Here is a 115,343-nt window from a genome sequence, read left to right as displayed (position 1 = left end):
CATACGTTCAGCACGCTTTTGGCGACATGGGCGCTTACTTCCTTTCCGCCATGATTTTTATTGCCTGCATGGTAACTGCAATTGGCCTGACATGCGCCTGCGCAGAATACTTCTCAGAATTGACAAAAATTCCTTATAAAGCATTTGTCTTTATTTTAGTGGGTTTTTCCTTAATTATTTCAAATTTAGGCTTAACCAAGCTGATTGCTGTATCTGTACCGGTTTTAAGCGCGATTTATCCGCCAGCCATTGTGGTGATCTTACTCAGCTTCTGCAATAAATTCTGGAACAAGCCATCACAGGTCATTACTCCTGTTACTGCGGTTGCGCTGATTTTCGGTATTTTTGACGGCTTGAAAGTTGCAGGATTTGAACTGCCTGCGTTACTGCAAAATTTGCCTTTGAATGAACAAAGCCTCGCTTGGCTTATTCCTTCTGTGATTGTTTTAGTTATTGCGACAGTGATCGACAAAGTTAGAAAATAAACTTCTAGCCATGTTCAGTATACAAAATTTGATATTTACCCAGTTGATAATTTTATAAAACGACCGATAATTGCCATGTTTTACCCAAATATGCTTTTATTTGTCTCACTGTTCCTATGCGCTTCTTTTAAATTCTGCAATCGCCGCCACACGCCCAAAAAAGAAACAAATTCTTACAATAAAAACAAAACTAAAACATGATTTTTAAATAATTAAAATTCAACTACTTTAGTCTAAAAACCGCTTACATTTTATCCATTTTTACTGCATAAATAGCGTATACAATTTTCTGTTCTGCACTGCTATGTGCTTGGTATATATATTGCTTTATATACACTGGGCTAAATAACTGCATATTTTTTCCTAAGCGCCATATGTTGAGACCTATATGCAATATTTAGAAAATTGATAGTCATATAATCTATATGCCATGATCTAACATAGATATATGACAAAATCATGACATTTACTATTGAAATGTTTCTAAATAAACAGTACAAAGTAAATGTATAGCTTACTAAAACAATCAGGTTTTGGTAAAAACAACAAAAGGAGGGGTGGAGATGTTATCAATACATTTCAATAAAGAATTATTCATTAACGCTCTGAAAGCCAATAAAAATATGGTGACCTTTTTAAGCACCACTATTGCGCTGATGCTGACGTTATTGATTCAAGGCTTAATGCAGGGAAACTTAAGGCTTGAATATTTTGGCTATGCGGTTGTTGTCTCATTTGCCTTTTATTTATGGGCTGTGATTGACGCAAAGTACCGTAAGCAAAAATGCTCTGATTATCTAGAATAATAGATGGATGGATGATTCGTCATCCATCCCAGTAAGACGCCTCATATTCACAATAACAATAATTCTTTACACATTCACTGAACCGCTTCCGATGCCGTACTTTCCTCATGCCCTGTCAGCTTGACTGCCTCGCCATATGAAAAAAAATTGAATAAAATTCAGGTTGATATCAGTCGTTCAGCATCGATTTAGATTTTCAGCAAACGCTGATGCCCAATCAATTTTCGCCAAATTTAAGTGAATAAGCTCAATCCTGCACCCAGCAGCAGCAGCCCTGTTGCACCCAGCTCTCCAGCTATAAGCAGAAACATTGCCAAACTCATCAACCCGTTTGGCAGTGTGTATGTTGCGCCCAGCTGATGCGGCTTTTTAAATTGATTTGAAGTGTCTTTGAGAAAGCCGTGCAATATATAGCTAAAGATTGAGAAACTGAAGAAAACGAGATTAATCAGCACACAGACTAAATTCACAGCAGCAGAAAAGCTGGAAAAATATGCCAACACCGCCAAAATCAGTGATGCTGGCGCATACAGCAGGCTGCTCCTATGCGCGATATCAACATAATAATGCGACCTTGCCTGTGCTGAATGACGGATCTGCCAATACTTCCACACCCCTGTCAGCATGCCTGTCCATAGAAAAATACCGCTGAACACAATCGCCCAGCGCACCCCAACATCTAAATATTCAATACCCATATGTATTATTCCCTTTTATATGCTTCCCATCAGGAGCCGCAAGAACTGACTTTTTAGTCACTCTTTTAATCAAGTTTCTTTTTAGAACTCGTGTAAAGTAAAGTTAAAAGAATTCACTTATACAGCAAAATTATGTCGCAATTTGAAGCAATGAATATTACCTGTAAAGATGGCTATAGACTCAGCGCACGCTTTTATGCCGCCCAAACAAAGCAACATGAGCACCCAGTGCTCATCTGCCCAGCCACAGGTATTACCAAGCAGTTTTACAACAGCTTTGCCAACTGGCTCAGTGAACAAGGATACGATGTTTTAGTCTTTGATTTCCGTGGCATTGGTGACTCTTTACATGGGCCATTGAGCAAATCGACCGCCAGCATTGTGCAATGGGGCCAGCTGGACATTCCTGCAGCCATCGATACGCTGCTGCAAAAAACCAGTGCAGCGCAAGTCATTTTGCTTGGCCATAGTGCCGGCGGCCAACTGCTGGGCATTGTTCCCAATTATGAAAAAGTCGCTAAAGTTGTGGCTGTTTCTGGCTCTACAGGACATGTAAAAGGCTTAAAAGGCCGCACAAAAATTCTTGCACCGCTTATGTTCAAGGGCATCTTTCCGATTGCGCGCTACACACTGGGCTATGGGCCAACCCATGCCATTGGCATGGGCGAGAATCTGCCAAAAGATGTTGCGCGTGAATGGGCGCAGTTCTGCAGCAAGCCGGGTTATGTGATGAATGCAATTGGCAAAACTGTGCACACAGACTTTCATCATGAGATTCAAGCGCCAATCACTGCCTTATGGTCTTCTGATGATGAAATTGCCACGCGAGCCAATGTCAAAGATTTACTGCGCCTGTACCCGAATGCCTCTACAGCAATGATTGAATTGAAGCCGACTGAGTATGGCCACAAAGGGATTGGCCATATGCTGATGTTTAAAAAATCGCACCAGAACCTTTGGCCCGTGATTAAGCAGCAGCTCGCTGTTTAAAAGCACTCATCTCAATAACTTTGAGTTTACCCCGCCTTTCCCGTAATCCGGTCAGGCGGGCTTTTTTTTATTATGGCGATCATAAAGGTGAAATAAAAATGCACACAGCAGCTTTACAGTACCCCTGTTCAGTCACCGTGTGCATTTAACCTTAGCAAGTAACCCAACGAGCCAAGGGATCATATGTTTATATTAACGGCAATTGTCTGAATGTATTTACTGTTTTTCTGAATAATCGGCTCATTTGCAGAACAATCATGCTATAAATATTCATAATCCAGAAAATTCTTTTGCAGGCTGTTTCATGAGCGAAAATAATTACAGCTTAGATAAGATTGACCGCCGTATTCTTTCTGAGCTACGTCTAGATGGCCGTTTGACTGTCACCCAATTGGCGGAAAAAGTCGGCCTATCCTCCTCTCCCTGCTGGACGCGCCTGAAACGCCTTGAATCTCTTAATATTATTGAAGGATATACTGCCAATATTAACGCAAAAGCGATTGGCATCAATGAGCTGTTCTTTATCGAAATTACGCTTGAACGGCATGATGATGAGATTTTAAATCAATTCAGCGAAGCTCTGGCGAATATGCCTGAGGTCATTGAAGCACATCTCGTAACTGGCGATTATGATTATTTAGTTAAAGTTGCCGTGAAAAACTCGGAACATTATGAACGTTTTTTGCGTAAAATTTGTATAAAATGAAGGGAGTACGTCATACCCGCTCTATTTTCGCCTTGCGGCCGCTTAAGCTGGCGAACAATGCAGATTTGATGATGATTGAGTGATTTTAAAAATCTTATGCTGAAAAATTTGTGTAAATGTGCTTTAATGCACTCAGTATGAGATGAGCCTTATATGAGTATCACGCGAGTGATATGACTAGCCCCTAACCATGGGGCTTTTTAATGTCTATAGATTTCATTTCCAACGGGTTTATAAAAGCTGTAAAAAAAAGCACCTCATGGTGCTTTTTTTTGAAAATTCCAAACAGGCAAATTAACTCAAGATGCCAATCGAAAATTGGATCACAAAGGCATTCACAATATCCACAAAGAATGCGCCAGTCAGTGGAATAATTAAAAAAGCTTTATGCGATGCCCCATAAGTGTTCGTCACTGCTTGAATATTTGCAATGGCTGTGGGCGTTGCACCCAAATTTACACCACATTGGCCTGCGCACAATACTGCAGCATCATAGTTTTTGCCCATAACGCGGAAGGTCACAAAATATAAATACAGCGCCAAGAAAAGTGTCTGAACAATCAAGATGATCACCAGCGGTCCAGCCAAATCTGCCAGCAGCCACAACTGCAATGACATCAACGCCATCGCTAAAAACAGCGCCAAAGACGCATTGCCAAAAACATCTATGCAGCGTTCAAACACTTGAACCTTCAAGCCATGTTCTAAAAGATTCCGTAAAACCACGCCGCACATGAGCGCCCAAACAAAAGTTGGAAGCTCAAACCATTGCCCTTTCGCAAGTGCAGTCATGAAATAAGCAAAACTAATGCAAATTGCAAACATGCCCATGGTTTTTACGGCATCATCTGCAGTAATAAGACGGGTCTTTTCTGGGTACTCAAAGGGTGCCGTTTGCGCTGCTGGCGGCGCTTCACTACGGCCTGTTTCAGGAGATATTTCTTCTGCCAGCTGATAGCGGCGAATCAGGAATTTAGCGACTGGCCCACCCATCATACCGCCAATGACCAATCCAAATGTCGCACTGGCCATACCCAAGGCAATAGCGCCTTGTACACCATGTTCCTGCTCAAAAATGGTTCCCCATGCCCCCGCTGTGCCATGCCCGCCAGTTAAGGTCACCGAACCCGTGATTAGGCCAATCAGCGGGTCTAATCCTAAGGTTTTGGCCAAGCTAACGCCTACAGCATTTTGCAGCAGTACAAAAATGACCACGCAAACCAAGAAGACCAGCAGGGATTTACCGCCTTCTTTAAGCTTAACCAAGCTCGCGCTTAAACCGACAGAAGTAAAGAACATCAGCATAAAAATCTGCTGAATATTGGTGTCAAAATTGACCGTAATATTTGAGCTTTCAAATAATATATATGTAATGGCAGCCGCAACGAGGCCACCTGCTACAGGTTCTGGAATGTTGTATTTTTTTAAAATGCTGACTTTATTAACAAATACGTAACCAACCAATAGCACTGCAACTGCAGCAACTATGGTCATGAATGCATCAAATTGATAATTCATGTCATATCCAAAGATGCTTATTTATTTAATTTTAAACAGAATAGTCGGCAATGGATAGGCTCTAATTTATCAATGTATAGTTTCTAAACTATATTTATACAAATACTATTTTTTCTAAAATACATATATTAAATGTAAAAAATCAGACCAAGTAAATCTGGTCCGATTCATCAAAATATAATTAATAAACAATCAACTCTATTCGATGTCATACACCCAATTTCTTGCTTGCTTATCCGTTGTGGTTTCACAGACGTAGTAGTCATGATCCCACGCATCTGGATGGAAAATTTCTTTCTTAAAGTAAGTCACATTTTTAGACTTTTCGACACAGACAAAGCTGTCACCTTGGTCTTTGACTTGAGTTCCGTTAAGGAAACCGCCTATACAGAGGAAGCGGGATTGTTTGGCCATTTACTTTAATCAACATTAATATAAATTTTCATTAGGTAATTACGATAATTTTAAGAAGAGGTAATGTCAAATAAGTTTTTATAAATTTTCATACATCAATTCAAGGTATTAAATAAAATTAATCTACTCTAAAACAACCTTTATGCTCCATCAAAATGGCAGATCATCCTCTAAATCTACTACTAAAGCTTTATTCGTTTCAGAATTATTTGAACTATAAATAGGCCTATACGGTTGGCGATTTACTATTCTAGTATTCACCCACTCATCATTCCACTCCTCAGGTGTGTACAATTTTAATTTTCCATTTTCATCAAATACATCTAATGCAATTTTCAATAAAAGATCATTATAAACCCACTCCTTCATATTATAATCATCCCATTCATTAGAATCTTCTATCTCACCAAATCCAAGTGAAGTAAGCAGTTGATCTAACTCTTTTAAATTATAAAAAAAGACTCTTAAATTTAATTTTGCTTTTATTTTAATCTCATTGAAAATTGGATGATTAATAAACAAAATTTGATTAATATTCTTATTATCAGCCTTTTTCTCTTCTGTTAAAAAAGTTACCAATTGATTTAAAGTTTTAGCCGTAGCTTTTAAATCCTGAAACATGTTTAATTCTTTTTGCTTTGATGCATCCTGCAATAAACTATGAAATAAACTTGCCCATTGTTCTTGTAAATAACCAATAATGTCTTGCGAAGAATCAAATGTAGTGAATTGATTATTTAATGGTAAAGCTAATACTTCTTCGATAAATTGAAAAACTTTTGGATCTTCTACTGAAGAAAATACTATTTGATCAATTAAATGTTTGTTTTTTTCATACGTTTTATATTCATTTAAAACTGATTTTTCAATAAAAATATAAACTTGCTTACCTTGCTCTATTGCTGTTTTTAACTCCTTTTGTGTTATCGAATTTCCTTCATGTTGAGATGCCGTCCCATATCTCCCCCCAATTATGGAAATTAGAATATTACAATTCGCAATTTCTCTATAACAATATTCTTCTAATTTTTCTTTAGTTTGATAGGCAATGTGTCCACGCTCATTCATGACAGGCTCATAATTCCTATCATAAATATATTTTTCTAAATCAGATCTAATATTTCTCAAATCGTAGTAAGTTGAACTAATAAAAATTCTCGGTTTAGCCATTTTCTATTTTAAATCAATTATATAATTAAATTTATTCTACTTAATATTATAATTGAAAACAATAATGATAAAAAATAAGGGCTGATAAATCAGCCCTTATTTTTAACTCAATTAAAATTATTTTTCAATAACTTAGGTTAATTGAGCAGCAGCAATTTTCTTAGTATCAACGTCTTTAGCAGCGTCAGTATAGTCGCCCATTTTGTCGAAGCTTAAGTATTGGTAGATGTCAGCAGACATGCTGTCAATTTGAGCTGCATATTGTTGATATTCTTCTGGAGAAGGTAATTTACCCAATACAGCAGCAACAGATGCAAGTTCAGCAGAAGCTAAGTAAACGTTAGCGCCTTGACCTAAACGGTTCGGGAAGTTACGAGTAGAAGTCGATACACAAGTAGTGTTCGGCGCTACACGCGCTTGGTTACCCATACATAATGAACAGCCTGGCATTTCAGTACGAGCGCCAGCTTTACCATAAGTATTGTAGAAACCTTCTTCCATCAATTGACGTTCGTCCATACGCGTAGGTGGAGCAATCCACAAACGAGTTGAAAGTACGCCACCAGGAACTTTCTCAAGTAACTTACCAGTTGCGCGGAAGTGACCGATGTTTGTCATGCATGAACCAACGAATACTTCGTCAATTTTCACGCCTTGAACATCAGAAAGCAATTTAGCGTCATCTGGGTCATTCGGGCAGCAAAGAACTGGTTCAGTAATTGTCGCAAGGTCAATTTCATACACTTTAGTGTATTCAGCATCAGCATCAGCTTTAAGAAGTGATGGGTTCGCTAACCATTTTTCCATGTTCTCAACACGGCGAGCCATAGTACGCGCATCGCCATAACCTTCAGAAATCATCCATTTCAACATTGTGATGTTTGATTTCAGGTATTCAGCAACTTTCTCTTCAGAAAGCGTGATAGAACAGCCTGCAGCAGAACGTTCAGCAGACGCATCAGAAAGTTCGAATGCTTGCTCAACAGTCAGGTCAGTTTCCATTTCTGTTAAGTCGATCTCAAGGATACGGCCAGAGAAGATGTTTTTCTTACCTTTCTTCTCTACAGTTAAGTCACCTTGCTGAATCGCAACGTAAGGAATTGCATGCACTAGGTCACGTAGAGTGATACCAGGCTGCATTTTACCTTTGAACTTAACAAGTACAGATTCAGGCATATCAAGCGGCATAACGCCAGTCGCTGCAGCGAACGCTACAAGGCCAGAACCCGCTGGGAATGAAATACCGATTGGGAAACGCGTATGTGAGTCACCGCCAGTACCAACTGTATCTGGAAGAAGCATACGGTTTAACCAAGAGTGAATAATACCGTCACCTGGACGTAAAGATACACCGCCACGGTTCATGATGAAATCAGGAAGCGTGTGCTGCATTTGAACGTCAACTGGTTTTGGATACGCGGCTGTGTGACAGAATGACTGCATAACAAGGTCAGCAGAGAAGCCTAGGCAAGCCAAGTCTTTCAATTCGTCACGAGTCATTGGACCTGTTGTGTCTTGAGAACCAACAGTTGTCATCTTAGGTTCGCAGTAAGTACCTGGAAGTACGCCTTGACCTTCAGGAAGACCACAAGCGCGGCCAACCATTTTCTGTGCTTGAGTAAAACCTTTGCCAGTAGCAGCAGGTTGAACTGGAGTACGGAATAAAGTCGATGGTGCAAGACCAAGAGCTTCACGAGCTTTAGTCGTCAAACCACGGCCAACGATCAAGTTGATACGGCCGCCAGCGCGAACTTCGTCAAGAAGAACTGGAGTTTTCAGTTCAGCTTCAGCAATCACAGCGCCGTCTTTAGATGCAGTTACTTTTGCAGCAGCGTGATCAATGTTAAGAACGATTTCGTCACCCATGTTCATGTTTTGAACATCGATTTCAATTGGCAGCGCGCCAGCATCTTCCATTGTGTTGAAGAAAATCGGAGCGATTTTCGAACCTAAGCAGTAACCGCCGTCTTTTTTGTTCGGGATGTGCGGAATATCGTCACCGAAGAACCAAAGAACAGAGTTCGTTGCAGATTTACGAGATGAACCTGTACCAACAACGTCACCAACGTAAGCAACTTGGTTGCCTTTCGCAACAAGTTCTTTAATTTGGCTAAGTGGACCAACTTCACCAGGAACTTCTGGGTTGATACCGTCACGTACGTTTTTCAGCATTGCATTTGCGTGCAATGGAATGTCTGGACGGCTCCATGCGTCTTGTGCAGGTGACAAGTCGTCTGTGTTGGTTTCGCCAGTTACTTTGAAAACAGTAAGTTTGATTTCTTCCGGAACGTCTTTACGGCTAGTGAACCATTCAGCATCAGCCCAAGATTGCATAACTGCTTGCGCATTTGCGTTGCCCGCTTTTGCTTTATCAGCAACGTCATGGAACGCATCAAATACTAGAAGCGTTTTTTTCAGCGCTTCAGCAGCTAATTCAGCAAGCTCTGCATCATCAAGAAGAGCAACTAAAGGAGCAACGTTATAACCACCAAGCATAGTGCCCAGTAAGTAAACCGCACGTTCTTTAGAAACTAATGGTGAAGCCGCCTCGCCTTTAGCCAAAGCAGCTAAGAATGCAGCTTTAACATAAGCAGCTTGGTCAACGCCCGCTGGAACGCGGTTTTCAAGCAAATCAACTAAGAATGCTTCTTCGCCAGCTGGTGGATTTTTTAATAACTCAACTAATGCTGCTGTTTGAACATCATCAAGTGGCTTCGGCGGGACTCCGAGTGCGGCACGTTCTGCAACGTGTTGGCGGTAAGCTTCTAGCACGGTTTATTCCTCTTTTTTAAAAAATTACCTGCGAATTCCAGCCATTCTCAGGCTTCGCAAATAATATGGACTGCTTAATTTTACTAAAATTCCAGTTAAAAGTTAATGCAAGTAAAGTGTTTCTTCATGATGTCCATTATTTAGCAACTAAATGATGGTTTTTTGATTAATCGATAATCAAATCCTGAGCTTACAGTACTTATTTTTGGAAAGATTTTAACTTTTAACTGAATTCTCACCATAAAAAAGGCAACTTCATGCTGCCTTCTTTGTATCAAAAAATATATTCCACCTTAGTGGACAGTCGTTGCTGTTAAATATTGATTTAATTCTGCGCGATTGCCGCTGAACTTCATCTGGCACTGGTCTTCAAATAAGCCTTGGTACTGGTTGCTGGCAAATGAAATTTCGATAATATACCGATTCGGCATGCCATCGACCTGACGTTTTAAATATACGCGATCCCCTATGCTCAAAACGTAATTTCCGCCACCGATAATGATCAGGCCCTGATCATCTTCCAAGAGTAAATCTGCATGATGCATATAGCCGACAACATCCATTTGCTGCTCCTCTTTTCTTCTATTGTTCTGCACTCATTATTCAATAAAAAGATAAGCTTTTCTATATTTTAGATTAAGAGATTTGTCACAAGGTGTATTTTGATACCGCTTAGGCTATTTCTTTTAATTTGGCAATAAAAAACCGTTCCTTAGAACGGTTTGTAATCCGGCATTTGATCATGCGGCGTCGCTATGCATTTTTCCGTAAATTCGCTGCGGATTTTTTCACGGGACGCTTCCACATCGCCTTTAATTGATGCTTCAGGCAAAGCATAAACTTCATCAATAATGCTGATGATGAATTTTTTGGTGGTTTCATCTTCAATTTTGCTGGCATGTTCCACTGCTTGCGCTTTAGGAATCGCGTTTTGACGGTCCAGCATAATCGTGCGCGCCGCATTGCCTACACTGCGGCAATAGCCCTGCCATTGCTCTTCAGGTGTCAGCGGCTTTTTCTCTGCACAGCCAGCCAGTGCAATCAGAACAGATAAAGCAAGTAACTTTTTCATGAAAATCTCCTACATGGCTGCACTATAAAAGATCACTGCGCATTTGTCATTTAATTCCGCCAATGACGCATAGCCTTACCCTTGCCGCCCACAGCATTTAACCATGGCTTGGCGTTTCACACTGATGCGAAATGTCTTCCGTAATTTTTTTAATTGAGTACAGCAGTTGGCCCAAGAGCACATTTTTTGAAGTTAAAACCACCAACAGCATGGGGTATTTTTCATTGGGTATCGCCGTCAGCAGCACCTTGCCATTGGCAGCATCCAGGGTCAGGCTTTGACAGCCGTCCAGATTGATTTCCCCCATAAAGGCTTGCACCATTGCTAAAATAGAACTGCTGACTGCTGCGAGTTTTCCTGCATTTGCAATGTTCTTTTTAGCCACTGAGGTCAATTCAAAACCATCTGTAGAACACACCATCACAAATTCGATTTCAGAAATCTCGGTAAGCAATGAACGAATATGAATCTGTATGAAATTGACAAGTTCTTCTGGCGCTTTTCTTTTTAAATTATGAGCTAGCATGAGTTTTAACCTTAAATTGAGAATTGAGCTTCGGCATTGGCAATTAATGCTTCAAGCAATAAAAGCACATCATTTCTTTCCCGAGCATCGACAAAGAAAAGCGGATAGCGTGCATCCGTCTGGCTTTTTTCCCAATCACGGTAAATCGCGGCATGATTTGCCGACTTTACATCCAAATGCGTGATTCCAATAATGATATTGTCACTGACCGTTTTAAAATAATCTAAATAGAAATTCAGCTGTTCTATTGGATGATCAACACTGTTATCAATTAAAATAATGGTGCCTAAAGCGCCCTTACAAATCATATTCCAAATAAAATCAAACCGCTCTTGGCCCGGTGTACCGTACAAGCCAACTTTTGTTCCATCCTCTAAAATTAATTCCCCATAATCTATGCCCACAGTGGTGAACATTTTGCTGTGAGACTGTGTATCGGTGTTGATTGCCTCAGTAGACACGACGTCAATACTCGATAAGGATTTAATCGCCTCGCTTTTTCCGGCACCCATAGTTCCGGCAAAGACAACTTTATATTGATGTAAAATCATAACATTCCATTATAGACCCAGCTTTTTGCGCAAGCTGTTGAAAAAACCCCGCACGCTGCTGACTTCATTCACTTCAGCAGGAAGCGCCCTAATATCCAATGCGTCTTTTACTGGAATTTCAGCAACAATTTGAGCGACCTCACAGGCAAACAAATAGCGGTGAATCGTATCCGCACAGATATTGGTTTTTTGATGAATAAATTGAGCCGTGCAGCCTTTACTCAAAAAAGCCGAAATTTTGAATAATTCGCTTCTGCAAGTCAGGGATGCCGGCTGCGGCCAATGAAGCAGTCTGTACGCATGTGTATATTCGGGCACCTCATTAGGCGTGTGATCCCAAACAAATTGCCAAATTCCGCTGCTCAGCTCTTTACACTGAAAATATTTCTTAAAATTAACAATGCTGTTAATGTCCGCAGGAACAATCGAAAAACTGCCCTCTGCAATTAGGCTTAGCTCTGGATTTCGATAGAACTCTTTATTTTTTAAATCAAAACAAGCCATGATGTTTTGATTATTTTCAATTACAAAGTGGCTAATACCCGCATATTTTTCATACACATTATGGAATGCTGATGAAATTTCTTGGTGCGCTATTTTTTTAGAAATATGTTCTGTTTCCAGCAAAAAGGGCTGATGCATTGCCTGGAAATTTGCCGGCAAGGTACTCTTTTCCAGAGCATGCGCCATCCAGCTGTCCAATGAGTTCGAGAACTGTAATGGCAAATACAGCGTATCGTTAATTAATTTCCCGGATAAACTTTCATTTTTCTTTAATTTTAAAATCTGCACATTGGTTTTACTCATTTTCACAACATGATCAAGATCAATAAAATCATCATTAATTAATAATATCTGCAGCCTAATATCTGTTATATGAGTCCAATTAATTTGATATTGATCACAAAATTTTATAAATATGATATTTTTTAGTTCATTAATAGTGGAAAGACTTAAACCAAATATTGAAATATAAATAGAGTTATTCATAGTTTTTTTGATGGTTATACTGAGATGAAAGCAATTAAGGTTATTACTTTTAGTAATAACCTTAATTTTTAATTAAGAAAAATCGAGTTCTTTTTCAAAATGCTTCAACTCATGACGAGCCATCGCTAAGTTTGCTTTGCTTCTATCCAATACTAAATATAAGAATAAAGCATCATTTGAATCTAATGGACGAATCAAATGATATTGCTTGCCCAGTGTAATTAGAATATCCTCAATCGAATCATTTAGATTCAATGCTCTTGCAACTTTCCGCTTAGCACGGATTACTTCTGTGTTTCCTGCGGAAGCCAATTCTAAATCAATTGTATTATTGCCTTGCGCTGCCAAAGCCAAACCGCTTTCGCTGTCTACAAGCGCACTCGCAATAAAACCGTCAATTTCTAATAATGAGTCTAATGAAACTTTAGCCATATAATATCCCCCCTAACATTAGATGATGTATTGATAATATTTTATTTAAATGAATTATCGCAGGAAAAGTATCACTTAAGCATTTAATCAGCATTGGCAAATATAATCTTTTTAAAGTATCCGCTCACAATTCAGCATGCTTACCCTTTTCATATTCAACTTATGAGAATTATCAATATAAAATACACAATGAAAACATTAAAAACCAATAAACAGTTTAAAAATAAAACGTTTTCCTCTTTAATGTGAACTGCAAAAACATAATCTGCACTGATGCTCTTTCATATTGCTTAAAATTTAATTTGCACATTTCAGACAAACACATCTGCCAAGACCCATTTGTACAAAACTTAGCTGCCGGAATTTGCATTAACTATCAACTTGATCAAACAAAACCCAGCATCTTTCGAGCATAAATGCACGTAATACAGTCAAAACTGCTGTCAGCCGCCATCCCCACGGTCCAGAAACCGCCAGCGATCAAATCATATATGCATGTGTTAAAGACGTTCTTACTTTCAAATGCGCACTGAATCAGCGGGTTGCATAAAGTGCTTCATGCTTTGCATTCCCTCTACAAAATTTCCATTTTCATCCCGCCTAAACAGCCTATAATTTCATTATTATTTTCATGATTTTTACCTCATATCCCCATGTCTGATCTGCAGCTTTCGCTGAGTGAGTATCTGTCCGCCGTTCAAGAAGTCATTAAACTGGCTTTTGATGAGGCGGTATGGGTCAAAGCTGAAATCCGCAATTTAAACATTAAAGGCGGTCATTACTATATTGAGCTGGCAGAAAAAGAGGCCCGCAGTGACAAAGTCATTGCCAGCTGCAAAGCGACCATCTGGAAATTTTCTGCGGCTAAAATTGTAGGCAAATTTGAGCGTGAAAGCGGCGTTGAACTCAGCCGCGATTTGAATGTGCTGATTAAAGTCAGGGCGCGTTTTGATCCGCAATACGGGTTTTCAGTCAATATCGAAGAAATAGATTCCAGCTATACGCTGGGCGATATCGCAAAACGTTATCAGCAAATTGTGCAGCAGCTGAACAATGAAGGTTTGCTGTACAAAAATCAGCTGCTGCCCGCGCCATTTGATATTCAGCATGTTTTGGTCATTGCGCCCGAACAGGCTGCCGGTTTAGGTGATTTTAAAAAAGATGCCGATGCCCTGCAGCAGGCGGGTGTATGTGAGTTCGTTTATCACAGCGCTACATTTCAAGGCAATACTGCAGCGCAAAGCATTATGTCGGCTTTAGGACAGGGCCTGCGGCAATGGGCCTCGGATTTCACATCCCCGCCCGATTTGATTGTCATTATCCGCGGCGGCGGCGCGGTCAATGATTTAGCCTATTTGAATGATTTTGATTTGGCCGCTCTGCTGTGCAAACGGACAGTCCCCGTCTGGGTTGGCGTTGGCCATGAAAAAGACCGGACGATTTTGGATGAAATCGCGCACCGTTCTTTTGACACCCCCAGTAAAGTCATTGCAGGCATCCGCAATCACATCGCTTCACGTGTTCAGGAAATTTTAGATTTCCGCCAAAACATTCAGCTACTGTCGCAACATCAAATGACGGCATATCAAAGCCAAAATGATCAGCTGATGAAAACCATTGAAACTCTATCTAAAAGCCAAATTTCTGATGCCTATAAACAGCTGCAGCAAGTAAAAGGCCAAACCCAGAATTACGCGGCGCAGATGATTAAATTTGCACAGCACCAAGTCGAAGCGCTCATGCGGGAAACCCTGCTGCAGAATCCGCCGCATGTTTTAGCCAAAGGCTATGCAGTTGTCCGCCAGCATGGCCGTGCGGTCAGCAGCTTGCAGCAGCTCAGCCAAGACACTCCACAAATTCAAATTGAAATGAAGGATGGTATTATTCATGCTGAGATCCTTTCTATTCAGCCACATACAGGCAGCAGCTCATGAGCAAGACTAAAGATCCCCTAAGCTTTAAAGAAGGCTATGACATTTTGAAAAAAAATGCCGAACTGCTTGAAAATCAGCAAGAACCAGATATCGATAATTTAATGAAAATTGTTGAAGAATCTATGCACGCCTACAAAGCCTGCAAATCACGCGTAGATGCTGTACAGGCTGCGTTGAATGAGACGTTTAAAGAGTAATTTTAAGTGATTAATCCCCTCCTAAATTTTTTCGTGAAAGTTAGCTTGGTTTTCAACAGTTAACTTTGATTTTTGGGCGGAGAAATCGGTGTTGAATAGCAAATATGCATTTTCCCACGAATTTGCTGATAGCAATTCCATGCACCATGTTCCCATTTGGGAATAATTTTGTTGTTTTTAATACTGCGATAATAGCTTCTCGCTTCTTTTGAATTTTCATAGCTATTCCCAACTAAGATATGACAGTTCACCTCTTCATCGCAGAAATTAGATTCTTCAATGTAATAATCTTTTTTATTTACCACAAATTTAGTAAAAGTGCCGCCCGCACCACCGCCGGATGCGATTAAACACTTTTGAATTATACTCCGTCCATCAAGAATCCAGCACTTCCCATGTTCATCGGGATAATCATAGGCAAAAGCATTGCAAGACAGAATAGACAAACTAAGGATTAAATTATTTTTCATTTTATGCATTTCTTATTGTTTCAAATATAAATAGGGCTTCTTTCGAAGCCCTATTTATATTCATATCTGTAAATAAATTCAAGATTTTAGAAGCGCCAATTATAGAACAAATCGATTGCGCGCTCTAAAGACTGGCTCGCTTCCAGATACAAACGTTGGTTCATTTGGTAACGCAAGGTCAGTTTATTGACCGGCGTAAAGACCCCAACACCGTAGCGGATAAACAAATCTGGAGTAATATAGCCTGTCACAGATACTTGCGTGTCATCTCCTGTACCTTGAGCGTCCAGCGCCAAACCGCTTAAGCCGAATGTACGGCCAATTTGATTGGTGAGAGCGCGTGTTCCGCCCAAGCCCATACTGATACCCGCTGCCGCAATAGTATTATTGACATCAGATTTAAAGCCTTCTGTTTGACTTAAACCGCTCGTGCCCTCATTAATGCGGCCGGTAATTAATGCATTCAGCGCTTCCTGTTCAGATAGGCCGGCATCGTTATACACCTGAATATTCGGACTGGACACTGTACCGGTAATACGGAAACCGACCGTACTGCCCTGAACAGCTTTATTGGCATCGATATCCAGTGTTGGATTTGCAAGCGGCCCATTAAAACGTGCAATCGCCCTGTTTAAATCTAAACTTTGACCATAAGCTTCAATTTTTACGCGCTGCGGCACACCTATAGCGCCATTGGCGCGCATGGCTGTTTCCAAGCCGCGCTGAGACAGATTTAAACGGCCAATTAAAGGAATACGGCTGTCAAAGCCTTGAAAAATAACCTGCTTGCCCAAACTGACCGCAACATCCGCACGAATATCCCACGGGCGCGCTGATTTTAAAATCTCCAGCTGGTTATCGCCTTCATGCACAATGCGCACATCAGAAGAAACGTTAACCACAGGTTCAGACGCTTCCGGCATTGAAATCAATGCGCGTGGTACATCGACAGAACCGGACAATGACAGTTTTTTCTTGAACGGTAAAACATCCAAGCTCAAATCAGGCGTTACCAATGCTGTAATCAGTGGCGCCTGGCGGATCAGCATATTTTGACCTTTCAGCTGCAGCTGCACGCGAGGCTCATCTTTCCAGTCGATATTGCCGGTTAATTTGCCCACGCCTTGACCGCTGTTGAATGCGCCATTAATAGTGGCATAATTTTGACGCACGGCTGAATACAGCTGAATATTGGTCAAATTCACGGGCAGTGAAATCATACTGATGGAGCCGTCTTTCACCCGAACCTCGCCCTCCATTAAAGGATTGCCTAATGTTCCACTGATTTTGCCTGCATACGATAATGTTCCCCCCATTGAGCGGACATCTTGAATAAAAGGCTTCAAGATTTTCAGCTGCACTTGGTTAAAGGCCACTTCACCGCGCATCGGCTTGCTGTCTTTATATGGATCGATGATGACATTGGCATAACCCGTACCAATATCAGGCGCTTTGGTATCCAGCCGAATTTGCAAACCGTCCGCAACACTCTTGGCAATCAGGCTGACTTCATCGTATTTCATTGTCGAACCTAAATACTGAGGATCTTCCGCAGCCAGCCCAACCACGCCGTCACGCGTCAAGAAACGCGCATCAATCTTCGGACGCGCGCCTTTTGCCCAAGACGCTTTAGCATACCCATTAACCTTGCCTGTAATGGCTAGGCCTTCTGGCATAAAGGCCGCGAAGTCGCTTAAATCTAAATTGCGGGTAATAAAAGAAACATTGCCGCGATTTGGATTGACCCGAATAGGCTGATCAAAGCACAGCTCACTTTGCTGGCTCATCCAGCAATGCGCACCGATAAATAAATCCGATTGAGCAGAGGTATAAATGATTGATGCATTTTGGCGCTGTACTAAACGGGTACGCAAGGAGTCAAAATCACCCTTTTGGATTTGCCCCAGCCAGTTATTTTGCGCATTAAAGCCGCCTGCCAGCTGCACTTTAAATTTAGATAATTTGTTTTCCGCGCTGACTTTCAGCACATGCGCATTGCGTGTACCCGCCAAAGAAATTTCGCCCTGCTGAATTTCGCGCGTACCGCTGCGCAAACTTTCCAAACGGGCAACCAGTAAGGCTGGTGTGGTTTGCGAAGTTGGCAGCTCACCCTGTACGCGCATTTTTTTCACGCTGAATAAATGATTAAAGCCAAAATTATCGACAGCCAGGTTAGCAGAAGCCTGCAGGCGGGGCTGAACTTGCATATTCAAGTAGCCATACGCACGGCCGCGCAAGCCGCCGTAAAGCTCGTACAGTGCTGGCGCATTAACCTTCAAACGTAAGCTCTGCGCATTGCCTGTCGCTTGAATTTGGTTGCTGGCATAGGCCAGAAATAAATCATTGGCTTCAAACTGCTGCGGCATAAAGCCTTTTTGGTTGGAGTTAATGACCAAAGCCAAATTGCCTTTACCGCGCACAGGCTTATTGTTGATGATGCCTGCCAAGTTTAGGCGCTGAATTTGAATGCGTTTTAAAGCATCGGACCAAAGCCCTTGCGTTTTCAAGGTGCCTGACAGTTCACCGCGGATATTCGATGCAAAGTAATGCGGTTTAAAATGCACCAGTGATGCGTTGATATCCCAGCCAATACCATTTTTCAAATTTACTAAACCGCTGGCAAAAATTTTGCCCGCAACACCATCATGCTTTAATTCAGCAACATGAATCAGTTCTGGCGTCCCTGAAACGCGCAGCTTTAACAGGCCTTTGCTGGCTTCAATTTGACTGGCGGATAAATTGCCGTCGTAATTGACTGCGAAGCTTTTAAACCCGCCGCCTGCTTTCACATCATGGAAAAGCAATGCTGCAGTACTGCTGCCTGTTAAGCGAATCGTTTCATTCTGCTGCGCCAGGCGTCCCGTTAGATCAATTGCGCTTAAATGAATAATTTGCTGATTCGGCTTGGCGTAGCCATTGGCCCGGATTGAGCCATTCAGCAAATTGACTGGCGCAGCTGCCGCAACGGTCTGCGGGTTAAAGTCTTTGGCATTCAGCAGCGCATTCCATTTCAGCTGACGCTTATCAGTCGGCAATTGAACTGCTGCACTGCCCGTTAATTGGCCTTTATCTGCAAGGTAGCTGAAGCTTGGCACGTTCAAATTATTATTTTTTACATTCAGCTGCGCTTGATACATTCCCGGCGGCAGCATGCCTTTTTCATGGCGCGCAACTTTAGTGGTTACGTGAATATTCTGCTGATCTGCAACCAATGCGAGTTTCGCATTGCCCGATTCACTGCTGAGCCAGCCCACATACGGTACAGTGCGGTCAATATTTTTCCAAGACACATCCAACAGCATCGGCTGCGCTTTTTTATTCTTTTCTGGATCTTGATCAAATTTGAGATTCCACGTTTCGTAACGGTCAAAATCAACCAGCGCTGTTAAATGTATCCCTTTTTCTAAAGCGCCTTTAGATGCAATTTTAGCATCTAGACTTGGTGGCAGAAAATCCTGTACCACTTGCGGAATTAATTTATCTTTAGGGTTCAGTTTGTCTAATCGGCCTTGCATGTCCCAAGTAACATGATCTTTCCAGCTCACCACACCCGACAAGTTTACGGCGCCTTTCATCAGCTGGCCATTCACATGATCAATATTCAGCTGATGCACAAGATCTGTATGCATCACAGCACTGTACTGGCCTTGTGGAATATTCGCACCGGTTAAGTCTGTAATGACATTTAAGTTTAAACGCTGAATATCCCCCTTGAATTTGCCTAGGCCGTTTTTCACAAACAGCTTTTGCTCAGTCAATAATGGCAAATGATAGTTTTTAAACTTTAACTCGCCCTGCATCGGCACATGCGGACGCATTGGATGAACAACGGCCCAGCCCGCCAGCAAATCAGGTGTATTGGTCGCAATACCTGCCTGAATAGTATCTAAAGTACCGCGGGCATTCACGGCAATATCTTTAATATTTAAGCTGTCATTTAAAGACGGCAAGTTTACGATGCCAGTCGCATTTAAAGGATATTTTCCTTCAAATTTCATCTTGCCTGTGGCATTGCGCACGCTTAAGTAACCCATATTCATGCGCGAGTTTTCAAACTTTAGTTCTGTACCTGACCACAGCCCTTCGTTCAGTTGAATATCATCAAAATTTACACTGGCTGCATGGGTTTGAATCAGCAGGTGATCGACATCCGCTTTGTCTACACGCAGCACAAACGGCAGGCGGATTTCATTAAACTTAAACGGCTCATCACTAGGCGGGCTTTTGGTAATAATTTGCAGATTTCGGACATCTGCACTGTTCAAATGAATTTCTTTATTCAGAATTGCGCGCCAGCCCAGAGTCACGTCTGCACGGTCAATTTTGACATCTACCGGCTTTAAGCTGACCAAAACATTGCGCAGAATTAACCCGCGCCATAAATTGCCGCCTTCATACTCGTAATGAATGATTTTTTGGCGTTCCAAAACCCGGTCCAGCAGAAATTTACTGCCTTTGTCCGTAGAAAACATGACCGCAAGCGCAGATATCAGCAACACGACCATAAACAGCAATGACAATAAGACACTGCGCAAAATGCGGCGTTTTTGTGGCAATACGTCAGGCGCATTTTCTGGTTCAGGATTTTGCTGCTGTTCAGCCATAACGGTTAAATCACCTTAAAATTATAGTTGTGAGCCAATAAAGAAATGTACGCGGATCGGGTGGTTATCATCTGAAAGCCCTGTCGCCACGTCAATACGGATTGGGCCAATCGGTGAAGCCCAGCGGATGCCGACACCTGCGCCATAAGCCGTTTCAGTATTAAAATCCTTGTCATATGCGTTGCCGAAATCACTGAAAACAGCCGCGCGCCATCCTTCTTTAAATTGATAATTATATTCTAATGAGCCAATAGCTAAAGCCTGGCCGCCCACTTTAAAACCGTTCTCTTCCGCAGCAAGGCTCTTATAGTCAAATCCGCGAATACTTTGATCGCCGCCCGTAAAGAAACGCAAGTTATACGGCACCTTGTTAAAATCTTTCGTAAAAATATAACCGAGATCGCTGCGTCCAACAAACTGGTGATTGTCATTTTCACCCAGCGAGTAAATAAAGCGCCAGCCTGCATTTAAAATCGCCATATCGGCATCAGACAATAAACTTTCCGAACCCAGTTCAATTTTATAGGTTTGCTTAAATCCTTTGCTCGGATTGACCCGCTTATCGCTGATCGTGCGGGAGGCTTCATAGCCGAACAATAAAGACTGCTGCTGATTGTTGGTATTGACCAAAAACGCTTCTGGAATTTCCGCAGGGTCGATGATCCCATCCTGAGTAATTCTGTCTAAACGGTAGCGCAAGCCAAACGTATGCTGCCAGCTGCCGCGCGGATTTTTAATCACACGGTCAACTCCGGCAACAGCAGATTCAATCATCAAATTGACATTCTGCCCGACATCATCGCGCTCTTCACGCTCATAACCGCCAACCAAGCTAATATAATCATTCAATGGATGGTTATATGGAATGTTGTAGTGGCCTTCCAAAGACTGGCGGATTTGCGAAAGTTCCAGGTTGGCGTCAAAAGTATGACCGCGCTTATTCACAATTGCCCGGCGGTACTGGCCGCGTAAGCGTGCGCCTGTGTCTGTGCCGAAACCGGCGCCAATTTCGGCACTGTTCAGCTTATCCGCATTCAATGTCACAATCACAGGAACGACCTTGGTTTCACGCGCCTGCGCTTTTAAGATATCCTGTTCCTGCTCTTTTTCATTCTGACTTTTTTGCAGGCTGCGGATATTGGCATTCTGTTCCTGATCTTTCACGCCGGCAAACTGGTCTTCATTGACCACATTTTGTGAAACTTCCTTGCTGGATGCGACTGCTTTCTTATCTTGAACGCGGGTGGAACTTTCTTCCAGCTGGTTTTGATCGACCAAAGCCTGAATATCCGGCGGCAGCTCCAGCTGTTTTTCAATCGGGTCTGGGCGCACGGCATCGACCAGCGTGTAGTTAAAATAGCGGGAGTTGGTGAGGTTATTGGCTAAACCATTGACACGCCAAAAGGTAAAATCTGCGCCGTCTTCCCAAGTCACAAGGCTTTCAAGAATATCTGGGTCCAGCGGGAATTCATCTGCAGGATTACTCATGCGGAATTCCACATCGCCAAGTTTATAGCGCTCCCCAGTTTCATAGCGCAAATTGATATCTGCAGTATTTTGCGGCTGCGCGACTTTGACATCATGCAGGCGCCAATAGGAATCAAAATAACCGTTGTTTGAAGCGGCATCCGTAATACGGGTTTTCGTCGTTTCATAAGCGCCATGATTGAAAATATCACCGACGTCCTGATCTGGCAAAACACTGATTACTTGGAACTGCGCCTGATTTGCGCCAGCACCGCTGAATTCAACATTATGTTCTTTCACCAGTACAGGTTCATTTGGCGTGACAGAAACTTTGACCTTATTGTCACTGACTTTTTCAAACTTAAAGCTCGCATTATAAAAACCAACCGCTTGCGCCGCCTGATTCGACAAAGTTCTTAACTGCGGCAGAGCCGAGGGAAAGTCACTGAAAGACTCTACGGTATAACTCGAAAGCTTGCCTTTGATATTGGCCTTTAAATTATCCAGGGCCGCCGCGTAAGCTTTATTGCTGGCCTCACTGCTATTGCTGACTGCGGTAAATACCACATCTGCACTGATGCGCGGCACTTTTGCTGTATTCAGCTCACGCGGCGGACGGATTTTATAGAGCATCCGCTTAAAGAAATTCAGATCCTTGTCATCAACCGCCTGTTCCTCTGGAAAAGCCGTACTTAAGGTAGTGGCATTTTCATTTTGAGAGACTGCAATTTCACTGTCAGCGCGAATGCTGCTCATCAGCTGATCAACATTGACCGGCGCCTGATTAATCTGAGCGAGTTCCTGCTGCGTCATATCTGCAACAGTATTTTCAATATTTTGAGTTGCCCTGTAGTTCTGCGCTTCACGCTTCGCATTTTCCGCGACCTGCAGAATTTCATTGGCCATGGTTTGATCTACAGGCTCTATTGGCAAATCCTGCAAATCTTCAAACTCAATGGGCTTAAATGCTTCAATAGATGCTGCAGACTGTTCCTGCTGCTGCAGCATTTGCATGCTGTCCGGCTCAGGGACGGCCTTTTGGACTGATTCTATATTTTGAATCGTTTCCAAGTTAGACTGGGAATCAAGCCCCTGCTTTACAGCTTCACTCTTGAGCTTCTCGACCATCTCTGCTTGAGTCGCATCTGCAACCGGTGTCGCTTTTTCATTTGTTTCAGCCATGCTTTGCTGCGTCAGAAGCGTTAAAAAGATGCTCATCCATAAGCATTTATTGCTATGATGCCTGTGTATGAGGTGACTCATACTGAGGTGAAGCATTGTCTTTTTAAAATTAATTTTTGCAGGCATAGCAAACTCTAAAGAAATTCTTTATGTAATGGACTATTTAATCAACAAATTATGAGCTAAAGAACTTAAATCTATTGGTTTTTACCATTCCCTAAGCTGAAAAGTATCTTACATGATTTTTTTCGATGTTTTACCAAACACTCACATTTCTTAATAAAACTTAATTGCAGTATTCATCATATGAAGAACAGTGAACATCTTCTAGGTACCCGCCGATTTCTGCCCATGTTTCTCACTCAATTTTTTGGGGCATTGAATGACAACGTGTATAAACAGGCTTTACTTTTGGTCATCACCTACGGATGGATTCAGCAGCAAACCGCAAGTATCAGCACATTAAATAACTTTGCCGCGCTGCTGTTCATTTTACCTTACTTTATTTTCTCTGCGACCGCTGGGCAGCTGGCAGATAAGTACGAACGCTCACAGCTTGTTCGAATGCTGAAAATTGCTGAAATTGTCATCATGCTGATTGGCGCGGCGGGCTTTCTGCTGGGCAATTTATGGCTGCTGCTGCTGGCATTATTCCTTATGGGAACACATTCAACCTTCTTTGGCCCGATCAAATATGCCATTTTGCCTGAAATCTTAAAGCCCAACGAGCTGATGTCTGGCAATGCGCTGTTTCAATCCGGCACATCTATGGCGATCCTGATTGGCATGATTTTAGGCGGCGCAGTCATTTCAGGCTCTGACGGCAATTTGCTTTGGATCAGCGTGACCGTACTGACGATTGCAGCCTTAGGCTATTTATCCAGCACGTTTATTTTAAAGCAGCAAGTCACCGCCGCAGATTTAACAGTGGACTGGAACTTTTTCCGCACCAGTTTCCAAACGCTAAAACACGCCAAAAGCCTGCCGCTGATTTTTACTATTTTATTGGGCAACTCTTGGTACTGGTTTTACGGCGCAACCTACCTGACTCAAATTCCGCAGCTCACGCAGCAAAATTTACACGCTTCAGAAAATGTCGTAAGCCTGCTGCTGACCTTCTTCTCTGTCGGAATTGGCGTGGGTTCTTTGCTGTGCCGTAAATTAGGCGGAACAGAAGTCAATATTAAAATGGTGCCGATTGGCGCCATTGGCTTAACGCTCTTTGCTTTTTATTTGGCCGGCAGTTTGGCTTTCGTGCCGGAGCAAAGCGGCAAGCTGCTCGGACTCTATGAGGTCTTCCATGGCGGCTGGAGCTATTACCATGTGATGCTTGCGGTGACTCTGCTCGGCATCAGCGGCGGTTTTTATATTGTGCCGCTGTACGCCATGATGCAGGCCTTTTCCCCCCGCTCACACCGCGCGCGCATCGTGGCCGCCAACAATATTTTGAATGCCGTTTTCATGGTATCTTCTGCTATATTCTCAATTATCATCTTAAGCATCCTAAAGATTGATATTAAAATACTGTTCAGCATTACTGCAGTGCTCAGCGCAATCTTCAGCTTCTGGCTGCTGCGCCGCTTAAAGCCGATGCTGAATACTGCGCAAGTCTTACCGGAGGATTAATCCATGCGTCAATATACAGGCCTCGACAAGCTTATTCATTCTTTTGACCAAGCATTGCGCAGCTTAGTGCCAGGCTCGACATCAGCGCATCGTGAAAATCCAGGCAATCAGTCTGAAGCGCCATTGGCCGTGAGTGAAGCGCGGCATGTTGCCGGCCTCATGCGGGTGAATCACAGCGGTGAGGTCTGCGCGCAGGCGCTTTATCACGGTCAAGCCTTAACAGCAAAGCTGCCGAATGTGCGCAAAGAGATGGAACAGGCTGCCATTGAAGAGCAAGACCATTTAGCATGGTGTGAAGACCGCTTAAAAGAGCTGGACAGTGTGCCAAGCCTGCTGAATCCTGTTTGGTACAGCCTGTCTTTTGGCATGGGCGCCATTGCAGGGATTGCCGGCGATAAATACAGCCTGGGCTTTGTCGCAGAGACTGAACGCCAGGTCAGCATGCATCTGCAGCACCACATCAGCCAGCTTCCAGAACAGGATGAACGCTCACGTAAAATTTTAGTGCAGATGAATGAAGATGAACTGCATCACCGCGATACGGCGCTCGATGCCGGCGGTGTCGATTTGCCGCTTCCTGTTCGCATTACCATGACCGCGATTTCAAAGCTCATGACCAAAACCAGCTACTATATTTAAGTCTCAGCCCATTGTTCAAAAGCCCGCTAAATGCGGGCTTTTTTTGACAAGAACATGCGTATTATTTCTTCTTGGCTTTTCTTTTGGTAAAAAAATTCAGCGCCTGCGCATAATGCGATGGCGCAACACGCTGCACCAAGTCTAAAAGCTTTGCATCATTGCCTATCAGCACACGCGCCTTATTGTCTTTTACGGCATCTAGAATAACTTTGGCTGCCTGTTCCGGCGGTGTTTTTAAGACTTTGTTGAATGAACGGCTGGCTCGTTCTGGGTTCATACCTAAGGCACGAATACTGTCACTCATGCGCGCTGCATTAGCAATATTGGTGCGGATGCCGCCTGGATGTACTGATGTTGCGCTAACACCGCAATTTTCCATATCCAGTTCTTGACGCAAAGCTTCGGTAAATCCGCGCACTGCAAATTTCGTTGCGTTATATGCGCTTTGCGTCGGCTGTGCAGTCAGACCGAATAAACTCGATGTATTGATAATATGGCCTTCACCGCTTTGCTTTAAATACGGCAAAAAGGCTTTGGTCCCATAAACCACACCCCAGAAATTGATATTAAAAATCCATTCCAGCTCATCATAGCTCATGCCTTCAACTGTACTGGCTAAAGCCACGCCTGCATTATTGAAAATAAGGTTCAGCTGGCCAAATTCATTAAAGCTGCTTTCCGCCCATGCATATACAGCTTCGCGGTCAGCAACATCCAATTTTGTTAAAGTCACTTTAACTGGATAATCTTTCAGTAAGTTCAGCGTTTCCAGCAAGCCCTGCTCATTCATATCGCTCAAAGCCAAATGAGCGCCCTGCTGCGCCAGCTGCAAGGCTAGCTGACGCCCAATGCCTGAACCGGCACCCGTAATAGCAGCAACTTTTTCTTTAAAATTTTTCATTAATAGATTCTCTGAGTTACAGCTGAGCAATGCGCTGTGTAAATAATCTTGAATATCCGCACTAAGATTACAAAAGAAAAATATATGAATGAAATGATATTTAATAATGCTTTACTATGCATATTATTCATAGCGCAAACATTTAGGCTGCCTGCCTGCCAGCCTTCATACTGTTATGACAGCATTGCAGAGCTGATCCACCTTTTAGGCGCGCAGTTTTTTAACCGCCGTATAAACGATTCTGCCAAATGCAATACAGGCAACAACAGCAATCACTGTATAAATATCATCGTCATAAGACAGTATTTTTGCCCAAAAGATATGCAGCCCATGCGTAACTTTCAGACCCACCGTGACGACAGCCCAAGCCCAAATAAAACAGGCCAAAACATTAATGAATATATATTTCCAAATTGGATAAGCTTTAATGCCAACAGCAATTGGAAGTACCGTTCTTAAGCCCCAAGCAAAACGCATCAGTAAAATCGTTAAAACTGGAAAGCGTTCAATAAATTGACTGGCTTTATCAAACTTTTTTGCAAGCTCAGGCTTGCTTTGTATAACTTTCTGCCCATAACGGCGGCCAACTTGATAATAAAATTGATCCCCAATAAAACCGCCCAGCATTGCTGCAGCAATTAAGAGCCAAAAAATTTAAAAGATGTTGATGAACCGCATATGCGCCCAGCATCAGCACGGTTTCGCCTTCAAACAAGCTGCCCGCAAATACTGCGAAATACCCATAATGCTGAATAAGATCCGTCCAGTTCATACGATCTTTTACTTCTTTTTGGCTGAAGGCTTATCATAGCATTCAGACTGGGATATCAACTGAAATACGCAAAATGATGCATTTTCCAACTCAAACGCCCTGTGATGAATGATTCTTTTGGCATCGTACAGTCCACAACGCAGCAGAGGTCGAAAAACATCAAGATGATCTAAAAAATTGTGCGCAGAAGGCCAAAAGCGGCGATGAAAACTTTGATTCAATTGATATAAATTATTAATTTTTTAAATGCGATGAAAGCAATCATCCCGTCAATTTAAATTCATTGATTGATCCCTCGATCAAGCATTAGAAAGCTTTCTCTTGAGATTATCCAAGGCAATCACTGAGGTTTTCTTCATATTTTTGACTAGAAAATACGACATAACACGCAAATGACCTTCCACCTTAAAACTTAAGGTTCTTTTAAATAACACACGATTTTCTGAAATTTGTTCAAAATCATATTGTATCCGCAATGCACCATTATTGGTTTTCCCCTCAACAATCCATTGCGTATCAGGCTGACTCACTAAAACAGTATAGGACGTTTCCCGATTAAAAATAACAGGCAAAGGGTCAAGCGGCTTAAGCCGAATCATTTCCTGAAAAGTATCAGCCACTTTAAGCCCATTTGAACTTTCTGTTGCAGAAATAGAGTTGGGATGCCATTCATGCCATAGCCAAGGCTGTGTCACATAATTGAACAGCGCTTGCGCGCTGCACTGTATTTCCATTTTATTTTCAATAATATACATTTGATTTATCTGGTCTTATTCTTATTTTAAGATAATTAAACTGTCTCGACGTTTCAAGTGATATTTCAAAACGATGTTTCAAAAGACTGTGCTGGCAACAATATTGCCCAACACTCCTATTTTAAATTTTTACAATCCGTCTGCCTGCACCACAGGAAATGTATCATGCTGATGTTCGAACAGTTCATTCTCCCAAATGTCATACATTGGAATTTTCACATCCAAAGCCAAGGGCATTTTTTTAGGATTAAACTGCATGTGCGTTAAATCATCGCCCCATGCAATCAGGTCTACATCCAGCGAAATATTATGCGATGGACGAATTCGGCCAGAATCCGCTTCCATCTGTTTCAAATAGGCCGTTACTTCAAAAGCCGTTAAATGACTGCGTACCAGACACGCGGCATTCCAGTATTCGGCACCAATACCGTCACGGCATGGAATCAGATAAATTTTTGAAAATTTAAAATCACCTAATTCAGAGATTTGCGCAATTGCACGTTGAAAATGTTGTTTCGGATTACAATTACTCGCCAGCGCTAGGGCGAAAATCGTTTCGGTGACGTTCAAGACGAATTCCTACAGAATTTGCTTGCGGGATAATGGCAGGCTTACGGATGGTAATCATAATAGATTCCACCACAGGATAGGTAGTAAAAAGTGCATTTAACACCAGCTTTGCCGCATGTTCGATCAATTTTGGCTGCGCATCCTGAATGACTTTGGCTGAAATTTCACAAATTTCTGCATAGTTCAGCGTATCTTCCAGCTCATCTGAATTCGACGCCTGTTCCAGACTGGTGCTAATGGTGATATCCAGCATTAAAGGCTGAATAATTTGACGCTCCCAATTGAAACAGCCGACCACTGTATCAACCTTTAAGCCTTCAATAATAATTGCGTCCATGTGCTTGCTCAGAAATAGAAGATTTATAAATAACCTCCCTACATCCCTCTTTTAAAAGAGGGACTCGCCATCGTTATCGATTTCAAAACGGCAAAATGCCTTCCTGAGCAAGTTTTAAAGCATTGCTTTAAAAAAGTGCAAGAAAGGCAAGCTGGGAGGGATTATTATGCTGAATTAATGCTTCAACAGCACATTAGGATCGATTGTTTGCACCATTTGCAAACGCTGATCTGCATAAATATCGGTATACGGCGCAAGAATACGCATGAAACGGTCAAAATACAGCATTTGCTTAAACAGCAAGGCAAAGTCACGCGGGAAACGGATGCCGTGGCGTTCGCCTACCCCGACCATATCCATCATAATGTCATTTAAATCGGCAGGATTAGAGCTTAATAATTCTTGCGGGTCTGCCAGCAATACGCCGCTGAACAACCGCTCCAAATCATCCGCCAGCACTTTGGTATCAATTTTCTTATCGGTCATGCCCATTTTCAGCATGTTTTCCGCCATCAAGGCATAATCCGTTTTTTGCAGGGCATCCATAAAGGCAATGCAAGCGGTCCACACTTCTGGCTTCAACTGACCCACAATACCGAAGTCAATAAAACCAATACGGCCATCTTCCAACAGCATCAGATTGCCGGCATGCAAATCTGCATGGAAGCTTTCACACATCATCAAACTGCCAAACCATGTATTCATGGCCGTCACTAAAACTTGTGATGGATCTTTTGATACTTTTTTCACAACCTCAAAGTCAGTCAATGGCACGCCATAAAAGCGTTCCATGGTTAACACGCGGCGGGTAGAAAACTGATGATAAACTTTCGGCGCAGCCGCGGCTTTGTTATTGGTAATATTCAGATAATTGACAAAATCATCAATATTTTGCGCTTCTTCAATGAAGTCGACTTCACGCACCATACGGGTTTTAATTTCTTCGACAATATCGGCCAATGACGCAAATTTAACTTTGGGTACGGCTTTTTCTAAAATTTTTGCAGCCCAATGCAGCACATTTAAATCTGTGTAGAGAATGGTTTCTACACCCGGCTTTTGCACTTTAAGCACGACACTTTCACCAGTAACCAGTTTTGCTGCATGCACTTGCGCAATGGAAGCAGACGCTAAAGGTATTTCATCAATTGAGGCAAAAATTTGCGATAAATCACGGCCTGCAAATTCTGACGCCAACACTTGCTGTACATAGCTGAAAGGCAAACTTGGCGTTTGGTCCAGGCAGCCCTGAAATTCTTCAACGTATTCACGCGGAAATAATGACGGCGTGCTGGCAATAAACTGCCCCAATTTAATGTAGGTTGAACCCAGCGACTCAAATGTCTCGCGCATGAGTTTTGCATTGCTTGGTTTTTCTGTTGCGTATTTAATGCCGGCTTTTGCCGCCACGACCGCCGTTTCACCCATACGGGCCACCGAGCGGAATCCATCAAGCCAAATATTGTTTTTCATAATGTCTGAGGAAAAATAAATTGTAGTGAGTGTAGCAAAATTTCAATCTTTTGCAGGACTATCTTGCCTGACAAATTGGACAATTTTCATCATGCAGAAAGCCTAAAACACGCTGTTTCATGCTGAGTCCATCCCAAAGCAGCAGTTTCTGCTTTAATGGCGCAGCATTCAAGCCTAAAAACAGCAAGGCATGATGCGCCTGCAAACTGGCCATTACATTTGGCGTGGTGGCCAAAACCCCAGAATCGGCACAGCGCAGGCTTTCATTGGCCTGCTGCTCTTTCGGAAAGAGGCATTCATAACAGGCCGAGTCACTTTCCACCATAAACAATTGGCCTTGAAAACCAATGGCCGATGCACTGATTAAAGGCGCATTCAGCTGTTTGCAAATAGCATTGACCAAATAGCGTGTGGCAAAATTATCACAGCCATCTAGCACCAAATCTTGCGGGGAAATCAGTGATTCCGCATTGGATGCATCCAGTTTAGAAACCACACTGTTTACTTGAATATAGGGATTAATGCTGGCTAGGCGTTTGGCTAAAACCTCGGCTTTATAAAAGCCTAAATCAGCTTCAGTAAATGCCATTTGCCGCTGCAGATTGCTGATTTCAATCGTATCAGCATCGATCAGGGTAATTTTACCCACGCCTGCACGCGCCAAAAGTTCGGCAGATGCGCAGCCAATACCCCCACAGCCGACAATGAGCACATTCGAAAGTTTAAGTTTTTCCTGCGCTTCAATATCCCAGCCATCCAATAAAATTTGACGGCTATAAAGATGCATTTCAGATTCGCTAAGTTCTAAATCCAAATCTGTGGGCTGATTCACTGTTTCTATATCCGTGTAAATAAGTGTTGCGTCGATGTTCAGGCTATTATCAGCATTGCATCGACAGTCGTGTCAATGGTTTGATGTATTTCAGCCAAATCCGCCACCTTATCGATCAATAATGCATCAAGAAATGGTTTTGCAATGGATGCACCAAACAGCATGTCCGCCAAAATCTCTGCCGTTAATGCTAAACGCCGTTCTGCAGGCGCAATCTGCTCAATGGCTGCAATTAAATGATTGCGGCTAGACGCGATGCCCATCTCATAAAATGTATTTGAGATGCCGTCCATATCTGCATGCTCCGCAATAGATAAACGGCATAATTTAATATGGCGCTCTGAAAGCACATGCTCAGCAATGGTTTTTAAATGCTGTTTTAATACCGCCGCGCAATTGAGCTGATGGTCAGGAAATGCTTCCTCTGGCCAGATATAAGAGGATTCGACCAAGGATTTGAGCAATGCGCGTTTATCAGAAAAATATGCATATAAGGTTTTTTTCGACATGCCTGTTTCCGTGGCAATTTGAGCCATCGTGACATTTTCAAACCCATAATTTCCAAACAGTTTCTCTGCAGCCAAGAAAATTTCTTTACGGCGCTGCGCCACGGTCATTGCCAAAGGTCTGCCCAGTTTAGCCATGTCTTCTTCCTTGACTTAGGAAACTAATAGGTTTCATAATACGCGCCGTTTTACCAAATTCAGATTTATTATGACAGCATCACCAAACCGTGCAATGCCTCTGCTCATTGCATTGCTGGCAACCCTTGGCCCTATCGGCATTGATATGTATCTGCCCAGCATTCCAGCAATGGCAGCAGCAATGGGCAGCAGCGAAGGCGCAATTCAGCTCAGCTTAATGACTTTCTTTGTGGGGTTGATGCTGGGACAATTGGTCTATGGCCCGCTTTCAGATAAATTTGGACGCAAACCGCTTATCTACACAGGGCTCAGTATTTTTATACTCGGTTCGATTGGCTGCGCCTTGGCAGCAACGGCGACGCAACTGCAAACGATCCGCTTTGTACAGGGCTTAGGCGGTTCGATTGGCATAGTCATCGCTTTCGCCATCATTAAAGATCAATATGAAGGCCCTGCGATGGGTAAAATGATGTCGATGGTTTTAGCTATTTTGGGCTTATCGCCCGTGGCCGCGCCCTTAATTGGCGATGGCTTGCAGGCTTTAGGCTCTTGGCGCAATATTTTCATCTTTCTTACTGTGTACGGCGCAATCGTACTGAGCGCTGCTGCTGTATTGTTGCCGGAAACACGCAATACCGAACAGCGTAAACAATTTCAGCTTTCACAGACCTTTAAGCTGTATGGCCAAATTATCACTGACCGTAAATTCATTATTTATGCATTCGCCCTCTGTATTGCTCAAGCGGGGTTCTTTGCCTACATTGCCGGTTCTGCCAGCGTCTTTATTTCTGAATATCAGCTCACATCAACTCAATTCAGCCTGCTGTTTGCCTTAAATGCGTTTGGATTAATTGCTGCTGCAATTTTAAATCCGAAAGTGCATGAAAGAATGGGCCTGCTGCAGGCCTATAAATGCATGAACCTTGGCTTTTTTATTGTGATTGCTGTGCTTTTTGCCTGCTTAGCATGCGGCATAGACAGCTTAATTATTTTCTGTATTGCCTTATTTATTGCTGTGGCTTTACTGGGTTTTATTATGCCGACAGGAACTCAATTGGCGTTAATGTTCCAGCACAAAAATACAGGAACCGCTTCAGCCTTATTGGGCTCTCTGCAATTTGGCTTTGGTGCAATCGTCGTAGCCATAACAGGGGCTTTTTCTTCTGCAGGCGGTTTTGGCTTGGTCAGTATCATTGCTGTTTGTGCGCTGATTGCTGCTTTAGCTTGCCTGATATTATTGCCAAAACAGTTACCGATGGCCAGCCGCTAAATATTCATTAGTGAAACCCAAATAAAAAGGCGGTCTCATGACCGCCTTTTTATTTGAATGCATTTAAGATAAAGCCATTTTAAAATCAACTAGCCTACTTTATGCAGATTTTCCGCCTTGGCAATTTCCTGCTGTTTCAGCAAATTGCGCTGAATTTTTCCGCTGGAGGTTTTCGGCAGATTTGCCACAAACTCAATTTCTTTTGGATAGGCATGTTTCGATAGGCGTGAACGCACATAGTCCTGTAATTTCTGCATCAGTTCCGGCGTAGCTGGATATTGTGCTTTAAGCACCACAAAAGCTTTTACAAGCTCTGTGCGTTCTGGATCTGGCTTGCCCACTACAGCAGACTCCAAAACCTCCGCGCATTCCAATAATGTGCTTTCCACATCAAAAGGGCCCACACGATAGCCTGACGTTGTAATGACATCGTCAGCACGCCCAATAAAATCTATGCCCATTTGCTCATTTAAACACACGGTATCGCCCGTTAAATAATAGTGCCCCACAAACGATTTACGGTTATTGCCGCCATAGCCATTAAACCAAAATAATGGCGATTGCGAACAATCTATGGCCAAAGTACCTATGCTGCCCGCCTCCACTTCCTGATGCTCTTTATTCAACACCGCAAAACGATGCCCCGGGATTGCGTAGCCCGCCGAACCGACTTTTTTATAGTGATCCAGCGCATGATGATTGGCGATGACCATGCCTAATTCTGTCTGCCCATATTGGTCATAAATATTCACATTTAAGTCATGATTAAACCAGTGAATCACTTCAGGCGTTAACGGCTCGCCTGCACTGCTTACCACACGCAAATGATTTTTAATCGACGGGTCAAACTTTTCTTTAAAGCCAAAAAACATGCGGAATGCTGTTGGTGAACCCGTCAAATTGCTGACTTTATATTTTTGAATAATCTGTAAAGCGTTATCAACGCTAAACGCACGCTCATCCATGATAATGCTATGGCCTAAACTTAATGGGCCAGTGATGCCGTAATACAGGCCATAGGCCCAGCCGGGATCCGCCAAATTCCAGAACGAATCCTCATCACGCAAATCAACCGCATGGGTCATATAGCCCTTAAAGGCTAAGACCGCTTTTAAAGGCACCGGCACCGATTTTGCCAGCCCAGTGGTTCCCGAGGTAAACATCATCAGGAAATTATCGTCAAAGCTCAGCATTTCAGGTTCACAAACCGCAGACTGTGATGCAAGCACCTGCCAAAAGCCTGCATCTGATGGTGATCCTTCATCTGTGCTTAAATGAGGCTGCACCGTTAAAATATGCGGCACTTTTACGCTGTTTAACTTTGGACGCTGTTCTGCATTGGTCACGATCAACTGGGTCTGTGCCGTGTCTATGCGGTGTTCAATGGCTTTCGACTCAAAAGCGGTAAATAGCGGCTGATAAATTGCGCCTATCCGCCATGTCGCCAATACAGTAATCAGCAGTTCTGGCGTTCTGGGCAAAAGGCCAGCGATGCAGTCGCCTTTTTTTAGGCCCAAACTTTTAAAATAGTTCGCCAGTTTGCCAGATGCCTCATCCAGCTGTTCAAATGTCCATTCAGCAGATTCGCCATGTTTGCCTTCCCAAATCAGCGCGGTCTTTTGCTGTCCGACATAACGCTGGCAGCATTCCACATAGGCATTCATACGCTGCGCTGAACCTGCCAATTGCACCGTCATCAGCTTTTCAAAATCAAAATCCAGATAGGCCTGTTCCAATGTTTTCATTTTTAAAAACCTCTTATTCGATAGACAAAATGGCAAGGCATCCGCGCTTAGCGCATTCATCATTGTTTTATTTCTGCTGTGGCCTTTACTCAGCCCCAGCTGTACATCCAGTACTAAGATTTGCGCCGATCACTCAGTGCTTTTTTTAAATATAAGATAAGCAAAACATGTTCAGATGCCGCCTGCAATTTCCATAACCGTCAAATGCATTGCAGGCTTTGGGCATCTACTAAAGTCTGATCAATCAGGCTTTAGCCACTTCACGAGCAATCACCAGACGCTGAATATCCGATGCGCCTTCATAAATTTGGCTGACGCGCACATCCCGGTAAATCCGCTCAACGGGAAAGTCTGAAACATAGCCATAGCCGCCATGAGTCTGAATCGCATCAGAGCACACCCGCTCGGCCATGGTCGATGCAAAAAGCTTAGCCATAGAGGCTTCTTTTAAACACGGTAAATGGGCGTCTTTTAATGCCGCAGCGTGCAAAATAAGCTGACGCGCCGCTTCAATTTGCGTGGCCATATCGGCCAAACGAAATGCTACCGCCTGATGCTGCAAAATTTCTACACCGAAGGCTTTGCGCTCATGGGCATATTCCACGGCCGCATCCAGGGCTGCACGCGCCATGCCGACACATTGCGCGGCAATGCCAATCCGCCCAGACTCTAAATTCGATAAGGCAATTTTATAGCCATCACCTTCTTGGCCCAGCAAATGATCCGCTGGAATGCGGCAGTCATCAAAAATGATCGTCGCGGTATCGGAACAATGCTGCCCCATCTTTTCTTCTACACGCGACACAATATATCCCGCAGCATTGGTTGGCACCAAGAAGCAGGAAATGCCCTTTTTGCCTGCAGCTTTATCGGTGACAGCAAATACAATGGCGATGTCTGCATATTTGCCTGTGGTAATAAACTGCTTTGTACCATTAATGACCCACTCATCACCCTCGCGTACCGCCTGACATTCCAGGGCACTGGCATCCGATCCTGCCTGCGGCTCAGTTAGGCAGAAACAGCCCAACATTTCACCTGTCGCCAACTTGGTTAGATATTTTTTCTTTTGCTCTTCTGTGCCATAACGCTGAGTAATGCCGCAAGGCAGTGAATTCTGTACGCTCACAATTGTTGAAATTGCGCCATCACCGGCTGCAATTTCTTCTATGGCCAAAACCAGTGAGACATAGTCCATGCCAGCACCGCTCCATTCCTCAGAAACGGTCATACCCAGCGCACCCAGTGCACCCAGCTCTTTTAACTCTTCAGCAGGAAAGCGCGCTGTTTTATCCCTTTCCGCTGCCGTCGGCTTCAGCTTGCTTTGAGAAAAATCCCGCATCATGTCCTGAACCATTTTCTGCGCTTCATTTAAAATCATGCATACATCCTTTTAAAATTCATTTATTTTCAATATTTGATACGCGGACGGTGGCAGGGATGCCACCCGCTGGACTGAGATACATGGAAGTATCATCAGGCCAGCAAAGGGATTTTTGTTCCTTTTGATCCTTCAAAAGGAAGGAGGAATTATCAACGTTATTAATGATGAAACTGTTTAAATAAGTTGAATAAAGTCTGCATCTAGATCACTTAGGCTGCATCCGAATAGCGCCATCCAAACGAATCACCTCACCATTCAAATAGCCATTTTCAAAAATATGCCCCACCAAATGCGCAAATTCCTCAGGTTTAGCCAAACGCGGCGGAAACGGCACCATTTGCCCCAAGGCATCCTGTACATGCTGCGGCAGGCCTTTCAGCATCGGTGTTTCCATAATGCCCGGCGCAATAGTCATGACCCGAATCGCCTCACGCGCCAATTCACGGGCTAGCGGCAAAGTCATGGCAGCCACAGCACCTTTTGACGCTGCATAAGCAGCCTGCCCAATTTGACCGTCAAAAGCAGCCACCGAAGCGGTATTCACAATTGCGCCACGCTCTTCTTCGCCCGCCTGCAGTTCATATTTTGCAATTAAGCGCGCCCCAAAGCGAATCATGTTAAATGTGCCAACGACATTGATATTAAGGACTTTCTGGAACATGGCTAAATCATGCAAGCCGTCACGGCCCAATACTTTTGCAGAAGGCGCAATGCCGGCACAGTTCACCAAACCATTCAGTTGGCCATATTTATTTTCAACGTGCTGGAAAAAGGCTTCTGCATCAGCTTCACTGGTCACATCCAGCAGCTGAAATTCTGCGTGTTCACCTAAACGGCGCTGCAAGGCTTCACCCAGCTCTTGGTTCATGTCAGCCATAATGACTTTAGCGCCTTGCCCCACTAAATAGGTGGCTGTAGCGGCACCTAGCCCAGATGCGCCGCCAGTCACCACGAACACCTTTCCTTGAATTTTCATTTTATTTTTCCTTGAAATCTCTTTTAAATAATCTGTATTTTGAAATTCGACTTAAGACACAGAGTAAACATAGAATAAATTCAGTACAATTTCCAAAGACTGCATTTACCGTGATGTATTTGAACAATAGAAAAATGAAACCAAGAATACATGGATGAAGAGATTGGACGGCGATTATTTTAAAGGCACGATTTCAATTCGCTTGGTTAAAGAAGCGCTGCACAATGCAGAACGCCAAGGTTATGAAATAAACGACTTACTGACTCAAGCCGGCATCGCCCCTGAATTGCTGCACACCGATAAAACCCGTGTTTCAGTTATACAATATGCGCAATTGTGGATTGTTTTGGCGGATGCCATGAATGACGAATTCTTTGGCATGGATCATCACCCCATGCGCAGAGGCAGCTATACTTTTTTATCCAAGTCGGTGTTGCAAGCTGCTGATTTAGGCAAGGCCTTGTCCCACATTCTGCAATTTCTGAATTTGGTGCTGGATGATTTCAGCAGCACGCATTTTGTGCAGGAAAATTACGCTTATATTGTTATTAAAGACAGCCGCCAGCCTAAGCGCATGTTTAGCTATGCCACCTACCTCATGCTGATTCATGGCATGATGTGCTGGCTCTGCGGTCAGCGCGTAATCTTAAACCGCATACAGCTCAAATGCGCAGCGCCTCAGGATGACAGTGACTACAGAATGCGTTTTTGTGATGATATTCAATATCATACTGATGAAAACTACATTCAGTTTGATGCTAGCTATTTAAAGATCGCCATTAAACAAGATAAAAAATCATGGCATCAGTTTATTCAGCATACGCCCTATAATTTACTGGTGCGCTTTAAAAACCCCAATGCCTTAAGCCACCAAATTCGTAAGCACTTTTCGCAGATGCCGGCTTCTGAATGGGCTGAACTGCCTGAACTGGCACAGCTGTTTAATATGTCTGAAGCCACCATGCAGCGGCGCCTCAAGCAGGAAGGCATCAATTTTCAGCAGCTGAAAAATGAAATACGGCGTGATTTGGCCATCAACTTGCTCGAGCAAACTGCGCTCAGCTTGCAAGACATCAGTGGGCAGCTGAATTTTCACGATGCCAGCGCTTTTCATCGCGCGTTTAAAAAATGGACGGGGATCAGTCCAGGCGCATATCGGCAAACTAAGAATGATAATCCGCAATAAGTCTAATATTTTTCAAGTCTGGCATTATAACAATAATTTAGCTTTACTAAATAATATCTATATTTCATGCGCTTATGAATACAACAAAAACCGACTGGACGTTCATCTGTAGAGTATTGCCTGCTCAGCCTAAATAGGTTATTTTTCCATCAATTTAAAGCGCTTTGCTTTCTTTAATTTTTATTGTATCTCCACTCCCGTTTAATCACCTTGAAGGGCTTTCCCATGCTTAAGATGATTGATGTACTCGAGCACAGCTTAGTACAAAATTTCTCCGACTCTTTGTTAAGCGATGCTGAACACAATGAGGCGCAATTTCATCAAGAACTGCGTGACATGTCAGATATCGACTTAGCCAATATCATTTCTGTTTTTTTCTTAAATGATCAAGCCGTTGACATTGCGCACGCTTTAGATATCTCTGCAGACTCTTTGCAGCAGATTCAAGCAGGCGCAAACCTGAAAGCAGAAAACTTGATTGATGCAACTGCAAAAATTGCAGCATATTGCTTAGCAGTTGAAACAGACATGCTCAACCGTGTAGAAATTGCAGACTGTCTGCAAGATTATCCAATGTAAACGTCATTTTCAGATTTAAAAAAAGCGGTCTTTAGACCGCTTTTTTATATGCCGCGCTTTTTAAAGCTTCACATTGATGTGCTGCTTTTTCATATTTATAGACTTAGCATTTTAAACGCATTCTATCTTTCAAATAATTCATAAGCATAACAATCGCCAGCACAGCAATACAAAAGAGATAAATATCAAATAATTAAATTTAAAATTTTATGTTTTTACAATTTCATCTTTGGTTATCATTTTTTCTCTTTTGCACCATCCGCTTAGCCCGCGTATTAATTGCGCATTATTTCTTTTATATGCATTTAGGGGCTCAAATGAAATCACTGACTCAAATTTCCGCACTGCTATTTTCCGCGCTTTCTGCAGGCACAGCTGTGGCAGCCATTCCGGCAGAAATCAAACTGGATTATGCCTACTACGCACCCACCAGCTTAGTGGTGAAAGACCAGAAACTTTTAGAAAAAGCCTTGCCTAAAAATGAAATTAAATGGGTATTCAGCCAAGGTTCAAACCGTTCTCTTGAATATTTAAACAGCGGCAGTGTCGACTTTGCCTCCACAGCAGGTTTGGCCGCTGTGCTCAGTAAAGCGAATGGCAGCCCAATTAAAACCGTTTATATTCAAAGCCAGCCCGAATGGACTGCGTTACTTGTCAATAAAAACTCAAATATTAAAAGCCTGAAAGATTTAAAAGGCAAAAAAATTGCAGCGACAAAAGGCACAGATCCATTCCTATTTACTTTACAAGCCTTAGAAACTGCCGGATTGACCAAACGTGATGTTCAACTGGTTCATTTACAGCATCCGGATGGTAAAACAGCGTTAGAACGCGGCCAAGTCGACGCTTGGGCTGGGTTAGATCCACTCATGGCGGCTGCTCAACTGCAGTCGGGCGCAAGACAGCTTTATCGCAATGTGAATTTCAACAGCTATAGTGTACTCAGCGTAAAAGACCAATTTGCAGCTCAAAGCCCCGAAGCTGTAACAGCTGTCATTCAAGCCTATGAACAAGCCCGAAAATGGGCCAAAGCCAACCCTGAAAAACTGGCCGCGCTCTTAGCCAAAGAAGCGAAACTACCGTTAAACGTTGCAAAGCTTCAATTAAGCCGTACCAATTTTGACCAAAATATTCCAACGGCTAAACACATTGCGGCCTTGCAAAAAGCCGGAACCATTTTGACTGAGGAAGATTTGGTCCGTCCAGGCACCAACGTCAATCAAGTTGTTAACCAGCTATTTGATGCAAAGTTTGCGCAAAAAGCAGTGAAGAAATAAGGCTTCCAGCACATAATGACTCATCCCACCGCATTTCAAAAAATTCAGGCCGAATTAGTACAGCACAGCAAGGCGCAATCCTCAGCTTTGCCAAAACTAAAAAGCCTGATCAAGGGGCTCACGCTTCCTGCCGTCTTAATCTTAGTTTGTGAATATCTGGTGCGCGCCGGTTTTATTGAACCCTATTTACTTCCAGCGCCAAGCAGTCTTTGGCTGACACTCACTGAATTAGCCACGGGTGATTTATGGCAACACATTTGGGCCAGCAGCTGGCGTGTATTTGCAGGCTTTGCCATTGGAAGCTTTCTTGCTTTAGTGTTTGCTGTGCTTGTTGGCCTGAATAAGCAAGCTGAAGATTTTTTAGAGCCGAGTTTTTCTGCCATCAAATCTATTCCCAGCCTGGCATGGATTCCGCTTCTTTTGCTTTGGCTCGGGATTGATGAAGCGTCTAAAATCACCCTCATTGCCATTGGTGCTTTTTTTCCTGTTTATACCAACACAGTGGCCGCGATTAAGGGCGTTGACCACAAACTGATAGAAGTCGCACAAGTGTATCGCCTGAAATACTGGCAACGCGTGCAGCAGATTATTTTGCCTGCAGCGGCGCCCGGTATTTTAACGGGCCTCAGGAATGGCCTCAGTTTATCCTGGATGTTTATGATTGCCGCAGAGCTGATTGCCGCGACCCAAGGCATAGGCTATTTACTCAGTGATGGCCGCGAAACTTCACGGCCCGATATTGTGATTTTAGCCATTATTTTATTGGCGGTATTGGGCAAGTTAACCGACAGTTTGATGAAAGCGCTGGAAACATGGGTACTTCGCTGGCGCGATGTCATCAAAAACTAAAGACTCAGACAAAATAAAAGCGCATTGAATGCGCTTTTATTTTGCGTCCACAGCGAGCTTTAATGCGGCCACTGCCCCAACGTTACGCGGTCATTGCCGCCATAATCCTTTACGGTACGCACCTGCTTATAGCCTGCTTGCGTAAAGATATGGCGTACTGCCTCGCCTTGATCATAGCCATGCTCAACAACAACCCAGCCATTAATAGTGAGATGCTTTTTCCCCTGCTGAATGATCTGCTCTAAATCAGCCAAGCCATGATTATCTGCAACTAAAGCGCGTTCAGGCTCTGTTGCCAAATCCTGCATATGCACATCATCTGCATCAATATAGGGCGGATTAGATACAATCACATCAAAAAAAGCGCGGTTCAAAGGCTTATACCAAGAACCGCAAACAAATTTCACATGATTTAAATCATGTCTTTCAGCATTGAACTGAGCGACTTCTAAGGTCGGTCCATAAATATCGGTCGCAGTCACAGACCATTCAGGCCGCTCACTGGCAATCGACAGCGCTACAGCGCCAGTACCTGTACCCAAATCTACAATGCGGGCATCCTCAGGCACATCCAAATGCAGGACGGTTTCGACCAGCACTTCTGTATCTGGCCGCGGCACCAGCGTATCTTTAGTCACTTTTAAATCCAAGGTCCAAAATGGCTGAGACCCCGTGACATAAGCCAAAGGCTCACCACTAGCAATGCGCGCTAAGCCGTCACGGTACTGCTGTTCCTGCTCAGCTGTCAGCGCCTGATCTTTTTTCATCACAAGATCAAAAGAATCAATTTTAGTGATGTGCTCGAGCAGCCATGCATTTTCTTGACGCTCATAGCTTTCAGGTTCACCGCGTAAGGCCAAAGCCTGTGCAATATTCATTTAGCCACCATTCTGCTGTGCAAGCATGGCAAGCTGATCAGCTTGATATTCACGGTGCAAACTGTCCAATAATTCAGTCAAATCACCTTCCATCACCGCTTCCAGCTTGTATAGCGTCAGGTTGATGCGGTGATCCGTCATCCGCCCTTGCGGATAATTATACGTCCTGATACGTTCAGAACGGTCGCCCGAACCCACTAAATCACGGCGCATTTCAGAAGTTGCGGCATCGGCAGCTGCGCGCTTGGCATTTTCTAAACGCGACACCAAAAGCGCCATGGCTTTGGCTTTGTTTTTATGCTGTGAACGCTCGTCCTGACACTCCACCACAGTTCCGGTTGGCAAGTGTGTAATACGCACCGCAGAATCTGTTTTGTTGATGTGCTGACCGCCCGCACCCGATGCGCGGTAGGTATCAATCCGCAGTTCAGATGGATTAATTTCCACACTGGTGTCTACATCTATTTCAGGCAAAATCGCAACCGTACATGCCGAAGTATGCACACGGCCCTGCGATTCTGTTGCAGGCACACGCTGCACCCGGTGCGCGCCGCTTTCAAATTTCAAACGGCCATAAACGCCTTCACCATTAATGAGGCAAATCACTTCTTTATAGCCGCCATGTTCGCCGTCATTTTCAGATAAAATTTCTAAACGCCAGCCCTGAGATTCGGCATACTTGCTGTACATGCGGAATAAATCGCCTGAGAAAATGGCGGCCTCGTCACCGCCCGTTCCGGCGCGGATTTCCAAATAAGCGGAGTTCGCGTCATTGGGGTCTTTGGGAATCATCAGAATATTTAAGTCTGCTTCTAAAGATTCAATCAAAGCTTTATTTTCTTTAATTTCTTCTTGCGCCATTTCCTTAAAATCAGGATCGGACAGCATCGCTTCAGCAGTTTCTATATCTTCTTCCGCTTGTCTGTATTTCCCCCATACTTCTGTGATTTCGCTTAAGTCACTGTGTTCGCGAGAAAGCTGACGGAAACGTTTATTGTCTGAAATCACTTCAGCATCTGCGAGCAAGGCATTTAATTCTTCGTGACGGTCAGACAGCTGATCCAACCGTAAACGCAGCGATTCTTTCATTGTTCAAAATATCTCAATACAGCCTGTTCCAAAGCTTTCACCTGAACAGATCATTCTAAAAATTGCGCTTAGTTTAACGATTCTGTGTTTTAAATGACATCTTTATTGATGCTGTATGGCCAAACTGGAGCAAACTGCAATAAATGCATCCTGCGATTGCAGTGAAACATTGCAAAATTTAAGTTTCATTTCACTTTTCAGCGCAGCAATCAGAAAAATGCGCCAATGCTTTAAAGCACCTAAAAGGCTATTTTCTGCTACTTTCTTTCACAATTTTGTGAATTTGATTGTTTTTAAATCGACTTCTTCACAATTGTTACAAAGCGAAACAATGTGGAAACTAAAGCACAGCAATTCAATCAAGACTCTCCACACTTTCAGAGAATCATCTTGTTACATTGGCCCCATCGTAGAAATGACACAGTCCGCATATATGGACATGGAGTAAAGCATGAAACTGAATGCTATTTTATTAAGTACTGCTTTGGCAGCAACTTCAATGTTTACTGTAAGCGCACATGCTGACAGTACAACTCGCGTAGCAGCTGCAAGTGCTTTAGGCAGTGTAGCAGGTACAGCTATTGGTAAAAACATGGGCGGCAATACTGGCGCAACGATCGGCGCAGCATTAGGCGGCGCGGGCGGCGCAGCAGTAGCAAGTGACCGCCGCAACCGTACAGAATCAGCAATCGGCGGCGCAATTGGCGGCGGCGCGGGCTACACAGTCGGTAAAAGCATGGGCGGCACCAACGGCGGCTATGTCGGTTCAGCGTTAGGCGCAGCGGGCGGCGCAGCTTTAGGCAACAAAATTTCTAAAGACAAGGCCAGCAGCTACAGCAAAAAACATTATAAAAAACATCGCCGTCATTGAGACCGCAACATTAAATGAGCACCTTCGGGTGCTTTTTTATGGCTGATGGACAAATACGCAGCGGCATCATATGCATGCATTCCCGTCCTCAGCATTCAAGCCGGCACAAGGTTTGCAAAATTATGAAGAAAACTCGCAGAAGATTTACACAGCCATTACCAAAGGCTTTATTTTCGCAATAATGCCCTTCACGATGTTTTCTACATTTTTGCTTACAGTTGTATCAAGACAAAGATGATGTGCTCTCAGGAGTTAAAAATGAAAATCAATAAATTAATTTTAGGCGCTGTAATTACCGCCTCTGCATTTACAATGACCACAGCAAATGCAGGCAATACCACAAATACAGCCTTAACTTCTGCATTAGGTGGCGTTGTAGGCGCTGCAGTTGGCAAGCAAATGGGCGGCACAACTGGCGCAATGATTGGTTCAGCAATTGGCGGCGGTGCGGGTGCAGCGGTTTCAGCCGACCGTCGCGACCGCAATGGCGCAATCATCGGCGGCGCTTTAGGCGGCGCTGGCGGCTACACCTTGGGTAAAAATATGGGCGGCACCAATGGCGGTTACATTGGCGCAGCTGCAGGCTCTGCCGGCGGTGCAGTCTTAGGGAAAAAAGTAAGTGAAGACCGCCGCTATGATGATGAACGTTATGACCGCCGCTATAATGACCGCGGCTACCGTTCAAACAACTACCGCTACAATGACCGCAATTACTACAGTAAAGACAATGGCCGTCATTTAGGCCATTATAAAAATGGCAAACACCGTTAATTTACTGTTTAACCGCAAAAAGATGCATCAATTAAAAGCGCCTTCGGGTGCTTTTTTTGCATAGCGCAACTGATTCAGTTTACTGCTGCTCTGTAGCCCTTCAATCCATTTGCACAGCTGCTGTTAGGCTGTGTGCATCCGCTGTGCAACGTATTCATCAAACCGCATTTCCTTGATTCAATCTGCTGCCCTAAAATAAATTTAAATGCTTAAAAATAGAATGTGAATGTTTCCGGCTCTTGCAAAGCAAAAAGGGCAAAAACGCTTAGACTTTCTTCATCACTCCGCAATCAGGCACAGTCAGCCACTGATGATATTAAGAAGCAGACCATACCGCTGTGACAAATAAAACTTAATATCGAGTTATTTCGATATACACAACGCCACTTATATCGTATTATTTCGATATAACCTATTGAGAGAGCTATTATGCGTTCCTTAGAAGAAACAAAATTTTCTATTCTAGAACTTGCGCCAGTCCGAGAAGATAAAAGCATTCAAGATGCCCTACACCATGCACTGCAGCTGGCTCAGCATGCTGAAAAATTAGGCTATGAACGCATCTGGGTCGCAGAGCATCACAATATGGCCGGCATTGCGAGTTCAGCAACTTCTGTATTAATCGGCTATCTTCTGGCGAATACTTCAAAAATTAAAGTCGGTTCAGGCGGCATCATGCTGCCCAATCATGCGCCCTTAGTCGTCGCAGAACAATTTGGCACGCTGGCGACGCTTTATCCAGAACGCACAGAATTAGGACTTGGCCGCGCACCCGGTACAGATCAAGCCACGATGCGCGCTCTGCGCCGCGGCCATCAAGAAACAGAAGATCAGTTCCCGCGTGACGTCGCCGAAATATTGCAGTATTTTAAAGACCCGATGCCAAATCAGCGCATTGTCGCTACGCCGGGGCAAAGCACGCATGTACCAGTCTGGCTGTTAGGTTCAAGCTTATTCAGTGCCCAGCTGGCTGCTCAATTAGGCCTGCCCTATTCTTTTGCATCGCATTTTGCGCCCCGCATGTTAGGGCAAGCCATTCAGCTTTACCGTGACAATTTCACCCCGTCTGAATACTTGGATAAACCGTACGTCTCGATGGGGGTTCCCACCATTATCGCAGAGAGTGATGAAGAGGCTGAATATTTAGCATCTACACCGTATCTGCGCATTTTAAGCATGATTCGCGGCACACGCGGCAAGCTTCAGCCGCCTGTCAGCAACATCAATGAATTGTGGTCGCCTGCCGAAAAGCAATATGTCGATAGTTTCTATGCTGTTGCACAGATTGGCTCGCCAGAAACCGTCAAAAAGGGCTTGAATCAATTATTAACTCAGTTTGATGTAGATGAGTTTATTTTCACTTGCGATATTTATGACACTGAAAAACGCTTGAAAAACTTTGACTATTTAATGGAAATTAAACACCAAGCTGCATAACAGCTTCATCCCATGTTTAAAAGCTCGCTCCCATGCAGCGCTTTTAGACATGATAAAGATTCAGCGCCATTTCAATACCTCAGCGTTGCTTTCCTAAGGCTTTTCCGCATAATGAAATCATAACAACGAAAAACTGAATTAGGAAAAATGCATGAATCAGTATATTAATAAACCCACACCTGCATTTGTGGCGGCCAGCTGGGTGGCCCTGCTGGCTGGCGCCGCTGCCTATTGTATTGGCCTGTTCAATGCCGATATGCTGCTGAATGAAAAAGGCTATTATCTAATTTTAATTCTCTATGGGCTATTTGCATCGGTTTCCCTGCAGAAAATCATCCGCGATAAGCTTGAAGGCACCCACGTCACTCACATCTATTACGGATTGTGCTGGGCATCTGTTGCCATTTGCATTTTTCTTTTGGCCATCGGCTTATTTAATGCCAATTTAGCTTTAAGTGAAAAAGGCTTTTATATTATGGCTTTTTTGCTCAGCCTGTTTGGCGCAGTTGCGGTGCAGAAAAATATCCGGGATATGGAGTATTTGCGGCAGCACAATAAAACTGATCATTTGGAGCTGACAAGCAGCACTTTGCCTGAAAATAAAGAACATTAAAGAAAATAGCAGACAGTCATCACTTATCGCCAATAATGCCAGTTCAAAACAGACTGAATTGCCAATTCACAGCGATGACTGTTCAGACTCAAATCTTTACTTTACCTGCTGGGCTTTCTTCGCTATCAATATATCTGCACATAACTCGAACGATATAAAACGAAAATAGCAGATTATTTTATGGACACATTTCAAAAAGATGCCCCTTGCCCCGTCTTCAAAAACCTGCCGGAAGACTATGCTGAATTTCAAGGTGACTTAATTCAATCAGATGAAATTAAGCAAATGAATTTCATGGGCAAAAATGTCGCAATCATCAATATCGACCAAAATTCAGCATCGCTTCTCTCAGAGCTGTGTGATCAAGCTTCCCAAGTGGCGGTATTTCAAATTCATCCGCATTTTGTTTTGCCGAAATCTGAACGCTTCACACATAAATTAATTCAGCACCCGCTGTTTGCTAAAAATCGCCGCCTTTTTAACAACCGGATCAAAAGCCTGCTCGCATTGCGGTTTTTAGAAGACCAAGTGAAAGACACCTGGCTGAAGCATTTATTGATGCCCAATACCGCCATTCAAAATAAAGTTTTTCTGAAGGCTGATCTTTACTATGCTTCACTGCAGCGCGCCAACTGCACGCTGGTCACATGGCCTATTGTGAAAATTCACAGCCATGGCATTCAGGCAGTAACCGGCCATATCTATGCTTGTGACTGCATTATTTATAATTCAAATGAAAAGATGTAATGACAAAAGAATTGCGCAAGCAATTCTCCTTATTGCCGAAAAAGAAATTTTGGATACTGCGCTGAATGCAGAAAACCTTTCTGTTTATCCATTTACATAAAGCCTACCTCTAAATTTGCTGAAGCAATATTCTTTAGGTGCAATATTTGAGCAATAAAATAGTATTTATATAAAAAATGGGTGAAATGAGGGTATTTTTTTACAACATACTCATACTATTTACATATGAGCAGATAGCTTATTTTTATAATAAATGAGCTGCATTGCGCAGCCCATTTATCCTGATCAAGCTCAACCGATGCGGCGCTTCAAGCCAGTCATTTGAAGGACGCGGGTCGAAATTTCCTCAATTGACATCTCAGAAACGTTCAAATATTTAATGCCTTCTGAAATATAAATGCCTTCAATAGCGCGCAATTCCATCTGGCATTGATTAAAGCTTGCATAGCGGCTGTTGGCTTTTCGCTCACTGCGAATGGCAACTAAACGCTCAGCATCAATCATTAAGCCAAAAAGCTTTTGTTTATGCGGGCGCAGTACTGCTGGCAAGCGGTTATCGTCTAAATCTTCCTCAGTCAGCGGATAGTTTGCTACGCGAATGCCAAATTGTAATGACAAGTAGATGGAAGTTGGTGTTTTGCCTGAACGCGACACCCCAATCAGAATCAAATCTGCCTTGTCATAATGGCGTGTACGCGCGCCATCATCATTATCCAAAGCAAAATGCACCGCATCAATACGCGCCTTATAAGACTCAGAATCCGTCACTGCATGGGTCTGCCCGACTAAAGTTGTAGGCGATGTCCCCAGCTCATCTGACAGCTTACTAATAAGCCCTTCAAATACATCAAGATTTACAGCATCAGCAGTATTAATAATATCGCGCACATAGGGGTCAACCAAAGTATCAAACACCAGCGGTTTCTGACCGTCTTTTTGGGCCCGCTGATTGATTTCTGCAACCACATTCATTGCGGCCTCTTCCGAGGTAATATAAGGGATAATATGAATGTCAAAATCAACATGCGGAAACTGCGCCAGCAGTGAGTGTCCAAGGGTTTCAGCCGTAATGGCCGTACCGTCGGAAATAAAAAAAACACTCCGCTGAATCTGGTTACCTTCTGACATTAAAAATCTCCTCAATTATTTGTCTAAGTGCTATATAATCTTTATAGTGAACCATCTTACATGACTATCACTTAGTTGAATCAAAATGCTAAGTTTTTTGTTATAATTTCATGCCAAGATAGTGATTAATACTGCAAAAGTGGAGTAACAACTTTGGAAGCGCGCGTAATCGGTCTAGAAAAATTAGGGAAACACGACGTAGAACTCGTGGGCGGCAAAAACTCATCGCTCGGTGAAATGATCAGCCATTTAGCAAATGCTGGTGTTTCCGTACCGGGCGGTTTTGCTACTACCGCTGACGCTTATCGTGAATTTCTCGAGAAAAGCGGCCTAAACGCTAAAATTAATGCAGAGCTTGCTGCGCTTGACGTTGATGACGTAAATGCTCTTGCTGAAACTGGCGCTAAAATTCGTCAATGGATTGTAGACTCTCCGCTTACCCCTGAGCTAGAAAATGAAGTTCGTGATGCTTTTGCAGAACTTTCTAACGGCAACCCTGAAATCGCGGTTGCCGTTCGTTCATCAGCAACTGCAGAAGATTTGCCAGATGCATCTTTTGCGGGACAGCAGGAAACCTTCTTAAACATCCGCGGTATCGACAATGTCCTAATCGCAATTAAAGAAGTTTTTGCTTCGCTTTATAATGACCGCGCCATCTCTTACCGCGTACACCAAAACTTTGCGCATGACGTTGTAGCATTGTCTGCAGGCATTCAGCGCATGGTTCGCTCTGAAACCGGCGCTGCAGGCGTAATGTTCACCCTGGATACAGAATCAGGCTTCCGTGATGCTGTATTCATCACCGCTTCTTACGGCTTGGGTGAAATGGTTGTTCAAGGCGCAGTAAACCCTGATGAATTTTATATTTCTAAACCGCTTTTGAAAAATGGCAAGCACGCGATCCTTCGCCGCAACTTAGGCTCTAAACACCAAAAAATGATTTACGGTGAAGAAGGCGCTGCAGGCAAGTCAGTTGTTGTTGTCGATGTAGACAAAGCAGACCGCCAGCAATTCGCATTAAATGATCATGAACTTCAAGAACTTGCTAAACAAGCGCTGATCATTGAAGAACACTATCAAGCGCCGATGGATATCGAATGGGCGAAAGACGGTGATGACGGTCAAATCTATATCGTTCAAGCGCGTCCAGAAACAGTAAAAAGCCGTGAAAACGTTGGCACAATGGAACGTTACCTGCTGAAACAAAAAGGCACTGTAATCTGCGAAGGCCGTTCGATCGGTCAACGTATCGGTTCGGGTAAAGTACGTATCGTGACGTCTATTAAAGAAATGGACAAAGTACAAGACGGCGACGTGCTTGTATCTGACATGACTGACCCTGACTGGGAACCAGTAATGAAACGTGCCGCTGCAATCGTTACTAACCGTGGCGGCCGTACGTGCCACGCAGCGATTATTGCGCGTGAATTGGGTGTTCCAGCAATCGTAGGTTGCGGCAATGCAACTGAAGTGCTTGTAGACGGTCAAGAAGTGACTGTTTCATGTGCTGAAGGCGATACAGGATTCATCTATGAAGGTGCTTTAGATTTCGAAATCCAAAAGAACTCTATCGAATCTATGCCTAAGCTTCCGTTCAAAATCATGATGAACGTCGGCAACCCTGACCGCGCATTTGACTTTGCTCAAATTCCGAACGAAGGTATTGGCCTAGCGCGCTTAGAATTCATCATCAACCGCATGATTGGTGTGCATCCTAAAGCGCTTCTTAACATCGACAGCCTTCCGCGTGAAACCCGCGCAGCAGTGATGGCGCGTACAGCTGGCTATTCTTCTCCAATCGAATTCTATGTAGAAAAATTGGTTGAAGGTATTTCTACTCTTGCTGCTGCATTTGCAGACAAGCCAGTGATTGTGCGCATGTCTGATTTCAAGTCTAACGAATATGCAAACTTGATTGGCGGCAAACTGTACGAGCCGGAAGAAGAAAACCCAATGTTAGGCTTCCGTGGCGCTAGCCGTTACGTGTCTGACAACTTCCGTGACTGCTTTGAACTTGAATGCCGCGCATTGAAAAAAGCGCGTGACGAAATGGGCTTAACCAACATTCAAATCATGATTCCATTTGTCCGTACAGTTTCAGAAGCGAAACGTGTTATTGAGCTGTTGGCATTGAACGGCCTTAAGCGCGGTGAAAACGGCCTTAAAGTCATCATGATGTGCGAATTGCCAACGAATGCTTTGTTGGCTGAACAGTTCCTTGAGCACTTCGACGGTTTCTCTATCGGCTCTAACGACTTGACTCAGTTAACATTGGGTCTTGACCGTGACTCTGGTATTGTTTCCCACCTGTTTGATGAGCGTGATGCGGCAGTAAAAGCATTGCTTTCCATGGCGATTCACGCATGCCGTAAAGCAGGCAAATATGTCGGCATTTGCGGTCAAGGCCCTTCAGACCATCCAGACCTTGCAAAATGGCTGATGGAGCAAGGCATTGAATCTGTTTCACTGAATCCAGACTCAGTTTTAGAAACATGGTTCTTCCTCTCTGAAGAAAAAGCTCAACAAGCTTAACAATCTGTGTTAAAAAAAGACCCACATGTGGGTCTTTTTTTTCATCTATACTTTTTATATACGTTTTTGAGATTTTAGTTTTATGCAAATTTACTTGGCGCGAAATAATCAACAAGCCGGTCCATACAGCCTCGAGCAAGTCAATCAGATGCTTGCCGACCAGCAGGTTCTACTGACAGATCTGGCCTGGCACCAAGGCATGACTGAATGGAAAGCTTTAGGTGAACTCACTCAAGGTAAAACCGTATACCGACCTGAAGGCTACATCGCACCAGCCAGCGAGCAAAACTCATCTGCTCAAAGCAGTCAGCAAATGCGCAGTCCTGAAAAACAGGCTCCTCAGCAGGTGCTGGCCTCCATCCCTAGCCGTGTTTTGGCCAAAATCGCCGATTTACTGCTTTGGGTACCCGCCACATACATTCTGACTGGTTTCTTTTCTAAAGAAGAAGCGCAGCAATTCAATGCATTAAATGTTCAATTTATGGACGCAGTGTTTGGCACAGCAGCCAATCCGGTTTTGGCGCAAGAACTGCAAACCAAAATGATTGAGATGTTTTCACAGCAAGCCTGGATTGCAATGGGCGCATACATTTTTATTATGCTCGCCGTACAAGCCTTTCTGATTGCAAAAACAGGGCAATCCATCGGGAAAAAGCTGACTAAAATTAAGATTGTCGATGCCGAAACCGGTGAAAAAACCTCGCTGATGCGCGCATTTACACTGCGCAGCGTACTGTTCATTTTCTTGAATTTTGTTTTTTTATTCATTGCAATTATTGATCTGGCCTTTGGACTTGGCGCAAAGCGTCAAACTTTGCACGACAGAATCGCTAAAACCAAGGTTATAAAACAATAATTTAATGAAATTCAAAAGGGATGATTTTTTCATCCCTTTTTTTCCAGCATATTGAAATTAAAATAAAATTCTTATAATAAATCTGCAATTCCGACCAGTAAAATCGGTTTTTATAACAGTGATTTAAAGCATCTTTATGTATAGCTTAGTTGAATGATATGAGGCATAATGCCCTACAACGTAGCGGTGTCTCATGATTGAGAAGGATTTTCTATGTCTAAAAGAAAAGTTCTTAATCATGCGACACTATAATCGCTATCCCATAATTTAATTAGGGAATGGGACTCTTCACCGAGGTTGTAAAATGAGACAAACAATTTTAGCTGTATTGTCTTTATCTGCGATGGCTGCACTCTTGACTGGGTGTGGCGGTGATATGGTACTTCTAAACTCAAAAGGTCCAGTCGCACAAGGTCAATCAGACCTCATGATGACTGCGATCTATTTAATGCTTCTAGTGGTGATTCCATCAGCACTTATGGCAGTTTGGTTTGGCTGGAAATATCGCGCGTCGAATAAAGATGCAGACTATAAACCTACATGGGCACACTCTACTGCGATTGAAGTTGTAGTATGGGGCATCCCTGTAATCATTATTGGTATTTTAGCTTGGTTAACTTGGTGGGGTTCCCACAAGTATGACCCATACCGCCCAATCGAGTCAGACAAGGCTCCTTTGACTGTTCAAGTTATTGCTGAACAATTCAAATGGATCTTTATCTACCCAGAACAGAACATTGCGACTGTTAACGAATTACGCTTCCCAGAAAAAACTCCGGTTAGCCTTCGTTTAACATCTAACTTCACAATGAACTCGTTCTTTATCCCTGCATTGTCTGGTCAGATTTATGCAATGGCGGGTATGCAGACTCACCTGAACTTCTTAGCAAATGAAACTAGCCCAGCCGAAGGCTACCGCGGTTTCTCTTCTAACTATTCAGGCTATGGCTTCTCACAAATGCGCTTCCGCGCTCACTCTGTGACAGATGCTCAGTTCGCTGAATGGGTGAATGCAGTTAAGGCTGGTAACGGTACTTCAATTAACCCTGAAGCAGTTCAAAAAACTGTTTTAGACCAAGCTGAATTTGCAACCTTACGTGATGGCAACCGCTCTAAGCATCAAATTGAAGCGATGCTTGCACACGCTGAAACTGACAAGCAAAAAGAAGCAGCTGCTCTAGCTGAAGCAGAAGGTCCTTATCCTACTAAGCCACACCCTGTGACTTATTACTCTTCAGTAGAACCTAAATTGTTCGAATCTGTGATTAACAAATACATGAGCAACTACCATGGCGCTGATCATTCAGCTGCCGGTCATGAAGCTGCTGCTTCAGAAGCTCATGCAAATGCTGGTCATGCGACTGCTTCTGTAGGGGAATAAGACATGAGCTTATTAGGTAAGTTAGGTCCAGATGCAATTCCACACGATCCAATCGTGCTGGTTACTGTTGCAATGATGGTCCTAGGCGGTATCGCAGTTTTTGCGGGTATCACCTACTTCAAAAAATGGAACTACCTGTGGACTGAATGGTTCACGTCTGTAGACCATAAAAAAATCGGTATCATGTATATCTTCGTATCTATTGTCATGCTGGTGCGTGGCTTTGCTGATGCGATCATGATGCGTCTTCAGCTGTTCCTTGCAAAAGGCGGCGGCGAAGGCTATTTACACCCAGAACATTACGACCAAATCTTCACTGCCCATGGCGTGATCATGATTTTCTTCGTAGCAATGGGTCTGGTTGTCGGCTTAATGAACGTTGCTGTACCGCTTCAAATCGGTGCGCGTGACGTAGCCTTCCCATTATTGAACTCTTTAAGCTTCTGGCTGTTTGCTGGCGCTGCAGGTTTGATGATGGCCTCTCTTGCAATTGGTGAATTCGCTGCGACAGGCTGGATGGCTTACCCTCCACTGTCAGGCATTGAATACTCTCCAGGCGTAGGCGTGGACTACTATATTTGGGCACTTCAGATTTCTGGCCTAGGTACACTTTTAACGGGTGTTAACTTCTTTGTTACCATCATTAAAATGCGTGCGCCTGGCATGAAGCTTATGGACATGCCTATTTTCACTTGGACTGCACTTTGTACAGCTGTACTGATCATCGCTGCCTTCCCTGTGTTGACTGCAACTATTGCAATGCTTTCACTTGACCGTTACTTCGGTTTCCATTTCTTCACAAACGACATGGGCGGAAGTCCAATGCTGTATGTGAACTTGATTTGGACTTGGGGCCACCCAGAAGTATACATTCTTGTATTGCCTGCTTTCGGCATTTACTCAGAAGTTACATCTACATTTGCCCGCAAAACTTTGTTTGGCTACAAATCAATGGTGTATGCAACTATCGCAATCACAGTATTGTCATTCGTTGTATGGGTTCACCACTTCTTTACCATGGGTGCTGGCGCCAACGTTAACGCGTTCTTCGGCATCATGACCATGATCATTGCGATCCCGACTGGTGTGAAAATCTTCTCTTGGTTATTCACCATGTACAAGGGCCGCATCACCTTTACAACTCCAATGCTTTGGACACTTGGCTTCCTTGTGACTTTCGGTATTGGCGGTTTAACAGGCGTGTTGATGGCAGTTCCGCCAGCGGACTTCCTGGTGCACAACTCTTTATTCCTTATCGCTCACTTCCATAACGTAATTATCGGCGGTGTAGTGTTCGCAATGTTTGCGGGCATCATTTTCTACTGGCCTAAAATGTTCGGCTGGAAGCTGAATGAAGCTTGGGGTAAAGCATCGTTCTGGTTCTGGTTCTTCGGTTTCTACTTTGCATTCATGCCGCTTTATATCCTTGGCTTCATGGGTATGACTCGCCGTTTGAATACATATGACAACCCTGAATGGGATCCGTACTTGGCAATCGCGTTCTTCGGTTCTGTCCTTGTTGCTATCGGTATCTTCTGTTTTGTTATGCAAATCGTTGTCGGCTTCCTTCAACGCAATGACAATATGGACCTTACTGGTGACCCATGGGATGGCCGTGTACTTGAATGGTCTACTTCGTCTCCTGCTCCGTTCTATAACTTTGCTTATGTTCCTAAGATCAATGGTATTGATACTTTCTGGACTGACAAAGAAAACGGCATCGCATATGCGAAACCAACCAAGTATGAAGACATTCACATGCCAACAAACCGTGCTGCGGGCTTTGTAATTGCAATGTTTATTACAGTTATGGGCTTTGCTTTAATCTGGCACATTTGGTGGTTAGTGGCGATCACTTTCGTTGCAGCGATCATCAGCTTCATTGTTTCTTCTTTCACCAAGAAAGTGGATTACTATGTTCCAGCTGCTGAAGTTGAACGCATCGAAAATGAACGCTATGCGATCCTTGAAAAACACTTGAAGAAGGATTAAGACGATGGCTGAAGTACTTCATCACGACAACCACGGACACGATGATCATCATCACCATGATGATACAGACATCACTGTCTTTGGTTTCTGGACTTACTTGATGAGTGACTTGATCCTATTCGGTACACTCTTCATCGCATTCGCTGTATTAAGCAGCCACGTTCCAATGGGAACTCCAAGTGCAAAAGAATTGTTTGGCGAATCTTTAAGCTTCGTTTTAACTGAAACTTTTGCCCTGTTGATTTCTTCTGTAACGTTCGGCTTTGCTGTTCTTGCTGCATACAAGAAAAACGTTGGCCAAGTTCTGACTTGGTTAGCGATTACTTGGGTATTCGGTGCTGCCTTCATCGGCATGGAGCTTTATGAGTTCAATCACCTTGTACACGAAGGTTATGGTCCAAGCACCAGCGCGTTCTTATCATCGTTCTTTACTCTAGTAGGTACGCATGGTATTCACGTAACATCTGGTTTGGTATGGATGCTTGTGTTGATGTTCCAAATCAAGAAAAATGGTTTGACACTTCCAAACACTCGCCGTCTTGCTTGCCTAAGCTTGTTCTGGCACTTCCTAGACATCGTTTGGATCTGTGTATTCAGCGTAGTTTACTTAATGGGAGTTCTATAATGAGTCACGATCATAACTCAGCTGGCGCAGCGCACGGCAACACTAAACAGTATACTATCGGTTTCATCCTGTCAGTTGTTCTAACCATTATCCCTTTCGGTATGGTTATGGCTGGCGGATTTGGCCGCGGTCTGCTGGTTACTGTGATTGCAATTACAGCTGTAGCTCAGATCCTTGTGCAGTTAATTTACTTCCTGCACATGAACTCTTCATCAGAACAGCGCTGGAACGTTATTGCATTCGTGTATACGATTCTAACCGTTGCTATTCTGCTTGTAGGTTCTGTTTGGATTATGAACTACTTGCACTACAACATGATGATCTAAACTGGTCATCATGCTGAAAAAGTATTTATTCCTGACTAAGCCAGGAATTCTCTTTGGTAACTTCGTTACCACTCTGGGCGGCTTCTTTTTAGCCGCTCAGGGGTCTGTAGATTTCCTCCTCCTTCTCATCACCCTGCTTGGTACAACATTAGTTGTCGCTTCTGGCTGTGTCGTCAATAACGTCATTGATCAAGATATTGATCAAAAGATGGAACGGACGATGAACCGCGCATTGGTCAAAAAAACCATCAGCTCTTCCGTTGCTCTGGCATTTTCTGCTGCGCTTGGAATTGCAGGATTTTCCCTGCTGTGGTTCTTTGTCAATGCCTATGCTTTTGGCTTTGCTGTACTTGGTTTTGTGGTTTATGTTATTTTTTATAGTCTTTGGAGCAAACGCACTTCCATTCACCAAACCGTGATTGGCAGTATTTCTGGAGCAAGCCCTCCTGTGATTGGCTACACTGCTGTTTCAAATGAGTTTGATGTTGCCGCGCTGCTGATTTTCTTAGCATATGCGCTTTGGCAAATGCCGCATTCATGGGGAATTGCCGTCTACCGTTTTGATGACTATAAAAATGCCGGCATTCCAATTTTGCCTGTAGCGCGTTCAATTTTCCGCACGAAAGTTGAAAGCTTGATTTATGTCTTGCTGTTCGCTGCCGTGTTAAATGGTTTGTATTGTTTTGGCTATACCAATATGTTTTTCTTAATCACCTTTAACGCTTTATGCGCATATTGGGTGTATTTATCAATTATTGGATTTAAAGCTGAAAACGATCAGGTTTGGGCGAAAAGCTATTTCTTATATTCAGTCATTTTAATTACTGCATTAAGTTTCAGCTTCAGTTTCAGTTACGTCTCACCTGCTCCGCATTTGCCGCTGTTTTAAAAAAGATAGAGTTCTCTCTATCTTTTTTATTTCCGCTTCACATTCTTTAATTTACAAGCAACACTTGCTAAGATTGCGCGCACAATAATAAGACCGCGCACATCATGAAAAATTATTTCCAATGGCCTAAAACTTTAGTTGCCGCAACCCTGCTGCCACTCAATTTTGGCTTTAGCGCCACAAGCTTTGCAGGTATAGATGTTTCTTGCTATCCATCGACTAACATTCAAACCAATGCCTATACAGCCTGTGACAATTTGCCTGCGCTCACGCCCGCCAATGACAACCAAACCAATATGCTTCTACTCCTAAGCGATATGGGATTGGCTAAATTGAATTTTAATCAGCCAGATAGTCCGCTTTGGGAAACTGAATATAGCAATGTACCATTTGCGGCTAAAACATTGTTTAATAGCGCAGCCAATAAACGACCGAATGCCCGATTAAAGCCAAACAATAAAAAAACACCCTACCAAGAACATTGCAGCAGTCTAGACAATGGTGCGGATCAATTTAGCCAGCAGGTGAAAGCCGACAAAAATCTCAGCAAAGCGGAAAAAGATTTACTGATTCAAGAAAGACAAAATATCTCGGCCTGTGACCGTGATCTTGCCCTTATCCAAGTCAATCCGAACTGGTCTATACAAGCACGTCAGTATGCGTCTTATTTAAATGCAACCATTGCCTTTTATAATAGTAACTTTTCCACAGCCACTAAAATTTACTCAGTTTTAACTACGGTTGATCAGCCTTGGATCAAAGAAACATCGCAATATATGCTGATCCGCAGCAGCCTCAATGACAGCTATCAGTCGGGTGTCGGTGAATATGGCGACTTAAAAATCAATAAAGTAGATCAGACTTTACTCAAAAACACCTATGAGCATATCACTGCCTACTTCAAACGCTTTCCTGAGGGAAAATATGCGGCAAGCGCACGCGGTTTATTGCGTCGTTGTTATTGGCTAAGCGGAAATACCGAACTCCTGACCAACGAACTCGCATGGCAAATCAATCATCCTGATTCCAAATACTATAATTTAGAGCTCGATAATCTAGCCTTTGAAATGGATCGCCATGTTTTTCAAAGCCGCTCATTCAGTGCAAAAAATCTAAAAGATCCCTTCTTTCTGGCCATTTCAGATTTAATGCACATGCGTCAGGCAACATCGACAGAGGATAAAGTCTTAAGCTGGCCTGAACTCGACACTCAAAAAACACTATTTAAGAGTCAGCCAGAACTGTTCCAATACCTGCAAGCCAATCACTTATTCTTTGTGCAGAACAAGCCAGCCGAAGCTTTAAAATACTTACCAGAACATTTCTCTAATTCAATTAATAGTTACCTTCAACTCAGCCAAATATTGTTAAAAGGTCGTATTTTAGAAAAACTCGGACAAACTCATAATGCGCAGCAGTATTGGGAAGGTTGGCTGAGTCGATCAAAGTCCATCGAACAGCGTGGCTTATTTGAGCTGATGCTATATCCACATTATGCCCAACAGCAAAATGCCAGCGCCTTTATCAGTTCAGATGCTAAAATCAAACAAGCTTCATTGCAAAAAAGCTTTATTGAAAATGAAGCCAATGAAAAAAGCTTAATGCAAATTGTCCAGAGCAAAGCATCAAATACAGATCAAAAAAATTTAGCTTTATATAAAACTTTGCAAAAGTCATTGGTACATCAAAACTTTAAACTGTTTAATCAAGCCTTTATACTACTGCCACAAGATGCCGCGAAGTATAAATATGACTCAGAAACATATCAAAACTATAAAAATCAACCGCCCCTTAGTGATTTCATTTGGGCAGGAACAAAAATCACGCCACAAATGCAATGCCCTGACTTATTCAATCTGACTCGAAAACTTGAAAATTCACCTCAAGATTTAAAGCTCCAGCTTTGTTTGGGCGAATACGCACGCTCGACTCAAGGCTACAACATAAGCTATGTCACCGCTTTAGAAAAAGAAACTTCCAGTTTCCATGGTACAATTTTTGCCCGTGGCCAAGTGTATAAAGACATCATCAAATCCAGTTCTGTACCCGATTTAAAAGCTTATGCGCTTTATCGCTCAATCATGTGTTATTCACCAAGCGGGATGAATGACTGTCAGGATGCAGAGGTTGAAAAATCCACCCGTAAACAATGGTTCGACCACATTAAACGCGACTATCCAAGTACCTCTTGGGCACAATCTTTAAAGTATTACTGGTAAGACGTATATGTTGAAGCAGATTTTTACAGTTGTTATGACGTTGATCTGTATGCTGAGCATCATAGCTTGTCAGCCGAGTCTGTCAGCTTCAACATCTGGTCGGGTAGATGCCGAAGACTATGATGCATTTTGGATTTGGGGCAATATTTCATCAGCCCCTTACCTCAAAGCGGCTAAAGAAATTTATGTTTTACAAGGTGAAATCCGTTTAGATTCCCAAACACATCACTCTAAGCTTATACCGCAAGGCGTCAGCGTCTTAACAATTCCTCAGCAAAAGGTGTGGCTGGTTTTTCGTAATTATCATTTAGACTGGCAAGGTCAAGAGCTTACACAAATTTTAAACCGTATTCAGCAATGGGAAAAAAAAGGCAATCATCTTCAAGGCATACTAATTGATTTTGATGCCAAAACACAAAATCTTCACGCTTACGCCCTGTTTCTAGCTCAATTAAGACAGCAGCTTCCTGCAAAATACAAACTCAGCATCACCGGCTTGATGGACTGGAGCAATATGCAGGATGCCAAAACGCTTCTATTATTCCGCAATAATATTAATGAAATGATCATTCAAACTTATCAAGGCTCAACAACCATCCCGAATTATGAAGCCTATCTGCATAAAATTTCCAAACTGAAGCTGCCGTATAAAATTGGCGTAGTACAGCGCGGAGAATGGAACCCCGTGCTTAATTTTTCTGCAGATCCGAATTTTAAAGGCTATGTGGTTTTTCTTTTACGCAACCCATCTACACCGTAAATACCATTAAAAAATAGGGGGCTTTTTAAATGAATGCCTTGTATTTATACCCTAAACGCTCTAAAATTCACGCTTCGCAAATATTGCGGCACAACTCCGGTTGTGACTCCTTGCCCTTAATAATTACGTTATGGGCTGTATAATCCGTAAGGAGCTGACAATGCGTCATTACGAAATCGTACTTTTAGTACACCCAGATCAAAGCGATCAAGTGGTTGGTATGGTAGAACGCTATATCTCTCACATCAAAGATGCTGAAGGTCAAATTCACCGTCTTGAAGATTGGGGCCGCCGTCAATTGGCTTACCCAATTAACAAAATTCATAAAGCGCACTACATTTTAATGAACGTTGAATGTGGTCAAACTACGCTTGATGAGCTTGAAGAATTGTTCCGTTACAACGATGCAATCATTCGCAGCTTAATCATCCGTCGTGAAAACGCTATCACTGAAGAGTCACTATTGGCTAAGAGTGCTGAAGAAAAACGTGCGCGTAAAGCTCAACGTGAAGAAGCACAACAAGCTCAAGACTCTGCTGAAGCATAAGGAGAACATAACATGGCACGTTTCTACCGTCGTCGCAAGTTCTGCCGCTTTACAGCTGAGAACGTTACATATATCGACTACAAAGATATCGACACTTTAAAACAGTACATCACTGAAAACGGCAAGATTGTTCCTAGCCGTATTACAGGTACTAAAGCTCGTTACCAACGTCAATTAGCGCTTGCTATCAAACAAGCTCGCTACTTGTCTTTGATCCCTTACACTGACAATCATAAGTGAGGTTGAGCTGTGGATATTATCTTATTACAACGCATTAAAAACCTTGGTAAATTAGGCGATAAAGTTTCAGTTAAAGCTGGTTACGGCCGCAACTACCTTATCCCTCAAGGTCAAGCAGTAGCCGCTACTGAAGCTAACACTGCTGCTTTTGAAGCTCGCCGCGCTGAACTTGAGAAAGCTGAAGCTGATGTTTTAGCTGCTGCTCAAGCACGTGCTAGCCAATTAGATGAAGTTAACATCGTAATCACTGCGAAAGCTGGTGACGAAGGTAAACTATTCGGTTCTATCGGTACTCGTGACATCGCTGACGCGTTAACTAATGCTGGTCTAGCTGTAGACCGCGCAGAAGTTCGTTTGCCAAATGGTGCGCTTCGCAACACTGGTGAATTCAACATCGTAATCCAATTGCATCATGATGTTGCTGCTGAAGTTCTCGTTACTATCGTAGCTGAGTAATTTTCTGCAAAAAAAAGAGCATGCTTTTGCATGCTCTTTTTTTATCTTTAATTTTTGCATATTTTTCATTGAAAACCGTTCAGCTTGATGCTGAGCTTCATCATTCATTTCTGCTTGAGCGAAAATATCTATTCGCATTTCAACCTCAATAGCGGGTATGATTTGCCTTGCAATGATGATTGAAATTACGTTTCCATACCCCATTTTCATTTAAGCACTGACTGTATCAAAAATCAGGGATTTATATGTCACAGGCGATTGCCAGCACAAAAGCGGAACCCAAAAATAGCGAATCTGGCCAGCTGAAAGAGTTCCGCACGCCTCCGCATAACCTTGCAATCGAACAGGCGGTATTGGCAGCCTTAATGACCGTTGCTGAGTCATTCGAACAAGTCGGCGATGTACTGACAGAAAATGATTTTTATGCCACACGCCATAAATATATCTTCCGCGCGATTGATCAGCTTTCTAAAGACAGCTCGCCTTATGATGCCGTTTTGGTGCATGACTGGCTGACCAAGCAAAACCTGCTGGATGCCATTGGCGGTGAGGAATACCTCATGCAGCTGATGTCCGACTCCCCTTCAAGTTTCTACAACTTAGAAACCTATGCCAATAAAATTAAAGAATTTTCTACTTTAAGAAGCATGATTAAAGTCAGCTCAGAAATTCTGCAGAATGCCTACGACACCAAAGGCCGCACAGTCAGTGAAATTTTAGATCTGGCCGAAACCAATATTTTTTCCATTGCTGAGCAGCATAACAATAACGCGAAAGCGCAAGGCCCAAAACCCATCAACAGCGTTGTCGCTGATGTATTTGATAAATTAAATGAACTGTCTCAAATGGAAGGCAGCATCACCGGTTTAACCACCGGCTTTGTAGAGCTGGATAATAAGACCTCAGGCATGCAGGCTGGTGACTTGATTATTGTCGCTGCCCGTCCATCGATGGGTAAAACCACCTTTGCCATGAATTTGGTTGAAAGCGTGCTGTTTAATAATAATTTGCCCGCACTGGTTTATTCGATGGAAATGCCGGCAGACTCTATTGCCATGCGTTTGATCTCTTCTTTTGGCCGCGTTCATCAAGGCCATCTGCGTGCCGGCAAAATGGATGCGGATGAATGGTCCAAAGTGACCAGCACCATTGTGCATTTGCAGGAAAAAAACCTGTATATTGACGATTCATCCGCCCTGCCGCCGACAGAATTGCGTTCCCGCGCGCGCCGGATTGCCAAAATGCACGGCGGCAAGCTGGGCTGCATCATGGTCGACTACTTGCAATTAATGAAAGTGCCTGGCATGGGCGATAACCGTGTCGGCGAGATTTCGGAAATTTCTCGAAGCCTCAAGGCATTGGCCAAAGAAATGCAATGCCCTGTCATTGCGCTGTCCCAGCTTAACCGTGCGCTGGAAAACCGTCCAAATAAGCGCCCCGTAATGTCGGATTTGCGTGAATCCGGCGCAATCGAGCAGGATGCCGATTTGATCATGTTCATTTACCGTGACGAGGTTTATAACAAAGAATCAAAAGAAGCCGGCACTGCGGAAATCATTATCGGCAAACAGCGTAACGGCCCGATTGGTACTGTCCGTCTAGCCTTTGAAGGCCAATACACCAAATTCAGCAATCTTTCACCTGAGTTTTATGCTCAATACGATGATGAAGAATAAGTCTTCTTCATCACCGCTTTTTCTTCCATGACCCTGCAGGAGTAATTAGGGTGCGCCAAGCAACAGTTTATATTGACAGTGAAGCACTGCAGTATAATTTAAACCGTGTCAAACAACTTGCCCCAACCGCTAAAATCGTAAGTATGGTGAAAGCCAATGCTTATGGACATGGAGTTAAAGACTGCTTAGCAGCCTTAGCCGATTCCGACGCCTTTGGTGTCGCCTGCCTTGAAGAAGCCATCGAAATCCGCGAACAGGGTTATCAGCAGCCCATCACACTGATTGAAGGCATTTTTTCTGATGATGAAATGCAAGCCGCAGTTGATAACAGCATTGAAGTGATCGTGCATCAGCAGCAGCAATTAGATTGGCTTCGCGCTTATAAAGATGCCTACATTGCCAAAGGGCTGAAAGTTTGGGTCAAACTGAACAGCGGCATGAACCGCCTTGGCTTTAAAGTGCCGGAAATCATTGATGTGATTAATTCACTCAAAGCCGAAGGTTTCACTTGCGTTTTAGCCATGCATTTTGCCAATGCCGATGCTGATCACCATCCTCTAAATGACCAGCAGCGCGCGCAATTCCTGCAAGTTAAAGAAGCCTGTGCACCAGTAATGGGCTCTTGCTGCAATTCAGCCGCCATTTACAAATGGCCTGAACTGAATTTTGATTTTGTCCGCCCTGGCATTATGCTGTACGGCGCTTCGCCTTTTGCAGACAAATCCGTCCATGACTTAGATTTAAAGCCAGTCATGACCTTTACTGCCGAAGTGATTGCGCTGAATTCCATTCAGGCCGGTGAATCTGTCGGTTACGGTTCCACTTTCGTCGCTGATAAAGTGATGGATCTTGCCATTGTATCCATTGGTTACGGCGACGGATATCCGCGCGCCTTTCTAAAACAAAACTATGTCGCGGTCAATGGCCAGCCAACCCGAGTGATTGGCCGTGTCGCGATGGATATGATTGCGATTGATGCAACTGGACTAGACTTAAAATTGGGCACTGAAGTTGAACTTTGGGGCAAAAACCGTTTAGTGGATGATGTTGCTGAAGCCAATGGCACGATTGGCTATGAATTGCTGTGCCGCCTGAGTGCACGCCCTTTGCGTAAAACAAAATAATTCATACTTTCCATAAAAAAGCCCAATCCTTGGGCTTTTTATGCTTAAAATTTTCTCACTAATCAACTATTCAAAATAATCGATTGTCGGTACAGGAAGCTCCTGCAGCCCCCGCTTCAGCAAGGCCGACCACTGCTTACTGATATTGGAAAAATAAGGATCTTCTTCATAAATCCGCTTTCCAATCGGCACATGCAAACTGTCTTTATGATAAACCAGCGCATCTAAAGGCAAGCCCACAGATACATTGGAGCGTAGCGTTGAATCAAATGAAATCAAAGCGCAGCGCAAAGCCTCATCCATCGGCATATCATAATGCAGCGCCCGGTCTAAAATCGGTTTGCCATATTTACTTTCACCTATTTGAAAGAATGGCGTATCTGAGGTTGCAGAAATAAAATTCCCTTGCGGATAGACATTATACAGCTGCATGACTGCGCCTTTAATTTGCCCCCCGACCAGCAGACTGCAGTAGTAATTGCTTTGTTCCACGGTATCTGACGTGACATCCGCAATGACTTTACGCAAAGTGTGTCCGACCAGTTCTGCAATTTCAAACATGGTATTTAAACTGTACAAATTCGGTTCTTGCTTGGTTTCCAGCTGATTTTGCAAGTGCCCGATAACGGCCTGTGTCGTCGCTAAATTTCCAGAGGTTTGAATCACAATCATACGCTCGCCCTCTATGCCAAAAGTATAGAGCTTGCGGAAAACGGAAATATGGTCAACCCCAGCATTGGTTCTGGTGTCACTGATAAACACCATTCCATCTTTTAAGCGCAATGCACAGCAATAAGTCATTTCCTATCCTTTCTTCCTAACAGCTGAGTACCTGAACTATAGAATTCATGGACTCAAAGCCTCCTTTTTCACGCACGCCGCGGACTGGCGCGACATCCCAGTAATCCCGCCCGATTGCCACATAAATATGCGAATTGGGTGTAAACAGCTGATTACTGACATCAAAACAATACCACGCATTCTGTAAAAATACTTCTGCCCAGGCATGACTTGCCAGATGCATCGTCTGAGGCACAAACAAATAACCTGACACATAACGGGCGGGCAATCCTAGATATTTGCACATTGCAATAAACACATGGCTATGATCCTGACATACCCCCTGCCTGCAGCTGAATGCCTGAATTGCTGAAGTATTGACCGACGTTGTGTGCGGCATATAGGGAATATAATCCAGTACCGCGCGCGCTAAGCGGATGAGGCATTCATGCCGAAGCGCGGACACATGCGACAAAGCAAATTGCTTCATTTCCTCATTGCATAAGGTGCTTGCTGTCGGCTGCAAAAACAGGTGGGGATTCAGCGAATTCAAAGCGCCAAATTGGCTATCTGGATTCATTTCCACCAGCCCTTGCGCCATGATGGTCATTTGGCTATAAGGCTCCCGTTGCGAGCTGGTCAGCCAAATATTGCTGAACGCATCCTTCTGAGTTCCCTTCTGCCCTGGAATGCTGATATCCCAATGATGCACGCGCTGATGCGTATTCGTCGATGGAATCATCTTAATGTATTGAATGCTACTCTGCACAGGCGCACTGTAGGAATAATGCGTTTGGTGATTCACCATTAACTTCATGCATCCGCCTCAAACATGGTTTGGATGTGGTCGCTAAATTGATACAGCTGCACGCTGCAAGGCGCCGTTTCCAACTCTGACAAGACCTCTATCAAGCCATCCCAGCCAACTGCTGTTAAAGCGGCGGCAAGATGCTTAATTTTATCCATTGTCAGTCGTGCATCTTGATTCAGGCGGAATTGACGGTCTAAATCCTCCACGCATTGCCCTAAACTGAAAAACAGGAAGACCGCCTCCGATTCAGCTGAAAGCACCTCTTGGCAGTCTGCCGCCACATCACAGATATAGCCTGCATTTTCACTTGCATTTTGAATCAGCTTATTCAATTCCGCATAGCCTTGCGCAGACAGGACCCCGCGCAAATCTAAAATATTGTTCTGCGCATACTGAAACTGTGAAATAAAGGAGCTGGACTGCTGCGGGTCTAAAACCAATTCATTCAAAGAACTGGCATCAAATGCCGGCAGGCAAAAGGCATGTGCATAATCACGGGCAGCCTCGTCCTCCTGAAATGGAAAAATGCTGCATAAATACTGTGTGCGTGTTAAATAACGGCCTAGCCAAAAAATATGTTCAGCATTGCTGTTTAATAAAATCATTTCCGCCCCTTGTATGAAGTTCTAAGAATGCAGATTGTCGACAACCCAAGTGTCCTTAATGCCGCCGCCTTGAGAGGAATTCACCACCAGCGAGCCGGCCTGCATGGCTACGCGGGTTAACCCGCCCGGAACAATCTCCGTGCGGTATGGCGAACTCAGCACAAATGGCCGCAAGTCAATATGACGCTCTGCAGCGCCAAAATTTGTCAGCGTAGGGCATACCGACAAATCTAAAGTCGGCTGAGCAATGTAAAGATGCGGCGACGCAAGCACTTTCTCTTTGAAAGACGCAATCTGCTGCCGTGACGCCTGCGGGCCAATCAGCATGCCGTAGCCGCCTGAACCTTGCGCTTCTTTCACGACAAGCTGATCCAAGTGGGCAATCACATAATCAAGGTCCTGCTGCTCGCGGCATTGATAGGTTGGAACATTCTTTAAAATAGGCTGCTCAGCCAAATAAAAGCGGATCATCTTATCGACATAAGGATAAATCGATTTGTCGTCTGCTACGCCAGTCCCGGGTGCATTCGCCAATACAACATTGCGGCTCAAATAGGCGGACATCAGTCCGGCAACCCCAAGTGTGCTGTCTGGCTTAAAGCACAGCGGGTCTAAAAATGCATCGTCTACCCGTCTATAAATTACATCAACCTGCTGCCGGCCTTTGATGGTTTTCACATAAACTTTATCGTTTTCTACAAAAAGGTCACGTGATGTCACCAAGGGTACATCCATTTCCCTTGCCAAAAAGGCATGTTCATAATATGCGCTGTTATAGCGGCCAGGCGTCAGCACTACAATAAAAGAATGATCGCTATAGGCATTTTCCGCCAGCACTTCCTTGAGTAATTTCGGATACTGCTCAATCCCTAGAATTTTGCTTTGCCTGCATAAATCCGGCATTAACTTTTGGCTGATCTTGCGGCTTTCCAGCATATAAGATACGCCGGACGGCGTTCTTAGATTATCCTCCAGCACATAAAACTCACCGCGGTTGTCCCGAATGATATCTATTCCGCTAATTTGACTGTAAATATTTCCTTTCAGCGCATGCTGATACATATGCGGCTGATAAGCCTCATGAGTCAGCACCTGCAATTCAGGCACAATGCCTGCTTTTAAAATATCCTGCTGATGATAAATATCATGTAAAAACAGATTTAAAGCTTTCACGCGCTGGGCGCTGCCCGCTGCAATTGTATTCCATTGCTTTTTTGCAATCACCCGCGGAATTAAATCAAAAGGAATCGTCCGCGCCGCACCCTGCTCATCCCCATAAACAGTAAATGTAATCCCCTCATATAAAAAATGTTCTTTCGCGCGCAAATTCAATTCATTTAATTCATCTATCGTATGCTGAGACAGCCAGTGTTCAATTCGGCTGCAAGCTTCTCCGCAAATTGCCTGATCATCGCGCATTTCATTAAAAAAACTGGATTTTAAATGCTCAAACAGCGCGTATGATTTTGCAGCCGCAGAGTCTTGGGTTAAAGTTAAATCCGCCCCTATACGGCCTGTAGCTGTATCGGCTGCATACACCTCTAATGCAGCGCTGGAAGTTGTATCTTGATTTTCTTTCAGCATACCAACCTCATTCATTGTTCTTAATTGTAAGTTAGATAAAGCAATTAGCATGCCACTCAAACTGGCTGGCGCTTCGTCTATTTATTAATCAAATCAATTTGCGCTGCAAGTGCATTGCTGTACCAACATGTTTCAAAATATAGACCTAAAAATTGATGAAATACTTGCGCTGGATTTATAGATTTCATATTGTGTATAACGACCAATTTTCAAATTACCTGAACGCTTTCATCGACTATGCCCTCACAAGAAAAAGAAACATCTAATAGCCTCTATCGACAGTGGCAAATTCTTTCACGCCTCTCCATCGGAAAATGGATGGGGACCCGTGAATTGCAGGAAATTTTAGTCCGTGAAGGCATCGACATCAGCCTGCGCACTATTCAGCGTGATTTAAATCAAATCTCGCAGCGTTTTCCAATTGAAAGCAGCAAAACGTCGCCTCAGGGCTGGCGCTGGCGTTCTGATGCGCCGATTCAGAGCTTGCCGCACATGACCAGCTCACAGGCCGTCACCTTTATGATGGTGGAAGAGCATTTAAAGCATTTGCTTCCGCCCAGCCTCATTGAAGAAATGAACCCATGGTTTGATTTGGCGCGCCACAGCCTCTCGACACAGAATAATGTCCGCCAATGGATTAACCGTGTCCGGATTGTGCCTGCAACACAACCTTTAATACCGCCGCTGGTAGAAAAAAATGCGCAACAGGCCATTTACGAAGGCTTGCTTCAAGACAAGCAGCTGGAATGCATTTATCAGGGGCGCGGTCCAGCCAGTGAAGAAAAAACTTATATTTTAAACCCGCTGGCATTGGTGCAAAAAGGTGCAATTATTTATTTAGTCTGCACAAGGCATGACAAAACAGACATTCAGACTTTTGCCTTGCACCGTTTTAAATCAGCAAATGTACTGAATTCACGCGCCTTGCACCCTGTTAATTTTGATATTGATGCGTATATTGAATCCGGAGCCTTAGGCTTTCGCGTCGATTTCAGCAAGCCGACAGAAAACGTGCATTTGAAACTGCTGATGAAAGATCAAGAAGCCTATTATTTTGAGGAAACACAGCTCAGCAAAGATCAGATCATAGAAAAGCGTGAAGAGGGCCTTAGCAGTGTCTCTGCCACAGTCCCCTATACTTCACAGCTGGTATGGTGGCTGCGCAGCTTTGGCAACCGAATTCTTCAGATTGAGCCTATAGAGGTCTCAGATGCAGTCCGCCAAATTGAACCTCATTAATATGCAGCTGGAAGAAATGCCGTCCTAGCACTGCAAATGCCTTGATTTGCGCAGCAGAAATAAGAAAAGTCCCAACAGTGCGGGACGATAATTTCTTAGAGTAGTTTTTATGATTTTTTTACAGTGCGCCTTGTGAAATGCAGCAACAGCGCGTGTACCCGCACTGCCGTCTGCATGCTAAGTTCAGCCGCTATGTTCATTGCATGCATCGGCAAGCCAATTCTGCATTGTTATAGCGAATGGATTTTTTCGTCATCTTGGAATCCTCTTAACTATGAAAGTATTTTTAATGTAAGAGATTTTTCTGCGGCTGTGAAATCATAAGATTTGCATTATTTAACAATTTTTTTTATTAGCAGATTAACTCATTTTATCATTCAAATTAACCATAAAGCGCTCGGATCAATTTTTAAGCTAAATGCATGGTTTACCTTGAAAATTGTTGCATTGCGTTAACAAGCGGATGCTTCTGCTTCATTTTTTATCTTGGCGCATTTATAGTCTGATCATCAGCGTCAGAAAGTTAGATAATAATGCCAGATACATCACAAGCTATTCGCCATAAATTGCTGAATACATTTTTTTCCCGCCATTCTATTTGGTTCGCCTGTATTTTTATTGCACTGCTGATCACCACCTTTCATGTGGGCTATCAGCCGCACTATATTTATTATTTCCTCCCTGAAACACTGCTCAATAGCATCTGGGTCATTACAGCACTGCTCAGCCTGCTAGGCTTATACGATGTCCTGCAAAATAAGCATTCAATTTTAAAAAATTACCCCATCATCGGGCATTTCCGCTTTATTTTTGAAGAATTCCGTCCAGAAATCCGTCAATACTTTATCGAATCCGATCAAGATGCCCTGCCATTTTCGCGCATGCAGCGCAGCCTTGTCTATCAGCGCGCAAAAAACGAAAATGCCGACAAGCCCTTTGGCTCAATCATTGATGTGTATCAGGAAGATTACCGCTTCATGACCCACTCAATTACTCCTTGCCCGCCTGCAAACACCGATACTTTCCGCATTACCATTGGCAATTCCCAATGCAGTCAGCCATACAGCGCATCCATCTTTAATATTTCCGCGATGAGTTTCGGAAGTTTAAGCGCCAATGCCATCCGCGCCTTAAACAAGGGCGCCAAGCTGGGCAACTTTTATCATGACACTGGCGAAGGCAGCATCAGCCCTTATCATTTAGAACATGGTGGAGATATCGTCTGGGAACTCGGCAGCGGCTATTTTGGCTGCCGTACCCTCGATGGAAAGTTTGATCCTGTACGTTTCGCAGAACAGGCTAAACTGCCGCAAGTTAAAATGATTGAAATTAAAATGTCGCAAGGCGCGAAACCCGGCCATGGCGGCATTTTGCCTAAAAATAAAATTTCTGCTGAAATTGCAAAAATTCGAGGCGTCAGCCGCGAACATGACTGCATTTCCCCTTCCAGCCATTCCGCCTTCACTACGCCAATTGAAATGATGCACTTTATTCAAAAGCTGCGTGAATTATCCTTAGGCAAACCCGTCGGTTTTAAACTCTGCATTGGCCAGCCTTGGCAATTCATGGGCATTGTTAAAGCCATGCTTGACACCCAGATTGTGCCTGATTTTATTGTTGTCGATGGTTCCGAAGGCGGCACTGGCGCTGCGCCCGTTGAATTGATCAATCATGTCGGTACGCCATTGCGTGAAGGCCTGCTATTTGTACACAATACTTTAGTTGGGGCTGGATTGCGCGATCAAATTAAAATCGGCGCCAGCGGCAAGATTATCAGCGCTTTTGACATCGCCAGCACCATGGCCATCGGCGCAGATTGGGTCAACTCTGCACGCGGCTTCATGTTTGCCGTCGGCTGCATTCAGGCGCAAAGCTGCCACACTAACCAGTGCCCTGTAGGCGTCGCCACACAGGACAAAGACCGCCAAAAAGCCATTGATGTGCCGTCTAAGGCGATGCGGGTCTTTAACTTCCACCGCAACACCATGCATGGCTTATCTGAATTGATAGCCTCTTCGGGACTGAAACACCCTGCCGATATCAAAGCGCATCATTTGGCGCAGCGGATTAACGACCGCGAAATTAAAAACTATGCGCAGCTGCATTTTTGGTTAAAGCCCGGCGAACTGCTGGATTGTGAAAATAAAGATGCCGAGAATTTTTATTTCCGAATGTGGAACTTAGCCTCTGCAGATAAGTTTTGAATCATTATCACCAAGCAATAAAAAGCAGCCGATGGGCTGCTTTTTATTGCTTAACGCCACAGCAGGCATATCAATAATAGCCTTTGCCGCTGTGCGCATGCAAAAATGCAGGAATTAAGCCCGTGAGCGCAGCCCGGATATCCGCCCGTTCATTAATCAGCTGATGAGAGCCTTCTTCCAGCATCAACAGCGTCTGCAAACGGAATTTTCGGCGGATAAACTCAATGTTATAGCGCCAATCCACAGTCTGATCCTGCGCGCCCTGCGCCAGCCATACTGGAATGCGGCAAGCGGGGCGCTCTTCCATCTCCTGCATCCATTTAGACATGGCGAGGATCCAATCCATCCCCATCATTCTCGGCTGCAGCGGATCTTTTAAGCGGACAAAGCGTAAAAATTCAGGGTTATGATTGTTGCGCCTAAAATGGCGCGGCACTTCCCGTTTAATTCTGCGGATAATGCCAAGGCCAACCGAATTATGCCACCAAGCCGTTTTTGCCGGGCGGATTAACGGTGACAGCAGCAGCACACGGTTCACATACGGATTTTTACGGCGTTCCGCAAATTCCAGCAAATGGTGCAGCCAAATAGCGCCTCCCGTACTTTGGCCAATCCCCAGCCAAGGCTGCGGCAATTGATCCGCAAGGCGGACATATTGGTGCACAGCATGCAAGACTTGCTGATAGTGGTCAAAATTTTGAATACTGGCAGGCGAGCCATTGCTTAAGCCATGCCCCGGCAAATCATAGGTCAGTACACTAAAGCCCTGTTCTAAAATTTCACGGATAATCGGCTGATAAATGCCGCTATGTTCTAAATAGCCATGCAGCAGAAATACCGTCCCTTTAATTTTTGCATCTGCAGATTCAAATTTCGGCTGAAAAACCTGTACATGCAGCTTAAACATCGGCATTTCTATATAGCCTTGCCAATGCTCGCAGTTTAGGCTGTCTAATGCATACAGACGGCGGTATGACTGTATTTCCAAAGAAGGCGTATAAGGCTGATTCAGATTCAGCGCTTCCAGCAATAAGGGGGTGGTTTCGCGGCTGGGAACCGGCAGATCCAGCTGCTTTAAAATGGATGGATTCAAAAATGGGATATCAGCCATTAAGGCACCTCACGGCATTCAGAGCCAAACCACATATCGCGCATGGTTGCCAGCATTTCATAATTCGCGCGCCGGCTATGATCATAATTTTTCTCACTGGGCCGCCAGCGGGTCATTTCAGATGGCATCGGCGCTTCAATAGGAATCGTTTCAATGCCATTCAAAGCAAATAAACGGCGTGTTCGCGGCATATGGTATTGATCTGTAATTAAGATCACCGTCGGCGCACCGCCTTTCTTCTGCAAGAGCAGTGAACTGAAGCGAGTGTTTTCACAGGTATTCATGCTGCGGTCTTCTAATAATTTTGCATCAACATTATGCTGTTTTAACCAGCTTTGCATATAAGGAGCTTCTACACCGCTCAATACAATCGGCAATTGATAATCTTTTTCTACGGCCAGTGTAGTTTCCAAACGCAGCCGGGTATAGTTGTTGACTACAATATCTTTGCCATTTTTATCTAAAGTCAAACCGCCGCCCAATACAACTATGGCATAAGGTGCAGACTTCACTTCTGTCTTTTGCTGGTTTTGATCATGAATTAAAGCAATATCTTTAAAAATTTGCTCATCAACCGGTTCAGATGCAGGCTGTTCCACCTTATGTGTTTTCAGAAAATCAACATATTGCGCCATCAATTCTTGATTTGCAGAACTGTTCAGTTCCAGCAGCTCTTTCACTTTTTGCGCAGCGTCTGGAGGATTTTCTATATTTGCTTCTGATGCAGAACTCGCCAGCAGCGGCACAGCCGGCTTCTCTTTTTTATCCGATTCTTTTTGCTGATCGTCTTCAATTAAAGCTTGCAGCGCTTTATAGCGCGTTTGAATTAAAGTCAAATTCTGAGAGTTGTCCGACTGGATCGCTTCTTCCATGACTGTTAAGTAGGATTGACGCGCAATCCACATGTCAGAACCCGGTTCATAGCTGTCCTGATCGCTCAGCGCAGCCAATTTTTGGCTTTTTGCAGCAACTTCATTCACTTCGACTGGAACAAAATAATTCAGGCCTTTCACAATCAGCTGAGAATAAAACGGGGTATAGATAAAAACCATCAGGCAGGCCAACAGCACGAACAGCACAGCGGCTATTTGCACCAATCGAACCATCCAATGTGTTTTTTTCATCATTTTTCCTGATGCCATCCGCCGTTTTAGTGTGAGCAAATCATACCATTTTCATCAAACTGTACAGGTTCTGGCTCGAGTGCGATATTAAATTTTGCAAATACATCTTGCTGTACCGCATGGTACGCGGCGCGCACGTCATGCAGCGCAGCGTTATCATAATTCACCAGAACCAGCGCCTGTTTATGAAACATGCCCACCATATTCAGCTTTTTACCCTTCCAGCCCGCCTGATCAATCAGCCAGCCAGCCGCAATTTTAACCTGATCATTTGGCTGAGGATAATGGGGCAAACTTGGAAATTGCAGCGCAATTTGGTCATATGCCTTTTGACTGATGATTGGATTTTTAAAGAAACTGCCTGCATTTGGGTATTCTGCAGGATCTGGCAATTTGCTTTGACGGATACCAATGACCTGATTCTGCAAGTTTTCAGCCGTCAAATTATCTCCCACTGCAGTTTTCAAATCGCCATAATTCAGCTTTAAATCCGCTTTTTTCAGCAGCTTGAATGACACATGCGTAATGATATAGCGGTTTGGGTCATCTTTAAAAATACTGTGGCGGTAGCTGAATTTGCAGTCAGATGCATCTATATCGATAAAAGTCTGCTCATTACGGTCATACACATGCACAGACTGAATGAACTCACCAGCTTCTACCCCATAAGCGCCAATATTCTGCACAGGAGATGCGCCGACTAAGCCCGGAATCAAAGCTAAATTCTGCAAGCCAAACATATCATGCGCTGTCGTCCATAATACAAAATCATGCCAAACTTGCCCTGCGCCCACACGCACCGTTGTGCTCAGCGCATCTTCCGCTGCAACTTCAATACCCTGAATATCCATATGCATCACCAGCGCATGAAGATGTTCCGGCAAGAGCATGTTGCTGCCGCCAGACAAAATCAATAGATTTAAACTCTGCTGTTCAGCGTAATCAATAGCGCTCAGCAAATCATCTGTATTTTTAATTTTGGTATAGTGCGATGCCACCGAATTTAAACTGAGCGTATTAAAAGGCTTAAGCTGTACCTGTGTTTGAATCTTCATAACTTAAACCTTATTGCTCCGATTGCGGGTTAAATTGTTTCTGAAAGACTTGCACCCAAGCCTGACTGCTGGATTCGCATTGATTCAGCACATGCTCGAACCCATCTTGACCGCCATAATACGGGTCAGGCACTTCCTGCTGGGGATAATCAGGATCATGCTGGCTCATCAGTGAAATTTCAGCGCGAATCCTTGAGGCGCCAAATTCCTGCTGTGCCTGACGCATCAATTGCTGAATGTTCTCTAAATTTTCATAATCCATCGCAAGAATTAAATCAAATTCAACAAAATCACGGTGAATCAGCTGTCGGGCGCGCAAGGCAGATAAATCATAGCCGCGTTGTTTTGCATGCAGCTGACTGCGGCTGTCAGGCGCTTTATTCGGATGGTAATTGCTGGTTCCAGCAGAATCGATCATCACATTTAAGTTTGCTTCATCACAATAATGTCTGAGTACGATCTCCGCTGTCGGAGAACGGCAAATATTGCCTAAACACACACACAACACCTTATAGGGCGTTTTGGATGACATAACAACCTCAATGTACTTTTATTTCAAGCATCTTATGTTAAGTTATTTAACAGCTGAATCCTATATCAAGTCTCAAGAATAATGTTCATTTAGGTATATAAAATAAGGATAAAACGATGAGTAATTTTCAGTTTCAAACCGTCAGCAGCATTATTTCTGGACTCGGTTCAATTCTTGAACTCAAAACCCTGCTCAATGCGTTTAACCCCAAACGTGTTTTGCTCGTCACAGATCAAGGCATGATCCAGCAACAGCTGCATTTGCCTATTTTAGAAATTTTAGAATCGCATCAACAGAACTACTCTATTTATTCCAATGTACAGGCTGACCCTGCAGAATATATCGTGCTGGATGCAGTGCAATTTGCCAAAAAAGAAAAAGTAGATTTAATTCTCGGCTTTGGCGGAGGCAGTTCTCTGGATGTAGCAAAGATCATTGCCGTTTTAAGCCATCCTGAGCAAAAACAGCAAATTCAGGATTTATACGGCGTCGGCAATGTCAAACATCCGCGCTTGCCGCTGATTTTAGTCCCGACAACGGCTGGCACGGGTTCGGAAGTCACGCCAATTTCAATTGTAACGACTGGCGAAACCACCAAAACAGGCATTGTTTCATCAGTGCTCTATGCCGATGTGGCCATTCTAGATGCCAGCTTTACTGAAGATTTGCCCGCACACATTACTGCAGCGACAGGCATTGACGCCATGGTGCATGCCATAGAAGCCTACACCTCAAAAATCAAGAAAAACCCCTATGCTGATATGCTGGCTAAACAGGCGCTTCGCCTACTGAACAAGAACTTGCCGCTGGTGCTGAAAAACAAGAGCGATATGGAAGCCCGCCAGAACATGCTGGTCGGTTCCATGCTGGCAGGCCAAGCCTTTGCCAATGCGCCTGTAGGCGCTGTGCATGCTTTGGCTTATCCTTTAGGCGGGCACTTCCACCTTTCCCATGGCCATACCAATGCACTGGTACTGACGGAAGTTATGAAATTCAATGCGCCTGCGGCTAAACAGCATTATGCAGAACTGATGCAATGGCTTGATCCGCACAGCACTGGCTGTACCGATGGCCTATGTGATTTATTTATTGACCATATGCAGAATCATTTGGACCGCAGCGGCTTAACACTGAAGCTTAATCAGCTCAATGTGCCTAAAAATAAGCTGGAACAGCTTGCGGATGATGCGCTGCTGCAAACCCGCCTGCTGCAAAATAACCCGCGGGCCTTAGAAAAAGCGGATGCCTTGCATATTTATTCATCGATATATGAATAGTGTGTCATTTTTAAAATTCAATAATAAGATGGTTTTCACCCGCTCAATTAGCTGTTTTTTATAAAAAATCAGAAGCCTTATAGGAAATTTACTTAAGCCTGAATTTGGAAAAATGAAAGTAGATGATGCGTTCACGCCAGCTGCAATTGCTGGCGTTGATGTCAATATTAATAAAAACTGCTTTGGAAAGCCTCTGTCAGCTATGCCCACCTTTGCACTGCAGCCAAATGAAATGTCCTTGGTCAAACTTGGCTTACGTCAACAGCGCCATGGGATATTCTTTTAGAAGGCCGCAGTAAAATCGAAATCAATCTGGTTTCATTTATCTAGGCATTGGCTATCGTTTTTAATCAATACTTTAACCCTTTGCTTCTTACAGGCATTCAATTTATTTGAATAGCTTTTTTTTATGAAGAACTCCTCAATCTTGCTATTGAATGGCTGCATAAAATTCAGTACAACTGAATAAAGAGCGCAACTTAGCCAAAAATATGAAACCGCCTGTAAAAAACAAACATCACTTTAAGTTCATTTTTCCGATCCAAACCCGCTGGTCAGACAATGACATGTACGGCCATGTGAACAATATTATGTATTACAGCTTTTTTGATACTGCGGCCAATGCCCTGCTCATTCAAAAAGCCGGCTTTCAGCTTCAAAACTCACCGATTATTGGCTTAGTGGTCAATTCATCCTGTAATTTTATGCAGGAATTGAGCTACCCAGAAGTCATTGAAGTGGGTGTCAGCATCGCTAAAATTGGCAATTCATCTTTAACTTATGACCTCGCCATTTTTAAACAAGGACAAAATGATGCCGCGGCACAAGGGAATTTTGTACATGTTTTCGTAGACCGCCAAACACGAAAAAGCACCCCGATTCCAAACGAAATACGGGATGCTTTGCATGAATATTTATCGCCAGCTGCCGAGCTTATTTAAGCTGAATATTCTCCAGCTTGCCGTCAAAGGCTGCGAGCAGCGAATCCACCACCGGCTCATGATGTAAAAGTTCTGAAGCGCGCTGAAAAGCTTTCCCCTTGCGTTCATGCTGCAATGCATAGGGCGTCAGCTGCTCCAGCTCTTCATATTTCACATCAAAACGTGTTGACGGCCATTGCGTATGCAGCGCCTGTTCAAGCAAATGCTGCATTTGCGTCACCAAACGCTCATATTGCGTTGGAACGTGAAAAGTTGAAACACCGCCAATTTCACCCGTCATCAAGCCATGCTGCGCAAGCTCCTGCAAGGCTGGCGATAATTCACTGCTTCTGAACCAATACTCCCACTTATCGACGGTCCACTCGCCTTCCAGCTGCTGAGGCTGCAGTTTCAGAATATCCTGCGGCATAAGGTTGGATGATTCTGACAGTGCTGGCTCTAGCGCTGCTGCATGAGGCTCAGTAACGGCCTCAGCGCTTTGCAAAGGCTGTTCAGTCACATCCGCTGCGTTTTCAGATGTATCGGTAACGTGCAACGTCATGTCATCCAAAGGCGCAATGGCCTCAAACAGCAAATCATCTGAGTTTTCTTGCGCATTCACGCGCTGATCTTTTCCGTCTTCCTCAGGTTCCAATCCAAACAGTGTGTCACCGCTGCCGGCATCAAAAACAATTTGATCCGCTGCTGGCTGCGGTTCAGCTGCAGCAGCTGGCGCCTCCGGCGGCACAGGTTCATCTAAAAAATCATCTGAAGATGGGTCATCAGATGCAGTTTGATGATGCTGGTCATCAAATTCATCGTCATCTGAATAATATTCTTCATCGATTTCTGAAACTGCTGGCGCTACTGAAGCTGCAGATTTCTGATCTTCTATCTGTACATTTTGATGAGATGACAGCTGTTCAGGCTGATTCAATGCGGCAGGCACCTGCATACTGTTCTGAACAGGCATTTGAATTTCTGGAGCATTATTTTGCTGTACAGCCTGCGGTGCCGACACTAAACGTTCATTGGGCTGCATTGGACGGAAAGCCAACATGCGTAGCACACACATCTCAAACCCTTGCTCTTGCGTCACCGCAATTTGCAGTTCTGCACGGCCTTTGCAGGCAATTTGATAATACAGCTGTAAATCCTGCGCAGCGACCAGTTGCGAAAGCTGCATAATTTTGGCATTAATTTCTGCGCTGTATTTTAGGCTTAAATTCGGCAAGTACTGCAGCATCGCCAATTCATGCAAAGTCGAGATCAGCTGATCCAATACTAAAGATACATCTAAAGCTTGCTGTCTAAATTGCAGCAATAATTCGCTGATCCGTTCTTTTTGATTTTGCTGAATGGCCGCAATCAAGTCATAAATAATGGTTCGGTCGATCAGACCCAGCATTTCTTTCACATCTTGATGGTGAACTTCGCCCTGTCCATACGCAATTGCCTGATCCGTCAATGACAATGCATCACGTAAAGAGCCTTGTGCAGATTCAGCAATTTGCCAAATGGCATCTTGCTCTGCTGAAATGCTTTCTTTTTCTAAAATTGCCGTCAGGTGCGATGTAATTTCATCTACGGCCAATGGACGCAGTGTAAATTGCAGACAGCGCGAAATTACAGTAATTGGGAGCTTTTGCGGATCAGTCGTCGCAAACAGGAACTTCACATGTTCTGGCGGCTCTTCCAAGGTTTTCAGCAACGCATTGAAAGAATGTGTAGAGAGCATGTGCACTTCATCAATCAGATAGACTTTGAAGCGGCCTTGCGTCGGCGCATACGGGACGTTATCCAGTAATTCACGTGTATCTTCAACTTTGGTGCGCGATGCCGCATCGATCTCGATCAAGTCGATAAAACGGCCTTCATTGACTGCTTTGCACGTTGCGCATACTTCACACGGCGTAGAAGTTACACCGGTTTCACAGTTCAAGCACTTCGCCAAAATACGCGCAATTGTGGTTTTCCCGACACCGCGTGTACCCGTAAATAAATAGGCATGGTGCAGGCGCCCACGTTCCAGCGCGCTGGTTAAGGCACGGGACACATGGTTTTGACCAACCAATTCATTAAAATTGCGGGGACGGTATTTTCGCGCAAGTACTTGATACATGTATGCTCCTTTTCACATGCATAAGGATACTGTTTTTTTGGCTAAGAGTGAATGAAGATCTCAGTCAGTGGAACTAATTCGATCGATTTCTTCAAATTTAACCACTTTAATATTGGATTTGTTTTTGGCCTGATTTAAAAGGATGACTTTATCCTGAAATCCATCTAAAACGTACCATGTGTTTTTGTCTGAAGATTTTAAAAAAGCTATGGGCGAATTTTGAATGCTATTGAGTTTTAGTTGCGCTGAGTAACAAGTGGCAAAAAGTGCGATTATTGTAAAAACAACGATTTTTAAACTTTGATCTTTATGTATCTCATTGTCTGTGAGAAAGGCTAGAATGCTTCCAACCAATACCGCACACCATAAAACAGAAGTATAACCGATCCATTTAAAATGAAATAAAGTGACTGCGCCAATTGTTGTAACTATCGTAATAAAAACAATTTGGCCTATTTCAAATCTTTTTTCACTCGACTTTACACTTCGCTTCAACTCTGAATTATCACCATGTATATTTAGCCGATATCTAGCCTTGGGTTTTAAAATCTGCCATTTTTTTAATAAAAATTTATATAAAGCTATTAATCCGCCGACAACCACAATTGCAGCACACAAAATGACTGTAACTTTGATAATTTCAAAAATATAAAACGTGGGTGATAAAACCGACATCACCCATAAAGCATCTAAAGAGAAATAAAAAAAGGCATTGGAAAGGACAGAAACACTTAATGCGATTACAGATAAAACCCCGAATAGCTCTGTAATTGATAATTCTTTTTTAATCATTGATCTATAGAAAATTGAATGCAGTCTCATCTTTCTACCATGAGCATTCAGAATGGTAAAGGACACTCAAGTCAAAATCATAAACTGTATTTTTATACTTAATTAAGCTTTCCCAAGCTCAAGCAAAAAATCATCTTGGGCGACATAAGGCTGTGCTGTTTGATCCATACGAATTTCCAGCATTTGATTTTCCAAGTCCACAAAAATCATGTTACGGGTTTTGACATTCAGCAATTCTAATTGAGTTTGCTGCGTATCTTTAAAATGCATTCGGCCTTTCAGCACTTCCACTGCATTATGGCCGCTTAAGCTTTCACGGCGCAGTTCATAAGTCTGATCTTGATTTAAAACTAAATCGATCACCATGCCAGGACAGTCTTCACAACGGGAAGCACAGCTCATGCATGGTGTCGTTCCGCTGTAACTACCAGCCCATAAGGGTTTTTGCATTTTTTGCTCTATGGCGGATGCATCTTTGGCCTGTGACTGATTCGCCTCCTGACAGCCAAGCAAAACACCTGTTGCCATCAATGGAATAAAAACGGTTTTTTTCATAATACAACTGCATTCAAATTTCTGGCGCAACAGTATCACAAATCTCAGCAGCCGCGCCCGCAGCGTACCTGATCTCAACCTTAAAACCAGCCTTTATGTCCTGTTAGAATTTTATCAGCGCATCTTAAAGTTTCTTGTGTCAACGTCCATAGCCGATAATCCCCAGTGAGTGAACCTGTCGCAAAATTATGGGTATACGCAAAACTCAGCCGGCGTTCCGGATCACACCAAGCGCCTGAGCCATTAAAGCCAATATGCCCAAAACCCTTGGATGATTTTCCTAAGCTTAATACACGGTGATAGCCGAGACGCCAATGCATCGGGATTGGCATAATCCGGTCGCGCTTGCGGCTTTGCACTTCACTCAGCTTGGCAAAAGTTTCCGCATCAATCAGCTGCTGACCATCCCAAACGCCGCGATTGGCCAGCATGGCATAAATTTTAGCCAAGCTATTTGCCGTAAAAGCCCCATTCGCTGCTGGAATCACCGCCTGAATGCCTTCGTCACTAAAAAAGCTGAATTTCTTCATGCCTTTGGGGATCATGGCATCTTGAAAGTCCTGAGGGTTTTGTCCGCTCAGTTCAATCAGCTTGTCGAATGCCGATATTTTACGGACTGCAGCCTGCTTTTTACCAGCCGCCCGGTGTGCATCATTCTTAGGTTTTAGCAATGGCCGCGCGACCCGCTGCAGCTGATCGCTGGGTACGCCAAAATATGCGCCATCTAATGCCAAAGGATCTACCAGATACAGCTGCATTAAATGCGCTAAAGTTTGCCCTGATGCTTTCTCCAACACCCCGCCGACCAGCCAGCCAAAGGTTAAAGGCTGATAAGCCAAGTCTTCCCCAAAGCTGAAACGCGGTTTGGCTTTTGCCATGATATCCAGCATATGGTGCCAGTCTGCCATTTCCGTGGCTTCAGCAATATTATTGCGCACATCATATAAACCGCTTTGATGACTTAAAATGTGCCGCAAAGTCATTTGCGCCTTGCCATTTTGCGCAAACTCAGGCCAGTAATGCGCAATCGGCAGGTCATATTCCACAAGTCCCTGCCTCACCATAATATGCGCCAAAGTGGCTAATACGCCTTTGCCTGTCGAATAGCAAATCGACAGTGTATCCGCCTGCCACAGTTCACTTGCAGACTTTTGACCCGTATAAATATCGACAACTTTTTGGCCTTGAAAATAAACGGCTAATGCGGCCCCGCCATATGCGGTTCTGGCATCCTGCAATTTGCTGAATAAATGCGCCAAGTCGGCAAAGCGCTCATCAACAGCGCCTGTATAGTTGCTGGCATCTGCTGAAAAAAACTGCTTGATCTGCTGAATATCCATATCCTTGGCCTTATTTATTTCCCGCATTATCACATTTAAAAAGCCTAAATCATCTCTGATTTAGGCTTAGTTTCTTCTCTTACAGCGCTTTGACTGAACCAGTCACATGCGGTTTTTGACTCTTCGCATTGCGAATCAGAAACGCGGTATCTTTGCCTTGTTCCGCCGTTAAAAATTCAACTTTAGACGGTAAATACATCGGCAATTTAAACCAAACGTCTGCTTCATACGCCTCTGGCAAATTCAAATTAGATAGGGCTTTTGCTTTGCTCCACATGCCATGCGCAATGGCCTGTTTAAAACCAAAGGCTTTTGCCGTCACGGCATGAATGTGGATTAAGTTGAAATCACCTGAGGTCATCGCATAGCGGCGGCCGGTATTTTCAGACACATCCCAAGTTGCAGCCAATTGATATTCAGGTGCTTTGCTTTCCGCAGGTTTGGCGCCAGCGCCGCCATTGGTTTTTTGACGCGCTAAATAAGTTGTTAAAGCTTCTACAACAACCTCATTGCCTACTTTTACTGTCGTAATAAAATCAAACTGCACGCCTTTATCATGCGGTTTCAATTCACCGAATTTGCAGGATAGGCTCAGCTGCTCATTCACACCCACTTTGCGGTGCTGCTTGATTTGGTTGCGGATATGCACCAAACCTAAAACAGCAAACGGAAACGCTTCCTGCGTCATCATGTGCATTTGCAGGCTCTGTGACAGTACAGCTAAATAGATGGCAGGAATATAGCCATTATTTTTAAAGCCGCACACTTCGTTATAGGCTTTGAGATGTTTTGCATCGACTTGAAATGAATCCACCACATATTCAACTTGCGGCAGAACTTTTTCACCTTTCGGCTTTTTAAAAATCAAACCTTGAATGACTTTCGGATAAGCCAAATAAGGTTTTGGCAGCTGACTGAAATGGCGAGTATTCATACTGAACCTTTGAGAAGTTTTTATTTCAATGTTTTAAAAGCCCCTTCTCCCTCTGGGAGAAGGCTGGGATGAGGGTAGCCCCATGTCCCTTTATAGTAAGTTTTTACCTCTCCCTAACCCTCTCCTTAAAGGAGAGGGAATTTTAAGAGGGATTCATTAAGCCCCTAACAAGCTTTGACCGCAAACGCGAACCACGTTGCCGTTCAAACCTGTAGATGCTGTAGATGCAAACATGGCAATCGTTTCAGCAACATCTACTGGCAAACCGCCTTGGCTCATTGAATTCATACGGCGCCCCGCTTCGCGGATTGCAAATGGAATGGCTGCCGTCATTTGCGTTTCAATAAAGCCTGGCGCGACAGCATTAATGGTTACACCGTTTTTAAGCAACGGCGCAGTAAACTTCACCACGCCAATCACGCCGGCTTTAGAGGCTGCATAGTTGGTTTGACCCAAGTTGCCCGCAATGCCTGAAATTGACGATACGCACACAATGCGGCCATTGGCATTGAAGCCATCGTTAGCCAGTAAATAATCATTTACACGCTCAATCGCAGACAAGTTAATGTTAATCACCAAGTCCCAAAGTTCCGGCTTCATATTGGCCAACGTTTTGTCGCGGGTAATGCCGGCGTTGTGCACAATAATATCCAAACCGCCCTGCGCTGCAGCGGCATCTTTAATTTTTTGGCCTGCATCCGCAGCGGTAATATCAATGGCTAGTGTTGAACCGCCAATTTCACCGGCGACACGGTCAAGGTCTGCCTGCTGCTGCGGAACATCTAAGCAAATAACATGCGCGCCGTCACGTGAAAGCACATGCGCAATCGCCTCGCCAATGCCGCGGCTCGCGCCAGTGACGACAGCAGTTTTACCCGCAAGCGGTTTTGCCCAATCCACATCTACAGTGTTTGCTTTAGAGACACGGATGACTTGACCTGAAACATAGGCAGAACGCGGGGATACCGTAAAACGAAGTGCAGACTCCAAGTTTGCTTCAGCACCGGCATCAACATAAACCAGATTAGCCGCAATGCCTTTTTTAAACTCTTTACCGACCGACTTCACAAAGCCTTCTAATGCGCGCTGTGCAATGGCCTGTTTTACCGTAGGCGCAGTTTCTGGCGTTGTGCCGACAACCACTACACGGCCAGACGCTTGAATTTGACGCGCAATTGGATTGAAAAATGCGTACAGCTCATGCAGCTGCTCAGAATTTTCAATGCCTGACGCATCAAAAACCACGACTTTAAATTTTGATTCTTTGTCGCCTTCATTAAAGGCGCCAAGGTTTAAACCTGCTTTGGCCGCAGCTTGCTGAAGTTCAGAATTGTTTCCTGCATAAGCATTTGCATGAATATTGGCCAACACTTGCGCAATAGATGCAGACAGCGGACTGTTTGACGCTGCGCCTACAAGTACCGCACCTTTTACCACAGGAGTAGCAGACTCAAAACGCTCTAGGAAAGTCGGTGCAGGCAAACCTAAATTTTTGATGACAAATTTACCAATTGGAGATTTTGAGAAAGCTTGGTATTGGTCAGTCATGTTTGTATCTCTCGAATAAATTAATTTTTTGATGGCTTTGAAGATATCCTTTTAACTTCAATATGATGTCAGTGACTTATATTTCAATAGATCCATCAGTGTCGTTAGAATAATACTTGAGTTGCAGTTTTGATGACTTGACCTGAAAGCTTTCTGCAATGTCATTCTAGTCAATTCAGCCCCTCATTGAATATGTTAATGTACTGTCCAGAAATACTTTTACATGCTTGGAAAAGCCTTATGAGCAAAACAACTCAAGAAAATCCAGCAGCCGAAAATTCTGCTGAACCCGCTGTGTCAAAACCATCAAAAACCACAGCTCCGCGCACAGCAAAAAAACCAGCGCCTGCGGCAAAGTCAGCAGCTGCTGCAGCTAAACCGGCCCGCCCTCGCGCAGCGTCAGCACGCAACGCCAGCAAGAGCCCAGCTTCGACAACTGCAGCGCCATCAAATACAGCTTTAAAACAAACAACTCAAACTTCTGTTCAACAGGATAAAACCATGAGCCAAAACACTGTCCGCCGCGTTGCTATCATTGGCGGCAACCGCATTCCATTCGCCCGCTCTAATGGCGCTTATTTCACTGCATCAAATACAGACATGTTTACTGCAGCATTAAATGGTTTGGTAGAACGCTTTAACCTGCAAGGCCAGCGTTTAGACGAAGTGGTTGCTGGCGCAGTTTTAAAGCATAGCCGTGACTTTAACATGACTCGCGAGTGTGTATTAAATACTGAACTTGCTCCTGAAACACCTGCTTACGATATTCAGCAAGCTTGCGGCACCGGTTTACAAGCGGCCTTCCTTGTTGCCAACAAAATTGCCTTGGGTCAAATTGAAGTCGGTGTTGCTGGCGGTGTAGATACCACTTCTGATGCGCCAATCGCTTTCGGTGACGGCCTGCGTAAAGCTTTGCTTGAATTGAACATTGCGAAAACTGGTAAAGACCGTTTAAAAGCTTTAACTAAAATCAATCTTAAAGATTTAATGGATGCGCCTAAAAATGGCGAACCGCGCACAGGCCTTTCAATGGGTGACCATCAAGCCATTACAGCGCTTGAATGGGGTATTCCACGCGAAGCGCAAGACGAGCTGGCTGCGACTTCTCACCAAAAAATGGCTAAAGCCTACGAAGAAGGTTTCTTCGATGATTTGATTACGCCATTCCTTGGTTTAGAGCGCGACAATAATTTGCGCCCTGAATCTTCAGTCGAAAAACTGGCGAAATTAAAGCCTGTTTTTGGTAAAGGCGACGGCCGCACAATGACTGCCGGCAACTCTACGCCTTTAACTGACGGCGCATCTTGCGTGCTTTTAGCCTCTGAAGAATGGGCGAAAGCAAATGGCCATGAAATTTTGGCTTACTTAAGCTTCCAAGAAACAGCGGCGGTAGATTTTGTAGGTAAAAAAGAAGGTTTGCTGATGGCGCCTGCGTATGCAGTTCCGCGCATGCTTAACCGTGCCGGTATTAAGCTTCAAGACTTTGACTACTACGAAATTCATGAAGCATTTGCTTCTCAAGTATTGTCTACGCTTAAAGCGTGGGAAGACCCTAAATTCTGTAAAGACCGTTTAGGTTTGGATGCACCTTTAGGTTCAATTAACCGTACTAAGCTGAATGTTAATGGTTCATCTTTGGCTGCAGGCCATCCATTTGCCGCAACGGGCGGACGTATTTTAGCTACAGCTGCAAAACTGATTAATCAAAAAGGTTCAGGCCGTGTATTAATCTCGATCTGTGCGGCTGGCGGTCAAGGTGTGACTGCGATTGTAGAAAAATAATCCTTTTACGCTTGAAAGTAAAAAACCGCTCTGATGAGCGGTTTTTTACTTATTGATATTTAGAAGCGGTATCCGACACCCAGATAAGTAATTAAAGGATCAATATCAATTTTAGTTGTTGCATGAATTAACTGTTGGCCTGTAGATTCATTCACAACATTAATCGTAGTTTTATTATTCAATTTAGCATAAGAAACTGACGCCACACCGTACCAATGGTCATTCAAATCATAAGTAAAACCAGCGGTAACAATTGGTGCAATTGCATCATCTGCATCGACATCCACACGCATAACACCAGAGGATACTTGACCATCTAATGCTGCCCCTGCTTTATTATCTAAAACATTTTGAATCATATGACCCGCAGCTTCCAAATCTGATCGAATTTCTGAGTTGAGCTTAATGTCATTAAAATAGGCATACATAAGACCAACACCTACATACGGTCTAAATTTATTTATGCCGCTTTTCCCAAACTGATACTGTGCTTCCAATGCAGGTGTCCAAGCGCGTGCAGTCGCCGCTTTAGATTTATTGCCAAGATTTGTAATAGGAATATCTTGGCCTAAAGGCAAGCCATCAGGAAAAATCATAGCTGCAACGCCTGTCGGCAATGCCAGTCCACTTAATGGAGCAAATATTTCACCTTTGCCTTTAATATCAACTTTCGGCGGAATACCGCCGATCAGCTGTAAAGATACATTATCATTCATATAGTAGTTAATGGTTAAGCCTAATGTATCAACGTCCTCCGCTTCAAGACCGGTACTTTCTGATTGCCATTCTTCCAAACCATTTACGGTCGCTGTTCCGGTAAAAACCTCACTAATATTCCCCTTACCATCACCAATTACATCTGCTAAGCCTTGGTCAAACATTTTTAAAAGGCCTGCTTTTAAATTTATTGGTTCAGGATCTACACCATTATCTATTGTTGCATTTGGATCAATGGAGTCAATAAAAGCCCCCTGACTTATCTTGCCTACTGTAGATTGGGTACCATCCTTCACTGCTGTATTAATATTAAACGGATTGGCTTTTCCTTGCGGCATGACATGCAGCCAGCCTGCAGAAACCGAAAAGCGTTTAAAATTCCCCTGTGTGGCTGCGACCCCTGCCTGTGTTACACCCATTAAAATCAATGGCACAGCAATTAAGCCTAATTTCATTGTCTCATTCCTTTTTCGACATGATGAATTCATAAACAAATTTATTTTTCGAATAACCATCACACTAAGTGAATAATTATGCTTATTTTTTGTTTACAATTTTTATCATATGTTAAAAAAGGAATGATTTTTATATCCACAAAAACCCAAGCATGTCATTTTGGGTCATTGTGTTATTTTTACATGAAATTTATCGATATTTAGGCTGATATCCTAGGTGTGCTTCTAAATGGTCATAACACCATTGGAAAATAAATGTATAAACTAAAATACACATGGTCATGCTGAAATCCAGCAGAATAGCCTGCCAAATACTCATTTCCATGGCATACGCCACCATCGGAATCGTCGCCAGCATTAACCCGCCTTCAAAACCAACAGCATGCAGCATACGCACGCCAACGGTTCTTTTTAACTTTCTTTTTGCTTCAAATTTTTCGAAAAAATGATTGAAAATCATGTTCCAAATCACAGAAGTAAGCGCCATTGCAATTCCCAATGTGCCAGTCACTTCCATCGGAACTTCAAAAATAAAACTGAGCGCGATAGCAATGATCACCAACAGGATGATCTCATAGCTTAGCGCATGAATAATCCTTCTCTTGGAAATCAACATTTTAGACTCTCTTCTAGATCATTAATATGTGGTGCATTTTATTTTCATTAAATTGATTAATCCAGTTAGATTCTTTCAATATATTTGATAGATTAGATACATAATGAATGCATAGCCACTGCAAGGTGCCCATGAACATCAATCAAGAACAGCTTCTTATTTTCAAAACAGTCATGCAGACAGGATCTTTTTCAGCCGCGGCGCGCAAACTGGGAAAAGTCCCTTCTGCCGTCAGCATGTCCATCGCCAATTTAGAAATTGATTTAGACCTCAAGCTTTTCAATCGTGCTGGCCGTGAACCTGTTCCAACTGCACAGGCCATCACGCTATTTGAAAAGACTGAACAATTGCTGATAGAAATGAACCAATGGAAACAGCATGCTTTGGCGCTTAGCTCCGGTCTGGAGTCTGCATTAAACATTGTGGTGGTTTCGGAACTGCTGCACACCCATTGGACCGATTATATCGCGGCGCTGGAAAAACAGTTTCCTGAGCTGCAAATCAATATTTTCACCGCGCCGCAGGAAGATGCACAAAAAATGCTGGTTAATGGAACAGCTCAATTTGCCTTGATGTTTGAACGAGAACAGCTGGAAAGCAATGAGCAGTTTATCGAGCTGAAGCGCCAGGCTTTGGTTCCGGTTGCATCCAAAGATTATTTACTCGCACAGTATCCAAAAATCAGTTTTGAGCAAATTCTGCAGAGCCGTCAAATTGTGGTGGCCAGCCGCGACCGCAGCATTAAGCCCGAACTGCTTTACTCAAAAAATTACTGGCGCACGGATAATCATCATTCTGCCTGCGCCATGATTTTGCAAAATTTAGGCTGGGGCGTGCTGCCCGAAGCCATGCTGAATGAAAACCCCTTGCTGAAACAGCAGCTGAAAATTTTAAACTTCGCAGACTTCACTCCAAAATTTGAATACTTTGTCGATTTAGTCTGGAATCGTGAAAGCCAGCAAGGCGCAGCTGCTCGTTTTTTGATTAATCACATCAGAAATCTGCGAAAAAATACATTTTAGCAGCGATGGATTTATGCAAGGCGCTTGGGTTAAATCAAGTTTGTGATATAAAAGAATGTACAGGCAATAACTTTAAGAATTAGATATCAATGACACAATCTGCATTAAACCAATTAAAAAGCATGACGACGATAGTTGCAGACAGCAGTGACTTATCTGCAATTGAAAAATTTCGTCCTTTGGATGCAACCACGAACCCTTCACTTATTACCGCAGCAGCCAATCAGACTGAAAATAAAGAACTGATTGAAAATGCTTTTGCTCAAGCCAAAGAAGAAGGTTATGCAGGCGATGAATTAATTGAACGCACTATTGATATTTTGACCGTCAAATTTGGCGTTGAAATTTTAAAATTGATTGAAGGCCGGGTTTCCACTGAAGTCGATGCGGCCCTGTCTTATGATACAGAGGCAACCATTGCCAAAGCGAAAGAATTGCTTGCGCTTTATAAACAGTACGGTATCGATCAAAAGCGCATTTTAATTAAAATCGCTTCAACATGGGAAGGCATTCAAGCCGCCAAAGCCTTGCAAGCGGAAGGCATTAACTGCAACCTAACCCTGCTGTTCGGCCTGCATCAGGCGCAGGCCTGTGCAGAAGCCAACGTCACGCTGATCTCACCTTTTGTGGGCCGTATTTTAGACTGGTATAAAAAAGCTGAAAATGTGGACAGCTATCCAATTGATAAAGATCCTGGCGTACTCTCAGTCAAACAGATTTATCATTACTACAAGCAAAACGGCATTAAAACGGAAATTATGGGAGCCAGCTTCCGCAGCACAGCACAGGTGCTGGGTCTTGCCGGATGTGATTTATTGACCGTATCGCCGAACTTGCTTGCCGAGCTGGAGCAAGATCAGCAGCAAGTTGATTTGCAGCTCTCTGATGATCACGCGCAGCCGCATACAGATCACCCTATTGCTTCGCTGGATAAGGCATCATTTAAAGCGCAGCTGGAACATGACTTGATGTCTTTTCAGTTGCTGCAAGGCGGCATTGATGGCTTTATTAAAGCCCGTGAACAATTAAGTACACTGCTGCGCCAATCTTTCGGCCTTGATGCAGAAATTCAAGCTTAATAAATTTCATCTTTTTCTATAAGCTGATGCGGCTATAATGCCCCATCAGCTTTTTTATGCGAGTTTGGCGTGTTCGGCATCACCGATTTAACCACCTATATTATTGGGACAATTTTAATTGTGCTGCTGCCAGGCCCAAACTCAATTTATGTCATGACGATTGCCTCACGCTATGGCATTAAGGCAGGCTATATAAGCGCTTTTGGCGTCTATACTGGCGATATGATTCTGATCATTTTGACAGCGCTGGGCGCGGCCTCATTGCTGCACGCATTTCCATGGCTGTTTATTCTGCTGAAAGTGATTGGCGCGGCCTATTTAAGCTATCTGGGCATTAAACTGCTGCTGGCATCCTATAAAACATGGACGGCCACTGCCGCGCCTGAGCAGCTTTTGCAGAAGCAGGAATCTCTGGAACAGCTGCACCCATTCCGTACCGCGCTCACTATCAGTATTTTAAATCCTAAAGCGATTTTATTTTACTTGTCATTCTTTGTGCAGTTTGTAGACCCGGCTTATCCATATCCAGCGCTCACCTTTACGGCTTTAGCCATTGTGCTGCAAATCATCAGCATGAGTTATTTAACCGTGCTGATTTTTTCTGGCGCCAAACTCGCGTCTTACTTCAGCAACCGCTTGAAACTGACCGCATGCTGTGTCGCTTCCGTCGGATTGCTGTTTTGCGGTTTTGGGTTAAAGCTTGCAACATCTTCTCTCTAAATCAATGATTCTGTTTTTATAGAAATACTCAATTAATATAAGCGCCGGAATAATCTTTCAGCCTTTCAGCAAAAATATGAATCGCGTATGATTATTACGCTTTTCAACCAATAGTAGGCGCTTCAGCAGCAATGGATTATGCAAAAAATTCTCAATGACTTTTCTGTGCCTGCAGTCTTTGCAGGTTTTATTACCTTTCTGGTCGGTATCAGTGTTTCTGCAGTTTTGGTGGTTGAAGCCGCACAGACCTTAGGCGCTTCCATTGAACAGATTACCTCCTGGTTTTGGGCGCTCGGCTTAGCCATAGGCTTAAGCGGCTTACTTTTATCGTGGAAATTTAAATACCCAGTGGCAACCTCATGGTCTACCGCAGGGCTGGCTTTAATTTTGGCGACTGGCAGCGGCTACAGCCTGAATGAAGCAATTGGCGCATTTTTCGTTTGCGGCGTATTAACGGCAGCGCTAGGCTTTTTAGGCATTTTCCAAAGAGTTCTGTCTTACATCCCGCAAAGTCTAACCAGCGCCATGCTGGCGGGTGTACTGCTGAAATTCGGCATTTCCTTATTTGCTAGCATGCAAAATGAATGGGCCTTTATTCTTTCATTGCTGGCAGCCTATATTCTGTCAAAACGCTTTTGGCCACGCTACAGCATTGTTATTACCGTAATCGCAGGTATTGCGCTGTGTCCATTATTTTTAAAATTCAGCATGCCGGCCATTCAAATCGCCATGGCAAAACCGGTTTGGGTCTCTCCTGTCTTCAGCAGTTCAGCCATTTTGGGACTGGCTTTGCCTTTATTCGTTATTAACATGGCGTCACAGTATCTGCCGGGCCTCGCAATGATCAAAAGCTATGGCTATCAGCCCAATGTGAATCAGTTGATCGGCTGGACAGGTACGGCGCAGGCCATCTTTTCCCCTTTTGGCAGCTATAGCGTCAACATTGCGGCCATCAGCGCGGCCATCAGCCTGGATGACCAAGTGCACCCCGATCCGGCTAAACGCTATATAGCCGGCATGAGCTGCGGTTTTTTTTATATTGTCATGGGCATCTTCGCGGCGACACTCACCAGCTTTTTAATGTCTTTTCCCGCTGTTTTTATTACAGCGCTGGCGGGCATTGCACTGCTGGGAACCATCAGCCACAACATTGCCATTGCTTTTCATGAACCGTCTGAACGTGAAGCCGCGCTGCTTACCTTCTTATTCAGCGCATCAGGCATTCAATTTTTTGGGATTGGCGCCGCATTCTGGGGATTGATTTTCGGCTTTGCCGTACATTACATTTTAAAATTCAAGAAATAAACCGCAGTCAATCCGCAAAGCTTAAAATAAAAAAGCATCGCTAAGCGATGCTTTTTTATTTTACTGTTTCATATAAGTGCGGTGCAGCAGCTCTTGCCGCATGCGCAGCATCTCCTGCGTGCTTTCTGAACAGGCAAAAACGTTCAGCCACACCCCATCCGCAGCATAACGCAATATTTGAAGCTCCATGCCGCTGTCTGTCTGCTGATGGCGCGCCAAGCGCCCATGCAGCCACTGCAGCCAATTCGTGTTAAAGGCATGATCTGTCAGCATGGTCATGGATATAGCAGACCAGAGCGCGCCGATCCCTGAATGGTCATCCTGCAGCGTGAAATAAATATATGCCCGGGTAAAGCTGCCGATAGCTTCCGGGTCATTCTGCATGTATGCATCTATGGCTTGATCCAGCCGAAGCAAAACTTCATGCACCATCGCATCCAGCAATTTTTGCTTATTGGAAAAATGGTGAAACACCCCGCCTTTGGTTACGCCAGCCAGATCAGCAACCGCCTGAATAGACACACCGGCTACCCCCTTTTCAGAGGCCAACTGAATCGCATGTTCCAAAATTTTGTGACGGATTAATTCAGGCGCCTTTTTACGCTGATGGGCATTTTCCATTAGTGGCCTGCTGCATTTGAAAAAAGATTAATGACCATAACCCCAGAGACAATTAAGCCAATGCCAATCAGCGCGGCCGCATCCAGACTTTGACGGAAAACAAAGTAGCCAATGAGCGCTGTCAGCACAATGCCGACACCCGCCCAAATTGCATAGGCAATGCCCAGAGGAATCACTTTAATGACCTGAGACAGCAAATAAAAGGCTATGCAAAATGTAATCACCACCACGATTGAAGGCCCTATTTTGCTAAAGCCTTCGGACTTTACTAAAAATGTTGAGCCTGTGACTTCCGAAATAATGGCCAAAGCCAGCATGCCATAAGCCATGTACACAGAATTCATAAACCTTCCACCAAACAAACATACCATCTGGTAGGTATGTTACGCATTTATAGAATTTATGCAAGCGCATCTTGCTTATCTGCCAATTACGGCGTCAGCTGATTTAAAAATTCAACGGTCCTATCAAACGTTTGCTGGCTGGCTTTTTTGCCCAGCATGAATTGATACTCATGCACCAGCAGTTCTTTCGAGTCCGGATAAAAAGCTTCGGTAACCGGCACTTGATTGGCTTTCAGCGTTGCAACAAAGGGCAGCGATTGCGAGGCGGTTAAAAAGTCTTTATTTCCCCCGCTGATAAATACAGGCGGATAATTCTGATTAACATGCTGACGCGGAGATATGCTAGATAAAAATTCCGCATCATTTTTACGTTCGCCCGTATACGCCTGCACTAAATTATTAATGCCCCATTCCAGCAATCGAATTTCATCTGGCGCCGTCTCTACAAAATGATTTAAATCATAAATGCCGCAATGCAAAATCAAGCCCTGCAGCTGTTTTCTCGTGATTGCTGGCTGAAAATTCTGTGATTGAGCATAGTCAGGATTCGAAACAAAAGCCGCATAATGGCTGGCCATATTGGCGCCTGCTGAATCGCCTGCCAAATACAGCTTACTGGCATCAACATGATATTGAGCAGCATTCATTTGAAGATAAGATAAAGCCTGATTAATTTGATGCAGCTGAGTTGGATAAACCGCATCGGGCGCAAACTGATATTCAACAGCGACAACATTGTAACCCTTTGATGCTAAAAGTTTAAAATATCCTCTTGCATGCTCTTTTGAACCGGAAATCCAGCCGCCGCCATGAATCCATACCACGGTTGGACGTGCGCCAATTTCTGCAATATATTCAGGCTGGTATACGTCCATATGCAAATTCGGATTAGCCATATACTGAATATTGTTGTAGACCCGCACATCTTTCGGAGCATGCTTATCGATAAATTTTTTCTGAATATTGGTGGATGCATTAAAAACACCGGCAATGAATTTTGTACCGCTTTGGGTGTTTTGGCATGCTGTTAAATTCAGCATTAAACTGCTGCTAAACAGCGCCATCACAATTTTTGAATGCATCAGCCCGTCCTCAAAAATAAATCGATTTTAATATGCAATTAGCCTGAATCAGCTAAAAAATACAAGTCTTTGTTTTCATGAAAAACTTATTGAAAACCAATCACCGCAGTCAGTTTTATTTGACGGTTTTTTGGCATTTCCATCCAAAATAGAATTCTAATTTAATGAATTTACAATATTTTTCAGAATATTAAATTGAACCCTGCCACACAATATGCTATCAATTAAGCATAAGGTCATAACAATATCTTTGGAGCTTCTCCCATGTCATATAATCAAATTTTAGTGCCAGTTGACGGTTCTCAAATCTCTTTTTCTGCAGTCAAAACAGCAGCTCAAATTGCGAAAGCCTTTAACAGCAAACTGACTTTAATCAGTTTGGTGGCTGAAGACCCATTTACTGATGCAGATTTCTATTATTCTTCTGCCATTATGAAAGAATATTTTGTGCAGGCGCATGAAAATGCAACGAAATCACTCGCGGATGCGCTGGAAATCGCAAAGGCTGAAGGCGTTGATGCTGAAACTCAAATCATTAAAGGCCAAGTATCTGCTGAAGGCATTGCAGAAACGGCATCTGAACTTAAAGCCGATTTAATTGTGATGGGTTCGCATGGCCGTAAAGGCTTCCAAAAAATGCTGCTTGGCAGTTTTGCACAAGACGTGCTGCGCAATACCGAATTGCCTGTCCTGATCATTAAGTCTTAATGATCTTAGCCCGCCTTTTTGGCGGGCTTTTGCTATGCAAAAAATTATCTCTAAAAATTACCAAAAAGCTTAAAACTTAAATCATGAGGAGCAGCGCATGACAACTTATCAGCATATTCTTGTCCCTATAGATGAATCTCCAATTTCCTACGCTGCCGTAGAACAAGCTTTGGCTTTAGCGAAATCTTTGAATAGCCAAGTCACGATTATGAGTGTTATTGCGGTAGACCCTTTTGTAGGCGTCGACTTTTACAAAGTCGCTCCAGCGATCACCGACTATTTTATGCAGGCTGAAAAAACCGCCAAAGAGCGCTTAGAAGAAATCAAGCAATCCTTTGTCCGTGATAACATTGAAGTCGATGTCAAACTGATTCATGGAGTTTCTCCATCTGAAGGCATTATTCAAATTGCAGATGAAGTCAGCGCCGATCTCATTATTATGGGTTCACATGGCCGTACAGGCATCAAAAAGATGATGCTGGGAAGCGTCGCGCAAAATGTGCTGACTCAATCCCCTATTCCTGTCTTGATTGTCAAAATCTAATGGCTTGAATGCTAAAAATCCCTCTCTGGAGGGATTTTTTTATAGCGCCGCCATGCTACTCACTGCTGCGGATGACAACCGTATTGGCCATTTTGTCATGCCAGCCCTGCTTTCTTTTATCAAAGGCAATCCAGAAAATGCCGATCATAAAAACCATCATCGCGGGAAAATACCCGATATAGCGGATAATCGACTGCTTAAGATTAATATCCTTGCCGGTCTGAGCATCAACAATTTTCATTCCCATCAGAATTTTGCCCGGCGATGCTGACCACAGCAGCCAAACTGCAACCGTATAGGCAAAAGGCAAAACATAATTGATAAAAATATCCATCCACAGCATTTGCGGCTGCTCTGACAGGCCCGTAGCAAAAATACGGTCCCAATCTCCACGGTAAACCAGCCACAGCAAAGGATATGTTGCTGTCAGCACAATGACTGTATCAATCAGTGAAGCGCCGACACGCGACCAAAATCCAGCATATTCAACATCTGAATCCAGCATTTTTTAATCCTGTTTTTGTTATTTTTCCAATCTACCCGAATTTTCTTGAATACTCGAGCTATTCGCAGCGCTGAAAGCAAAAATCCCTCTGCTGAGGGATTTAAACTGCCGTGCAGTTATGATTTGCTGATCGTTTGGTGCAAATTTTGCAGATATACTTCCGCCTCTATGCCATTCGTAAAATGCTTTTCATAGAGTCCCGTATGCTGCGCGCTATTTGGCGTGTATTCGACAGCCACGATAAATGCGCCATCTTGCGCACTTTTAGAAATTCGAACTGCTATAATATGTTGAGAGTTTAAATAAAAACCATCTTCAACTTTAACTAACATGACTGCCTCAGCTTAATAACATGGGCTGCCTGCTGCACACCATGCATCAATCAGCCTATCTGTTAATAATCTAAATAATTAAAAACCGGAGCAATGATTTTACTCCATTTCTGTGATTTATTTAACACTTTTCACATAATTTAGGATTATTTCGTTAGTTGTGATTAACACTTCCGGCGCTTAAACCGATTGCAGCAAAGGCTCAGCGTCCGTATGCATGGCCAAATCGAATCCTCAGATGCGGCGGACATCATCAAATAAAAAAGCCCTTCAGCCTGTTTTATGGTGAAGGGCTTTTTTTGCATAAACAGCTTAGACGTTGAGCATGCTGTTTAAAGTTTCAGAAACGTTTTTAGATTTCACTTGCGGTTTAAGCGCCTCAAGTTCCGCTTTTACTGCGCTGCGCTGCGGTTCTGCCAAGGTATACCAGCGTGACAATGCCTGCAGCAGGCGCGATCCGACAATCGGATTTTTTTCGTCTAAATATTTCGCCAAATTAATAAAGTGCTGGACGCCAAAGCTCCAGGTATTCACAGGATTGGCATTTAAACCGCCACTGACTGAACGGATGCGGTTTGGCACACCCAAATCATAGTCTGCATGCGCAGTCAGATATGCTAATGTTGCTGCCGTAGCTTTTGGATGCGCGGCCTGCACCATAAACCATTGGTCCAAAGACAGCGCTTCATCTTTAAAGCGGTCGTAAAAGTCTGCCAAAGTCTCTTTTGCCTGCGGCGCATCATTCCACACCAATACGCGCAATGCGCCTAAGCGCTCAGACATATTGCCAGTCAATTGATACTGCTGATGAGCCAGGTCAAATGCCTCTGTATCGCCTTGACGCGCCATCATGCTCAGCATGATATTTTTCAGCGCGCGCACGCCCATTGCCTGAGAAAATTCTTTCTGAGTATCAGGATCAAGTTCTAAATAAGTTTCTTTGCAGAATGAACCAAATTCACGCGCCAGCAGTTCCAGCAAGGCATTGCGCTTTTCTTGAATCACTGCCGGATTGTAGTTTTCATCAATGCGGCTGCCCAAATAACCTTCTGAAGGCACATCAAAGATACGCGATGCCAATAATGGATCTTTTTGAATTAAGTCAGGCACGGTATTTTTCATGGCCTGAATATAAATTTCAGCGGCATGGTCATTCAGCAGAATACGGTCCAGCAATGTCTGCGCGGCCTGCCATTGGTTAAAGCCATTGGTTTCATACTGCATGAGAAATGCAAGCTCATCATCTGAATAATTGAAATCCAGATTCACTGGCGCAGAGAAATTGCGCAGCAATGAAACAACCGGTTTCACAGTCACACCGGTAAATTCAATCTCGGCCTGATCTTGATCGAAGAGATACACACCATCTTTCACGCTATTTTCAAACAGCTCTTCAGCGTTCAGCGTCAGCTGCTCGCCAGTTTCGGCATTGAACAGCGCCAAAGCGACAGGAATTGGCACAGCTTTCAAGTTCGGATATTTCGGATGCGCTCTTAAACTTTGCTTGAAGCTTAAACGGTAAGTTTGAGCTGCTGCATCATATTCACCTTGCGCCTCAAGTTTTGGCGTGCCCGGCTGGTTATACCAGATCAGGAAGCTTGCAAGGTCTACGCCTGAGCCTGCTGTCAGAGCAGCCACCCAGTCTTCTACCGTAACCGCCTGGCCGTCATGACGCTTAAAGTATTCATCAGTCCCCAGTCTAAATTTTTCTTTGCCGAGCAAAGTCGACATCATGCGGTTAATTTCTGCGCCTTTTTCATAGACTGTTGCTGTATAAAAATTGTTGATTTCGACAAAATGGTCTGGCCGCGGCGGATGTGAAAGCGGGCCTGAATCTTCTGGAAACTGATGCGCTTTCAGCACAGCAACATCATCAATACGCTGTACCGCCGCCGACTGCAAATCTTCTGAGAAAGACTGGTCGCGGAAAACCGTCAGGCCCTCTTTAAGGCACAGCTGGAACCAGTCGCGGCAGGTAATGCGGTTGCCTGTCCAGTTATGGAAGTATTCGTGCGCAATCACCGACTGCACGCGCATGATTGCGGCATCTGTGGTGTATTCTTCATCAGCTAGCACACAGGAAGTATTAAAAATGTTCAGGCCTTTATTTTCCATTGCGCCCATATTGAATGCGCTGGTCGCCACAATCATGTAATTGTCTAGATCATAAGCGCGGCCATAGTGCTCTTCATCCCATTGCATCGAGTGCTTCAACGCATCCATTGCAATGCGGCATTTTGGAATATCTTTTTCTTCGGCGTAAATTTCTAAAGCGACATTGCGGCCTTCCGAAGTCACATAATGATCTTTCATCACGGCCAAATCGCCGATCACGCAGGCAAATAAATAGCTGGGTTTCTTTGTTGGATCCTGCCAAACCGTATAGTGGCGGCCTTCGCCCGCTTCACCGGCTTCAATCAGGTTGCCGTTGGCCAAAAGCACAGGGAATTTTTTATCGGCTTCTACACGCGTTGTGAACACAGACAGTACATCTGGGCGGTCAGGATAGAACGTAATTTTACGGAAACCTTCAGGCTCATTTTGCGTAACAAACAAATCACTGCTGGCTTTGTATAAGCCTTCCAGCTGGGTATTGGATTCGGGGTGAATAATGACCTGCGTTTCAATCACGGCCTGATCTGGCGCATTGGCAATCACCAGCTGTTCGGCATCTAAGGAATACTCAGTTTCTGAAAGAACCCTTCCATTGACTGCAATAGACTTCAACTCCAGATCCCGGCCCAGCAGAATCAAATCACCTGCAGCCTGACGCTGCATGACCAATTTTGCATTTACCTGAGTGCGGTCATCAAAAGCTTGAATATCCAGCTCAATCGAATCAACCAGAAAAGACGGTTTTTGATAATCTTTTAGATAAACAGTTTGGTCTGCTTCGACCACAGGGTTTGCTGCAATATTCATATAATGTCCTGATCCTTTGCTCAGCCGAGACAGCTATTTCTTATCAAAAATTGTGAATGACTTGATCATACGACAAGTTTTTCAAGCTGTCTGCGCATTTACTTTGTTTTTTATATGGGACTCAAACCGCGATTTTCAATTCACCAGATCAGTTAATTGTTTCTTCTGGCTTATAATTTATCCAAGAACTCATTAGGTAATCTGAAACCCGTATTGCGTGCCCGCTTTTACGCCGCCACTGCACTATTTTCAACCATCAGCACATACTATGATGAGGTATATTGTGATTTTCAGGCGTCCCATTTTTCCAGCCATTGCGTTAAGGCGATATAAATAAAAGCATCGCATTGGCAGATGACAGGCCATTTGCATTTCAGCCATTTTAAATCAGCTGAATCCGGCTAATGCCAGCAGATGCAATTAGGCGCACAGTTCCACTGCACCGCCTGCACAGCTGAAAAAATCAAAAGATGGCGCAATTTTAAGAGTTTTCAGCATTCACACTCAACGGACTCCTCTGGCAGTCAAGGCCATTTGCCGGCTTTAATAAAACTAGGTTTGCGCAGTCCACTTTTATTAAATTCCTACAAATCTTTCCAAAGCCATACATTTTGTGCACGATTATTGCTTGTATATAAATGTGCCAAGTTCACTATAAAACTAATCAGTATAAAAAGAGGTGTAAGATGTATTTAAAAGACCATATCGTCCGTGTTGAAAACATCAAGACCCTGCAAGCGCTTGATGCTGCAAATATCGATCACAAAGTCATCGCAATGTTTATGACATGTGAAGGCATTCCCCTGCAGGCCTTTGAAGTCAGCGCCATCATCAACGGCTATGATGCCTTAGGCTCAAAAAAAGTCACGAGTAAAAAGGCGCGAGCTTTAATTCATGCAAAGCTTATCGGACAGGAGGATGAATCTTTACCATGCCCAGCCGCATACTGAGCTTTTAACTAGCCGCCTTTACACATAGCGGCTAGCCCGCTTTACAGAAGTTGCCCTCATTCAACCCACCCAAGAGCTGATGCATTCAGCTCTTTTTTATGCGGCATCACTTCTCGGAGATGAATCAGCCCGCTGAAATAGATTTGCTGTGTATAATAAAATGCTACCCCGTTAAAAGATGCTGCGCATATGCTTCAAATTCTCCAAAAGAAATTAGATGAAAGTACACAGTGCCCTTTGTGCCGCGCATCTATGTATTGGGTGGAAGCAGAACAGTTTGATCAAGAGCTGAACTACCATGAATGCAGCTATTGCGAACATAAGGTTTATCAGGATAAAACACTGAATTGCCATTGCGCCGCCTGCCAAAGCAACCGCAAGAAACTGATCAAAGAAGCGCTGCATCAGGAAAGCTACAAGCAGAAAATCAAGGGCAAAGATAAAGACTTTATAGAATTTGAACTGACGCAATTGAGTTTTATCCAGAAGCTGTTTTTATTATCCATTTTAGATGATCAGGTTTTTGAAAACTCGCGGCATGACGAGTTTATAGATTGGGAAAAAATCAAATACGCCCCAATTTCGCCCAATTATCTGTATCAAAAAAGCCTCATGAAGCGCATGATTGATCAGCATGTATTGTCACTGAAAGATGATGCCTCTGAATCTGGCCAATATTATATTAATGTGCGTTTAGACGGCTATTCTGAACCCAGCTTATACAGCATCACGCACCGTTTGCGCTTATGGTTTTATGAAAATTTATCGCAAGGCATTCCTTTCAAAAGTTCAGATGAAGTTAAAGATGCCATCTATGAAGTGCTGTATGAAAAAATTGTGCAGTTCATTCAGTTTTACTGCAAACTTTGGCAAGTGCAAATTTCTGGCAATAACAGCTTAAGAACATTGTGCTACCGCTTGCTGGACAGCCTTGCCGTCGGTCAAATTTTTTATTTAATGCAAACCGCGCTGGATTACCTGCATCAGCAAAAGCTGCTGCAGCCGCGCAATGAAAAGTTCATCAACACCAATTTATTAAAGAAGACAGTGCAGCAATACCGCGAACGCAGCCTGGAAGAAAAATGGGTGACATCGACCCTGCCTCATCCGCCGCAGCTGCAGATGTCCAAAATGGTTGAAGTTTTATTCTTCCGCTTTTTAAACTGCGATGAATCTGTATTTGTGCAGCCGATTTGGAAAATTTGGGAAAAAGTTGAGCCGCGCCTTAAATTTTATGCCCTCAAGCGCTGCATGCATTGCGGATCAGATGAATTAAACGTGGATTATGATGCAGATAATCATGTAACGCTGTTTTGCCGCAGCTGCAAGCATCAAGACCATTATTTTACCCGCTAACTGCCGCGCATTTGCTTTTTGCGCAAAACTGACTCTTAGATATTTCATCTTTCAGCCGCGAAAGGGAGAACGCCAAATGAACCGATCTGAACAGCTGAACAGCACCATTCTCGCAACAGCGCACAGCAGCCTTCTGAACTTAACGGCTCCCCTGCTGCAGCAAGTCATTGATGCATGGACTGAACTGAAAACACAGCAGCCCTTGGTGCATATTATGACCAATGGCGTCGCGAATAATTATGTCGCCAATGTATTATTGGCCGCCGGCGCATCGCCCGCAATGATCGACAACCCTTTTGAAGCCGAAAGTTTTGCCAGCATTGCCAGCGCGATTAATCTCAACTTAGGCACGCCCACCTCAGAGCAAATGCAGGCTATGCAAATTGCAGCGCAAACTGCGCAAAGCCTCGGAAAAATTTGGGTGCTCGACCCTGTAGGCTACGGCCCTGTCTTAAAATGGCGTTCGGATATGATCGATAATTTACTGCAGTATCAGCCCTCAGTCATACGCGGCAATGCATCAGAAATTGGCGCGCTGGCAGGCAATCATATTCAGTCTAAAGGCGTAGACAGCACCATCAGCAGCGAATCAATTTATTTGCAGGCGCAGCCTTTATTTGAACATGCCGAATGTATTGCTATTTCTGGCGAAGCCGATTTTATTTTGTCTAAAGAATTGAATGCCGTGATTCAAATCAATGGCGGCTCTTATCTTCAGCCTAAAATCACCGCTTCCGGCTGCGCCTTAGGCGCCTTAACAGCCGCTTATTGCGCAGTGAGCAGCACCATTACTGCTGGCGCCATGGCTGCCCATATTCACTTTGCCATTGCAGGCAAAAAAGCATATGAACGCGCCAATACTGTCGGCAGTTTCAATATGGCTTTTTTAGATGAAATTTATGCCTTGAATGAGGAAGATTTAGTGCAGTACAGTGATTTCAGCATATTGCCCTTAGAAAGCTGACTCACTTGACTTTACGGTCGGCAGCCAAATTGAAAATGGTTTCGCAAATCGTGCTGAAGTCTAAACGGCAAACACACATCAGCCCCTTGCCATCAAAATAATCAGGCACATGCTGCAAAAAAAACTGATTATGCGAATTTGCACGGTTGCGCAGCCGAACCAATTGTTCAGGCGTTACTTTAGGCATGTTGCAAGGATGAACAATAATATTCTCACCTCGAACTTCTGCCCCGGAATGGCGGCTCTGCATCAAATTCAATATATCAGCATGCGCTTTCGGCATTTTCCGGCCTGCGCGCGGAAAGAAATTAACTGAACGCGATGTAAATAAGGTGTAGATTTTTGGCTGCATAAGCGTCGTCACAAACCATAGGGGCGTGAATGGATTGCGCATACGGTAATTCAGCGCAACGCGTATGGCTGAATTCAAACTGCGGCTGCGGCCCCGGTATTCAGTTAAAAACCCTGCTCTTGAACTGATAATGAAAATGGCTTGCCCATTCAGTTCCAGTTTTAAGATGGAAATAATATTCTGCCCCACCAGTTTTCCGCGATGAAAATACTGCACAATTGGAATAGAGACTGCAGTTGAATCGTAGAGACAGCTGTAGAGCTGTTCAATGGTGGAGGTTGGAAATATGAGCTGCTCTAAAGCCCAAATTTTCTGAAATTGAAGATGTTGTTCTTCTTGTGCCAACTGAACGAAATCAATCACACTTTCTTTAATTTTCATTAGAGAAATTCCAAATTATTATTTTATTCATTATCCGCAATGCATCAGCACAGCATTTTATTTCATATAGCGGTTTTATTCCGTACGCTTCGCCAAGAAGATGAGCACCTGAAATGCGCACAGAAGCTCAATCCAATTTTATAATTAAATGCATCTATTCAGATTGATGCAAACTTTATACTCGAATCCGCATCAAAAAGTAAACGCTCGCCTTTGAATAAAATTCAATTTTCAGGTCAATGCAATTTAGTCATCAGAATGCCAGCCTATTCTTAAATAAGCCGGCATCTGCAAATTCATACGCGCGGCAAGGCGTATTTAAGCATTAAGCTTGGATATGCACCGATTTAATCCGATTGCCTTCCATCTCAGTCACTTTAAATTGAATGCCTTGGTAATTCAGCACTGTGCCAAGTTCGACATGGCCCTGCATCTTATCTAAAATCAGGCCAGACACGCTTATATAGCCAGCATCATCTTCGACTAAATCCAGCATGCCCAGCTCCAGTTCCAGCTGGTATAGATCCAGCATGCCGGAGGCTTTCCATTCCTTCTCGCCCAGCTTGACCAAATCCAGCTGTTCATCTGCATCAGGAAACTCGCCTGCAATTGCCTCAAAAACATCCAGCGGTGAAATCAAGCCCTGAACATTGCCAAATTCATCCGAGACCATGACCAAAGAACCTTTCGACGTGCGCAGTGTATTTATCGCATCAATCACTTTCATCTTTTCAAAGATATAAATTGGACGGTGCTTTTTGATCAGGTTTTTCAGCTCATCTTCATCATCTAAAACATCCAGCAGCTCTTTCGCGCGGACAATGCTGATGACTTTATCCAAACTGCCGCGGCAGACTGGAAATAAGCTATGCGGCACTGAAAGCACCTGTTCACGGATTTTTTCTGGCGAATCATTCAGATCGACCCAAGAAATCTGGCTGCGCGGGGTCATAATTGACGCCACTGAACGCTCTGCCAGTGTCAGAACACCGCCAATCATATAGCGTTCTTCTGCGGCAAAAGCTTCTTGCGCCTGCTGATGCTCAGGATTGTCTGCGGTTTCAATTTTACCGCCCATCAGCTTTAAAATGCTGTCGGCAGTACGGTGACGCAGCGGAATTTTTGACTCATGCTTTGCCACATTCCGCTGGGTAAATTGATTAAAGGCTTCAATCACAATAGCCACACCAATACCTGAGTAGATATAGCCTTTTGGAATATGGAAACCAAAACCTTCCGCAATGAGGCTGATGCCGATTAAAAGCAGGAAACTCAGGCACAAAATGACAACTGTTGGATGACGGTTAACAAAGCTTGTCAGCGGTTTAGAGGCAAGCAGCATCACGGCCATAGCGGCGATCATCGCAGCCATCATGACATAAATATTATCCACCATGCCAATGGCGGTAATGACCGAATCCAGAGAAAATACCGCATCCAAAACCACAATTTGCGCAACAACTGCTGTAAAGCCAGCATATACAACGTTTGTCGCAACTTTGAGCTCAGGCTTTCCTTCTATTTTTTCATGCAATTCAGTGACAGCTTTATAGACTAAGAATAAGCCGCCGAATAGTAAAATGAGGTCTCGGCCTGAGAATGTCCAATCAAAGACTGTAATAAGCGGTTTGGTCAATGTGACTAACCAAGAGATGGCAAACAATAAGCCCAATCGCATAAAGAGTGCGAGGGAAAGGCCAACAACACGCGCCTTATCGCGCTGTTCTGGCGGGAGTTTTTCAGCCAAAATTGCAATAAATACCAGGTTATCAATACCTAAAACAATTTCAAGGATAATTAAAGTGATTAAGCCGACCCATAAACCCGGGTCCATTAAAAATTCCATTAAAAAACATCTCCAAAACAGTGCATTGAATAACTTTTTTGAAGAAAAACAGATAGACCTACGCTCGGCGAGGGATCCATAAAAAAAACCTTTTCAACTAAAGACACTTCATTATGCACAAACTTTGATTTTTGTATCGTTTTTTTGTGTTTTTTCCTCTACGTCTTCCTTTATTTTTAGATCTGCGCCTAGAGGGCTTATTCCAATCATCTCAGGATTTTCGGCTAAAAAGGTTTCTCTTTGGTTTCATCATCAAATTAGAGGAAGATTCTCAGATAAAACAGATCAATAGAGACCGCCTTGATCAAAGGTTCACAGCAGTTTTGATTTATTTAAAATATTACAAAAGGAAATCCCAATGATAGATTTTCCTTCTTTGATTATATTTGATAAAAATCTATTGATATTGCACCATTATTTTTCATAAAATGTCGACTCGTTAAAATAAAATTACAAGAAAATTGGGGACTTTAAATGACGAAAAAATATGCAAAATTCTTACCATCCGGTGACGACTTTAATTTAGAAGACTTTCCATATTATTGGGTCACGCAAGTGCATGCCCAATACGTATTAAATGTCGATCACGCTTTAAAGAAATACGGTGTAGACAATTCAAGACGGCGCATATTGCTTGCGCTGAAATCCAAACCAAATGCAAGTGTTTCAGATCTTTCTGAAATGGTGGTATCCAAAATGTCGACCACGACAAAAATTGTCTACCGCCTCAAAGATGAAGGCTTCGTCAACACCTACTCTTGTGAAGACGATGCGCGCATTACTCGTGTGGTGCTGACTGAAAAAGGCCACTTAATGACGCAAAAAATTAACGACTTAATGAATGTTGTGCTGGAACAGTCTTTTGAAGGCCTGACACCGCTTCAAATTGAAAAAATGATTGAAAGTTTAAAACACATTTTTAAAAATCTTTCACGTTAATATACAGTCGATATATCAATCGAAAAAATTCAGTTGGGGGTTGATTTTTTCGATTTTTATTTTAGGCGCATAAGCACATTCAAATTCTTCTACGGGAAACCCGTCTACAAAACTCTGAATATTGGATGATTTCCAGCTGAGCCACTGTTCCAGCCGGTCATGCGGAATCACGATGACTGAACGCTTTATATCACCTGGCTCATGAAATTCTTTCATCATGGCATGGCCTATCGCATTCATAGTAATCATCGTTGCCGATCGAATAATATCTTCGCTTTTTTGGCAAATTTCATATAGCGCCGCAATATAGAAGGCTTGACCGTCTTTGCGTCTGACACTCCAGCGCTGAGGCTTATTATCAATGTATTTTGATTCATAAAATTCGGAAACGGGAATGACACCGAATTTACACTTATGAATCGAATTTTGAAATGTCGGCTTTTGCATCAGTGTTTCATTGCGCGCATTATAAGTCTTCAGTGCAATCGACAGATCATCAGCCCATTTAGGAATCATGCCAAAGCGCACTTTGCGCCACTCGAGCCCTTGCTGGGATCTAAACAGCAGAGGCATTTCATAATTCGGGTAGACTTCATCTGAATATTCAAACGGAATTTCAGTTAACCCTAACGCTTCAAGCTGCGCCAATGTCAGCGGTTTGAAATTTGCACACATGATGAAAATAATTGATTTGGAGATTTTCATTATAAGACGGATATTATGATTCTGTATCTGATGGGCTTCAAGCCAACGACAATATCCCGCTCAATTTCAAACTGCAAAAGCCCGCCTTGTAAACGGCCGGGCTTAGAATTGCATAGCATACACCGCCACGGCAATGTCATTCTTTTGAGTGCAATCGCTTCATTGCATACAGTCTATCGCTTTTAAAGTAAGCCAAATGGCCCCAAAACCATGCTTCATGAAATCCCATAAAACAAACTTAACTTTTTACCGCCGCCTGCGGGCTGTTTATTTTCTTAACGGCTGCACAAATACGCCAATACACCAAAAAAGAAGAAAAAATATCAACCGCCATACTGATGAGTGTTTTGATATGTGCAAATTGCGCTTCATCAAAATCAGCTTCAAACTGGTTAAAAATAGATAAAATGAGTGAATAAAGAACAATAACAAATGCTGTAGTTTTCAGCATGATCGGTAAATAAAGGGCAATAATGCGGTTTAAAAAAGCATGCCCCTGCGCACCGCCATTGGCTTTAAATATGGCATTGGTCCAGCTGATCAATAGGCCCAAATTAATCAAAAAAAGTGCAAAACTGATTTTCAGCTCTTCCGGTTCAATTTGACTGGAAGCAAAAATGCCCAATAGCACAATAATACTGCTGGCCAAATAATAATTTTTAAACTCGTTTTGACTCACTCTATTTTGTTTTAAATCTTCAATCAGCTTATCTGTGCGCCAAAAATACATGCTTTACTCCATTTGTATATTTCCATCATATATAAAAAAAGCCTCCGAAGAGGCTTTTTTGATTAGACAAGGTGAAGATTAATCACCAGTATAACCTTTTAACTTTAAACGCGCTGCATGAAGCAATGGCTCAGTGTAGCCCGATGGCTGTTCGCCGCCTTTGAACACTAGATCATACGCCGCTTGGTATGCATAACCGTTGAATGCTGGCGCCATAGGCGTGTAAAGCGGATCGTTTGCATTTTGCTCATCCACAATTTTCGCCATACGCTGCATCACTTCTTCAACTTGCGCTGCAGATACGATGCCATGACGCAGCCAGTTTGCAACGTGCTGAGATGAAATACGCAATGTTGCACGGTCTTCCATTAAGCCAACGTTGTTGATGTCTGGCACTTTAGAACAGCCCACACCCAAGTCAACCCAGCGTACGACATACCCCAAGATCCCTTGAAGGTTATTTTCAAGCTCTTTGGTTTTCTCTTCTTCAGTCCAGTTTGTATCGGCTGCTAAAGGCGGAGTTAACAAGTCATCTAGCGGCAATGCTTCCGTTTTCAACAACTCTTGCTGACGAGCCGATACATTGCACTGATGGTAGTGAATCGCGTGAATGACTGCGCCAGATGGAGATGGAACCCATGCACAGCTTGCGCCCGCTTCTGGATGCTCAATCTTGGTTTTATACATATCCGCAAGCATATCCGGCTTAGGCCACATGCCTTTACCAATTTGCGCTTTACCGCGAAGGCCTGTTTGAAGACCAATCATCACGTTGCGGTTTTCATAAGCTGGGAACCAGATCTGCGCTTTCACTTCGCCTTTGCGAACGAATGGGCCCGCTTCCATAAAGGTATGGATTTCATCACCAGTACGGTCCATGAAGCCCGTGTTGATGAAAATAGTACGGTCTTTCGCTTGAGCAATACAGTTTTTCAAGTTTACAGATGTACGGCGTTCTTCATCCATAATCCCGATTTTTAACGTTTTCGCAGGTAAGCCTAGCGCTTGTTCTGAACGTTCAAACAATTCAACAGCAAATGCAACTTCTTCTGGACCATGCATTTTTGGTTTAACGATATACATTGACCCTTTACGAGAGTTTTTGTTTTCGTTTTGACCTTTGATGTCTGCGAAAGTCAATAATGGTGTAATTAAAGCATCCATAATACCTTCGTAGATTTCAGCACCATCTACAAGGATCGCAGGGTTCGTCATTAAATGACCCACGTTGCGAAGCAGCATCAATGAACGGCCATGAAGTTTCGTTTCACCGCCAATCAAGTTTTTGTGCGTACGGTCTTTATTCAGAGTACGCGTTACAGTTTTACCGTTTTTCTCGATAGATTCTGAAAGAGTGCCTTTCATTAAGCCTAACCAGTTGCGGTAGCCTTCCACTTTTTCTTCAGCATCAACGGCTGCAATCGAATCTTCTAAATCCTGAATCGTGGTAAGCGCTGCTTCAAGAACAAGGTCTTTTACACCCGCCGCATCAGTTTTACCAATAGGGCTAGTTGCATCTACTTCAATGATCACGTGCAGACCATTGTTAAGAAGTACAATTTCAACAGGTGCAGATTCTTCACCATTGAAACCAACGAACTGCGCTTCTTTCGCTAAAGTGGTTGTTGAACCGTCTTTCAGCGTTACCGCCAGTTTCTTGCCTTCTACCGCATATTTTGTCGCATCAGCATGTGAACCGCTTGCTAATGGGAAGGTTTCATTTAAGAAATTCTTAGCAAATGCAATTACTTTTTCGCCGCGGACAGGGTTGTAGCCCTTGCCTTTTTCTGCGCCGCCTTCTTCAGGGATCACGTCAAAACCGTAAAGCGCATCGTATAAAGAACCCCAGCGCGCGTTTGCAGCATTTAAGCAGTAACGCGCATTACGCACAGGTACCACCAATTGTGAACCAGCCAGCAATGCGATCTCTTCGTCTACATTTTCTGTGCTGATTTGAAAATCTTCTACTTCTGGTAATAAGTAGCCAATTTCAGTAAGGAAAGCTTTGTAAGCTTCGAGTTCAAATTTGTTGTTGCGGTGCCATTCATCAATTTTCGCTTGAATGTCGTCACGCTTAGCCAATAGTGCTTTGTTCTTTGGGCTAAGATCGACAACGACTTGTTCAAAGTTTTTCCAGTAAGTTTCACTGTCCAAACCTGAACCTGGAAGTGCTTCATTTTCGATGAAATCGTAAAGTTCTTTAGCAATCGCTAACTTGCCTTTTTGAATACGTGCAGTCATTGTCTTTCCTGATATTGCTACTTTTTATAACAAGAGATTCCAGTATACCTATTTATACTTAGCTGAATAGCACTATCACATTACTAAATAACGATCATTTTTTACCAAGCAAATACCCTCATGACTTGATAAAATAACGATCAGAAATGCAACATCATCATCAGCTTGAATGCTCTTTTACAGTGTATAAAGTTTTTGAAATGCCGAAATTAGACTTAAGTGCAGAATTTTGTTTTAAAACTGAACAAAATTGGCTTTTTCAGTCACTCGAAGGCTTGATTAAGCCATGAAAAATACCAAATGTCGATAAAATCGCCAGTCATATTTGCATAAAAAAAAGCGCCAGTTCTTGGCGCTCCTTGCTGTGCTTCATCAGCGATTATTCTGCATTTTCCGGTGCATTAATTTGACGGTGCGCCGAATTCAAATAGTCATCGGATTGCATTTCCAATAAGCGTGAACGCGTGCGTTCAATTTCAAAGGCCAATTTTTCACCTTGATAAAGGTCAATAATTGAATCTTCCGAAGTTAACAGCAGCTTTACGCCGCGGTCATAAAATTCATCCACCAAATAAATAAAACGGCGTGTGCCCTCAGAGAGGTAATCCGTCATGTGCGGCACATTGCTGACCAATACCGTATTATAAATATTGGCGATTTCGATAAAATCCGCAGGGCTGCGCGGCTTTAAGCACAGTTCAGAATATTCACACCACAGCACATCTTCTGTATGGCCAATGGTTTCGACTATCCGTTTATTAATGATAATCGGCTCCTGAGACACGGTTTGAGTTTGCGTCAAAGCGCCGAAACGCTGCGCCATCCACAATTTATTTTCATGCGTTAAAGGGCTTTTAAACAGCTGTGCCTGTTTCAATACGCGCAAGCGGTAGTCTACGCCTGCATCCACATTCAGGACGACACAGTTCTTTTTCACCATTTCAATAGTGGGAATAAAACGGTCCCGATGAATGCCATTCTTATATAAGCCGTCTGGCGCAATGTTTGAGGTGGCGACCAAAGTCACACCGCGGGCAAACAATTTTTGAAACAAGTCACTCAGAATCATGGCATCGGTGACATTTGAAACAAAGAATTCATCAAAGCAAATGACAACCGCTTCTTTATAAATTTGATCTGCAACCAACTCTAAAGGATTGCGCTGCCCCGAAAGCTTATTCAGCTCACGGTGCACATGCTGCATAAAATGATGAAAATGCATGCGGGTCTTACGGCGGAACGGCACAGATTCATAAAACTGATCCATCAGCCATGTTTTACCGCGGCCGACACCACCCCACATATAAACGCCATGCGGTGATGTTTGGCGGCGGAAACGGCGGAAGGCCTTTTTTGAAGCTTTAAAACGCTGAATCAGCTCTTGCCATACGCGGTCCAGTTCATGCACCGCAACAGCCTGAGCCTCATCTGGCAAAAATTGGCCAGATGCCAGCGCTTGTGCATAACGCTCTGCGGGAGAAATTGGAGTAAAAGCCGTACTGTGGTGAGTTTGTAATTCAGACATATCATTAAATACTATTTGGGGCTATATAAAATTATAGCGAAGATTGAACCGTAATATATAACACTTTGGCATTAATAAACTTAGGCTATTTTGTATATTGACGCGGGCTTTGCCCGAACCAGCGCTTAAACGCATGATTAAATGCTGCAGGTTCTGAATAGCCTAATAATTCTGCAATCATCTCAATTGAATACTCCTTGTATTCCATCAGCCGCAAAGCCTTGTCCTTAATAATGTCTTCGCGGATTTGCTTATAGCTGGTATTCAGCTGCTGCAATTGATGCCTCAATGTCCGCTCAGGCAAATTCAGCGCTTGCGCGGTTTCCGCCATGCTGGGCATAGCTCCGGTCTGCAGCTCTAAATAATCCTGTACACGCTGAATCAATGACGGCGCCTGCTCATCAGCCATTAAGCGCTCCAATTCTGCGATGCATTTTGCTTCATACAATCGGAAGGTAATCGGATCGGCTGACGGAATTTTCACATCAAATACCGATTCATCAAACCAAAAACTGGCATATGGCGCACCAAACCTGACCTGCGGACCATAGTAATCATGATAAATCGCCAACTGCTGCGGATCTTGCGGCTGCTTAAATGGCAAATCAATCAGCACCTGCGGAGACGCCAGACCCATCATTTTATATAAATCACGGATAAATTTATAAGTGCCCGATATTTCACATTGCGCCAGCAGCAGGCCCAATTCCGTATGGATATTTTGCGGGCGGTAGCATAGCGCTATTTTATGATCAGCAATGTCCAGCGCCAAACGCCCGGTCAAATGCGTGAGCTGCTGAAACCGAATGCCTTGATCCAGCACGGTGCGTAACGTTGGGCTTGTGACCAAAAGCATCAATAACGGCCCATAACCCGCCAGCGTATAATGCTGTCCAATAAATAAGCCCTGTTCCGGCGCAACATCCTGCCCTATGACTTTCAGCACATCCCATTCCAGACTTGGATGAATGACCGATGTTGCATCCAGCGCATCAATGCGCAGGCCAATCGTTTGCAGTTTTGCATCCACATCTATCCCAGCTTTGCGCATGCCCTGCACCAAATACATCAAGCTGAGAATAGATCGCTTCATTACAGTATAAATCCATAAAAGTTCTTTCTTTTGTACTATAAATATTCAGCTTTGAAAATTGCCGTTTTGATCAATTTAACTGTCAGCCCAATCATAGTGTCAGCATATATATTTCATTTATGCTGTGCATCATAAGGAATAAAAAGAGCTATTTGTATGGAAAATACGGAAAATCAAAAGATTGGCAAAACGCAAATCGCGATTATTGGCGGCGGCTTTGGCGGCATTGCAATGGCTATACGCCTGCTGCAAAACAGCATTCAAGACTTCACTATCCTGGAAAAAGCCAATGATTTTGGCGGCACTTGGCGTGAAAACCGCTACCCGGGCGCAGCCTGTGATGTACAGTCGCATATGTATTCACTCTCCTTTGCACCCAAAACAGACTGGACGAAACGCTATGCCGAAGCGCCTGAAATTTTTGATTATATTCAAGGATTAATTTCCGAATTTAAACTTGCACAGTATGCGCGCTTGCAATGTGAAGTCCTTTCAGCCGTATATCTTGAAGATGAGTGCCAATGGCAACTGACTCTAAATGATCAAAGCACACTGATCGCACAATATGTCATTTTTGCCTCCGGCCCGCTGCATGTCCCGCAAATTCCGCATATTTCTGGAATTGAAAATTTTAAAGGCAAAGTTTTCCATTCATCACAGTGGGATCATGACTATGATTTGCACGGAAAAACGGTAGCCTCAATCGGCACTGGCGGCAGCGCAATTCAATATATTCCTGAAATTGCGCCGCAAACGGAACGGCTTTATGTTTTTCAGCGTACAGCCGCATGGGTCATTCCCCGTGATGAGCGCCTGTATAAAGATTTAGAAAAAAAGCTTTTTGCAAAATTCGACTGGTTCAGAAAATTGCACCGTGCACGCTTATACTGGTCAAACGAATCAAGGGTTGTGCCGATTGTAAAACCTCTGACCATGAAATATGCGCAGAAGCTGGCTGAAGTTTTTATCCGCTACCAAGTTAAAGACAAAACCATTGCTAAAAAACTTACCCCTGACTACATTATGGGCTGCAAGCGGATCTTAGTTTCTAATAAATATTTTCCTGCATTCAACCGAAAAAATGTTGAGCTGGTCACAGACGGCATCCAAGAGTTGACTGCCGACAGCATCATCACGCAGGATGGAAAAATTCGTAAAATTGACTGCCTCATATATGGGACAGGCTTTATTACCGACCCCCGCATTTACCTCAAGTCATTCAACTGTACGGGTTTAAATGGCCTTGAATTAAAAGATGCATGGAAAGATGGCGCAGAAAGTTTTTATGGCATCAGCACTAAAGGCTTTCCAAACCTTTTCCAGCTGCTGGGGCCAAATACCGTTTTAGCCCACAACTCTGTGGTTTTTATGATTGAATCGCAAGTTGAATATATTCTGCAAATGATGGATCTTGTGGCCAGGACACACAGCCAAGCAATTGCAGTGAAAGGTCACGTGCAGGATCAGTTTAATCAGCAGGTGCAAACCATGATGGGCGGTACCGTATGGCAATCCGGCTGTGTCAGCTGGTATCAGCAGGATGGCGGGAAAAACTTTGCCCTGTGGCCAACCTATACTTGGAAATATTGGCTCAATACCAAAAAACTGAATCCCGCAGATTATCTTCTGCTCACAAAATCTAAGGGAACACGTGCAGCATAAATATTTAATGGTCATAATAGGCAGGTGTTCTTCACCTGCTTGATTTTTTATGCAATCCTTTTGGTTGATTTTTCAGCTGCTATTTTGCCTGTTCCTGGGCTTTATGCTTGCCCGCCGTTTACCGACTAAATTAGAACAATTTGGCTTCAAAATACTGCCTTATTTTTCCTACCTCCTGCTTATTGCCATTGCTATTGAGTTTTCACAGACTTTACAAAGCATCAGCAGTCCTGCGCATATTTTAACCACAGCTGTCAGCATTGCACTGGCCACATCGGTCGGAGCATTTATCTGCTGCTATTTATTATTCAAAGCCATTGGCTATCAGCCGATGCAAGGCAAAGTTTCTGCCGACCTGCTGCTCAGTTCCTTATTGAATATCAGCTACGCTTTTTTTGCCCTCGCATTCGGTTATGGCGCAGCAGAGCTCTTCAGCCATCTTAATATAGGCCTGCATATCAGCACATGGAATCTGCTGCTGGGCTTTATGTTCTTAATCGGCTTGGATTTAGCCTACTCACCATTAGACCGATCATGGCTGAATTGGAAAATCCTGCTGGTGCCGCTGGCCTGCATTATTGGCTCAATTTTAGGCGCGCTGGCTGTTTCATTTGCCATTAGCGAGATCAGCTTAAAAGATTTAATTATGCTGTCGCAAGGCTACGGTTTTTACTCCATGACCGGGATTGTCATTACTCAATTGAAAGATGCGCATTTAGGCAGCATTGCGCTCATTAACGATTTATTCAGAGAAATTTTTTCTATCCTGTTTATGTATTTGATTGGCTGGCGCTACCCCCGCTCTGCTATTTCAGCAGCTGGCGCAACCGCGATGGATGTAACCCTGCCAATGGTCAAACAGTCTTGCGGCAATGACTTTATTCCGCATGCCATGGTCAGCGGTTTCATATTATCTGTTTTAGCGCCCATTGCTGTCAGCATATTGGCTGCGCTTTAATTGATCTAGCAATTCAAATGATAAGTCCCTCATCTTGCCAATAAGGGGCTTATCCAAACATTTAACTCACTAATGAACAAATCAACTAGATACTCAAATCAATACCGCTAATCAAATCAGCAACAACATCAATCGCTTCCTTTACGATTTCAACAACATCAATACCTGAAGCCCAATTAGAAGAATTAGGTTGCTTCTGTTCTTGCTCTAATTGCTCAATGTACTGTACTTCAGTATTTTGCAACTCGTCTAATGCGGGCTTATTTTCATATCGCCAATTCACTATTTTAAGAATGAAAAGACCAATGTATAAAAAAAAACCTTTCTTATGAAAGGTTTTTTAGTATTCTGGATCAAATAAAATAATTACCGAGTGAAGTATTTATCGAATGCAAAAT

The 115,343-nt window shown here is 43.6% G+C and carries 107 protein-coding genes and 2 pseudogenes (2 of these 109 cut by a window edge); 50 read left to right on the top strand and 59 right to left on the bottom strand.

Annotation, left to right across the window (positions count from 1 at the left end; translation table 11 throughout):
- Positions 1-485 carry the 3' portion of a branched-chain amino acid transport system II carrier protein gene (gene brnQ, locus F941_RS06795; protein ID WP_005009262.1) on the top strand. The gene continues 802 nt to the left of window position 1, outside the view, so only the last 485 of its 1,287 coding nucleotides appear in the window; its start codon lies beyond the left edge, outside the window; the stop codon is at positions 483-485.
- 563 nt (positions 486-1,048) lie between these two features.
- Positions 1,049-1,291: a hypothetical protein gene (locus F941_RS06790; protein WP_005009260.1), complete on the top strand. Its 243-nt coding sequence runs from the start codon at positions 1,049-1,051 to the stop codon at positions 1,289-1,291.
- 233 nt (positions 1,292-1,524) lie between these two features.
- Here the strand turns inward: F941_RS06790 and F941_RS06785 are convergent, their stop codons facing one another.
- Complete coding sequence (locus F941_RS06785; protein ID WP_005009259.1) at positions 1,525-1,989, bottom strand: hypothetical protein; 465 nt, start codon at positions 1,987-1,989, stop codon at positions 1,525-1,527.
- Positions 1,990-2,121: 132 nt separating this feature from the next.
- Between F941_RS06785 and F941_RS06780 the strand changes: the two genes are divergently transcribed.
- Both F941_RS06780 and F941_RS06775 read left to right on the top strand, forming a co-directional pair.
- Entirely contained in the window at positions 2,122-2,979 is an 858-nt protein-coding gene (locus F941_RS06780) for an alpha/beta hydrolase family protein (protein WP_005009258.1), read from the top strand.
- Between the two features lie 304 nt (positions 2,980-3,283).
- Positions 3,284-3,768, top strand: a pseudogene (locus F941_RS06775) (Lrp/AsnC family transcriptional regulator).
- 211 nt (positions 3,769-3,979) lie between these two features.
- Here F941_RS06775 and gltS read toward each other — a convergent pair.
- The 10 genes from gltS to F941_RS06725 form a co-directional block, all read right to left on the bottom strand.
- Positions 3,980-5,203, bottom strand: coding sequence for a sodium/glutamate symporter (gene gltS, locus F941_RS06770; protein WP_005009255.1), 1,224 nt, complete (start codon positions 5,201-5,203; stop codon positions 3,980-3,982).
- A 198-nt stretch (positions 5,204-5,401) separates the two neighbouring features.
- Positions 5,402-5,617: a hypothetical protein gene (locus tag F941_RS06765; protein WP_005009254.1), complete on the bottom strand. Its 216-nt coding sequence runs from the start codon at positions 5,615-5,617 to the stop codon at positions 5,402-5,404.
- Positions 5,618-5,767: 150 nt separating this feature from the next.
- The gene (locus F941_RS06760) at positions 5,768-6,787 is read right to left on the bottom strand and encodes a DUF4062 domain-containing protein (protein ID WP_005009253.1); all 1,020 of its coding nucleotides are present in this window, start codon (positions 6,785-6,787) and stop codon (positions 5,768-5,770) included.
- Between the two features lie 132 nt (positions 6,788-6,919).
- Positions 6,920-9,559, bottom strand: a complete 2,640-nt coding sequence (locus F941_RS06755) for a bifunctional aconitate hydratase 2/2-methylisocitrate dehydratase (protein ID WP_005009252.1) — start codon at positions 9,557-9,559, stop codon at positions 6,920-6,922.
- A 293-nt stretch (positions 9,560-9,852) separates the two neighbouring features.
- The gene (locus tag F941_RS06750; RefSeq protein ID WP_005009251.1) at positions 9,853-10,122 is read right to left on the bottom strand and encodes a hypothetical protein; all 270 of its coding nucleotides are present in this window, start codon (positions 10,120-10,122) and stop codon (positions 9,853-9,855) included.
- A 149-nt stretch (positions 10,123-10,271) separates the two neighbouring features.
- On the bottom strand, positions 10,272-10,631 hold the full coding sequence (locus F941_RS06745) for a hypothetical protein (protein WP_005009248.1): 360 nt from the start codon (positions 10,629-10,631) through the stop codon (positions 10,272-10,274).
- 97 nt (positions 10,632-10,728) lie between these two features.
- The gene (locus F941_RS06740) at positions 10,729-11,157 is read right to left on the bottom strand and encodes a roadblock/LC7 domain-containing protein (protein ID WP_005009246.1); all 429 of its coding nucleotides are present in this window, start codon (positions 11,155-11,157) and stop codon (positions 10,729-10,731) included.
- An 11-nt stretch (positions 11,158-11,168) separates the two neighbouring features.
- A complete protein-coding gene (locus F941_RS06735; RefSeq protein ID WP_005009244.1) occupies positions 11,169-11,708 on the bottom strand; it encodes a GTP-binding protein in 540 nt (179 codons plus the stop codon).
- Positions 11,709-11,717: 9 nt separating this feature from the next.
- The gene (locus tag F941_RS06730) at positions 11,718-12,515 is read right to left on the bottom strand and encodes a hypothetical protein (protein WP_228128338.1); all 798 of its coding nucleotides are present in this window, start codon (positions 12,513-12,515) and stop codon (positions 11,718-11,720) included.
- Positions 12,516-12,770: 255 nt separating this feature from the next.
- The gene (locus tag F941_RS06725; RefSeq protein ID WP_005009241.1) at positions 12,771-13,130 is read right to left on the bottom strand and encodes a roadblock/LC7 domain-containing protein; all 360 of its coding nucleotides are present in this window, start codon (positions 13,128-13,130) and stop codon (positions 12,771-12,773) included.
- Between the two features lie 653 nt (positions 13,131-13,783).
- Here F941_RS06725 and xseA point away from each other — a divergent pair.
- Together xseA and xseB are read left to right on the top strand one after the other, a co-directional pair.
- A complete protein-coding gene (xseA, locus tag F941_RS06720) occupies positions 13,784-15,064 on the top strand; it encodes an exodeoxyribonuclease VII large subunit (protein WP_005009240.1) in 1,281 nt (426 codons plus the stop codon).
- Positions 15,061-15,261: an exodeoxyribonuclease VII small subunit gene (xseB, locus tag F941_RS06715; protein ID WP_005009238.1), complete on the top strand. Its 201-nt coding sequence runs from the start codon at positions 15,061-15,063 to the stop codon at positions 15,259-15,261. The genes xseA and xseB overlap by 4 nt, the downstream gene beginning before the upstream one ends.
- Before the next feature lie 59 nt (positions 15,262-15,320).
- On the opposite strand, the gene F941_RS06710 is transcribed toward xseB, so the two are convergent.
- The 3 genes from F941_RS06710 to F941_RS06700 all read right to left on the bottom strand — a co-directional run bounded on the left by F941_RS06710 (position 15,321) and on the right by F941_RS06700 (position 23,110).
- Complete coding sequence (locus tag F941_RS06710; protein ID WP_005009235.1) at positions 15,321-15,731, bottom strand: hypothetical protein; 411 nt, start codon at positions 15,729-15,731, stop codon at positions 15,321-15,323.
- Between the two features lie 86 nt (positions 15,732-15,817).
- On the bottom strand, positions 15,818-20,335 hold the full coding sequence (locus F941_RS06705) for a translocation/assembly module TamB domain-containing protein (protein ID WP_005009233.1): 4,518 nt from the start codon (positions 20,333-20,335) through the stop codon (positions 15,818-15,820).
- A gap of 21 nt (positions 20,336-20,356) precedes the next feature.
- Positions 20,357-23,110, bottom strand: a complete 2,754-nt coding sequence (locus F941_RS06700) for an autotransporter assembly complex protein TamA (RefSeq protein WP_005009231.1) — start codon at positions 23,108-23,110, stop codon at positions 20,357-20,359.
- A gap of 180 nt (positions 23,111-23,290) precedes the next feature.
- On the opposite strand from F941_RS06700, the gene F941_RS06695 reads away from it, so the two are divergent.
- A complete protein-coding gene (locus F941_RS06695) occupies positions 23,291-24,610 on the top strand; it encodes an MFS transporter (protein WP_005009230.1) in 1,320 nt (439 codons plus the stop codon).
- A gap of 3 nt (positions 24,611-24,613) precedes the next feature.
- The gene (gene coq7, locus F941_RS06690) at positions 24,614-25,249 is read left to right on the top strand and encodes a 2-polyprenyl-3-methyl-6-methoxy-1,4-benzoquinone monooxygenase (RefSeq protein WP_005009229.1); all 636 of its coding nucleotides are present in this window, start codon (positions 24,614-24,616) and stop codon (positions 25,247-25,249) included.
- A 61-nt stretch (positions 25,250-25,310) separates the two neighbouring features.
- Here coq7 and F941_RS06685 read toward each other — a convergent pair whose 3' ends face one another.
- The 8 genes from F941_RS06685 to F941_RS06650 all read right to left on the bottom strand — a co-directional run bounded on the left by F941_RS06685 (position 25,311) and on the right by F941_RS06650 (position 31,533).
- Positions 25,311-26,150 (bottom strand): SDR family NAD(P)-dependent oxidoreductase, encoded by an 840-nt coding sequence (locus F941_RS06685; protein ID WP_005009228.1) that lies wholly within the window; start codon positions 26,148-26,150, stop codon positions 25,311-25,313.
- Between the two features lie 204 nt (positions 26,151-26,354).
- Positions 26,355-26,777, bottom strand: a complete 423-nt coding sequence (locus tag F941_RS06680) for a DedA family protein (protein ID WP_005009225.1) — start codon at positions 26,775-26,777, stop codon at positions 26,355-26,357.
- Between the two features lie 444 nt (positions 26,778-27,221).
- A complete protein-coding gene (locus tag F941_RS06675; RefSeq protein ID WP_228128339.1) occupies positions 27,222-27,656 on the bottom strand; it encodes an SRPBCC family protein in 435 nt (144 codons plus the stop codon).
- 150 nt (positions 27,657-27,806) lie between these two features.
- Complete coding sequence (locus F941_RS06670; protein ID WP_005009221.1) at positions 27,807-28,247, bottom strand: 2-amino-4-hydroxy-6-hydroxymethyldihydropteridine diphosphokinase; 441 nt, start codon at positions 28,245-28,247, stop codon at positions 27,807-27,809.
- Positions 28,204-28,584 carry a dihydroneopterin aldolase gene (gene folB, locus F941_RS06665; protein ID WP_005009220.1) on the bottom strand — a complete coding sequence of 127 codons (381 nt, stop codon included), beginning with the start codon at positions 28,582-28,584 and terminating at the stop codon, positions 28,204-28,206. Before folB ends, F941_RS06670 begins: the two co-directional genes overlap by 44 nt.
- 174 nt (positions 28,585-28,758) lie before the next feature.
- On the bottom strand, positions 28,759-30,057 hold the full coding sequence (locus F941_RS06660) for an ABC1 kinase family protein (protein WP_005009217.1): 1,299 nt from the start codon (positions 30,055-30,057) through the stop codon (positions 28,759-28,761).
- Positions 30,058-30,115: 58 nt separating this feature from the next.
- Complete coding sequence (locus tag F941_RS06655; protein ID WP_051065826.1) at positions 30,116-30,844, bottom strand: HesA/MoeB/ThiF family protein; 729 nt, start codon at positions 30,842-30,844, stop codon at positions 30,116-30,118.
- Positions 30,845-30,927: 83 nt separating this feature from the next.
- The gene (locus F941_RS06650; protein ID WP_005009213.1) at positions 30,928-31,533 is read right to left on the bottom strand and encodes a TetR/AcrR family transcriptional regulator; all 606 of its coding nucleotides are present in this window, start codon (positions 31,531-31,533) and stop codon (positions 30,928-30,930) included.
- Positions 31,534-31,603: 70 nt separating this feature from the next.
- Between F941_RS06650 and F941_RS06645 the strand changes: the two genes are divergently transcribed.
- Positions 31,604-32,803: a multidrug effflux MFS transporter gene (locus F941_RS06645; protein ID WP_228128340.1), complete on the top strand. Its 1,200-nt coding sequence runs from the start codon at positions 31,604-31,606 to the stop codon at positions 32,801-32,803.
- A gap of 89 nt (positions 32,804-32,892) precedes the next feature.
- On the opposite strand, the gene F941_RS06640 is transcribed toward F941_RS06645, so the two are convergent.
- The 3 genes from F941_RS06640 to F941_RS06630 form a co-directional block, all read right to left on the bottom strand.
- Positions 32,893-34,548: an AMP-binding protein gene (locus F941_RS06640; RefSeq protein ID WP_005009210.1), complete on the bottom strand. Its 1,656-nt coding sequence runs from the start codon at positions 34,546-34,548 to the stop codon at positions 32,893-32,895.
- A 244-nt stretch (positions 34,549-34,792) separates the two neighbouring features.
- Positions 34,793-35,929 (bottom strand): acyl-CoA dehydrogenase family protein, encoded by a 1,137-nt coding sequence (locus F941_RS06635; protein ID WP_005009209.1) that lies wholly within the window; start codon positions 35,927-35,929, stop codon positions 34,793-34,795.
- A gap of 208 nt (positions 35,930-36,137) precedes the next feature.
- Positions 36,138-36,908 (bottom strand): 3-hydroxyacyl-CoA dehydrogenase, encoded by a 771-nt coding sequence (locus F941_RS06630; protein ID WP_005009206.1) that lies wholly within the window; start codon positions 36,906-36,908, stop codon positions 36,138-36,140.
- A 154-nt stretch (positions 36,909-37,062) separates the two neighbouring features.
- Between F941_RS06630 and F941_RS06625 the strand changes: the two genes are divergently transcribed.
- The 4 genes from F941_RS06625 (at position 37,063) to F941_RS06610 (ending at position 40,799) form a co-directional block, all read left to right on the top strand.
- Positions 37,063-38,094, top strand: a complete 1,032-nt coding sequence (locus F941_RS06625; protein ID WP_005009204.1) for an AraC family transcriptional regulator — start codon at positions 37,063-37,065, stop codon at positions 38,092-38,094.
- 225 nt (positions 38,095-38,319) lie between these two features.
- Positions 38,320-38,673 (top strand): hypothetical protein, encoded by a 354-nt coding sequence (locus F941_RS06620; protein ID WP_005009202.1) that lies wholly within the window; start codon positions 38,320-38,322, stop codon positions 38,671-38,673.
- A gap of 317 nt (positions 38,674-38,990) precedes the next feature.
- The gene (locus F941_RS06615; protein WP_026253411.1) at positions 38,991-39,950 is read left to right on the top strand and encodes an aliphatic sulfonate ABC transporter substrate-binding protein; all 960 of its coding nucleotides are present in this window, start codon (positions 38,991-38,993) and stop codon (positions 39,948-39,950) included.
- 15 nt (positions 39,951-39,965) lie between these two features.
- A complete protein-coding gene (locus F941_RS06610) occupies positions 39,966-40,799 on the top strand; it encodes an ABC transporter permease (protein ID WP_005009198.1) in 834 nt (277 codons plus the stop codon).
- A gap of 59 nt (positions 40,800-40,858) precedes the next feature.
- Here the strand turns inward: F941_RS06610 and prmC are convergent, their stop codons facing one another.
- Both prmC and prfA read right to left on the bottom strand, forming a co-directional pair.
- Positions 40,859-41,677 carry a peptide chain release factor N(5)-glutamine methyltransferase gene (gene prmC / locus F941_RS06605; RefSeq protein ID WP_005009194.1) on the bottom strand — a complete coding sequence of 273 codons (819 nt, stop codon included), beginning with the start codon at positions 41,675-41,677 and terminating at the stop codon, positions 40,859-40,861.
- On the bottom strand, positions 41,678-42,766 hold the full coding sequence (gene prfA, locus F941_RS06600) for a peptide chain release factor 1 (protein WP_005009193.1): 1,089 nt from the start codon (positions 42,764-42,766) through the stop codon (positions 41,678-41,680).
- Between the two features lie 451 nt (positions 42,767-43,217).
- Between prfA and F941_RS06595 the strand changes: the two genes are divergently transcribed.
- The 5 genes from F941_RS06595 (at position 43,218) to F941_RS06575 (ending at position 47,205) form a co-directional block, all read left to right on the top strand.
- Positions 43,218-43,637: a glycine zipper domain-containing protein gene (locus F941_RS06595; RefSeq protein ID WP_005009185.1), complete on the top strand. Its 420-nt coding sequence runs from the start codon at positions 43,218-43,220 to the stop codon at positions 43,635-43,637.
- Positions 43,638-43,895: 258 nt separating this feature from the next.
- Positions 43,896-44,408: a hypothetical protein gene (locus F941_RS06590; protein WP_005009182.1), complete on the top strand. Its 513-nt coding sequence runs from the start codon at positions 43,896-43,898 to the stop codon at positions 44,406-44,408.
- Between the two features lie 429 nt (positions 44,409-44,837).
- Complete coding sequence (locus tag F941_RS06585; protein WP_005009179.1) at positions 44,838-45,845, top strand: LLM class flavin-dependent oxidoreductase; 1,008 nt, start codon at positions 44,838-44,840, stop codon at positions 45,843-45,845.
- Positions 45,846-45,996: 151 nt separating this feature from the next.
- The gene (gene yiaA / locus F941_RS06580; RefSeq protein WP_005009178.1) at positions 45,997-46,458 is read left to right on the top strand and encodes an inner membrane protein YiaA; all 462 of its coding nucleotides are present in this window, start codon (positions 45,997-45,999) and stop codon (positions 46,456-46,458) included.
- A gap of 180 nt (positions 46,459-46,638) precedes the next feature.
- Entirely contained in the window at positions 46,639-47,205 is a 567-nt protein-coding gene (locus F941_RS06575; protein ID WP_005009177.1) for an NAD(P)/FAD-dependent oxidoreductase, read from the top strand.
- Positions 47,206-47,496: 291 nt separating this feature from the next.
- Here the strand turns inward: F941_RS06575 and ppsR are convergent, their stop codons facing one another.
- Positions 47,497-48,333, bottom strand: a complete 837-nt coding sequence (ppsR, locus tag F941_RS06570) for a posphoenolpyruvate synthetase regulatory kinase/phosphorylase PpsR (RefSeq protein WP_005009175.1) — start codon at positions 48,331-48,333, stop codon at positions 47,497-47,499.
- 153 nt (positions 48,334-48,486) lie between these two features.
- Here ppsR and ppsA point away from each other — a divergent pair, with 153 nt between their 5' ends.
- From ppsA to alr, 14 genes are all read left to right on the top strand, one after another.
- Positions 48,487-50,865 carry a phosphoenolpyruvate synthase gene (gene ppsA, locus F941_RS06565; protein ID WP_005009174.1) on the top strand — a complete coding sequence of 793 codons (2,379 nt, stop codon included), beginning with the start codon at positions 48,487-48,489 and terminating at the stop codon, positions 50,863-50,865.
- 82 nt (positions 50,866-50,947) lie between these two features.
- Positions 50,948-51,721, top strand: coding sequence for an RDD family protein (locus F941_RS06560; protein ID WP_005009173.1), 774 nt, complete (start codon positions 50,948-50,950; stop codon positions 51,719-51,721).
- 304 nt (positions 51,722-52,025) lie between these two features.
- Positions 52,026-53,102 (top strand): ubiquinol oxidase subunit II, encoded by a 1,077-nt coding sequence (gene cyoA, locus F941_RS06555; RefSeq protein ID WP_005009172.1) that lies wholly within the window; start codon positions 52,026-52,028, stop codon positions 53,100-53,102.
- 3 nt (positions 53,103-53,105) lie between these two features.
- Positions 53,106-55,094: a cytochrome o ubiquinol oxidase subunit I gene (gene cyoB / locus F941_RS06550; protein WP_005009170.1), complete on the top strand. Its 1,989-nt coding sequence runs from the start codon at positions 53,106-53,108 to the stop codon at positions 55,092-55,094.
- Between the two features lie 4 nt (positions 55,095-55,098).
- Positions 55,099-55,719 (top strand): cytochrome o ubiquinol oxidase subunit III, encoded by a 621-nt coding sequence (gene cyoC, locus F941_RS06545; protein ID WP_005009168.1) that lies wholly within the window; start codon positions 55,099-55,101, stop codon positions 55,717-55,719.
- Positions 55,716-56,045: a cytochrome o ubiquinol oxidase subunit IV gene (gene cyoD, locus F941_RS06540; RefSeq protein WP_026253413.1), complete on the top strand. Its 330-nt coding sequence runs from the start codon at positions 55,716-55,718 to the stop codon at positions 56,043-56,045. Before cyoC ends, cyoD begins: the two co-directional genes overlap by 4 nt.
- Before the next feature lie 10 nt (positions 56,046-56,055).
- Entirely contained in the window at positions 56,056-56,934 is an 879-nt protein-coding gene (cyoE, locus tag F941_RS06535; RefSeq protein WP_005009164.1) for a heme o synthase, read from the top strand.
- Between the two features lie 104 nt (positions 56,935-57,038).
- On the top strand, positions 57,039-59,153 hold the full coding sequence (locus F941_RS06530; RefSeq protein WP_005009162.1) for a PA5441 family protein: 2,115 nt from the start codon (positions 57,039-57,041) through the stop codon (positions 59,151-59,153).
- A 7-nt stretch (positions 59,154-59,160) separates the two neighbouring features.
- Complete coding sequence (locus F941_RS06525; protein ID WP_005009160.1) at positions 59,161-59,913, top strand: DUF3142 domain-containing protein; 753 nt, start codon at positions 59,161-59,163, stop codon at positions 59,911-59,913.
- Between the two features lie 160 nt (positions 59,914-60,073).
- The gene (gene rpsF, locus F941_RS06520) at positions 60,074-60,460 is read left to right on the top strand and encodes a 30S ribosomal protein S6 (protein WP_005009159.1); all 387 of its coding nucleotides are present in this window, start codon (positions 60,074-60,076) and stop codon (positions 60,458-60,460) included.
- Between the two features lie 12 nt (positions 60,461-60,472).
- Positions 60,473-60,700, top strand: a complete 228-nt coding sequence (gene rpsR / locus F941_RS06515; RefSeq protein ID WP_004278792.1) for a 30S ribosomal protein S18 — start codon at positions 60,473-60,475, stop codon at positions 60,698-60,700.
- A gap of 9 nt (positions 60,701-60,709) precedes the next feature.
- The gene (gene rplI / locus F941_RS06510; protein WP_005009157.1) at positions 60,710-61,156 is read left to right on the top strand and encodes a 50S ribosomal protein L9; all 447 of its coding nucleotides are present in this window, start codon (positions 60,710-60,712) and stop codon (positions 61,154-61,156) included.
- A gap of 245 nt (positions 61,157-61,401) precedes the next feature.
- A complete protein-coding gene (gene dnaB / locus F941_RS06505) occupies positions 61,402-62,832 on the top strand; it encodes a replicative DNA helicase (RefSeq protein WP_005009155.1) in 1,431 nt (476 codons plus the stop codon).
- Positions 62,833-62,882: 50 nt separating this feature from the next.
- Positions 62,883-63,956 (top strand): alanine racemase, encoded by a 1,074-nt coding sequence (gene alr, locus F941_RS06500; protein ID WP_005009153.1) that lies wholly within the window; start codon positions 62,883-62,885, stop codon positions 63,954-63,956.
- A gap of 66 nt (positions 63,957-64,022) precedes the next feature.
- On the opposite strand, the gene F941_RS06495 is transcribed toward alr, so the two are convergent.
- From F941_RS06495 to F941_RS06480, 4 genes are read right to left on the bottom strand one after another with little or no spacing between them, the layout of a single operon-like run.
- Positions 64,023-64,757: a proteasome-type protease gene (locus F941_RS06495; RefSeq protein WP_005009148.1), complete on the bottom strand. Its 735-nt coding sequence runs from the start codon at positions 64,755-64,757 to the stop codon at positions 64,023-64,025.
- A gap of 16 nt (positions 64,758-64,773) precedes the next feature.
- Positions 64,774-65,553, bottom strand: a complete 780-nt coding sequence (locus tag F941_RS06490; RefSeq protein ID WP_005009147.1) for a transglutaminase family protein — start codon at positions 65,551-65,553, stop codon at positions 64,774-64,776.
- Positions 65,550-66,152: an alpha-E domain-containing protein gene (locus tag F941_RS06485; RefSeq protein ID WP_005009146.1), complete on the bottom strand. Its 603-nt coding sequence runs from the start codon at positions 66,150-66,152 to the stop codon at positions 65,550-65,552. Before F941_RS06485 ends, F941_RS06490 begins: the two co-directional genes overlap by 4 nt.
- Before the next feature lie 21 nt (positions 66,153-66,173).
- Positions 66,174-67,736, bottom strand: a complete 1,563-nt coding sequence (locus F941_RS06480; RefSeq protein ID WP_005009145.1) for a circularly permuted type 2 ATP-grasp protein — start codon at positions 67,734-67,736, stop codon at positions 66,174-66,176.
- 237 nt (positions 67,737-67,973) lie between these two features.
- On the opposite strand from F941_RS06480, the gene F941_RS06475 reads away from it, so the two are divergent.
- On the top strand, positions 67,974-68,975 hold the full coding sequence (locus F941_RS06475; RefSeq protein ID WP_026253414.1) for a helix-turn-helix transcriptional regulator: 1,002 nt from the start codon (positions 67,974-67,976) through the stop codon (positions 68,973-68,975).
- 533 nt (positions 68,976-69,508) lie between these two features.
- Positions 69,509-71,179 carry an FMN-binding glutamate synthase family protein gene (locus F941_RS06470; RefSeq protein WP_005009143.1) on the top strand — a complete coding sequence of 557 codons (1,671 nt, stop codon included), beginning with the start codon at positions 69,509-69,511 and terminating at the stop codon, positions 71,177-71,179.
- 70 nt (positions 71,180-71,249) lie between these two features.
- Here the strand turns inward: F941_RS06470 and F941_RS06465 are convergent, their stop codons facing one another.
- From F941_RS06465 to F941_RS06450, 4 genes are read right to left on the bottom strand one after another with little or no spacing between them, the layout of a single operon-like run.
- A complete protein-coding gene (locus F941_RS06465; protein WP_005009142.1) occupies positions 71,250-72,290 on the bottom strand; it encodes an alpha/beta hydrolase in 1,041 nt (346 codons plus the stop codon).
- Positions 72,290-73,414, bottom strand: a complete 1,125-nt coding sequence (locus tag F941_RS06460; protein ID WP_005009138.1) for a YdcF family protein — start codon at positions 73,412-73,414, stop codon at positions 72,290-72,292. Before F941_RS06460 ends, F941_RS06465 begins: the two co-directional genes overlap by 1 nt.
- A 26-nt stretch (positions 73,415-73,440) precedes the next feature.
- A complete protein-coding gene (murB, locus tag F941_RS06455; RefSeq protein WP_005009136.1) occupies positions 73,441-74,469 on the bottom strand; it encodes a UDP-N-acetylmuramate dehydrogenase in 1,029 nt (342 codons plus the stop codon).
- Between the two features lie 10 nt (positions 74,470-74,479).
- Positions 74,480-75,001: a low molecular weight protein-tyrosine-phosphatase gene (locus F941_RS06450; RefSeq protein WP_005009134.1), complete on the bottom strand. Its 522-nt coding sequence runs from the start codon at positions 74,999-75,001 to the stop codon at positions 74,480-74,482.
- 116 nt (positions 75,002-75,117) lie between these two features.
- Here F941_RS06450 and F941_RS06445 point away from each other — a divergent pair, with 116 nt between their 5' ends.
- From F941_RS06445 to F941_RS06440, 3 genes are all read left to right on the top strand, one after another.
- The gene (locus tag F941_RS06445) at positions 75,118-76,278 is read left to right on the top strand and encodes an iron-containing alcohol dehydrogenase (RefSeq protein ID WP_005009132.1); all 1,161 of its coding nucleotides are present in this window, start codon (positions 75,118-75,120) and stop codon (positions 76,276-76,278) included.
- Between the two features lie 112 nt (positions 76,279-76,390).
- Entirely contained in the window at positions 76,391-76,564 is a 174-nt protein-coding gene (locus F941_RS16505; RefSeq protein WP_018572912.1) for a hypothetical protein, read from the top strand.
- A gap of 205 nt (positions 76,565-76,769) precedes the next feature.
- Positions 76,770-77,219 (top strand): acyl-CoA thioesterase, encoded by a 450-nt coding sequence (locus tag F941_RS06440; protein WP_005009130.1) that lies wholly within the window; start codon positions 76,770-76,772, stop codon positions 77,217-77,219.
- Here the strand turns inward: F941_RS06440 and dnaX are convergent.
- The 6 genes from dnaX to F941_RS06410 all read right to left on the bottom strand — a co-directional run bounded on the left by dnaX (position 77,212) and on the right by F941_RS06410 (position 84,489).
- A complete protein-coding gene (dnaX, locus tag F941_RS06435; RefSeq protein ID WP_005009128.1) occupies positions 77,212-79,320 on the bottom strand; it encodes a DNA polymerase III subunit gamma/tau in 2,109 nt (702 codons plus the stop codon). The genes F941_RS06440 and dnaX overlap by 8 nt on opposite strands.
- 60 nt (positions 79,321-79,380) lie before the next feature.
- A complete protein-coding gene (locus tag F941_RS06430; RefSeq protein ID WP_228138597.1) occupies positions 79,381-80,178 on the bottom strand; it encodes a hypothetical protein in 798 nt (265 codons plus the stop codon).
- A 36-nt stretch (positions 80,179-80,214) separates the two neighbouring features.
- Positions 80,215-80,667 carry a copper resistance protein NlpE N-terminal domain-containing protein gene (locus F941_RS06425; RefSeq protein ID WP_005009125.1) on the bottom strand — a complete coding sequence of 151 codons (453 nt, stop codon included), beginning with the start codon at positions 80,665-80,667 and terminating at the stop codon, positions 80,215-80,217.
- A gap of 80 nt (positions 80,668-80,747) precedes the next feature.
- The gene (locus F941_RS06420; protein WP_005009123.1) at positions 80,748-82,007 is read right to left on the bottom strand and encodes a serine hydrolase domain-containing protein; all 1,260 of its coding nucleotides are present in this window, start codon (positions 82,005-82,007) and stop codon (positions 80,748-80,750) included.
- 79 nt (positions 82,008-82,086) lie between these two features.
- On the bottom strand, positions 82,087-82,941 hold the full coding sequence (locus F941_RS06415; RefSeq protein ID WP_005009122.1) for a MaoC family dehydratase: 855 nt from the start codon (positions 82,939-82,941) through the stop codon (positions 82,087-82,089).
- A gap of 156 nt (positions 82,942-83,097) precedes the next feature.
- Positions 83,098-84,489 carry a 3-oxoacyl-ACP reductase gene (locus F941_RS06410; RefSeq protein ID WP_005009120.1) on the bottom strand — a complete coding sequence of 464 codons (1,392 nt, stop codon included), beginning with the start codon at positions 84,487-84,489 and terminating at the stop codon, positions 83,098-83,100.
- 240 nt (positions 84,490-84,729) lie between these two features.
- Here F941_RS06410 and F941_RS06405 point away from each other — a divergent pair, with 240 nt between their 5' ends.
- Positions 84,730-86,271 (top strand): acetyl-CoA C-acetyltransferase, encoded by a 1,542-nt coding sequence (locus tag F941_RS06405; protein ID WP_005009119.1) that lies wholly within the window; start codon positions 84,730-84,732, stop codon positions 86,269-86,271.
- 59 nt (positions 86,272-86,330) lie between these two features.
- Here the strand turns inward: F941_RS06405 and F941_RS06400 are convergent, their stop codons facing one another.
- Together F941_RS06400 and aceI are read right to left on the bottom strand one after the other, a co-directional pair.
- Positions 86,331-87,407 (bottom strand): OmpW/AlkL family protein, encoded by a 1,077-nt coding sequence (locus F941_RS06400; RefSeq protein ID WP_228128344.1) that lies wholly within the window; start codon positions 87,405-87,407, stop codon positions 86,331-86,333.
- Positions 87,408-87,633: 226 nt separating this feature from the next.
- Positions 87,634-88,059: a chlorhexidine efflux PACE transporter AceI gene (gene aceI, locus F941_RS06395; RefSeq protein ID WP_005009116.1), complete on the bottom strand. Its 426-nt coding sequence runs from the start codon at positions 88,057-88,059 to the stop codon at positions 87,634-87,636.
- A 131-nt stretch (positions 88,060-88,190) separates the two neighbouring features.
- Here aceI and aceR point away from each other — a divergent pair, with 131 nt between their 5' ends.
- The 4 genes and pseudogenes from aceR to F941_RS06375 form a co-directional block, all read left to right on the top strand.
- Positions 88,191-89,081 (top strand): HTH-type transcriptional regulator AceR, encoded by an 891-nt coding sequence (gene aceR, locus F941_RS06390; RefSeq protein WP_005009113.1) that lies wholly within the window; start codon positions 88,191-88,193, stop codon positions 89,079-89,081.
- Between the two features lie 89 nt (positions 89,082-89,170).
- Positions 89,171-90,160, top strand: a complete 990-nt coding sequence (tal, locus tag F941_RS06385) for a transaldolase (RefSeq protein WP_005009112.1) — start codon at positions 89,171-89,173, stop codon at positions 90,158-90,160.
- Between the two features lie 69 nt (positions 90,161-90,229).
- Positions 90,230-90,880 carry a leucine efflux protein LeuE gene (leuE, locus tag F941_RS06380; RefSeq protein ID WP_005009111.1) on the top strand — a complete coding sequence of 217 codons (651 nt, stop codon included), beginning with the start codon at positions 90,230-90,232 and terminating at the stop codon, positions 90,878-90,880.
- Positions 90,881-91,012: 132 nt separating this feature from the next.
- Positions 91,013-92,185 (top strand): annotated as a pseudogene (locus F941_RS06375) (benzoate/H(+) symporter BenE family transporter); the annotation flags it as partial.
- A gap of 60 nt (positions 92,186-92,245) precedes the next feature.
- On the opposite strand, the gene F941_RS06370 reads toward F941_RS06375, so the two are convergent.
- From F941_RS06370 to F941_RS06360, 3 genes are all read right to left on the bottom strand, one after another.
- Entirely contained in the window at positions 92,246-92,806 is a 561-nt protein-coding gene (locus tag F941_RS06370; protein ID WP_005009108.1) for a TetR/AcrR family transcriptional regulator, read from the bottom strand.
- Complete coding sequence (locus tag F941_RS06365; RefSeq protein WP_409360578.1) at positions 92,806-93,135, bottom strand: SMR family transporter; 330 nt, start codon at positions 93,133-93,135, stop codon at positions 92,806-92,808. Before F941_RS06365 ends, F941_RS06370 begins: the two co-directional genes overlap by 1 nt.
- Before the next feature lie 101 nt (positions 93,136-93,236).
- On the bottom strand, positions 93,237-94,232 hold the full coding sequence (locus tag F941_RS06360) for an alpha/beta hydrolase (protein ID WP_005009104.1): 996 nt from the start codon (positions 94,230-94,232) through the stop codon (positions 93,237-93,239).
- A 264-nt stretch (positions 94,233-94,496) separates the two neighbouring features.
- Here F941_RS06360 and F941_RS06355 point away from each other — a divergent pair, with 264 nt between their 5' ends.
- Together F941_RS06355 and F941_RS06350 are read left to right on the top strand one after the other, a co-directional pair.
- Positions 94,497-94,940 carry a universal stress protein gene (locus tag F941_RS06355; protein ID WP_005009099.1) on the top strand — a complete coding sequence of 148 codons (444 nt, stop codon included), beginning with the start codon at positions 94,497-94,499 and terminating at the stop codon, positions 94,938-94,940.
- Between the two features lie 97 nt (positions 94,941-95,037).
- Positions 95,038-95,484 carry a universal stress protein gene (locus tag F941_RS06350; protein WP_005009096.1) on the top strand — a complete coding sequence of 149 codons (447 nt, stop codon included), beginning with the start codon at positions 95,038-95,040 and terminating at the stop codon, positions 95,482-95,484.
- A 55-nt stretch (positions 95,485-95,539) separates the two neighbouring features.
- On the opposite strand, the gene F941_RS06345 is transcribed toward F941_RS06350, so the two are convergent.
- The 3 genes from F941_RS06345 to pepN form a co-directional block, all read right to left on the bottom strand.
- Positions 95,540-95,989 (bottom strand): RDD family protein, encoded by a 450-nt coding sequence (locus tag F941_RS06345; RefSeq protein ID WP_005009090.1) that lies wholly within the window; start codon positions 95,987-95,989, stop codon positions 95,540-95,542.
- A gap of 116 nt (positions 95,990-96,105) precedes the next feature.
- The gene (locus tag F941_RS06340; RefSeq protein WP_005009083.1) at positions 96,106-96,321 is read right to left on the bottom strand and encodes a hypothetical protein; all 216 of its coding nucleotides are present in this window, start codon (positions 96,319-96,321) and stop codon (positions 96,106-96,108) included.
- A gap of 312 nt (positions 96,322-96,633) precedes the next feature.
- Entirely contained in the window at positions 96,634-99,243 is a 2,610-nt protein-coding gene (pepN, locus tag F941_RS06335; RefSeq protein ID WP_005009076.1) for an aminopeptidase N, read from the bottom strand.
- A gap of 686 nt (positions 99,244-99,929) precedes the next feature.
- On the opposite strand from pepN, the gene F941_RS06330 reads away from it, so the two are divergent.
- From F941_RS06330 to thiM, 3 genes are all read left to right on the top strand, one after another.
- On the top strand, positions 99,930-100,193 hold the full coding sequence (locus tag F941_RS06330) for a hypothetical protein (RefSeq protein WP_005009075.1): 264 nt from the start codon (positions 99,930-99,932) through the stop codon (positions 100,191-100,193).
- A gap of 189 nt (positions 100,194-100,382) precedes the next feature.
- Complete coding sequence (locus tag F941_RS06325) at positions 100,383-101,549, top strand: hypothetical protein (protein ID WP_005009071.1); 1,167 nt, start codon at positions 100,383-100,385, stop codon at positions 101,547-101,549.
- A 76-nt stretch (positions 101,550-101,625) separates the two neighbouring features.
- Positions 101,626-102,513, top strand: a complete 888-nt coding sequence (gene thiM / locus F941_RS06320) for a hydroxyethylthiazole kinase (RefSeq protein WP_005009070.1) — start codon at positions 101,626-101,628, stop codon at positions 102,511-102,513.
- Position 102,514: 1 nt separating this feature from the next.
- On the opposite strand, the gene F941_RS06315 is transcribed toward thiM, so the two are convergent.
- Both F941_RS06315 and F941_RS06310 read right to left on the bottom strand, forming a co-directional pair.
- The gene (locus F941_RS06315) at positions 102,515-103,246 is read right to left on the bottom strand and encodes a hypothetical protein (protein ID WP_005009068.1); all 732 of its coding nucleotides are present in this window, start codon (positions 103,244-103,246) and stop codon (positions 102,515-102,517) included.
- A 325-nt stretch (positions 103,247-103,571) separates the two neighbouring features.
- On the bottom strand, positions 103,572-105,092 hold the full coding sequence (locus F941_RS06310; RefSeq protein WP_005009067.1) for a TerC family protein: 1,521 nt from the start codon (positions 105,090-105,092) through the stop codon (positions 103,572-103,574).
- Positions 105,093-105,566: 474 nt separating this feature from the next.
- On the opposite strand from F941_RS06310, the gene F941_RS06305 reads away from it, so the two are divergent.
- Positions 105,567-106,031: a MarR family winged helix-turn-helix transcriptional regulator gene (locus F941_RS06305; protein WP_005009065.1), complete on the top strand. Its 465-nt coding sequence runs from the start codon at positions 105,567-105,569 to the stop codon at positions 106,029-106,031.
- 15 nt (positions 106,032-106,046) lie between these two features.
- Here F941_RS06305 and F941_RS06300 read toward each other — a convergent pair whose 3' ends face one another.
- From F941_RS06300 to F941_RS06280, 5 genes are all read right to left on the bottom strand, one after another.
- On the bottom strand, positions 106,047-106,706 hold the full coding sequence (locus F941_RS06300) for an SOS response-associated peptidase (RefSeq protein ID WP_005009063.1): 660 nt from the start codon (positions 106,704-106,706) through the stop codon (positions 106,047-106,049).
- Between the two features lie 268 nt (positions 106,707-106,974).
- Entirely contained in the window at positions 106,975-107,466 is a 492-nt protein-coding gene (locus tag F941_RS06295; RefSeq protein ID WP_005009059.1) for a hypothetical protein, read from the bottom strand.
- Between the two features lie 78 nt (positions 107,467-107,544).
- Positions 107,545-109,707 (bottom strand): malate synthase G, encoded by a 2,163-nt coding sequence (locus F941_RS06290; protein WP_005009057.1) that lies wholly within the window; start codon positions 109,705-109,707, stop codon positions 107,545-107,547.
- A 379-nt stretch (positions 109,708-110,086) separates the two neighbouring features.
- Positions 110,087-111,232, bottom strand: coding sequence for a cell division protein ZapE (gene zapE, locus F941_RS06285; protein WP_005009056.1), 1,146 nt, complete (start codon positions 111,230-111,232; stop codon positions 110,087-110,089).
- 85 nt (positions 111,233-111,317) lie between these two features.
- Complete coding sequence (locus tag F941_RS06280; RefSeq protein WP_005009055.1) at positions 111,318-112,325, bottom strand: helix-turn-helix domain-containing protein; 1,008 nt, start codon at positions 112,323-112,325, stop codon at positions 111,318-111,320.
- 156 nt (positions 112,326-112,481) lie between these two features.
- On the opposite strand from F941_RS06280, the gene F941_RS06275 reads away from it, so the two are divergent.
- Both F941_RS06275 and F941_RS06270 read left to right on the top strand, forming a co-directional pair.
- Positions 112,482-113,987, top strand: a complete 1,506-nt coding sequence (locus tag F941_RS06275; RefSeq protein WP_005009051.1) for a flavin-containing monooxygenase — start codon at positions 112,482-112,484, stop codon at positions 113,985-113,987.
- A gap of 49 nt (positions 113,988-114,036) precedes the next feature.
- Positions 114,037-114,945: a LysO family transporter gene (locus tag F941_RS06270; RefSeq protein WP_005009049.1), complete on the top strand. Its 909-nt coding sequence runs from the start codon at positions 114,037-114,039 to the stop codon at positions 114,943-114,945.
- Between the two features lie 85 nt (positions 114,946-115,030).
- Here the strand turns inward: F941_RS06270 and F941_RS06265 are convergent, their stop codons facing one another.
- Both F941_RS06265 and pyrF read right to left on the bottom strand, forming a co-directional pair.
- A complete protein-coding gene (locus F941_RS06265; protein WP_005009047.1) occupies positions 115,031-115,228 on the bottom strand; it encodes a hypothetical protein in 198 nt (65 codons plus the stop codon).
- Positions 115,229-115,342: 114 nt separating this feature from the next.
- Position 115,343, bottom strand: a 1-nt sliver of a protein-coding gene (gene pyrF, locus F941_RS06260; RefSeq protein WP_005009045.1) for an orotidine-5'-phosphate decarboxylase. The gene runs 680 nt beyond the window's last position; a 1-nt sliver of its 681-nt coding sequence is all that appears in the window; the start codon falls outside the window, past its right edge — the gene reads right to left on this strand; the stop codon is cut by the window's right edge — 1 of its three bases falls inside, at position 115,343.

The sequence above is a fragment of the Acinetobacter bouvetii DSM 14964 = CIP 107468 genome (assembly GCF_000368865.1).
Classification (GTDB): Bacteria; Pseudomonadota; Gammaproteobacteria; order Pseudomonadales; family Moraxellaceae; genus Acinetobacter; species Acinetobacter bouvetii.
Note: the sequence above shows the minus strand (reverse complement) of the source record. Positions and strands in the feature narration are given on the sequence as shown.

Coding starts and splice junctions, on each gene's coding strand:
- F941_RS06790 (WP_005009260.1), top strand. CDS start 1,049: ATGTTATCAATACATTTCAATAAAGAATTATTCATTAACGCTCTGAAA.
- F941_RS06785 (WP_005009259.1), bottom strand. CDS start 1,989: ATGGGTATTGAATATTTAGATGTTGGGGTGCGCTGGGCGATTGTGTTC.
- F941_RS06780 (WP_005009258.1), top strand. CDS start 2,122: ATGTCGCAATTTGAAGCAATGAATATTACCTGTAAAGATGGCTATAGA.
- gltS (WP_005009255.1), bottom strand. CDS start 5,203: ATGAATTATCAATTTGATGCATTCATGACCATAGTTGCTGCAGTTGCA.
- F941_RS06765 (WP_005009254.1), bottom strand. CDS start 5,617: ATGGCCAAACAATCCCGCTTCCTCTGTATAGGCGGTTTCCTTAACGGA.
- F941_RS06760 (WP_005009253.1), bottom strand. CDS start 6,787: ATGGCTAAACCGAGAATTTTTATTAGTTCAACTTACTACGATTTGAGA.
- F941_RS06750 (WP_005009251.1), bottom strand. CDS start 10,122: ATGGATGTTGTCGGCTATATGCATCATGCAGATTTACTCTTGGAAGAT.
- F941_RS06745 (WP_005009248.1), bottom strand. CDS start 10,631: ATGAAAAAGTTACTTGCTTTATCTGTTCTGATTGCACTGGCTGGCTGT.
- F941_RS06740 (WP_005009246.1), bottom strand. CDS start 11,157: ATGCTAGCTCATAATTTAAAAAGAAAAGCGCCAGAAGAACTTGTCAAT.
- F941_RS06735 (WP_005009244.1), bottom strand. CDS start 11,708: ATGATTTTACATCAATATAAAGTTGTCTTTGCCGGAACTATGGGTGCC.
- F941_RS06730 (WP_228128338.1), bottom strand. CDS start 12,515: ATGAGTAAAACCAATGTGCAGATTTTAAAATTAAAGAAAAATGAAAGT.
- F941_RS06725 (WP_005009241.1), bottom strand. CDS start 13,130: ATGGCTAAAGTTTCATTAGACTCATTATTAGAAATTGACGGTTTTATT.
- xseA (WP_005009240.1), top strand. CDS start 13,784: ATGTCTGATCTGCAGCTTTCGCTGAGTGAGTATCTGTCCGCCGTTCAA.
- xseB (WP_005009238.1), top strand. CDS start 15,061: ATGAGCAAGACTAAAGATCCCCTAAGCTTTAAAGAAGGCTATGACATT.
- F941_RS06710 (WP_005009235.1), bottom strand. CDS start 15,731: ATGAAAAATAATTTAATCCTTAGTTTGTCTATTCTGTCTTGCAATGCT.
- F941_RS06705 (WP_005009233.1), bottom strand. CDS start 20,335: ATGGCTGAACAGCAGCAAAATCCTGAACCAGAAAATGCGCCTGACGTA.
- F941_RS06700 (WP_005009231.1), bottom strand. CDS start 23,110: ATGCCTGCAAAAATTAATTTTAAAAAGACAATGCTTCACCTCAGTATG.
- F941_RS06695 (WP_005009230.1), top strand. CDS start 23,291: ATGAAGAACAGTGAACATCTTCTAGGTACCCGCCGATTTCTGCCCATG.
- coq7 (WP_005009229.1), top strand. CDS start 24,614: ATGCGTCAATATACAGGCCTCGACAAGCTTATTCATTCTTTTGACCAA.
- F941_RS06685 (WP_005009228.1), bottom strand. CDS start 26,150: ATGAAAAATTTTAAAGAAAAAGTTGCTGCTATTACGGGTGCCGGTTCA.
- F941_RS06680 (WP_005009225.1), bottom strand. CDS start 26,777: ATGCTGGGCGGTTTTATTGGGGATCAATTTTATTATCAAGTTGGCCGC.
- F941_RS06675 (WP_228128339.1), bottom strand. CDS start 27,656: ATGGAAATACAGTGCAGCGCGCAAGCGCTGTTCAATTATGTGACACAG.
- folB (WP_005009220.1), bottom strand. CDS start 28,584: ATGGACGCAATTATTATTGAAGGCTTAAAGGTTGATACAGTGGTCGGC.
- F941_RS06660 (WP_005009217.1), bottom strand. CDS start 30,057: ATGAAAAACAATATTTGGCTTGATGGATTCCGCTCGGTGGCCCGTATG.
- F941_RS06655 (WP_051065826.1), bottom strand. CDS start 30,844: ATGCATCTTTATAGCCGTCAAATTTTATTGGATGGCTGGGATATTGAA.
- F941_RS06650 (WP_005009213.1), bottom strand. CDS start 31,533: ATGGCTAAACTGGGCAGACCTTTGGCAATGACCGTGGCGCAGCGCCGT.
- F941_RS06645 (WP_228128340.1), top strand. CDS start 31,604: ATGACAGCATCACCAAACCGTGCAATGCCTCTGCTCATTGCATTGCTG.
- F941_RS06640 (WP_005009210.1), bottom strand. CDS start 34,548: ATGAAAACATTGGAACAGGCCTATCTGGATTTTGATTTTGAAAAGCTG.
- F941_RS06635 (WP_005009209.1), bottom strand. CDS start 35,929: ATGATTTTAAATGAAGCGCAGAAAATGGTTCAGGACATGATGCGGGAT.
- F941_RS06630 (WP_005009206.1), bottom strand. CDS start 36,908: ATGAAAATTCAAGGAAAGGTGTTCGTGGTGACTGGCGGCGCATCTGGG.
- F941_RS06625 (WP_005009204.1), top strand. CDS start 37,063: ATGAAGAGATTGGACGGCGATTATTTTAAAGGCACGATTTCAATTCGC.
- F941_RS06620 (WP_005009202.1), top strand. CDS start 38,320: ATGCTTAAGATGATTGATGTACTCGAGCACAGCTTAGTACAAAATTTC.
- F941_RS06615 (WP_026253411.1), top strand. CDS start 38,991: ATGAAATCACTGACTCAAATTTCCGCACTGCTATTTTCCGCGCTTTCT.
- F941_RS06610 (WP_005009198.1), top strand. CDS start 39,966: ATGACTCATCCCACCGCATTTCAAAAAATTCAGGCCGAATTAGTACAG.
- prmC (WP_005009194.1), bottom strand. CDS start 41,677: ATGAATATTGCACAGGCTTTGGCCTTACGCGGTGAACCTGAAAGCTAT.
- prfA (WP_005009193.1), bottom strand. CDS start 42,766: ATGAAAGAATCGCTGCGTTTACGGTTGGATCAGCTGTCTGACCGTCAC.
- F941_RS06595 (WP_005009185.1), top strand. CDS start 43,218: ATGAAACTGAATGCTATTTTATTAAGTACTGCTTTGGCAGCAACTTCA.
- F941_RS06590 (WP_005009182.1), top strand. CDS start 43,896: ATGAAAATCAATAAATTAATTTTAGGCGCTGTAATTACCGCCTCTGCA.
- F941_RS06585 (WP_005009179.1), top strand. CDS start 44,838: ATGCGTTCCTTAGAAGAAACAAAATTTTCTATTCTAGAACTTGCGCCA.
- yiaA (WP_005009178.1), top strand. CDS start 45,997: ATGAATCAGTATATTAATAAACCCACACCTGCATTTGTGGCGGCCAGC.
- F941_RS06575 (WP_005009177.1), top strand. CDS start 46,639: ATGGACACATTTCAAAAAGATGCCCCTTGCCCCGTCTTCAAAAACCTG.
- ppsR (WP_005009175.1), bottom strand. CDS start 48,333: ATGTCAGAAGGTAACCAGATTCAGCGGAGTGTTTTTTTTATTTCCGAC.
- F941_RS06560 (WP_005009173.1), top strand. CDS start 50,948: ATGCAAATTTACTTGGCGCGAAATAATCAACAAGCCGGTCCATACAGC.
- cyoA (WP_005009172.1), top strand. CDS start 52,026: ATGAGACAAACAATTTTAGCTGTATTGTCTTTATCTGCGATGGCTGCA.
- cyoB (WP_005009170.1), top strand. CDS start 53,106: ATGAGCTTATTAGGTAAGTTAGGTCCAGATGCAATTCCACACGATCCA.
- cyoC (WP_005009168.1), top strand. CDS start 55,099: ATGGCTGAAGTACTTCATCACGACAACCACGGACACGATGATCATCAT.
- cyoE (WP_005009164.1), top strand. CDS start 56,056: ATGCTGAAAAAGTATTTATTCCTGACTAAGCCAGGAATTCTCTTTGGT.
- F941_RS06530 (WP_005009162.1), top strand. CDS start 57,039: ATGAAAAATTATTTCCAATGGCCTAAAACTTTAGTTGCCGCAACCCTG.
- F941_RS06525 (WP_005009160.1), top strand. CDS start 59,161: ATGTTGAAGCAGATTTTTACAGTTGTTATGACGTTGATCTGTATGCTG.
- rpsF (WP_005009159.1), top strand. CDS start 60,074: ATGCGTCATTACGAAATCGTACTTTTAGTACACCCAGATCAAAGCGAT.
- rpsR (WP_004278792.1), top strand. CDS start 60,473: ATGGCACGTTTCTACCGTCGTCGCAAGTTCTGCCGCTTTACAGCTGAG.
- dnaB (WP_005009155.1), top strand. CDS start 61,402: ATGTCACAGGCGATTGCCAGCACAAAAGCGGAACCCAAAAATAGCGAA.
- F941_RS06495 (WP_005009148.1), bottom strand. CDS start 64,757: ATGACTTATTGCTGTGCATTGCGCTTAAAAGATGGAATGGTGTTTATC.
- F941_RS06490 (WP_005009147.1), bottom strand. CDS start 65,553: ATGAAGTTAATGGTGAATCACCAAACGCATTATTCCTACAGTGCGCCT.
- F941_RS06485 (WP_005009146.1), bottom strand. CDS start 66,152: ATGATTTTATTAAACAGCAATGCTGAACATATTTTTTGGCTAGGCCGT.
- F941_RS06480 (WP_005009145.1), bottom strand. CDS start 67,736: ATGCTGAAAGAAAATCAAGATACAACTTCCAGCGCTGCATTAGAGGTG.
- F941_RS06475 (WP_026253414.1), top strand. CDS start 67,974: ATGCCCTCACAAGAAAAAGAAACATCTAATAGCCTCTATCGACAGTGG.
- F941_RS06470 (WP_005009143.1), top strand. CDS start 69,509: ATGCCAGATACATCACAAGCTATTCGCCATAAATTGCTGAATACATTT.
- F941_RS06465 (WP_005009142.1), bottom strand. CDS start 72,290: ATGGCTGATATCCCATTTTTGAATCCATCCATTTTAAAGCAGCTGGAT.
- F941_RS06460 (WP_005009138.1), bottom strand. CDS start 73,414: ATGAAAAAAACACATTGGATGGTTCGATTGGTGCAAATAGCCGCTGTG.
- murB (WP_005009136.1), bottom strand. CDS start 74,469: ATGAAGATTCAAACACAGGTACAGCTTAAGCCTTTTAATACGCTCAGT.
- F941_RS06450 (WP_005009134.1), bottom strand. CDS start 75,001: ATGTCATCCAAAACGCCCTATAAGGTGTTGTGTGTGTGTTTAGGCAAT.
- F941_RS06445 (WP_005009132.1), top strand. CDS start 75,118: ATGAGTAATTTTCAGTTTCAAACCGTCAGCAGCATTATTTCTGGACTC.
- F941_RS16505 (WP_018572912.1), top strand. CDS start 76,391: ATGAAAGTAGATGATGCGTTCACGCCAGCTGCAATTGCTGGCGTTGAT.
- F941_RS06440 (WP_005009130.1), top strand. CDS start 76,770: ATGAAACCGCCTGTAAAAAACAAACATCACTTTAAGTTCATTTTTCCG.
- dnaX (WP_005009128.1), bottom strand. CDS start 79,320: ATGTATCAAGTACTTGCGCGAAAATACCGTCCCCGCAATTTTAATGAA.
- F941_RS06425 (WP_005009125.1), bottom strand. CDS start 80,667: ATGAAAAAAACCGTTTTTATTCCATTGATGGCAACAGGTGTTTTGCTT.
- F941_RS06420 (WP_005009123.1), bottom strand. CDS start 82,007: ATGGATATTCAGCAGATCAAGCAGTTTTTTTCAGCAGATGCCAGCAAC.
- F941_RS06415 (WP_005009122.1), bottom strand. CDS start 82,941: ATGAATACTCGCCATTTCAGTCAGCTGCCAAAACCTTATTTGGCTTAT.
- F941_RS06410 (WP_005009120.1), bottom strand. CDS start 84,489: ATGACTGACCAATACCAAGCTTTCTCAAAATCTCCAATTGGTAAATTT.
- F941_RS06405 (WP_005009119.1), top strand. CDS start 84,730: ATGAGCAAAACAACTCAAGAAAATCCAGCAGCCGAAAATTCTGCTGAA.
- F941_RS06400 (WP_228128344.1), bottom strand. CDS start 87,407: ATGGGTGTAACACAGGCAGGGGTCGCAGCCACACAGGGGAATTTTAAA.
- aceI (WP_005009116.1), bottom strand. CDS start 88,059: ATGTTGATTTCCAAGAGAAGGATTATTCATGCGCTAAGCTATGAGATC.
- aceR (WP_005009113.1), top strand. CDS start 88,191: ATGAACATCAATCAAGAACAGCTTCTTATTTTCAAAACAGTCATGCAG.
- tal (WP_005009112.1), top strand. CDS start 89,171: ATGACACAATCTGCATTAAACCAATTAAAAAGCATGACGACGATAGTT.
- F941_RS06370 (WP_005009108.1), bottom strand. CDS start 92,806: ATGGAAAATGCCCATCAGCGTAAAAAGGCGCCTGAATTAATCCGTCAC.
- F941_RS06365 (WP_409360578.1), bottom strand. CDS start 93,135: ATGGCTTATGGCATGCTGGCTTTGGCCATTATTTCGGAAGTCACAGGC.
- F941_RS06360 (WP_005009104.1), bottom strand. CDS start 94,232: ATGCATTCAAAAATTGTGATGGCGCTGTTTAGCAGCAGTTTAATGCTG.
- F941_RS06355 (WP_005009099.1), top strand. CDS start 94,497: ATGTCATATAATCAAATTTTAGTGCCAGTTGACGGTTCTCAAATCTCT.
- F941_RS06350 (WP_005009096.1), top strand. CDS start 95,038: ATGACAACTTATCAGCATATTCTTGTCCCTATAGATGAATCTCCAATT.
- F941_RS06345 (WP_005009090.1), bottom strand. CDS start 95,989: ATGCTGGATTCAGATGTTGAATATGCTGGATTTTGGTCGCGTGTCGGC.
- F941_RS06340 (WP_005009083.1), bottom strand. CDS start 96,321: ATGTTAGTTAAAGTTGAAGATGGTTTTTATTTAAACTCTCAACATATT.
- pepN (WP_005009076.1), bottom strand. CDS start 99,243: ATGAATATTGCAGCAAACCCTGTGGTCGAAGCAGACCAAACTGTTTAT.
- F941_RS06330 (WP_005009075.1), top strand. CDS start 99,930: ATGTATTTAAAAGACCATATCGTCCGTGTTGAAAACATCAAGACCCTG.
- F941_RS06325 (WP_005009071.1), top strand. CDS start 100,383: ATGCTTCAAATTCTCCAAAAGAAATTAGATGAAAGTACACAGTGCCCT.
- thiM (WP_005009070.1), top strand. CDS start 101,626: ATGAACCGATCTGAACAGCTGAACAGCACCATTCTCGCAACAGCGCAC.
- F941_RS06315 (WP_005009068.1), bottom strand. CDS start 103,246: ATGAAAATTAAAGAAAGTGTGATTGATTTCGTTCAGTTGGCACAAGAA.
- F941_RS06310 (WP_005009067.1), bottom strand. CDS start 105,092: ATGGAATTTTTAATGGACCCGGGTTTATGGGTCGGCTTAATCACTTTA.
- F941_RS06305 (WP_005009065.1), top strand. CDS start 105,567: ATGACGAAAAAATATGCAAAATTCTTACCATCCGGTGACGACTTTAAT.
- F941_RS06300 (WP_005009063.1), bottom strand. CDS start 106,706: ATGTGTGCAAATTTCAAACCGCTGACATTGGCGCAGCTTGAAGCGTTA.
- F941_RS06295 (WP_005009059.1), bottom strand. CDS start 107,466: ATGTATTTTTGGCGCACAGATAAGCTGATTGAAGATTTAAAACAAAAT.
- F941_RS06290 (WP_005009057.1), bottom strand. CDS start 109,707: ATGACTGCACGTATTCAAAAAGGCAAGTTAGCGATTGCTAAAGAACTT.
- zapE (WP_005009056.1), bottom strand. CDS start 111,232: ATGTCTGAATTACAAACTCACCACAGTACGGCTTTTACTCCAATTTCT.
- F941_RS06280 (WP_005009055.1), bottom strand. CDS start 112,325: ATGAAGCGATCTATTCTCAGCTTGATGTATTTGGTGCAGGGCATGCGC.
- F941_RS06275 (WP_005009051.1), top strand. CDS start 112,482: ATGGAAAATACGGAAAATCAAAAGATTGGCAAAACGCAAATCGCGATT.
- F941_RS06270 (WP_005009049.1), top strand. CDS start 114,037: ATGCAATCCTTTTGGTTGATTTTTCAGCTGCTATTTTGCCTGTTCCTG.